Annotated in this window: 113 protein-coding genes, 1 tRNA gene, 2 pseudogenes and 1 riboswitch (2 of these 117 running past the window's edge); of the genes and pseudogenes, 79 read left to right on the top strand and 37 right to left on the bottom strand. The window is 72.4% G+C overall.

The window, feature by feature from the left end; all coding sequences use genetic code 11:
• Positions 1-658 carry the 5' portion of a class I SAM-dependent methyltransferase gene (locus tag FB454_RS11810; RefSeq protein ID WP_145822938.1) on the bottom strand. Its footprint begins 80 nt before the window's first position, so only the first 658 of its 738 coding nucleotides appear in the window; the start codon lies at positions 656-658; its stop codon lies beyond the left edge, outside the window.
• A 135-nt stretch (positions 659-793) separates the two neighbouring features.
• On the bottom strand, positions 794-1,297 hold the full coding sequence (locus FB454_RS11815; RefSeq protein ID WP_013473486.1) for a winged helix-turn-helix transcriptional regulator: 504 nt from the start codon (positions 1,295-1,297) through the stop codon (positions 794-796).
• 119 nt (positions 1,298-1,416) lie between these two features.
• Between FB454_RS11815 and FB454_RS11820 the strand changes: the two genes are divergently transcribed.
• The 3 genes and pseudogenes from FB454_RS11820 to FB454_RS11830 form a co-directional block, all read left to right on the top strand.
• Positions 1,417-2,085: a DUF899 domain-containing protein gene (locus FB454_RS11820; protein ID WP_145822939.1), complete on the top strand. Its 669-nt coding sequence runs from the start codon at positions 1,417-1,419 to the stop codon at positions 2,083-2,085.
• Positions 2,082-2,606 (top strand): pyridoxamine 5'-phosphate oxidase family protein, encoded by a 525-nt coding sequence (locus FB454_RS11825; RefSeq protein ID WP_145822940.1) that lies wholly within the window; start codon positions 2,082-2,084, stop codon positions 2,604-2,606. The genes FB454_RS11820 and FB454_RS11825 overlap by 4 nt, the downstream gene beginning before the upstream one ends.
• A 132-nt stretch (positions 2,607-2,738) precedes the next feature.
• Positions 2,739-3,104, top strand: a pseudogene (locus FB454_RS11830) (tyrosine-type recombinase/integrase); the annotation flags it as partial.
• Between the two features lie 15 nt (positions 3,105-3,119).
• Here FB454_RS11830 and FB454_RS11835 read toward each other — a convergent pair.
• Positions 3,120-3,491 carry a hypothetical protein gene (locus FB454_RS11835; protein WP_013473489.1) on the bottom strand — a complete coding sequence of 124 codons (372 nt, stop codon included), beginning with the start codon at positions 3,489-3,491 and terminating at the stop codon, positions 3,120-3,122.
• Positions 3,492-3,618: 127 nt separating this feature from the next.
• Positions 3,619-3,690, bottom strand: a tRNA-Lys gene (locus FB454_RS11840).
• Between the two features lie 132 nt (positions 3,691-3,822).
• Here FB454_RS11840 and FB454_RS11845 point away from each other — a divergent pair.
• Complete coding sequence (locus FB454_RS11845; protein ID WP_145822941.1) at positions 3,823-4,977, top strand: sensor histidine kinase; 1,155 nt, start codon at positions 3,823-3,825, stop codon at positions 4,975-4,977.
• A complete protein-coding gene (locus FB454_RS11850) occupies positions 4,974-5,636 on the top strand; it encodes a response regulator transcription factor (RefSeq protein ID WP_145822942.1) in 663 nt (220 codons plus the stop codon). Before FB454_RS11845 ends, FB454_RS11850 begins: the two co-directional genes overlap by 4 nt.
• A 67-nt stretch (positions 5,637-5,703) precedes the next feature.
• On the opposite strand, the gene FB454_RS11855 is transcribed toward FB454_RS11850, so the two are convergent.
• Positions 5,704-6,087, bottom strand: coding sequence for a DUF6223 family protein (locus FB454_RS11855; protein WP_145822943.1), 384 nt, complete (start codon positions 6,085-6,087; stop codon positions 5,704-5,706).
• 183 nt (positions 6,088-6,270) lie between these two features.
• On the opposite strand from FB454_RS11855, the gene FB454_RS11860 reads away from it, so the two are divergent.
• Positions 6,271-6,570 (top strand): hypothetical protein, encoded by a 300-nt coding sequence (locus FB454_RS11860; RefSeq protein WP_114921176.1) that lies wholly within the window; start codon positions 6,271-6,273, stop codon positions 6,568-6,570.
• 37 nt (positions 6,571-6,607) lie between these two features.
• Complete coding sequence (locus FB454_RS11865) at positions 6,608-7,690, top strand: NAD-dependent epimerase/dehydratase family protein (RefSeq protein ID WP_013473494.1); 1,083 nt, start codon at positions 6,608-6,610, stop codon at positions 7,688-7,690.
• Positions 7,691-8,155: 465 nt separating this feature from the next.
• Here FB454_RS11865 and FB454_RS11870 read toward each other — a convergent pair whose 3' ends face one another.
• From FB454_RS11870 to FB454_RS11895, 5 genes are all read right to left on the bottom strand, one after another.
• Complete coding sequence (locus tag FB454_RS11870; protein ID WP_145755643.1) at positions 8,156-9,304, bottom strand: hypothetical protein; 1,149 nt, start codon at positions 9,302-9,304, stop codon at positions 8,156-8,158.
• A gap of 229 nt (positions 9,305-9,533) precedes the next feature.
• On the bottom strand, positions 9,534-10,283 hold the full coding sequence (locus FB454_RS11880; protein ID WP_047893435.1) for a ZIP family metal transporter: 750 nt from the start codon (positions 10,281-10,283) through the stop codon (positions 9,534-9,536).
• 39 nt (positions 10,284-10,322) lie between these two features.
• Positions 10,323-11,522 (bottom strand): GNAT family N-acetyltransferase, encoded by a 1,200-nt coding sequence (locus FB454_RS11885; protein WP_145822944.1) that lies wholly within the window; start codon positions 11,520-11,522, stop codon positions 10,323-10,325.
• A gap of 52 nt (positions 11,523-11,574) precedes the next feature.
• The gene (locus FB454_RS11890; RefSeq protein WP_099162983.1) at positions 11,575-12,294 is read right to left on the bottom strand and encodes a PP2C family protein-serine/threonine phosphatase; all 720 of its coding nucleotides are present in this window, start codon (positions 12,292-12,294) and stop codon (positions 11,575-11,577) included.
• A gap of 93 nt (positions 12,295-12,387) precedes the next feature.
• Positions 12,388-12,951 (bottom strand): helix-turn-helix domain-containing protein, encoded by a 564-nt coding sequence (locus FB454_RS11895; protein WP_013283513.1) that lies wholly within the window; start codon positions 12,949-12,951, stop codon positions 12,388-12,390.
• A gap of 58 nt (positions 12,952-13,009) precedes the next feature.
• Here FB454_RS11895 and FB454_RS11900 point away from each other — a divergent pair, with 58 nt between their 5' ends.
• Positions 13,010-14,224 (top strand): benzoate/H(+) symporter BenE family transporter, encoded by a 1,215-nt coding sequence (locus FB454_RS11900; protein WP_114919272.1) that lies wholly within the window; start codon positions 13,010-13,012, stop codon positions 14,222-14,224.
• 53 nt (positions 14,225-14,277) lie between these two features.
• Here the strand turns inward: FB454_RS11900 and FB454_RS11905 are convergent, their stop codons facing one another.
• From FB454_RS11905 to FB454_RS11925, 5 genes are all read right to left on the bottom strand, one after another.
• Positions 14,278-15,015 carry a DUF3800 domain-containing protein gene (locus FB454_RS11905; RefSeq protein WP_186461584.1) on the bottom strand — a complete coding sequence of 246 codons (738 nt, stop codon included), beginning with the start codon at positions 15,013-15,015 and terminating at the stop codon, positions 14,278-14,280.
• 79 nt (positions 15,016-15,094) lie between these two features.
• On the bottom strand, positions 15,095-15,460 hold the full coding sequence (locus FB454_RS11910) for a hypothetical protein (RefSeq protein WP_013283516.1): 366 nt from the start codon (positions 15,458-15,460) through the stop codon (positions 15,095-15,097).
• 29 nt (positions 15,461-15,489) lie between these two features.
• Positions 15,490-15,738 carry a hypothetical protein gene (locus FB454_RS11915; RefSeq protein ID WP_121684401.1) on the bottom strand — a complete coding sequence of 83 codons (249 nt, stop codon included), beginning with the start codon at positions 15,736-15,738 and terminating at the stop codon, positions 15,490-15,492.
• Between the two features lie 78 nt (positions 15,739-15,816).
• Positions 15,817-16,287, bottom strand: coding sequence for a large conductance mechanosensitive channel protein MscL (mscL, locus tag FB454_RS11920; protein ID WP_120572143.1), 471 nt, complete (start codon positions 16,285-16,287; stop codon positions 15,817-15,819).
• A gap of 40 nt (positions 16,288-16,327) precedes the next feature.
• Entirely contained in the window at positions 16,328-17,011 is a 684-nt protein-coding gene (locus FB454_RS11925) for an FCD domain-containing protein (protein WP_145822946.1), read from the bottom strand.
• 49 nt (positions 17,012-17,060) lie between these two features.
• On the opposite strand from FB454_RS11925, the gene FB454_RS11930 reads away from it, so the two are divergent.
• On the top strand, positions 17,061-18,329 hold the full coding sequence (locus FB454_RS11930) for an MFS transporter (RefSeq protein ID WP_145822947.1): 1,269 nt from the start codon (positions 17,061-17,063) through the stop codon (positions 18,327-18,329).
• A gap of 10 nt (positions 18,330-18,339) precedes the next feature.
• Here the strand turns inward: FB454_RS11930 and FB454_RS11935 are convergent, their stop codons facing one another.
• Positions 18,340-18,696, bottom strand: coding sequence for an STAS domain-containing protein (locus FB454_RS11935; RefSeq protein WP_018789120.1), 357 nt, complete (start codon positions 18,694-18,696; stop codon positions 18,340-18,342).
• A 159-nt stretch (positions 18,697-18,855) separates the two neighbouring features.
• Here FB454_RS11935 and FB454_RS11940 point away from each other — a divergent pair, with 159 nt between their 5' ends.
• The 10 genes from FB454_RS11940 (at position 18,856) to FB454_RS11985 (ending at position 27,873) form a co-directional block, all read left to right on the top strand.
• Positions 18,856-19,716: an STAS domain-containing protein gene (locus FB454_RS11940; protein ID WP_145822948.1), complete on the top strand. Its 861-nt coding sequence runs from the start codon at positions 18,856-18,858 to the stop codon at positions 19,714-19,716.
• Positions 19,716-20,126 carry an STAS domain-containing protein gene (locus tag FB454_RS11945; protein ID WP_013283523.1) on the top strand — a complete coding sequence of 137 codons (411 nt, stop codon included), beginning with the start codon at positions 19,716-19,718 and terminating at the stop codon, positions 20,124-20,126. The genes FB454_RS11940 and FB454_RS11945 overlap by 1 nt, the downstream gene beginning before the upstream one ends.
• Positions 20,123-20,542: an ATP-binding protein gene (locus FB454_RS11950; protein WP_013283524.1), complete on the top strand. Its 420-nt coding sequence runs from the start codon at positions 20,123-20,125 to the stop codon at positions 20,540-20,542. Before FB454_RS11945 ends, FB454_RS11950 begins: the two co-directional genes overlap by 4 nt.
• Entirely contained in the window at positions 20,539-21,552 is a 1,014-nt protein-coding gene (locus FB454_RS11955) for a SpoIIE family protein phosphatase (RefSeq protein ID WP_013283525.1), read from the top strand. The genes FB454_RS11950 and FB454_RS11955 overlap by 4 nt, the downstream gene beginning before the upstream one ends.
• Positions 21,549-22,895 (top strand): sensor histidine kinase, encoded by a 1,347-nt coding sequence (locus FB454_RS11960; RefSeq protein ID WP_013283526.1) that lies wholly within the window; start codon positions 21,549-21,551, stop codon positions 22,893-22,895. The genes FB454_RS11955 and FB454_RS11960 overlap by 4 nt, the downstream gene beginning before the upstream one ends.
• 2 nt (positions 22,896-22,897) lie before the next feature.
• On the top strand, positions 22,898-24,436 hold the full coding sequence (locus FB454_RS11965; protein WP_013283527.1) for a SpoIIE family protein phosphatase: 1,539 nt from the start codon (positions 22,898-22,900) through the stop codon (positions 24,434-24,436).
• Between the two features lie 54 nt (positions 24,437-24,490).
• Positions 24,491-25,057 carry a TIGR03086 family metal-binding protein gene (locus FB454_RS11970; protein WP_013473507.1) on the top strand — a complete coding sequence of 189 codons (567 nt, stop codon included), beginning with the start codon at positions 24,491-24,493 and terminating at the stop codon, positions 25,055-25,057.
• 73 nt (positions 25,058-25,130) lie between these two features.
• A complete protein-coding gene (locus FB454_RS11975) occupies positions 25,131-25,667 on the top strand; it encodes a PadR family transcriptional regulator (protein ID WP_013283529.1) in 537 nt (178 codons plus the stop codon).
• Positions 25,664-26,365 (top strand): ABC transporter ATP-binding protein, encoded by a 702-nt coding sequence (locus tag FB454_RS11980; protein ID WP_013283530.1) that lies wholly within the window; start codon positions 25,664-25,666, stop codon positions 26,363-26,365. Before FB454_RS11975 ends, FB454_RS11980 begins: the two co-directional genes overlap by 4 nt.
• Entirely contained in the window at positions 26,362-27,873 is a 1,512-nt protein-coding gene (locus FB454_RS11985) for an FtsX-like permease family protein (RefSeq protein WP_013283531.1), read from the top strand. Before FB454_RS11980 ends, FB454_RS11985 begins: the two co-directional genes overlap by 4 nt.
• 84 nt (positions 27,874-27,957) lie before the next feature.
• Here FB454_RS11985 and FB454_RS11990 read toward each other — a convergent pair whose 3' ends face one another.
• Complete coding sequence (locus FB454_RS11990) at positions 27,958-30,051, bottom strand: S9 family peptidase (protein ID WP_013283532.1); 2,094 nt, start codon at positions 30,049-30,051, stop codon at positions 27,958-27,960.
• A gap of 100 nt (positions 30,052-30,151) precedes the next feature.
• On the opposite strand from FB454_RS11990, the gene FB454_RS11995 reads away from it, so the two are divergent.
• On the top strand, positions 30,152-31,627 hold the full coding sequence (locus tag FB454_RS11995) for an FAD-binding oxidoreductase (RefSeq protein WP_049794800.1): 1,476 nt from the start codon (positions 30,152-30,154) through the stop codon (positions 31,625-31,627).
• Between the two features lie 445 nt (positions 31,628-32,072).
• On the opposite strand, the gene FB454_RS12000 is transcribed toward FB454_RS11995, so the two are convergent.
• Positions 32,073-34,133, bottom strand: a complete 2,061-nt coding sequence (locus tag FB454_RS12000) for a SpoIIE family protein phosphatase (RefSeq protein WP_145822949.1) — start codon at positions 34,131-34,133, stop codon at positions 32,073-32,075.
• 170 nt (positions 34,134-34,303) lie between these two features.
• Here FB454_RS12000 and FB454_RS12005 point away from each other — a divergent pair, with 170 nt between their 5' ends.
• Together FB454_RS12005 and FB454_RS12010 are read left to right on the top strand one after the other, a co-directional pair.
• Positions 34,304-38,668: a HAMP domain-containing protein gene (locus FB454_RS12005; RefSeq protein ID WP_047891618.1), complete on the top strand. Its 4,365-nt coding sequence runs from the start codon at positions 34,304-34,306 to the stop codon at positions 38,666-38,668.
• A complete protein-coding gene (locus FB454_RS12010) occupies positions 38,665-39,222 on the top strand; it encodes a response regulator (protein ID WP_013283536.1) in 558 nt (185 codons plus the stop codon). The genes FB454_RS12005 and FB454_RS12010 overlap by 4 nt, the downstream gene beginning before the upstream one ends.
• Before the next feature lie 4 nt (positions 39,223-39,226).
• Here FB454_RS12010 and FB454_RS12015 read toward each other — a convergent pair whose 3' ends face one another.
• Positions 39,227-39,751, bottom strand: a complete 525-nt coding sequence (locus tag FB454_RS12015; RefSeq protein WP_225319687.1) for a GbsR/MarR family transcriptional regulator — start codon at positions 39,749-39,751, stop codon at positions 39,227-39,229.
• Between the two features lie 53 nt (positions 39,752-39,804).
• On the opposite strand from FB454_RS12015, the gene FB454_RS12020 reads away from it, so the two are divergent.
• Together FB454_RS12020 and FB454_RS12025 are read left to right on the top strand one after the other, a co-directional pair.
• Positions 39,805-40,764 carry an ABC transporter ATP-binding protein gene (locus tag FB454_RS12020; RefSeq protein ID WP_030273529.1) on the top strand — a complete coding sequence of 320 codons (960 nt, stop codon included), beginning with the start codon at positions 39,805-39,807 and terminating at the stop codon, positions 40,762-40,764.
• Positions 40,761-42,353: an ABC-2 transporter permease gene (locus FB454_RS12025; protein WP_145822950.1), complete on the top strand. Its 1,593-nt coding sequence runs from the start codon at positions 40,761-40,763 to the stop codon at positions 42,351-42,353. The genes FB454_RS12020 and FB454_RS12025 overlap by 4 nt, the downstream gene beginning before the upstream one ends.
• Before the next feature lie 98 nt (positions 42,354-42,451).
• On the opposite strand, the gene FB454_RS12030 is transcribed toward FB454_RS12025, so the two are convergent.
• Positions 42,452-42,784, bottom strand: a complete 333-nt coding sequence (locus FB454_RS12030) for an STAS domain-containing protein (RefSeq protein WP_013283540.1) — start codon at positions 42,782-42,784, stop codon at positions 42,452-42,454.
• A gap of 157 nt (positions 42,785-42,941) precedes the next feature.
• On the opposite strand from FB454_RS12030, the gene hemL reads away from it, so the two are divergent.
• Genes hemL through ccsB form a run of 6 tightly spaced genes read left to right on the top strand, consistent with a single transcriptional unit; the run spans position 42,942 to position 49,009 of the window.
• Positions 42,942-44,279 (top strand): glutamate-1-semialdehyde 2,1-aminomutase, encoded by a 1,338-nt coding sequence (gene hemL / locus FB454_RS12035; RefSeq protein WP_145822951.1) that lies wholly within the window; start codon positions 42,942-42,944, stop codon positions 44,277-44,279.
• Positions 44,280-44,282: 3 nt separating this feature from the next.
• Entirely contained in the window at positions 44,283-44,930 is a 648-nt protein-coding gene (locus tag FB454_RS12040; protein ID WP_013283542.1) for a histidine phosphatase family protein, read from the top strand.
• A complete protein-coding gene (locus tag FB454_RS12045; RefSeq protein WP_145822952.1) occupies positions 44,930-45,505 on the top strand; it encodes a TlpA family protein disulfide reductase in 576 nt (191 codons plus the stop codon). Before FB454_RS12040 ends, FB454_RS12045 begins: the two co-directional genes overlap by 1 nt.
• The gene (locus tag FB454_RS12050; protein WP_123111802.1) at positions 45,505-46,416 is read left to right on the top strand and encodes a cytochrome c biogenesis CcdA family protein; all 912 of its coding nucleotides are present in this window, start codon (positions 45,505-45,507) and stop codon (positions 46,414-46,416) included. Before FB454_RS12045 ends, FB454_RS12050 begins: the two co-directional genes overlap by 1 nt.
• Positions 46,416-48,035 (top strand): cytochrome c biogenesis protein ResB, encoded by a 1,620-nt coding sequence (gene resB, locus FB454_RS12055; protein WP_047891624.1) that lies wholly within the window; start codon positions 46,416-46,418, stop codon positions 48,033-48,035. Before FB454_RS12050 ends, resB begins: the two co-directional genes overlap by 1 nt.
• Positions 48,035-49,009 (top strand): c-type cytochrome biogenesis protein CcsB, encoded by a 975-nt coding sequence (gene ccsB / locus FB454_RS12060; RefSeq protein WP_145822953.1) that lies wholly within the window; start codon positions 48,035-48,037, stop codon positions 49,007-49,009. Before resB ends, ccsB begins: the two co-directional genes overlap by 1 nt.
• Here the strand turns inward: ccsB and FB454_RS12065 are convergent.
• Positions 48,978-49,202, bottom strand: a complete 225-nt coding sequence (locus tag FB454_RS12065; RefSeq protein WP_013283547.1) for a hypothetical protein — start codon at positions 49,200-49,202, stop codon at positions 48,978-48,980. The two genes, ccsB and FB454_RS12065, sit on opposite strands and share 32 nt — an antisense overlap.
• Before the next feature lie 35 nt (positions 49,203-49,237).
• On the opposite strand from FB454_RS12065, the gene FB454_RS12070 reads away from it, so the two are divergent.
• Positions 49,238-50,614: an ATP-binding protein gene (locus tag FB454_RS12070; protein WP_486485412.1), complete on the top strand. Its 1,377-nt coding sequence runs from the start codon at positions 49,238-49,240 to the stop codon at positions 50,612-50,614.
• 9 nt (positions 50,615-50,623) lie between these two features.
• Here the strand turns inward: FB454_RS12070 and FB454_RS12075 are convergent, their stop codons facing one another.
• Positions 50,624-51,094, bottom strand: coding sequence for a MarR family winged helix-turn-helix transcriptional regulator (locus FB454_RS12075; protein ID WP_013473525.1), 471 nt, complete (start codon positions 51,092-51,094; stop codon positions 50,624-50,626).
• A gap of 63 nt (positions 51,095-51,157) precedes the next feature.
• On the opposite strand from FB454_RS12075, the gene FB454_RS12080 reads away from it, so the two are divergent.
• The 3 genes from FB454_RS12080 (at position 51,158) to mqnP (ending at position 54,169) form a co-directional block, all read left to right on the top strand.
• Complete coding sequence (locus FB454_RS12080; RefSeq protein WP_145822954.1) at positions 51,158-51,712, top strand: carboxymuconolactone decarboxylase family protein; 555 nt, start codon at positions 51,158-51,160, stop codon at positions 51,710-51,712.
• A gap of 94 nt (positions 51,713-51,806) precedes the next feature.
• The gene (locus FB454_RS12085; RefSeq protein ID WP_030273542.1) at positions 51,807-53,264 is read left to right on the top strand and encodes a menaquinone biosynthesis decarboxylase; all 1,458 of its coding nucleotides are present in this window, start codon (positions 51,807-51,809) and stop codon (positions 53,262-53,264) included.
• Entirely contained in the window at positions 53,264-54,169 is a 906-nt protein-coding gene (gene mqnP / locus FB454_RS12090) for a menaquinone biosynthesis prenyltransferase MqnP (RefSeq protein WP_013283552.1), read from the top strand. The genes FB454_RS12085 and mqnP overlap by 1 nt, the downstream gene beginning before the upstream one ends.
• 21 nt (positions 54,170-54,190) lie before the next feature.
• On the opposite strand, the gene FB454_RS12095 is transcribed toward mqnP, so the two are convergent.
• The gene (locus tag FB454_RS12095; protein WP_013283553.1) at positions 54,191-55,156 is read right to left on the bottom strand and encodes a terpene synthase family protein; all 966 of its coding nucleotides are present in this window, start codon (positions 55,154-55,156) and stop codon (positions 54,191-54,193) included.
• A 143-nt stretch (positions 55,157-55,299) separates the two neighbouring features.
• Between FB454_RS12095 and FB454_RS12100 the strand changes: the two genes are divergently transcribed.
• Positions 55,300-55,944 carry a UbiX family flavin prenyltransferase gene (locus FB454_RS12100; protein WP_013283554.1) on the top strand — a complete coding sequence of 215 codons (645 nt, stop codon included), beginning with the start codon at positions 55,300-55,302 and terminating at the stop codon, positions 55,942-55,944.
• 57 nt (positions 55,945-56,001) lie between these two features.
• Here the strand turns inward: FB454_RS12100 and FB454_RS12105 are convergent, their stop codons facing one another.
• Entirely contained in the window at positions 56,002-56,268 is a 267-nt protein-coding gene (locus FB454_RS12105; RefSeq protein WP_013473529.1) for a BldC family transcriptional regulator, read from the bottom strand.
• Between the two features lie 257 nt (positions 56,269-56,525).
• Here FB454_RS12105 and FB454_RS12110 point away from each other — a divergent pair, with 257 nt between their 5' ends.
• Genes FB454_RS12110 through cds1 form a run of 3 tightly spaced genes read left to right on the top strand, consistent with a single transcriptional unit; the run spans position 56,526 to position 58,974 of the window.
• Positions 56,526-56,984, top strand: coding sequence for an Lrp/AsnC family transcriptional regulator (locus FB454_RS12110; protein ID WP_013283556.1), 459 nt, complete (start codon positions 56,526-56,528; stop codon positions 56,982-56,984).
• 42 nt (positions 56,985-57,026) lie between these two features.
• Entirely contained in the window at positions 57,027-57,869 is an 843-nt protein-coding gene (locus FB454_RS12115; protein WP_145822955.1) for an SDR family oxidoreductase, read from the top strand.
• Positions 57,870-57,879: 10 nt separating this feature from the next.
• Entirely contained in the window at positions 57,880-58,974 is a 1,095-nt protein-coding gene (cds1, locus tag FB454_RS12120; RefSeq protein WP_013283558.1) for an L-cysteine desulfhydrase Cds1, read from the top strand.
• 17 nt (positions 58,975-58,991) lie between these two features.
• On the opposite strand, the gene FB454_RS12125 is transcribed toward cds1, so the two are convergent.
• Together FB454_RS12125 and FB454_RS12135 are read right to left on the bottom strand one after the other, a co-directional pair.
• Positions 58,992-59,612: a putative glycolipid-binding domain-containing protein gene (locus FB454_RS12125; protein WP_013473532.1), complete on the bottom strand. Its 621-nt coding sequence runs from the start codon at positions 59,610-59,612 to the stop codon at positions 58,992-58,994.
• 200 nt (positions 59,613-59,812) lie between these two features.
• Positions 59,813-60,028, bottom strand: a complete 216-nt coding sequence (locus tag FB454_RS12135) for a helix-turn-helix transcriptional regulator (protein ID WP_036311366.1) — start codon at positions 60,026-60,028, stop codon at positions 59,813-59,815.
• Between the two features lie 186 nt (positions 60,029-60,214).
• On the opposite strand from FB454_RS12135, the gene FB454_RS12140 reads away from it, so the two are divergent.
• On the top strand, positions 60,215-60,466 hold the full coding sequence (locus FB454_RS12140; RefSeq protein ID WP_013283561.1) for a hypothetical protein: 252 nt from the start codon (positions 60,215-60,217) through the stop codon (positions 60,464-60,466).
• A 289-nt stretch (positions 60,467-60,755) separates the two neighbouring features.
• Here FB454_RS12140 and FB454_RS12145 read toward each other — a convergent pair whose 3' ends face one another.
• The 3 genes from FB454_RS12145 to FB454_RS12155 form a co-directional block, all read right to left on the bottom strand.
• Complete coding sequence (locus FB454_RS12145) at positions 60,756-62,663, bottom strand: DEAD/DEAH box helicase (protein WP_145822956.1); 1,908 nt, start codon at positions 62,661-62,663, stop codon at positions 60,756-60,758.
• Positions 62,664-62,852: 189 nt separating this feature from the next.
• Entirely contained in the window at positions 62,853-64,496 is a 1,644-nt protein-coding gene (locus FB454_RS12150) for a hypothetical protein (protein WP_145822957.1), read from the bottom strand.
• Positions 64,497-64,605: 109 nt separating this feature from the next.
• The gene (locus tag FB454_RS12155) at positions 64,606-66,246 is read right to left on the bottom strand and encodes a C40 family peptidase (protein WP_176739748.1); all 1,641 of its coding nucleotides are present in this window, start codon (positions 66,244-66,246) and stop codon (positions 64,606-64,608) included.
• Positions 66,247-66,468: 222 nt separating this feature from the next.
• Here FB454_RS12155 and mqnE point away from each other — a divergent pair, with 222 nt between their 5' ends.
• From mqnE to FB454_RS12170, 3 genes are read left to right on the top strand one after another with little or no spacing between them, the layout of a single operon-like run.
• Positions 66,469-67,638 (top strand): aminofutalosine synthase MqnE, encoded by a 1,170-nt coding sequence (mqnE, locus tag FB454_RS12160; RefSeq protein WP_013283566.1) that lies wholly within the window; start codon positions 66,469-66,471, stop codon positions 67,636-67,638.
• A 7-nt stretch (positions 67,639-67,645) separates the two neighbouring features.
• Positions 67,646-68,074: a hypothetical protein gene (locus FB454_RS12165; protein WP_013283567.1), complete on the top strand. Its 429-nt coding sequence runs from the start codon at positions 67,646-67,648 to the stop codon at positions 68,072-68,074.
• Between the two features lie 26 nt (positions 68,075-68,100).
• Complete coding sequence (locus tag FB454_RS12170; RefSeq protein ID WP_145822958.1) at positions 68,101-68,385, top strand: DUF4229 domain-containing protein; 285 nt, start codon at positions 68,101-68,103, stop codon at positions 68,383-68,385.
• A gap of 84 nt (positions 68,386-68,469) precedes the next feature.
• Here the strand turns inward: FB454_RS12170 and FB454_RS12175 are convergent, their stop codons facing one another.
• A complete protein-coding gene (locus tag FB454_RS12175; protein WP_145822959.1) occupies positions 68,470-69,810 on the bottom strand; it encodes a C39 family peptidase in 1,341 nt (446 codons plus the stop codon).
• 205 nt (positions 69,811-70,015) lie between these two features.
• Here FB454_RS12175 and FB454_RS12180 point away from each other — a divergent pair.
• From FB454_RS12180 to FB454_RS12195, 4 genes and pseudogenes are all read left to right on the top strand, one after another.
• Positions 70,016-71,335, top strand: a pseudogene (locus FB454_RS12180) (M14 family metallopeptidase); the annotation flags it as partial.
• A 120-nt stretch (positions 71,336-71,455) separates the two neighbouring features.
• Positions 71,456-71,549, top strand: a riboswitch (cobalamin riboswitch).
• 107 nt (positions 71,550-71,656) lie between these two features.
• Positions 71,657-72,589 carry an ABC transporter substrate-binding protein gene (locus tag FB454_RS12185; RefSeq protein ID WP_013473539.1) on the top strand — a complete coding sequence of 311 codons (933 nt, stop codon included), beginning with the start codon at positions 71,657-71,659 and terminating at the stop codon, positions 72,587-72,589.
• 77 nt (positions 72,590-72,666) lie between these two features.
• Positions 72,667-73,761, top strand: a complete 1,095-nt coding sequence (locus FB454_RS12190; RefSeq protein ID WP_369752213.1) for a FecCD family ABC transporter permease — start codon at positions 72,667-72,669, stop codon at positions 73,759-73,761.
• Complete coding sequence (locus FB454_RS12195; protein ID WP_013283573.1) at positions 73,758-74,537, top strand: ABC transporter ATP-binding protein; 780 nt, start codon at positions 73,758-73,760, stop codon at positions 74,535-74,537. The genes FB454_RS12190 and FB454_RS12195 overlap by 4 nt, the downstream gene beginning before the upstream one ends.
• 398 nt (positions 74,538-74,935) lie before the next feature.
• On the opposite strand, the gene FB454_RS12200 is transcribed toward FB454_RS12195, so the two are convergent.
• The 3 genes from FB454_RS12200 to FB454_RS12210 all read right to left on the bottom strand — a co-directional run bounded on the left by FB454_RS12200 (position 74,936) and on the right by FB454_RS12210 (position 77,422).
• Positions 74,936-75,694, bottom strand: coding sequence for a VOC family protein (locus FB454_RS12200; protein ID WP_013283574.1), 759 nt, complete (start codon positions 75,692-75,694; stop codon positions 74,936-74,938).
• 93 nt (positions 75,695-75,787) lie between these two features.
• Positions 75,788-76,525, bottom strand: coding sequence for an ABC transporter permease (locus FB454_RS12205; RefSeq protein WP_013283575.1), 738 nt, complete (start codon positions 76,523-76,525; stop codon positions 75,788-75,790).
• Positions 76,526-76,534: 9 nt separating this feature from the next.
• Complete coding sequence (locus tag FB454_RS12210; protein WP_013283576.1) at positions 76,535-77,422, bottom strand: ABC transporter ATP-binding protein; 888 nt, start codon at positions 77,420-77,422, stop codon at positions 76,535-76,537.
• 149 nt (positions 77,423-77,571) lie between these two features.
• On the opposite strand from FB454_RS12210, the gene FB454_RS12215 reads away from it, so the two are divergent.
• The 4 genes from FB454_RS12215 to FB454_RS12230 are packed head-to-tail and all read left to right on the top strand — an operon-like array spanning position 77,572 to position 79,795.
• On the top strand, positions 77,572-77,892 hold the full coding sequence (locus tag FB454_RS12215) for a type VII secretion target (protein ID WP_091330396.1): 321 nt from the start codon (positions 77,572-77,574) through the stop codon (positions 77,890-77,892).
• Positions 77,893-77,901: 9 nt separating this feature from the next.
• On the top strand, positions 77,902-78,828 hold the full coding sequence (locus FB454_RS12220) for a WXG100 family type VII secretion target (protein WP_145822960.1): 927 nt from the start codon (positions 77,902-77,904) through the stop codon (positions 78,826-78,828).
• 9 nt (positions 78,829-78,837) lie between these two features.
• Positions 78,838-79,191, top strand: coding sequence for a YbaB/EbfC family nucleoid-associated protein (locus tag FB454_RS12225; protein ID WP_013283579.1), 354 nt, complete (start codon positions 78,838-78,840; stop codon positions 79,189-79,191).
• 4 nt (positions 79,192-79,195) lie between these two features.
• Positions 79,196-79,795 carry a hypothetical protein gene (locus tag FB454_RS12230; RefSeq protein WP_013283580.1) on the top strand — a complete coding sequence of 200 codons (600 nt, stop codon included), beginning with the start codon at positions 79,196-79,198 and terminating at the stop codon, positions 79,793-79,795.
• A gap of 104 nt (positions 79,796-79,899) precedes the next feature.
• Here the strand turns inward: FB454_RS12230 and FB454_RS12235 are convergent, their stop codons facing one another.
• Positions 79,900-81,945: a HelD family protein gene (locus tag FB454_RS12235; protein ID WP_013283581.1), complete on the bottom strand. Its 2,046-nt coding sequence runs from the start codon at positions 81,943-81,945 to the stop codon at positions 79,900-79,902.
• Positions 81,946-82,167: 222 nt separating this feature from the next.
• Here FB454_RS12235 and FB454_RS12240 point away from each other — a divergent pair, with 222 nt between their 5' ends.
• The 5 genes from FB454_RS12240 to FB454_RS12260 all read left to right on the top strand — a co-directional run bounded on the left by FB454_RS12240 (position 82,168) and on the right by FB454_RS12260 (position 85,778).
• A complete protein-coding gene (locus FB454_RS12240; protein ID WP_013473543.1) occupies positions 82,168-82,539 on the top strand; it encodes a type II toxin-antitoxin system RelE/ParE family toxin in 372 nt (123 codons plus the stop codon).
• Positions 82,536-82,856 carry a helix-turn-helix domain-containing protein gene (locus tag FB454_RS12245; RefSeq protein WP_030273570.1) on the top strand — a complete coding sequence of 107 codons (321 nt, stop codon included), beginning with the start codon at positions 82,536-82,538 and terminating at the stop codon, positions 82,854-82,856. Before FB454_RS12240 ends, FB454_RS12245 begins: the two co-directional genes overlap by 4 nt.
• Before the next feature lie 55 nt (positions 82,857-82,911).
• A complete protein-coding gene (locus FB454_RS12250; protein WP_013283582.1) occupies positions 82,912-83,493 on the top strand; it encodes an ArsR/SmtB family transcription factor in 582 nt (193 codons plus the stop codon).
• A 40-nt stretch (positions 83,494-83,533) separates the two neighbouring features.
• Positions 83,534-84,790, top strand: coding sequence for an MFS transporter (locus tag FB454_RS12255; RefSeq protein WP_047892127.1), 1,257 nt, complete (start codon positions 83,534-83,536; stop codon positions 84,788-84,790).
• A 136-nt stretch (positions 84,791-84,926) separates the two neighbouring features.
• Positions 84,927-85,778, top strand: a complete 852-nt coding sequence (locus FB454_RS12260) for a menaquinone biosynthetic enzyme MqnA/MqnD family protein (RefSeq protein WP_013283584.1) — start codon at positions 84,927-84,929, stop codon at positions 85,776-85,778.
• Between the two features lie 67 nt (positions 85,779-85,845).
• Here FB454_RS12260 and FB454_RS12265 read toward each other — a convergent pair whose 3' ends face one another.
• Together FB454_RS12265 and FB454_RS12270 are read right to left on the bottom strand one after the other, a co-directional pair.
• A complete protein-coding gene (locus FB454_RS12265) occupies positions 85,846-86,781 on the bottom strand; it encodes a hypothetical protein (RefSeq protein WP_013283585.1) in 936 nt (311 codons plus the stop codon).
• The gene (locus FB454_RS12270; RefSeq protein WP_013473547.1) at positions 86,781-87,761 is read right to left on the bottom strand and encodes a serine hydrolase; all 981 of its coding nucleotides are present in this window, start codon (positions 87,759-87,761) and stop codon (positions 86,781-86,783) included. The genes FB454_RS12265 and FB454_RS12270 overlap by 1 nt, the downstream gene beginning before the upstream one ends.
• 359 nt (positions 87,762-88,120) lie before the next feature.
• Here FB454_RS12270 and paaA point away from each other — a divergent pair, with 359 nt between their 5' ends.
• Genes paaA through paaE form a run of 5 tightly spaced genes read left to right on the top strand, consistent with a single transcriptional unit; the run spans position 88,121 to position 91,889 of the window.
• Positions 88,121-89,188, top strand: a complete 1,068-nt coding sequence (gene paaA, locus FB454_RS12275; protein ID WP_145822961.1) for a 1,2-phenylacetyl-CoA epoxidase subunit PaaA — start codon at positions 88,121-88,123, stop codon at positions 89,186-89,188.
• Positions 89,185-89,529 carry a 1,2-phenylacetyl-CoA epoxidase subunit PaaB gene (paaB, locus tag FB454_RS12280; protein WP_047892131.1) on the top strand — a complete coding sequence of 115 codons (345 nt, stop codon included), beginning with the start codon at positions 89,185-89,187 and terminating at the stop codon, positions 89,527-89,529. The genes paaA and paaB overlap by 4 nt, the downstream gene beginning before the upstream one ends.
• On the top strand, positions 89,526-90,248 hold the full coding sequence (paaC, locus tag FB454_RS12285) for a 1,2-phenylacetyl-CoA epoxidase subunit PaaC (RefSeq protein WP_013283589.1): 723 nt from the start codon (positions 89,526-89,528) through the stop codon (positions 90,246-90,248). Before paaB ends, paaC begins: the two co-directional genes overlap by 4 nt.
• A gap of 55 nt (positions 90,249-90,303) precedes the next feature.
• A complete protein-coding gene (gene paaD / locus FB454_RS12290; RefSeq protein WP_013283590.1) occupies positions 90,304-90,780 on the top strand; it encodes a 1,2-phenylacetyl-CoA epoxidase subunit PaaD in 477 nt (158 codons plus the stop codon).
• On the top strand, positions 90,777-91,889 hold the full coding sequence (gene paaE, locus FB454_RS12295; protein WP_030273580.1) for a 1,2-phenylacetyl-CoA epoxidase subunit PaaE: 1,113 nt from the start codon (positions 90,777-90,779) through the stop codon (positions 91,887-91,889). The genes paaD and paaE overlap by 4 nt, the downstream gene beginning before the upstream one ends.
• A gap of 12 nt (positions 91,890-91,901) precedes the next feature.
• On the opposite strand, the gene FB454_RS12300 is transcribed toward paaE, so the two are convergent.
• Positions 91,902-92,552 (bottom strand): hypothetical protein, encoded by a 651-nt coding sequence (locus tag FB454_RS12300; protein WP_232236752.1) that lies wholly within the window; start codon positions 92,550-92,552, stop codon positions 91,902-91,904.
• Positions 92,553-92,656: 104 nt separating this feature from the next.
• Between FB454_RS12300 and FB454_RS12305 the strand changes: the two genes are divergently transcribed.
• The 19 genes from FB454_RS12305 to nuoL form a co-directional block, all read left to right on the top strand.
• The gene (locus tag FB454_RS12305) at positions 92,657-92,935 is read left to right on the top strand and encodes a type II toxin-antitoxin system Phd/YefM family antitoxin (protein ID WP_013283593.1); all 279 of its coding nucleotides are present in this window, start codon (positions 92,657-92,659) and stop codon (positions 92,933-92,935) included.
• Positions 92,932-93,342 (top strand): type II toxin-antitoxin system VapC family toxin, encoded by a 411-nt coding sequence (locus FB454_RS12310; RefSeq protein ID WP_030273584.1) that lies wholly within the window; start codon positions 92,932-92,934, stop codon positions 93,340-93,342. Before FB454_RS12305 ends, FB454_RS12310 begins: the two co-directional genes overlap by 4 nt.
• Before the next feature lie 73 nt (positions 93,343-93,415).
• Positions 93,416-94,606 carry a cyclic dehypoxanthinyl futalosine synthase gene (gene mqnC, locus FB454_RS12315; protein ID WP_013283595.1) on the top strand — a complete coding sequence of 397 codons (1,191 nt, stop codon included), beginning with the start codon at positions 93,416-93,418 and terminating at the stop codon, positions 94,604-94,606.
• A gap of 434 nt (positions 94,607-95,040) precedes the next feature.
• Positions 95,041-96,300, top strand: a complete 1,260-nt coding sequence (locus FB454_RS12320) for a COG1361 family protein (protein ID WP_013283597.1) — start codon at positions 95,041-95,043, stop codon at positions 96,298-96,300.
• A gap of 99 nt (positions 96,301-96,399) precedes the next feature.
• Positions 96,400-97,110 carry a demethylmenaquinone methyltransferase gene (locus FB454_RS12325; protein ID WP_013283598.1) on the top strand — a complete coding sequence of 237 codons (711 nt, stop codon included), beginning with the start codon at positions 96,400-96,402 and terminating at the stop codon, positions 97,108-97,110.
• 74 nt (positions 97,111-97,184) lie between these two features.
• Positions 97,185-97,403, top strand: coding sequence for a hypothetical protein (locus FB454_RS12330; protein ID WP_030273586.1), 219 nt, complete (start codon positions 97,185-97,187; stop codon positions 97,401-97,403).
• A 134-nt stretch (positions 97,404-97,537) separates the two neighbouring features.
• Positions 97,538-98,812, top strand: coding sequence for a geranylgeranyl reductase family protein (locus FB454_RS12335; RefSeq protein ID WP_013283600.1), 1,275 nt, complete (start codon positions 97,538-97,540; stop codon positions 98,810-98,812).
• Between the two features lie 134 nt (positions 98,813-98,946).
• On the top strand, positions 98,947-99,312 hold the full coding sequence (locus FB454_RS12340; RefSeq protein WP_013283601.1) for an NADH-quinone oxidoreductase subunit A: 366 nt from the start codon (positions 98,947-98,949) through the stop codon (positions 99,310-99,312).
• An 11-nt stretch (positions 99,313-99,323) separates the two neighbouring features.
• Complete coding sequence (locus FB454_RS12345; RefSeq protein WP_013283602.1) at positions 99,324-100,004, top strand: NuoB/complex I 20 kDa subunit family protein; 681 nt, start codon at positions 99,324-99,326, stop codon at positions 100,002-100,004.
• Entirely contained in the window at positions 100,001-100,732 is a 732-nt protein-coding gene (locus tag FB454_RS12350; protein WP_030273589.1) for an NADH-quinone oxidoreductase subunit C, read from the top strand. The genes FB454_RS12345 and FB454_RS12350 overlap by 4 nt, the downstream gene beginning before the upstream one ends.
• The gene (locus FB454_RS12355; RefSeq protein WP_030273591.1) at positions 100,729-102,054 is read left to right on the top strand and encodes an NADH-quinone oxidoreductase subunit D; all 1,326 of its coding nucleotides are present in this window, start codon (positions 100,729-100,731) and stop codon (positions 102,052-102,054) included. Before FB454_RS12350 ends, FB454_RS12355 begins: the two co-directional genes overlap by 4 nt.
• Positions 102,051-103,145: an NADH-quinone oxidoreductase subunit NuoE gene (gene nuoE / locus FB454_RS12360; protein WP_013283605.1), complete on the top strand. Its 1,095-nt coding sequence runs from the start codon at positions 102,051-102,053 to the stop codon at positions 103,143-103,145. Before FB454_RS12355 ends, nuoE begins: the two co-directional genes overlap by 4 nt.
• Complete coding sequence (nuoF, locus tag FB454_RS12365) at positions 103,142-104,458, top strand: NADH-quinone oxidoreductase subunit NuoF (protein WP_013473557.1); 1,317 nt, start codon at positions 103,142-103,144, stop codon at positions 104,456-104,458. The genes nuoE and nuoF overlap by 4 nt, the downstream gene beginning before the upstream one ends.
• Positions 104,458-106,899 (top strand): NADH-quinone oxidoreductase subunit G, encoded by a 2,442-nt coding sequence (locus tag FB454_RS12370; RefSeq protein WP_013283607.1) that lies wholly within the window; start codon positions 104,458-104,460, stop codon positions 106,897-106,899. The genes nuoF and FB454_RS12370 overlap by 1 nt, the downstream gene beginning before the upstream one ends.
• Entirely contained in the window at positions 106,896-108,251 is a 1,356-nt protein-coding gene (gene nuoH / locus FB454_RS12375) for an NADH-quinone oxidoreductase subunit NuoH (RefSeq protein ID WP_013283608.1), read from the top strand. The genes FB454_RS12370 and nuoH overlap by 4 nt, the downstream gene beginning before the upstream one ends.
• Before the next feature lies 1 nt (position 108,252).
• On the top strand, positions 108,253-108,900 hold the full coding sequence (gene nuoI / locus FB454_RS12380) for an NADH-quinone oxidoreductase subunit NuoI (protein WP_013283609.1): 648 nt from the start codon (positions 108,253-108,255) through the stop codon (positions 108,898-108,900).
• A complete protein-coding gene (locus FB454_RS12385) occupies positions 108,897-109,667 on the top strand; it encodes an NADH-quinone oxidoreductase subunit J (RefSeq protein WP_013283610.1) in 771 nt (256 codons plus the stop codon). Before nuoI ends, FB454_RS12385 begins: the two co-directional genes overlap by 4 nt.
• Before the next feature lie 55 nt (positions 109,668-109,722).
• On the top strand, positions 109,723-110,022 hold the full coding sequence (gene nuoK / locus FB454_RS12390; protein WP_013283611.1) for an NADH-quinone oxidoreductase subunit NuoK: 300 nt from the start codon (positions 109,723-109,725) through the stop codon (positions 110,020-110,022).
• A 7-nt stretch (positions 110,023-110,029) separates the two neighbouring features.
• On the top strand, positions 110,030-111,733 hold the 5' portion of the coding sequence (gene nuoL, locus FB454_RS12395) for an NADH-quinone oxidoreductase subunit L (RefSeq protein WP_013283612.1). It continues 258 nt past the right edge of the window; 1,704 of the gene's 1,962 nt are visible here — the first part of the coding sequence; the start codon lies at positions 110,030-110,032; the stop codon falls past the right edge of the window.

Consider the following 111,733-nt stretch of genomic DNA (forward strand, 5'->3'; position numbering starts at 1 on the left):
GCCGGATACGACGCCCGAAATGGGACCGGTCGAACGGCGGCATGATGTAGTCCACCGCTACCGGCTCCAGCCCGGCCCGCCGGAGCTGCGCGGACAAGCCACGGGCGGTGAAGCAACGGGCATCGGCCAGCCGCCGGTGCAGCGGCACGATCCACGGCAGGAACGGACCCCGCGCTGGCCGGTAACGCTTACCGCGGATCAGGAACCCGTGCGTCTCGAACGGAAACCACCGGTTGGGCGTCGTCAGCGCGAAGCAGCCGCCGGGCACGAGCACGCGACGGACCTGCCGCAGGGCGGCATCGAGGTCGTCGATGTGCTCCACCACCTCGATGGCGGTGACCAGGTCGAAGCTCTCGTCCGGGTAGTCCAGCTCGGTAGCCGACAACTCCCGCACGTTGATCTTCTGGGCCGCCGCCGGATCGCCGGCCAGCCGCTCCCGGAACAGCTCCAGCCGATCCTGCTGGATGTCCACGGCCTCGATCTGCTCGAACGCGCCGACCAGCCGCATCGTGTACGTGCCGTCCCCGCAGCCGATCTCCAGTAATCGCCGGCCGGTCAGCGATGTGTGCCGGCTCAATGTGCCCAGCCTCTTCGCCACCCCACGCTCGCCGAACGCGCTGCCGTGCCCCAGTCCCAGGTTGCGACTCGTATTCACCATAGCCGCTGACCTTAGGCCTAACGAGCGTTTATGTGGGGGCACCGTTTTCGATGCGACGACCGCTGAGGGCGGTCGATGGTCGACCGGGTGACGAAGCTCGGCCGGCTTCCGGCGTGGCCTCGCGGAGACAGGCGCTCATCCGGGCTGCCGGCGTTCGTCTCGGTCGGGTAGTCCATCTTCGTCGCGCGAGTCTGCGCCGGGGCCGGGTAGTAGGTCGATGTCCGTGGCGTGCATGGGTTGTCCGCACGCCGAGCACCGCAGTTCCACCTGGCTGGTCCGGCCGCAGGCGTGGTGGCGGTAGAGCACCGGCGGGCCGGCTTCGCCCGCCGTCCACCGGTCGCCCCACCGCACCATGACCAGGAGTAGATCGCACAGCTCCATGCCCTTGTCGGTGAGCAGGTATTCGTGGCGGACCGGCCGGGTGGAGTACTCACGCCGGGTCAGCACGCCCTGGGTGACCAGCCAGTTCAGGCGCTCGGCGAGCACCTTGCGGGACACGCCGAGGCCCCGCTGGAGTTGCTCGAAGCGGTGTGTGCCGGCGTAGACGTCGCGCAGGATCAGCGGCGACCACGGTTCACCGATGACGTCGAGGGTGCGGGCGATCGAGCACGCCATCGCGCCGAACTGCGTTCGCTGCATGGCCCCACGATACTCACGATGGTTCCTTCAGGGAACGGACTCTGTTAACGTCACATCGGCACCGTTCCTTAAGGGAACGGGCTGACCTGATGCCGCTGACGACACGGGGAAGAGGCCGCATGAACCATCCACCGATCGTGCCGACCGAGGACTGGCAGACCGCGCTGGACACCCTGCGCAGCCGCGAGAAGATGCTCACCCGCCAGCTCGACGCGCTTGCCGCGGCGCGTCGCCGGCTGCCGATGACGCTGGTCGAGCAGGAGTACGTGTTCGAGGGCCCGGACGGGCCGGTCGGTCTGGCCGACCTGTTCCAGGGCCGCCGCCAGCTCATCGTGTACACCTTCATGTGGCACGGGGCCGATGACATCTGCTCGGGCTGCTCGATGTTCACCGACAACGTCGGCCACCCGGCCCACCTCAACGCCCGCGACGTCACCCTCGCGCTGATCTCCGGTTGCCCACTTGCCGACCTCATGGCGCTACGGCACCGGATGGGCTGGACCCTGCCCTGGTACTCGTCGCTGCACAACAGCTTCAACGCCGACATGGGAGCCGGCGACGGGTTCGCGCTGAACGTCTTCCTCCGCGCCGACGACCGGATCTTTCGTACCTACTCCACCACCGCCCGCGGCGTGGAACGGCTCGGCAGCAACTGGACCTTCCTCGACCTGACGCCGTACGGCCGGCAGGAGACCTGGGAAGACTCACCCGAGGGCTGGCCGCAGACCCAGCCCTACCAGTGGTGGCGGCTGCACGACGAGTACGACGACTCCACGGATCCGTCATGACCGTCAGTACGCCGATCGCCGAGCTGCTCTTCCGGCCGAAGGACGCGACACCGTTCGACACCGACGTGGCAACCATCAAGCCCTGGAGCCAGGCGTTGTCATGCCTCCGATCGGCGCACCGGGGCTGGCTGTCGACGGTGCGGCCGGACGGTCGCCCGCATGCCGCCCCGGTGATGCTGGTACTGGTGGACGGCGCGCCGTGCGTCGCGAGCCGCCCGGCCTCCCGCAAGGGCCGGAACCTGGCCCGCAACCCGCACACCCTCCTCACCGTCGGCGGCGAAGACCTCGACCTGGTGGTGGAGGGCAAGGCCCACCAGGTCGCAGGCGATGCCGCGCTGCGCGGGGTGGCCGCCGCCTTCGCCACGAAGTACGGCTGGGCATTCGACATCCGCGACGGTCGAGCCCACGACGAGAGTCTGCCCGGATCACCCCGGTACGCCTTCTACGAGATCTCTCTGGTCCGGGCCTTCGGCTACGGCTCGGACGGACTGACCGCGACCCGCTGGCGGTTCCACCACTGACGGGCCAACCCGCGACGGTCACTTGGCGTTGACGCTCTCAAGCGGCTCGGCAACGCGCTCGACCGATGGCACCCCCTGTGTCAACCTCAGGCAGCGAGCAAATCGTTTTGTCCGGGTTGATTGAGACGTACCGACATCTGCACCGTGGCGCTCGACCGTCGGCGGGCCGCGCAGACCGCCGCCCGGGACACCGCGGGCCCGGCCTGGCAGCTCTCCGAGCTGATCTTCACCACGCGGTATGGCCGGCCGGTCGAGCCACGCAACTTCAACCGCTTCTGGGACCGACGTTGCGACGCGGCTGGGGTCCGGCGGATCACCGTCCGAGACGCCCGGCGGACCTGCGCCCCGCTCCTGGCCGACCTGGACGTGCACCCTCGGGTGGCTATGCAGATCCTCCGGCACGCGCAGTTCGCCATCACGATGGAGATCTACACGGTGGTGTCCTCGGCGGCCACCCTCGACGTGCTCAAGCGGCTCGGCCGCGCACTCGACCGATGAAAGACGGGCCGCCGATCATTCGGGCTGGCGTGACCAGGACAGGGGCCATGCCTCCAGGCGAAGGACGATCTGCTGGAGGCTTGCCTCAAAAGCCTCGTCGCCAAGACCGCGCTCTCGGCGACGGGACCACAGCTCGCTCAGATCGTCCTCGATGGCCCCTAGCTCCATGAGTCGATCGGCGGATGCAAGAGCGCTCTCAATCAGCTCGTCCCGGCTGCCGGACCTGATGGTCAGCTTGTCGGCGAGTACGGCGAGTGTGCAGCGCGCCTCGGCAGCGATGCCGCGCCCGGCGGCCTCAACGGCCCGCAGGGTTCCCTCCGGGCCTTGGACGATCTCGGTGAACAAGCCGAGTAGCCGTGAGTTGCGCACGAGCGACTCGTCAGCCATCGTCCGCCCCTTCGCTGTGTCGCTCACGCCGCTGCGACCCTGGCCGGTCTACCGCTGTACTTTGCTGCTGTACCGGCCTCGATCACGGCAGAAAACACCCCGGACGGGGCGTTGACCTGCGGGGGAGTGGGCCGCCAGGGACTCGAACCCTGAACCTATGGATTAAAAGTCCACAGCTCTGCCATTGAGCTAGCGGCCCGCACGGCACAGGTTACCCGAAGCCGATCAGCCCGGCGTGCGTCGCGCATCGACCCTCCCGACCACGCCACGACACCGCCACGGCGCCGCTTCGGGGCCCTCCGCTGCGTCCACGGACCGCTACGCTTCGGCAATGTCGAGCTGGCACTGGGCGCGGACCGCTCTCGTGCCTGCCGTCGCCCTGGTGGCCCTGCTCGGCCTGGTGGTGCAGTCGGAGGGCATCGACACCACCGCCGAACTCGTGGCGCTGCTCGTCGTCCTGGCCTCGTCCGCCGCGCTCTACCTGCGCCGGCGACACCCGGTGACGGTGGGGCTGGTGGCGCTCGCCGCTGTCGCCGCGTACGGGGCTCTGCTGCACCGGCCCGGGCCGATCATGCTGGTGTTCGTCGTGGCGCTTTACACGGTCGTCGACGAGGGGTACCTCGCTGTCGCGGTGGGGCTCGGCCTGGCCTCTGTCGTCTCGTTCGCCGTCGCCGACAGCTACACCCGGACCGGTGTCAGCGGGAACGGCGCGACGCTGCTGCACGCCGGGTGGCTCGTCGCGGTCATCGTCGGCGTCACCCGTAACCGGCGGGCCTATCTCGCCGAGGTGCAGGCCCGGGTGCTCGTCGCGGAGCAGCGCAAGGAGGAGGAGGCCCGCCACCGGGCCACCGAGGAGCGGCTACGGATCGCCCGCGAGCTGCACGACCTGCTCGGCCATCACCTGTCGCTGATCAGCGTGCAGGCGAGCGCGGCGTTGCACCGGCCCGATCCGGAGCGGTCGGCGGAGGCACTCACCGTGATCAAGCAGACGAGCCGGGAGACGCTGCGCGAGCTGCGGGCTGCGCTGGGCGTGCTCCGGCAGGAGGGTACGACGCCGAACCGGCCCGCGCCCGGTCTCGACCGCCTCGACGAGCTGGTCACGGCGGCCGGGCGGCGCGGGCTGACTGTGCGTACCGAGGTGACGGAGGCCGGGCCGCTCCCGCCGGAGGTGGATCTGTCCGCGTACCGGATCGTCCAGGAGGCGCTCACCAACGTGAGCCGTCACGCGGGCGCGACCACGGCGGTGGTCCGGGTCGTGCCGGACGGCGACGAGGTGCTGGTGGAGGTGGCGGACGACGGCGCCGGTCCCGCCGGCCCGCCCGGGAACGGGATCCTCGGCATGGGCGAGCGGGCCCGGGCGCTGGGCGGCTCGCTCACCACCGGGCCAGGCCCGGACGGCGGCTTCCTGGTGCGGGCCCGCCTACCGCTGCGGCCCGCCCCACTGCCGATCCCGGCGCCACGCACGGCACAGGGGGAGACGACATGATCCGGTTGCTGCTCGCCGACGACCAGACTTTGGTACGCGCGGGCTTCCGCTCCATCCTCGACGGCGAGGACGGCATCGAGGTGGTCGGCGAGGCCGCCGACGGCACCACTGCGGTACGGCTGACGCGGGAACGACGACCGGACGTCGTCCTCATGGACATCCGGATGCCGCTGCTGGACGGGCTCGCCGCCACCCGGGAGATCGTCACCGGCACCGACGCCCGCGTGATCATCCTGACCACCTTCGACCTGGACGACTACGTCTACGGCGCTTTGCGGGCCGGCGCGAGCGGTTTCCTGGTGAAGGACACCGAGCCGGCGGAGCTGATCCATGGCGTACGGGTGGTGGCGCGGGGCGACGCGTTGATCGCCCCGGCCGTCACGCGCCGGCTGATCGCCGAGTTCGCCGCCCGGACCCGGCATCCGGACCCGGGCCCCCGGCTGAACGCGCTCACCGAGCGGGAGCGGGAGGTGCTCGCCCTGGTCGCCGCCGGCCTGTCCAACGACGAGATCGCCGCCCGGCTGGTGCTGAGCCCGGCCACCGCGAAGACGCACGTCAGCCGGATCATGACCAAGACGCGGGTACGGGACCGGGCTCAGCTGGTGGTGCTCGCGTACGAGTCGGGGCTCACCGTCCCCGGATGGCTCACCGCCTCCTGAGCGAGCCGCCGGGCCGACGCGGGCAACCGGGCCGACGCGAGCCGCCGGGACGGAACGAGCGACCCGGTCAGGCGGTGCGACGGGAACGGGCCAGCGCCAGCCCGCCCAGCACCGCCCCGATCAGGCCCAACGCCACACCGGCGACCGCACCGGCACGCCCCTGACCGCTGCCGAGTCCTTCGGTGGTCAGCGCCAGATGCCACGCGCTGAGGACCAGGCTGACCAGTCCGGCCGCAGCAGCCACCAGGGCCTGGACCCGCCCCTCGCCCGGCCCCCGGCGAGAGCGGCTGAGTACCAGCCCGCCGACGACCACGCTGGCCAGGCCCACCAGGGCGATGACAGTGGCGCCGGCCCGCCCGGAGCCGCCGATGCCCCCGGCGGCGAGCGAGGTGTGCGCGGCCGGGGCGAACTCTCCGACGACAGTGGTGGCGAGCAGGTGACGGATCGACATTCTGGGACTCCCTCGGGTCGCGGCAAGTGGTGACGGCGGCAGCGTATGGACGGGCATCGCCGCCGGTCGTCGCCCCGGAGTCGTCGATCGGGCTACCACCACGGGAGTACGCGCTGCGCCCGCGTACCCCAGGGGTTGTCGCCGCCAGGCGTGAACGGCGGCGGCCGGGGAACCTGGGCGACCATGCGAGTCACGAGCACCGCCGCCGTGGCGGCGTCCCGCGAGGTGCCGGGCGACGACGGCGTACGCCGCCCCGGCGGTGAGGTGCACGCCTGGCTGCCGGGCCGGAACCAGACGCTCTGCGGGCTGCCGCTGAGCCGGACCCGGCTGCGCCGCTTCCCGCACGTGCCGTTCGACTACTCCGGCACCGACGTGCTCACCGAGACCGACCCGGAGGGATGGCTCTGCCCACGTTGCCTGGCCGCCACCGCGGGTCGCCGCGACCGCGAGAGGGGCTGGGTGCGGACGAACCCCCGTCCGTGAGCGGTTGCTGCCCGGTTCAGCGGGTACCGCACCCGTCATGCGCATCGTGATCGTGGGGGCGACCGGCAACGTGGGGACGGCAGTGCTGCGCCGGCTGCGGCGGGAGGCGGGCACCGAACTGGTCGGCGTGGCCCGCCGGTTGCCCGGACCGGACGCCGGTGAACCGTACGACGACGTGGAGTGGCACTCCTGCGACATCGGCGCACCCGGTGCCGCCGACCAACTCGTGCGGATCTTCGCCGGGGCGCGGGCGGTCGTGCACCTGGCCTGGCAGATCCAGCCCAGCCACGACCGCCGCACGCTCTACCGGACCAACGTCGGCGGCAGCCGCGCGGTGATCGAGGCCGCCGTCCGGGTCGGCGTTCCGGCCCTGGTGTACGCCTCATCTGTCGGCACCTACGCGCCCGGCCCGAAGAACCAGCCGGTCAGCGAGAACTGGCCGGCGACCGGTGTGGAGACGTCGTCGTACAGCCGGGACAAGGCGGAGGTCGAGGCACTACTCGACGGCGTACAGCGGGAGCACCCGAAGCTGCGCGTGGTACGGCTGCGGCCGGGACTGATCTTCCAGCGGGAGGCCGGTACGGAGATCAGCCGGTACTTCCTCGGCCCGCTGGTGCCGGTGCGCCTGCTGCGGTACGGCCGGATTCCGCTGGTGCCGTCGAACCGGCGACTCCGGATGCAGGCGGTGCACGCCGACGACGTCGCGGACGCGTACGCCCGGGCGGTCGTGGGTGATGCGAGCGGCGCCTTCAACGTGGCGGCCGACCCGGTGCTGACGCCGGAACTGGTGGCCCGGCACTTCCACGGCTGGACGTTGCCGGTGGCGACGCCGGTGCTGCGTGCCGCGGCGGCGCTGACCTGGCGGGCGCGGCTGCAACCCGTCGACACCGGGTGGGTCGACCTGGCGCTGAACGTGCCGCTGATGTCCAGCCACCGCGCCGAGACCGAACTCGGGTGGAGCCCGAGCATCGACACGGTGACCGCGCTGAAGGAGCTGTTCGCCGGCATGGCCACTCGTGCCGGGACCGGCTCCCCGCCGCTGTCCCCGGATCCGGCGCTTCCGGGGCGGCCCGCAGCCCTGACCAGAGGCCAACTCCCGGGCCACCCCAACCCCTACTGACCCCGCCCTTCGCCGCTGCCCCTGCCCGCCACCTGTCCAATCCGGCTCCAGCCCCGGCCCGGCCCTGGCGCGCCCGCGCCCGTCACCCCGCCCCGCCCTGCCTCGCCCTGTCGATCAAGGAGTTTGTGTCACGCGTAGAGATCAACTAGGACGCGAACTCCTTGATCACGAAGCTGAGAGGGTAGGCGCGAGGTGAGGCGGGCGGGGTGGGTGCCGTCGGGTCGGGAGTTGGCCGGTGATCATGAAGTTGGCGGGGCGACACGCCGACGACGGAACCGTCAACTTCATGATCGACGAGGCGGGGCGAGGGTGGCGTGCGCGAGCCGGTCGGTCAGGCGGCGATCATGAGGTTGACGGGGCGACACGCCGACAGGGAGGCCGTCAACTTCATGATCGGCGGGGCGGGGCGGGGCGGGGCGGGGCGGGACGGGGCGGGGCGGGGTCGGGCAGGAGCGGGCAGGACGGTCAGGAGATCTGGGCGCCCAGGAAGAAGATGCCGGGGTGGCCCTTCGTCTCGAAGCCTCGGCTGGGGTTGCGCCGCAGGGTGCTGCTGTCGATCTTCAGGGTGCCGGTGCGGTTGTTGCTGACGAAGAAGATCGCGCCGCCGCCCTCGTTCGCGCTGTTGTCCTCGATCACCGTGCCGGCGATCCGTACCGCGAATTCGTTGCCGTCGCAGTAGATCGCACCGCCGCTACCGCCACCGGGCGTGCCGCCCCGGGCCGGGTTCGCTCCCGTACCGACCGCACGGTTGTCCCGGAAGACGCTGTTCAGCACCGTCCAGGAGACGCCGATACTGCTCAGCGCCCCGCCGTTGGCGCACACCCCGCCGGTGAAGGTGCTGCTCACCACGTACACCGGTTTGTTTTCGAACTGGCTCAGCACCCGCAGCGCGGCGCCTCCGAGGTCCGGGCCGGTGCGGTCACAGCGGTTGCCGACGAACCGTGAGTTGATCACGGTGAACCGCCCGCCGCGCACGAAGATGGCGCCGCCCCCACCGCCCTCGGTCCGCTCGCCGGTGGCGTCCCCGTCGGCGAACGTCAGGTTCTGCACGGTGAGCCGCGGGTGGTCCTGGTTCTGGCAGTGCGAGGTGGTCCAGCCCTGCGCCTCGTCGCAGGTGTTCATGTAGAGGATCCGGCGCTTGCCGCCGCCGCTCAGCGTGACAGTGCCGCCGCCGTCCAGCACGACGCGCGGGCCGTGCGAGTTCACCACCTTGGCTGTGGCCTTCATGGTGATGGTCACCGGCGCGGGTCCGCAGTCGAACGTGATGACGCCACCGGCCGCGACGGCCTTCACCACCGCCTCCGAGGTGCAGCTCGCCGGGGTGCCGCTGCCGACGGTACGGGTCGGGCGCGAGGTGTCCACCGGACGCGCCTCGGCCGGTACGGCGGCCCGGCCGTTCGGGTTGCCGGCGCGGAACGTGACGGTGGCAGGGCTGGGGCTCGGCCGGGCGCTGCCGAGACCGGCCCGCCCACTCGGGGAGGCCGACGGGGCGGCTGCCGGACTGGCCGACGAGCCGGCGACGCCGGCGTCGGGCGCGGGGGCCGGATCGTCACCGCAGGCGGGCAGCGTTGCCGTCGTCAGGGCGAGGGCGAGCAGAGTGACAGCCGACTTCACGCGCACCGCCCGATGCTAGGAGGACCGGCCGCCCCGGCACGACTCCACAGCCGATCCTTAACCCGCCGCTAAGCCGCAGCCGCAGCCAGCGCCGGAGCCGCAGCCGGCACCGGAGCCGCAGCCAGCGCCGGGAGCCGCAGCCGGCGCCGGGAGCCGCAGCCCAAGCCGGAGCCGCAGCCGGCACCTGAGCCGGCGACCGCGCGGCAGCAGACAGCACCGAGCGGGACGGTCAGGCGTGCGAGAGCGCGAACGCGACAAGGAAACCGAGCACGGTGATCAGCCCGACCAGCAGGTGCGCGTCCGCGAACGCCTCCGGGACCATGGTGTCGGTGATCATCGCCAGGATCGCGCCCGCGGCGAGCGCGGTGATCGTCGCCAGCACCTCGGGTGGCGCGCCGCCGAGCAGCGTGTACCCGGCCAGCGCCGCCGCACCGGAGATCAACGCGATGGCCGTCCACAGCCCGAACACGTAACGCCGGGTGCGTCCGGCCTGCCGCATGCCCGCCGCGCTGGACAGACCTTCCGGCACGTTGCTGAGGAACACCGCGATGACGGTGACCAGGCTGACCGGGCCGCCGGCCAGCAGGCTCGCGCCGATCACCACCGATTCGGGTACGCCGTCGAGCAGCGCGCCGACCGCGATGGCCGTACCCGAGCCGGGCTGTTCCCGCTCGGAGGGCTGCTCGTCGCCGGAGCGCTTGCGGTGCCGCGCGCCGTGCCGGGCCAGCAGCACGTTCGCCGCGGTGTACAGCAGTGCACCGGCCGCGGCGCCGATCGCCACCGGCAGCAGCCCGCCTTGCTCGTGCGCCTCGTCGATCAACTCGAACGAGACGGCGGACAGCAGCACGCCCGCCCCGAACGCCATCACCGAGGCGGTCACCCGGCGCGGTACGCGCGCGAAGAACCCGACGGCCGCCCCGATCAGCAGGGCCGACCCGGCGAGCAGGCCCCAGAATCCCGCTTCCAGCCACTCCGGCACGCGCTGGACCCTACCCCGGGGCGTGCGCCGTCAACCGGGTCAGAAGTCGGCGAACAGGTGCGGCAGTTCCCGGGGGAAGAGGCGGCGCAGCTCACCGGCCGCGTCCACAGGCACCTCGCCCAGCCCGCGTACGACCACCTCGGCCGGGTCGAGCACCCCGTACGCCAGGGCGGACAGCCCGGCGGCGGTGAGCCGCGCGGCCGGCACGCTGCCCTCGGCGGCGGTCTGCGCGGGCAGCACCGCGAGCTTGCCCGTGGTGCCGTCGAGCAGGTGGCGACCGGCGAGCCAGCGGTCGCCGACTACCTCGATCAGTACCCGGCCGACCCCGACCGGCTGCTCGGCGAGCGCGTCCAGGCTGAGCAGGCGGGCCATCGGCGCGGTCGGGTCGGGCCGGGCGACCCGCGCCTCCACCTGCACGTCGAGGTCGGTGAGCCACAGCTCGGGCAGTTCGTCGGGGGTCACCTGGACGCTGATCCGGGCCACCTGGTCGACGTGCCGGGCGAAGAACTGGAGCACCGACGCGCGGGCGTACGCGTCGTCGACCAGCAGGTCGTCGGCCAACAGCGTGCCGGCGTGGTCGTCGATGCGGTAGGTGACAGCGCCGACCGTCTCGCCGCCGCGCACCACGCTGACCAGCCAGCGGTCGTCCCGGTCGCGCAGCCCGACCGCCCGGAAGTCCGGGAAGACGGCGAAGCCGTGGCGTTCGCGCAGGCACCGCTCGGTGTACGCGCGCCACCGCGCATACCCCGCGCCGATCCGCTCCCACACCAGCTCGTCCGGCAGGTCGGCGCGCAGCAGCGGCGCCAGGTCCGCCGGGTTGAAGATCGCGGTACGCCGCCGGGGCAGCCCGATGTAGCCGAAGCGCTCGTAGAACGAGGCGCGGAACGGGTGCAGCGCGGTGAGCTGGTGGCCCTCGTCGCGCACGCCGTCGAGGAGCTGCTGCATGAGCGTGCGGACGTGCCCGCGCCGGCGGGCCAGCGGATGGGTGGCCACGCCCGCGACACCGGCCATCGGCAGCACCGCGCCGCGCAGGTTCTGCCGCATCGGTATCGCCGACACGGCCGCCGCGGTGACCCCGTCCTCCTCGGCCACCAGCGTCGTGTTCCCCGCGTTGTACGGCAGGTACGCGCGGAACTGGTCGGTCCGGGAGGCGCCCATCGGCGAGGCCTCGAACGCGTACGCCTGGAGCGGGAAGCTGGTGGTCAGTCGTTCATCGGCGGCCAGCCGGCGGATGTGCATCCATTCATCCCAACCGCACCCGGCGCGGTCCGCAACCGGAAAGGGCGCCCGCTCACGCCTCGGTGACGTCCGAGATGACCACTGTCACGTTGTCCGGCGCGCCGGCCTGGTGGGCCAGCTTCACCAGTTGCTCGCCGCACTGCTGGCGGTCCCCGTAGGTGGCGAGCGCCGCGGCGATGGCGGCGTCCTCCACGTAGTCGGAGAGGCCGTCGCTGCACAGCAGCAGCCGGTCGCCGGCGAACACGGTGAGCGCGCCGACGGCGGGTGGCGCGTCGGAGCCCTGCACCGCGCGGGTGACGAGCGAGCGCTGCGGGTGGTGCCGGGCCTGGTCGCGGGAGAGCGCGCCCTGGTCGACCAGCGCCTGGACGAACGTGTCGTCGCGGGTGAGCTGGGTCAGCTCGTGGTCGCGCAGCAGGTAGCAGCGGGAGTCGCCGACCTGGGCCAGGACCAGGGTGTCGCCGGCGAGCAGGGCGGCGGTGAGCGTCGTACCCATGCCGTCGCGGGCCGGGTCCACCGTGATGGCCGCGCGGATGCGCTGGTTCGCGGTGCTCACGACGGCGCGCAGCGCGTCGGCCGCCTCGTCGGCGCCGGTGGGCGGCGTCAGCTCGTCCAGGATCCGGATGACGATCTCGCTGGCCACCTCGCCGGCGGGGAGCCCGCCCATGCCGTCGGCCACCGCCACGAGGCGGTCACCGGCGAGGGCGGAGTCCTCGTTGTTGGTCCGGACGAGGCCGACGTCGTTGAGGATGGCCGAGCGGAGGATGAGCGTCATGAGGACAAGCTTGCCAAGAAGAACGGGTCCGCGTCTGCACGCGCTGGCGGGTCTGCTGAAAGAAATGTCATCAGCTTGCATCCTGGGTATGCGTCAACTGTCCGGTGTGGACGGACGAGGATAGCGCAGCAGGAGGCTCGCATGAACCTCCTCCTCGCCCACCGCCGCGTAGGTGTGCGGCACGTCGGAGGTCCACCGCAGGTAGCCCCCGGGACCGGCGGTCAGCGGGGCGTCGGCCGGGCCGGCGCGGAGCACGCCGGAGAAGACCGTCACGTGTTCGGTCACGCCGCTGGAGTGGGCGGGGGAGAGCTGCGCCGGACCCGGGGTGACCCACATCCGGTACAGCTCGTAGGTCGCCTCCCGGTCGCTGAAGACCTCCAGCAGCGTGCCTCCCACCGCGGCCCCGCGCAGGGTCGGCGCCTGGTCGGGCGTGGCGAGCACGGCGGTCAGCGGTACGCCGAGCTGCGCGGTGATCGCGTACAGCGTCTCCAGCCGGGGGTTGCGCACGCCGTTCTCCAGGCCGGAGAGCGTGGCCTTGCCGACGCCCGCGAGGCGGGCCAGCTCGGACAGGGAGATGCCCCGCTCGGTGCGGAGCGAGCGGATGCGCCTGCCGACCTCCCGGGCGCCCCGGTCATCGGCTGGTGCGGCGGCTGTCATGGGGGCTATCGTGCTACACCGTGCCGTTCCGTAAACGGAACGGTCGGAGGAGGAGAGCATGGGCGGTCGGCTCCAGCCCGTCCTGGCCGGCGTGGTGACCGCTCTGGTCGGTTTCGCCAGCTCGTTCACAGTCGTCCTGGCCGGGCTGCGCGCGGTCGGCGCCGATCCGGACCAGGCCGCTTCCGGCCTGCTCGCGCTCTGCGTCGCCAGCGGCGCCTGCGCGGTCTGGCTCGGCCTGCGGCACCGGCTGCCGCTGTCGATCGCCTGGTCCACGCCGGGTGCGGCGCTGCTCGTGGCCACCGGACCGGTCGCCGGCGGCTGGCCCGCAGCGGTCGGCGCCTTCCTGCTCGCCGGGCTGCTGATCATCGCGGCCGGGCTGATCCCCGCGCTCGGCCGTGCGGTCGCCGCGATCCCCGCCCCGATCGCCTCCGCCATGCTCGCCGGGGTGCTGCTGCCGCTGTGTACGGCCCCGGTACGCGCCCTGGTCGAGGTGCCCCGGCTCGCCGGGCCGGTGGTGCTGGTCTGGCTGCTGCTGCACCGGTTCGCCCGCCGCTGGGCGGTACCGGGCGCGCTCGCCGTGGCGGTGGTCGCGATCGCCCTGACCACCTCCGGGCCGGCCCGGCTGGACGTCGCACCGGTCGTCGCGTTCACCGCGCCGTCCTGGACGCTGCCCGCAGTCGTCGGGCTCGCGCTGCCGCTGTTCCTGGTCACCATGGCCGCCCAGAACGTGCCCGGAACCGCGGTGCTCGCCGGGTACGGCTACCGGGCCCCGCTGGGCTCGGCGTTGCGGGTGACAGGCCTCGCCACCGCCCTCGGCGCCCCGGCGGGCGGCCACGCGGTGAACCTGGCGGCGATCACCGCGGCCCTGGCCGCCGGCCCGGACGCCCACCCGGACCCGGAGCGGCGCTGGATCGCCTCGGTCACCGCCGGGATCGGCCTGGCTCTGCTGGGCCTGGGCGCCGGCGTGGCCACTGCCCTGGTGCTGCTCTCCCCGCCGGTGCTGGTCGAGGCCGTCGCCGGGCTCGCCCTGCTCGGCGCGCTCGCCGGGGCCGTCACGGCGGCGGTCGCCCAGCCGGACGCGCGGGAGGCAGCAGTGGTGACGTTCGTGGTCACCGCCTCCGGGGTGAGCCTGCTCGGGGTGGGTGGCGCGTTCTGGGGACTGGTCGCGGGCTGGCTGATGCTGCTGCTGTTCCGCCGCCGGGCGGTCGCATCCCCGCCGGTCGAGCCGCCCCGGACCGAATCCGCCCCGACGCTTTCCGGCCGGACCGGGTGACGAACTGTTAACCTGGAGTGCGCAGGAGGCCCGTCAGGGTTCCCGCAACCGCCTTAGGGCCCGCTTTCAGGCGGGCCCTTCGTGCGTCGGCCGCCGGCCGGATGCCAGCACCACGAGTGGTACCGGCGCGGCTCGACCCAGGACCACAGCCGCGTGTTCGTCGTCGCCTCCCGAGGATCCGCGCCCGCCCCGCTCGCCATCCTGCGGAACAGGAAGGTGACCAGGTCGACGGCCTGCACCAGCCGGGAGGCGTGCGACGGGGCGAAGTGCAGGGTGTCCACGATCCGGCTGAGCCGCCGGGAACGGTAGCCCCCGGTTCCGTCGACCCGGTAACGGGTCAGGTCCGAGCGGTGCCTTGCGGGGTTGTCGACCTCGTCCGCGATCACCAGGGCCAGTTCGTCCCGCATCGCCGCGTATCCGTCCACCCGTTCCAAAAGGTGTGACAGCACCACCTCGTGAGCGGGGCGGGTGAGCCCGTAGCGCCGGGTGAGGCCGTGCCGGTCGACGCCGCGCAGGATGACTGTGACGTCGTACGTGCCGACCGCCTTGAGCGCCGCGTTGTAGACGGCGATCCGGGCGCGTGGCGGCACCCTCGCCCAGGCCGTCCGCCCCTGGAACAGGTCGTACCCGTGGAGTTCGGCGGCTCGGTCGATGCCGTACGCCTTGGCCGCGTCCGTCATCACCTCGTCGAGTGCGGTGCTGAGCGGGATGGCCACGGCCTCCGGGACCAGAAGTGCGCCGATCCAGTACCAGCGATCGGTGTACGACTCGTCCACATAGGTCAGGAGCACCCGACGAGCGTAGGCCGCTTTCCGGGCGTGGCCGCCTCGACGCGCAGGGCCGCCGAATCGGCGCATTCGACCCCGGGTGTCACTCCTCGGCGGGCAGCTCCGCGGCCGGGACGGTGAGGCGTACCGCGCCGTCGCCCACCGCGGCGATCCGGTCGGCCAGCACGTAGACCGCGCCGGTGCGGACCAGCTCGGTGGAGACCTTGAGGTAGCCGTCGCGCAGCAGCCGGGCGGCCAGGTCGGCCGGTACGTCCGGCTCCTCGGCCGCCGCCGACTCGATCAGCTCGTCCAGGCTGCTGCCCGGGTCGACCGGGGCGGGCGCCTGCACTGTCACCGCGGCCGGGTCGCCGCGCTGCACGAGATCGACTGTGCCCACCTCGACGCCTGCGGAGTCGACCACCCGCATGCCGGTGGTGACCCGGGAGACGGTGTCCTGCTGCTGGCTCATGCAGCAGCGGTTCCCGGGGCGCGCGGGCGCTAAACGGAGGGGGCCCAGCCGCCCGGCGGGCGGGGGGACAGCTCGCGCCAGGTGTCGGTGCCGTCCAGCAGCGCCCGGATCGTCTCCTCGGCCTCCTCGACGCTGGCGTGCTCGTAGAACCGGGAGACCCCCTCGGCGCCGCCGGCCCGCTGCTCCACGTGCCAGCGGTCGCCGTCCACCCGGAGGAAGACGTCACGCCGGGCGAGCCGTCCCCATTTCCCGTTCCACCAGTGCCTGCGCTGCTCCATGCCCGGACTCTATCGAACATGTGTTCGATACACGTCGGCCCCCGCGAGATCGTCGCGGGGGCCGATCGGCTATGGCGTTCAGCGCGGCGCGGGCGGCTCCTGCCGGCGGCCGAGCACGTCGTCCAGGGCGCTGCGCTGGCCGGGCGTGCCGTGGTTGCCGGCGAGCAACGCGTCGCGGATCTCGGTGAGCAGCTTGACCTCCTCGCTCGGGGCCGAGGGCGGCGGCTCCTCGCCGCGCTTGCGCCGCTCGGCGAGCTTGTTCATCGGGTAGACGACGAGGAAGTACAGCGCCGCCGCGGTGAGCAGGAACGTGATCGCCGCGTTGACGAAGGCCACCCAGTCGAACGGGATCTCACGGAACGTCGGCGTCGAGCCGGTGAGCCCGTTCTTGCTGCCCGTGATCAGCGCGATGAACACGCGTACCAGCGGTTCCAGGAACGACTTGGTGAGCTGGGTCACCACGCCGGTGAACGCGGCACCGATGACGACACCGACCGCCAGGTCGACGACGTTGCCGCGCATGATGAAGTCTTTGAAGCCCTTGAGCATCCGTACTCCCGTGCCCTGATGAGTCTGCGTCGGGGACAACCTATGCCCCGGCGGGCCCTTCGAGAAAAGCACCGGCCTCGATCGCCGCCCGCTGCGGGTCGCCGGCCCGGATCGCCTCGACCAGCCGACTGTGGTCCACGTACCGCTCGGAGGTCAGCGCCTCGCCCATCGCCTGGGCCACCGTGCTGCGCAGCGCCGCGCCGACCGAGGCGTACAGCTCGGCGAGCATGGCGTTGTGCGCGGCCGCCACCACGACCGTGTGCAGCGCGGCGTCCGACTCGACGAACTCGTCCACCCGGCCGCCGCGCCACGCGGCCTCGCGGGCCGCGAGCGCGCCGTCGAGCGCCGCCAGATCCCCGGGGGTACGCCTCAGCGCGGCGAGCCGGGCGGCCTCGACCTCGAACGCGCGCCGGACCTCGATCACCTCGGTCATCCGGTCGTCGGTGAGCCGGCGGGCCACCACCGGCGCCAGCTCGTCGGTCGACACCACGTAGGTGCCGGAGCCCTGCCGGCACTCCAGCACCCCGGCGTGCGCGAGCGCCCGGACCGCCTCGCGGACCGTGTTCCGCCCCACGCCGAGCGCGGCGACCAGTTGCGGTTCGGTGGGGATGCGCCCGCCCACCGGCCACTCGCCGCCGAGGATCCGTTCCCGGAGCTGCTCGATCGTCTGCCGGACCCGGTGACCGCGCGGAGGCGCGGCGACGGAATCCCGGGCGGGTGTCACCGGTTACACCTCGTGCCGAAATTCATCCCATGATTGTAGGTTCGAGGTCATGACTCCGCCACCTGCGCCCGCCGCGACAGTGCCCGCACCCGGCGTCACACCCGCGGCGGGCCCCGCCCCGGCGGCCGGCCCGGTCCGGGGCGGCCTGCTCGTCCTGGCCGGGATGCTGCTCGTCGCGCTGAACCTGCGGGCCGCGGTGACCAGCCTCGGCGCGCTGCTCGACGAGATCCGGGTCGGGCTGGGCCTCTCCGGCGCGATGGCCGGCCTGGTCACCACGCTGCCCACGATCGCGTTCGCCGGGCTGGGCGCGCTCACCCCGTGGCTGGTCCGCCGCTGGGCCGCGCCCCGGGTGCTGGTGGTGGCCATGGTGGCGCTCACCGTCGGGCAGGTGCTGCGCGCGGTCACCGGCTCGGCCGCGGTCTTCGTGCTCACCAGCGCGCTCGCGCTGGCCGGCATCGCGGTGGCGAACATCCTGCTGCCGATGCTCGTCAAGCAGCACTTCCCGCACCGCACCGGACTGGTCACCGGGGCGTACACGATGGCCCTGACGGTGGGCACGACGGTGGCCGCGGCGGCCGCCGTGCCGGTGGCGCACGCGTTCGGCTCCTGGCGGGCCGGACTCGGCATCTGGGCCGGGCTGGCCGCGCTGGCCGTACTCCCGTGGGTGCCGCTGGCGCTGCGCGCCCGCGCCGCGCGACGGGCCGCGCCCCCGGCGGTGGCGGTCGCCGCCCCGGCCCGCGTGCAGCCGGGGCGGACCCGGCTCGGCTGGGCCATGGCGGTCTACTTCGGGGCGCAGTCGCTCAGCGGGTACGCGATCATGGGCTGGCTGGCCCAGCTCTTCCGGGACGCCGGATACCGGCCGGAGACGGCCGGGCTGCTGCTCGCCGGGGTGACCGCGCTGGGCGTGCCGGTGGCGCTGATGATGCCGGCGCTCGCCGGACGGCTGGCCACGCTCCGCCCGCTGGTGCTGTCGCTGACCGTGTTCTCCGCCGCCGCGTACGCCGGTCTGGCGCTCGCCCCGCACGGCCTGGCGCCGCTGTGGGTGCTGCTGCTGGCGCTCGGCCAGGGCGCGTTCCCGCTCATCCTGACCACGATCGGGCTGCGTGCCCGGACCGCCGAGGGCACCGTGGCGCTGTCCGCGTTCGCGCAGAGCACCGGGTACGTGATCGCGGCTCTCGGGCCGCTGCTGGTGGGCATCCTCTACGAGGCGACAGGCGGCTGGACCGCCCCGATCGGCTTCCTGCTGGTGGCGCTGGCCGTGCAGACGGCGGCGGGCATGGTGATCGCCCGTCCCCGCTACATCGAGGACGAGCGCTGAGCGGGATCGGTCAGGAGGAGGCCGGGGTGGGATCGCCCGCGACGGCCTGCTCGACCGTCGGGTACGTGTGCAGCACCTCGACCAGGCCGCTGACCTCGAGGATGCGCAGCACGCCGCGCTGCGGGGCGGCCAGCCGGACCACGCCGCCCGCCTCGTCGCAGTTGTTCTTCGCCCGGACGAACACCGACAGGCCGGTGGAGTCGCAGAACGACACCTCGGCCAGGTCGAAGACGAGGCGACTGCGCCCCTTGTCCAGCAGATCCGTGATCTGGTCCTGGAGCTGCGGTGCCGTGGCCATGTCGAGCTCGCCCGCGACCGACACGACGACCACGTCGCCGCGCTGTTCCGTGTGCACCGTCAAGGACATTCGTCGACCTCCTGTGTTCGGGGGAAACGGTATCCCACGATGGGCGCGCCGCGCAGAACGGGAGCGGTCACGGGTGCGGTCGATCATTCTTTGCTCCGTGACAAGTAGCGCCCCGGCCTCCGGTGATAGAGTCCGCCCGTCCAAATCAGGGAGGTCACCATGGCGTTGAGCGCCGAACAGGGTGGTCGGCTCGCCCACCTGCTCAGTCAGCACGCGGACCGGTTGACCAACCGCTGGACGGAGATCGTCGGCAGTTCGCTGCGCGGCCGCCTGAGCCGGGCCGAGCTGGCTCGCCAGGTGCAGGAGTTGCACCGCGCGCTGGTCGACGCCGGCCGGCAGGGCGTCTCCGACCTGGCCGACGAGCACGGCGGTGAGCTGCGGGCGGTGCTGTCCGAGCTGTCCACCAACCGGGCCCGCCAGGGATTCTCCGCCACCGAGACCGCGATCAGCGTGTTCGCGTGCAAGGACGCCCTGCTGGAGCTGATGGAGGATGAGAAGGGCGACGAGACCCTGCGCGACTTCGTCGCCTTCTCCGCGCTCGTCGACCAGATGGGCCTGTTCACGTTCGAGACGTTCGTCCGGGCCCGCGAAAGCCTGATCGCCGACCAGGCGGAGCAGCTGCTGGAGCTGTCTACCCCGGTGGTGAAGCTCTGGGAGGGCGTGGTCGCCGTCCCGCTGGTCGGGACGCTGGACTCGGCCCGCGCCCAGGTGGTGATGGAGCGGCTGCTGCAGACGCTCGTCGACACCGGCTCGCCGTACGCGATCATCGACATCACCGGCGTACCGGCGGTGGACACGCAGGTCGCGCAGCACATCCTCAAGACCGTGGTGGCCGCCCGGCTGATGGGCGCCGACTGCATCATCTCCGGTATCCGCCCGCAGATCGCCCAGACGATCGTGGCCCTCGGCATCGAGTTCGGTGACATCGCCACCAAGGCGAGCCTCGCCGACGCGCTGCGCCACGTGCTGCGCCTGACCGGGGTCGAGACCACCGCTCGCCGCCCGCGCCGGGAGCCCTGATGGAACGGGTGCCGATCCTCAAGATCGGCGACATCCTGCTGGTTTCCATCCAGGTCGACATGTCCGACCAGACGGCGGTCCAGTTGCAGGAGGACCTGGCCGAGCGGATCGTCGCCACCGGCTGCCACGGCGTGATCATCGACATCACGGCACTGGACATCGTCGACTCCTTCGTCGGCCGGATGCTGTCCACCATCGCGTCCATCTCGAAAGTGCTGGACGCCGAGACGGTGGTGGTCGGCATGCGCCCGGCCGTCGCCATCACGCTCGTCGAACTGGGGCTGTCGCTCAACGGCATCCGTACCGCGCTGAACGTCGAGCGCGGCATGGAGCTGATCGCGGCCAGCCGCGCCGACGAGTGGGACGAGGCGGCCGACGACGAGGACACCGAGACGACGGCGACGGCATGACCACGGGCGTCGACCTGGGTGTGCCGGCGACCCAGGCGATCCGCAGCGACGAGGACGTGGTGCGGGTCCGGCAGTTGGCGCGTACCACAGCCGTCGCGGTCCGCCTCTCCCTGGTGGACCAGACGAAGCTCGTCACCGCCGCCAGCGAGCTGGCCCGCAACACGCTGATCTACGGTGGCGGGGGCAGCGCCGAGGTGAGCACCGTGTCCGACGGCCGCCGGCGCGGCGTGCGGATCGTCTTCGCCGACGAGGGCCCGGGCATCCCCGACCTCGACCTGGCGCTCACCGACGGCTACACCACCGGCGGCGGGCTGGGCCTGGGACTGAGCGGCGCCCGCCGGCTCGTCGACGACTTCGACATCCGGACGGCTGTCGGCGAGGGGACGCGGATCACCGTCACCAAGTGGTCGCGATGATCGCCGACGTGGTGCCCGACCACGGCATCTGGTTCCGGGTCGACACCGGCGCGACCGCCGGCAGCGTACGCCGGGCGGCCGAGCGTCTCGGCCGGCAGCTCGAACTGAGCGCGGCGCGCGTCGCGGACCTGGCCATCGTCACCGCCGAGATCACCAGCAACCTGGTCAAGCACGCCCGCGAGGGCACGCTCCTGATGCGTCCGGCACGCCGGGGCGGGCGGGCCGGCGTGGAGCTGGTCGCGATCGACTCCGGCCCCGGCATGGCCGACCTCACGCTCTCCTCCGCCGACGGCCACTCCACCGCCGGCACGCTCGGCATCGGGCTCGGCGCGATCACCCGGCAGTCGAGCCGGTTCGACGGCTACTCGTCGCCGGGGCGGGGCACGGTCCTGGTCGTCCAGGTCTGGGACGCCGCACCGCCGGAGCCGGACTGGGCGGGCGGGCTGGCCCGGCCGATCACCGGCGAGCAGACGAGCGGCGACGGGTACGCGGTCCGCCAGGTCGGTGGCCGGCGGCAGGTGCTGGTCTCCGACGGGCTGGGCCACGGGCCGCTCGCCGCCGCCGCCACAGGTGCCGCCGTGTCCGCGTTCCGTTCGGCGCCGGACGGGCCGCCGGACGTCGTGGTGCGGCACCTGCACGCCGCCATCTCGCACACCCGGGGCGCCGCGCTCGCGGTGGCCGAACCGGATCCGGCCGCCGGCGTGCTCCGCTACGCCGGGCTGGGCAACATCGCCGCGATGATCGTCGCGCCGGGCGAGCGGCGGCGCGGGCTGGTATCGCTGCCGGGCATCGCCGGGCACCAGCGTCCGGCGATCCGCGGGTACGACTACCCCTTCTCGCGCGACGCCACCCTGGTCATGCACAGTGACGGAGTGGTGGACCGCTGGGATCTGGACGACTATCCCGGGCTCGCCGGCCGCAACCCGCTGCTGGCCGCCGCGACCCTGCTGCGCGACGCCGGTGTCCGCCGTGACGACGCCTGCGTCCTGGTGGCCCGGGGGGCGGCATGACCGAGCCCCTCCTGCACCTCGCGCTCCGGGTGGAGCAGGACATCTTCCTGGTCCGGCAGCGTGGCCGGGAGGTGGCCGCGGCGGTCGGGCTGGAACATCAGGACCAGGTACGGATCGCCACCGCGCTCAGCGAGGTGGCCCGGGAACTGTTGCACGGGGCCGACGGCGCGGACGTGACGTTCGCCCTCGACCGGGACGCGGTCGGCCGCCGGGTCCTCCAGGTGGACCTGTCGCCGCTGCGTCCGCTCCCCGGTGGACGGTACGAGCCGCAGTCCGGCGCCGTCGCGCGTCTGGTGGACACGTTGCGGGTGGTGGCCGTCGAGGGCGATACCGTCGTGAGGATGTCCCGACGAGTGCCCGACCACGCCGAGGAGCTGACGGCCGAGCGCGCCGCCGAGCTCCGCGCCGAGCTGGCCGAGCGCGCGCCGGGTTCCGCGCTGGACGAGTTGGCCGCCCAGAACGCGCAGCTCATCGCCGCCCTCGACGAGGTACGCAGCCAGCGCGACGAGCTGGCGGTGCTGAACTCCGAACTCCAGGAGACCAACCACGGCGTGATGGCGCTCTACAACCAGCTCACCGAGGAGCTGGAGGAGACCAACCGCGGTGTGGTGGCGCTCTACGCCGAACTGGACGAGAAGTCCGCCCAGCTGCGGGCCGCGAGCGAGTCGAAGAGCCGGTTCCTGGCGAACGTCAGCCACGAGCTGCGCGCCCCGGTCACCGCGATCATCGGCCTGGCCCGGCTGCTCGCCGACTCCGCCTCCGACCCGCTCACCGGCGAGCAGGCCCGTCAGGTGGGGCTGATCCGCTCCTCGGCGGGCGACCTGCTGGGGCTGGTCAACGAGCTGCTCGACCTGGCCAAGGCGGAGTCGGGCCGGATCGAGCCGGACTGGTCCGACGTCGATCTGCGCGCCGTGTTCGGGCAGTTGCGCGGCACGCTGCGGGCGCTCGCCGCGCGCCCCGAGGTGGAGCTGGTGGTCGAGGAACCGCCGGCCCCGGCCACTGTGCGCTCGGACGAGGTGCTGCTCGCCCAGGTGCTGCGCAACCTGCTGCACAACGGACTGAAGTTCACCGAACGCGGCGAGGTACGCCTGCGCGCCGAGCGCCGCGGCGGCCAGTGGACGCTGTCGGTCACCGACACCGGCGTGGGCATCCCGCCGGAGCTGCACGAACGGGTCTTCGAGGAGTTCTACCAGGTGCCCGGCACGACCCGGGTCGGTGGCACCGGGCTCGGCCTGCCGTACGCGCGCCGGCTGATCACGCTGCTCGGCGGGACGCTGGAGCTGACCAGCGAACCCGGCCGGGGCAGCACGTTCACAGTGGTCCTCCCCGCGGGCGGAGCGTGACGGTGGACGGCGGGCCGGTGACCGTGCTTGTGGTCGACGACAGCGGCCCCAAGCGATACCTGCTGGTCAACTGGCTGACCCGGGCCGGCTTCGTCACCGTCGAGGCCGAGAACGGCACGGCGGCGCTGGAGCGGGTGGACCGGGAACACATCGACCTCGTGGTGCTCGACGTCCGTCTGCCGGACATGAGCGGCTTCGAGGTGTGCGAGCGGATCAAGGAGGCGCACCCGTCGATCCCGGTCATCCACGTCTCCGCGCACGCGGTCGACGTGGTCGACCGGGCGCAGGGTCTCACCCGGGGCGCGGACGCCTACCTGGCCGAGCCGATCGAGCCGGAGGAACTGGTCGCCACCGCCCACGCGGTGCTGCGCTACTACCAGGCCCGGCGGCGGGCCGAGCAGCTCGCCGAACGGCTCGCCGCGCTCGCCGACGCCACTGTGGAGATGCACGCGACGCCGAACTTCGTCCGGCTGCTGGAGGCCGCCGCGAGCGGCGCGGCGCGGATCTTCAATGCCCCGGCGGCGGTGGTCGCCGAGACGTTCGACGGGGACTGCCTGGCGGGCGTGGCGGCCGACCCGCACACACCGGCCACCATCGTGCCGTGGGTGGTGGACGACACCGGAGTGCCGATCGGCACCCGGGTACGCGTCGACGAGCCGGCCAACTGGGCGCCGGCCGGCTGGCCGGACGGCGACACCGTGACCGTCGCCGCCTCCCGGCTGCGCGAGGACCGGGCCCCGCTCTACGTGGTGGTGCCGACCGCCACCCAGACCGTACGCACGCCGGTGCTGGTGCAGCTCGCCCAGGCGGTCGCCTCGGCGGTCGAGGCGCAGCGGTCCTTCGACGAGGAGCACCGGATCGCTGTGACGTTGCAGCGCAGCCTGCTGCCGCAGCGGCTGCCCGACGTCGTCGGCCTGGACCTGGCCGTCCGGTACGAGCCGGCGAGCGCGCAGACCGAGGTGGGCGGCGACTTCTACGAGCTGGTGATGCTCGACGGCCACCTGCTGGTGGCGATCGGTGACGTGGCCGGGCACTCGCTGCACGCCGCCACGGTGATGGCCGAGCTGCGGCACGCGGTACGGGCGTACGCGGTCGAGGGGCACCAGCCGGGCGTGATCCTGGACCGGGTCAACGAGCTGATGCGCAACCTGCTGCCGACCGAGCTGGCCACCATCTGCGTGCTGCTGCTCCACCCGCCGACCGGGCTGGTCCGGCTGGCCAGCGCCGGGCACCTGCCGGCGTTGCTCAGCCGGGACGGGAGGGTCGAGTTCGTGACGCAGTCCGCGCCCCTGCTCGGCGTACGCGCGCCGCGCCCGCCGGACCTGGAGTTCGTGCTGCCCGCCGGGGCCACGCTCGTGCTCTACACCGACGGGCTGATCGAACGGCGGGACGCCACGATCGACGACGGCATGGCGGCGCTCGGCGTGGCCGCCACCCGGGTGGACGACGACCTGGACGATTTCTGCCGGCGGCTGCTCGTCGAGCTGGCGCCGCCGGAGATCCACGACGACGTCGCTGTGGTAGCGGTCCGTCGCCGCTGATCCCCTGGTCCTGAGAAGTGGGGCCGATCGACGCCGTCCTCATACGCTGGCCCGATGAATACCAAGACCAGTGAACTGCTCGCCGTCGCGGCGCCGCGTACGGCCGCTGTGGTGCGCGGCATCTCCGACGACCAGCTCGTCCTGCCCACCCCCTGCCCGGACTACACAGTGCGCGACCTGCTGGGCCACTTGTTCGACGTGGTGGTCAACTTCCAGGCGCTGGCCCGCCGGGAGGAGGTCGACTGGTCCGGCAAGACCGACCACCTGACCGACGGCTGGCGGGACCGGTTCGCGACCGAGGCGGCCCGCCTGACCGAGGCGTGGTCCGACCCGGCCACACAGGAGGGGGTCTCCCCCGGCATGGGACTGCCGCAGGAGACGGTCGGCATGATGGCCCTGATCGACCTCACCGTCCACGGATGGGACCTGGCGCGGGCCACCGGCCAGGAGCTGACCGTGGACCCGGCAGTGGTGGCCGCGGGGCACGAGTTCATGGACCGGATGGGCGACACGGGGCAGAAGATGGGCGCGTTCGGCCCGCCGGTGCCCACCGGCGCGGCACCGGACAGCATGGACGCGCTGCTCGGCCGGGCCGGGCGCGACCCGGCCTGGACCCGCTGAACTCCGACGGCCCGCGTGGTGCGCCGCGCGGGCCGTTCTTGACACCACTATTCGCTCAGTGAATAGTAGGGGCGTGTCCACGTCGCACGTCCTGCTCGGGCTGCTCGCCGCCGGCCCGCGCCACGGCTACGAGCTGAAGCGCGCGCACGACGAGCGGCTGCCCCGCGCCCGGCCGCTCGCCTTCGGGCAGGTCTACGCGACACTGGCCCGCCTGTGCCGCGACGGCCTCGTGGCCACGGCCGGGCAGACCCGCGAGGGCGGACCGGACCGCACCTCGTACGCGCTCACCGAGGACGGGCGGGCGGCGCTGGACCACTGGCTCGGCACCGTCGAGCCGCCGATGCCGTACGTGGCCAGCACGCTCTTCGCCAAGGTGGTGGTCGCGCTCCTGGTGGCCGACGTCGACCAGGCCCGCGTCTACCTGATCGCGCAGCGGCAGGCGCACACGCAACGCCTGCGCGAACTGACCGCGCTGAAGACGGCCCCCGGCGCCCGCCTCGACGAGGTGGTCGCCGCCGACTTCGCCATCGCCCACCTCGACGCCGATCTCCGGTGGCTGCACACCACCCTCGACCGGGTCGCCGACTGGCACCGGGAGGTGCGCACGTGACGTTCCTGCAAGCGCGCGGAGTGGTCCGCGCCTACGGTCACAACCCCGCGCTGCGCGGTGTGACGCTCGACGTGGCCGAAGGCGAGATCGTCGCGGTCACCGGCCCGAGCGGCTGCGGCAAGTCCACGCTGCTGCACTGTCTCGCCGGCATCCTGCGCCCCGACGCCGGTCAGGTCACCTGGCGCGGAGAACGGATCGACACGTGGTCGGAGGCGGCCCGCTCGCGGCTGCGCCGTACCGAATTCGGGGTGCTGTTCCAGTTCGGCCAGCTCGTCGCCGAGCTGACCGCCGCGGAGAACGTCGCGCTCCCGCTGTTGCTCGCCGGCACGGGGCGGCGAGCGGCGCGGACGGCGGCGCTCTCCTGGCTGGACCGGCTCGGCGTGGCCGACGTCGCCGACGCCCGGCCCGGTGAGATGTCCGGCGGGCAGCAGCAACGCTGCGCGCTGTCCCGGGCGCTCGTCACCGAACCACGGGTGATCTTCGCCGACGAGCCGACCGGCGCGCTCGACACGCTGGCCGGCGAGCAGGTGCTCACTCAACTGGTCCGGCTGGCCCGCGAGCAGCGCACCACAGTCGTGCTGGTGACGCACGAGCCGCGCATCGCCGCGTACGCGGACCGGGAGGTCAGCCTGCGCGACGGCATGGTCGACCACACCGGGCTCGGGCTCGACCCGGCGCTGCCGGGCGGGTCGCGGTGAGGCCGGGGACGCTGCTGCGTCTCGTGCTGGCGGGCACCCGTACCGACATCGCACGGGTGGTGCTCACGGCGGTGAGCGCCGCGCTCGCGACGCTGGCCGGGCTGGCCGCGCTGACCGTGCTGTCGGTGGTGAAGCCGTCCGGCGACGAAGGGCTCAACTCCGACCAGTACACCAACGCCCTGCTGCGGGAACCCGGTCTGCGCCCCGGCGTGGCGTTCGCGTTGCTGCTGCTCTGCGTACCGGTCCTGGGGCTGGCCGGGCAGTGCGCCCGCCTCGGCGCGCCGGGCCGGGACCGGCGGCTGGCCGCGTTCCGGCTGGCCGGTGCCACCCCCGGGCAGGTCACCCGGGTCGCGGTCGCCGAGACCGGCGTGGCGAGCCTGCTCGGCACCCTCGTCGGCCTGGCCGTCTTCCTGGCCGGGCGCCGGCTGCTGCACCGGCCCGACGCGGACGGGCGGCTGCCGCTGCCCACCGACGTGCACCCGGCCCCGGTGGCGGTGGCGGCCGTCGTGCTCGGCCTGCCGCTGGCCGCCGCGCTGGTGAGCGCGTTGCTGCTGCGGCGGGTCGCCACCACCCCGTTCGGCGTCGTGCGCAAGGTCCGCACCCGGGCGCCCTGGCCGTGGCCGGGCGTGCTCATCCTCGCCGCGCTGGCGATGTTCGCCGCGATCCGCCCGCTCCTGCTCTGGTACGAACGGCGTGGCGCCGTGGCCCCCGACTGGCCGGTGCCGACATTGCTCGTCGTCGGCGGGCTGACCGCGATGATCGGCGTGGTGTCGGGCACCGGCTGGATCTCGTACCGGACCGGCCGGCTGCTGCACCGGCACGGACGCGGCCCGGCCGCCCTGCTCGCCGCCCGCCGGCTGGCCGCCGACCCGTGGGCGGGCAGCCGCACCTTCGCCGCGTTGCTGGCCGCGCTGATCTTCGGCGCCGGTGCCGCAGGGCTGCGTGCCGACTTCCAGGCCGAGGCCGAGGTGACCCGCCGCACCGGCTCCGGATTGGCCGACCCGGGCTTCTACCTCGGCGCGATGGACCTGGTCGACCTCGCGGTCCTGGTGGCGATGGCGATCGCCGGCGGTGGGCTGCTCGTGGCGGTGGTCGAGGGGATCACCAGCCGGCGACGGGCGTACGCGGCGCAGGTGGCGACCGGCGTGCCACGGGCCACCATCGGCCGGTCGCTGCTCTGGGCCGCGCTCGCCCCCGCCGTACCCGCGATCGGGCTCGCGTTGACGGTCGGCTACCTGCTGGTCCGGGGCGTCATGCCGGCACCGAGCAACGGCGGCTTCACGCGGACGATCTGCGACGCCGGCTCGGAACTGTGCGGCGATCCGGCCACCGCGGCGCGGTACACCCGTACCGAATGGGTGCCGAAGACGACAGTTCCGCCGGACGTACCGTGGGATCAGCTGGCCTGGCTCGCGGCGGGTGGGCTGGCGGCGGTGCTGTGCACGGTCGTGGCCGGCCTGCTGTTCCTGCGCACCGCGACGTCGGTGGAGGAACTGCGCGCGGGCTGAGCGGTCAGCGGCCGAGCAGGCCCCCGTGTAAGGAAGGGCCCCTTATTAACAGACGTCTGTTAATAAGGGGCCCTTCCTTACACCTCAGGCGCGGCCGACGCGGTCGAGGATCCAGGCGTTGACGAACGCCTCCTCGCGCCAGGAGTCGTACCGGCCGCTCGGGCCGCCGTGGCCCGCGCCCATCTCGGTCTTGAGCAGGTAGTCGCCGGCCGGCGCGAGCGACCGCAGCCGGGCGATCCACTTGGCCGGCTCGTGATAGAGCACGCGCGTGTCGTTGAGGCTGGTCACCGCCAAGATCGCCGGGTATTCGACGGTGGCCACGTTCTCGTACGGCGTGTACGACTTCATGTACGCGTAGACCTCGGGGTCGTCGAGCGGGTTGCCCCACTCCTCCCACTCGGTGACAGTCAACGGCAGCGACGGGTCGAGGATCGAGGTGAGCGCGTCCACGAACGGCACCTGCGCGACGATGCCGGTGAACGCGTCCGGGGCGAGGTTCGCCACCGCGCCCATCAGCAGGCCGCCGGCCGAGGCGCCCCGGGCGACCAGCCGGTCGCTCGCCGTCCAGCCCGCCTTCACGAGGTGCCGGGCACAGGCCACGAAGTCGGTGAACGTGTTCTTCTTGGCCAGCAGCTTGCCCTCGTCGTACCAGCGCCGGCCCAGCTCACCGCCGCCCCGGATGTGCGCCACCGCGAAGATCACGCCGCGATCGAGCAGGCTCAGCCGGGCGATCGAGAACCACGGGTCCATGCTCGCCTCGTACGACCCGTAGCCGTAGATGACGGCGGGCGCCGAGCCGTCGCGCGGGGTGTCGCGGCGGCAGACGAGCGAGATCGGTACGCGGGTGCCGTCGTCAGCGAGCGCCCAGTCCCGGTGCTGCTCGTAGTCGGCCGGGTCGTACGCCCGCCCGTCCGGCCCGGGGCGGACCGGCTTCTGCCGGCGCAGCGTCAGCTCCCGGGTGACCAGGTCGTAGTCGTAGACCGAGTCGGGGGTGACGAGCGAGGTGTAGCGCAGCCGCACCTCGTTCGTGCGGTACTCGGGGCTGGCGTCCAGCCCGACGCTGTAGATCGGCTCGGGGAAGTCGATGTCCCAGCTGTCGTCGGTGCCCACCGGCAGCACCCGCAGGCCGGTCAGGCCGTTGGTGCGCAGCGACACCACGAGGTGGTTCTCGAACGCGTCGACCGCCTCCAGCCGGGTGCCAGGGGTGTGCGGGATCAGCGGCTCCCACTCGCCCGGCGAGTCCGCCGAGGTGTACGCCAGCGCGAAGTCCTCCGCGCCGTCGTTGTGCAGGATCAGGAAGCGGTGGCCGTGGTGCTCCACCGCGTACTCGATACCCTGACGCCGCGGGGCCACGACGGCGGGCTCGCCGGTCGGGTTGGACGCCGGGATCACCCACACCTCGCTGGTGATCTTGCTGTGGATGTCGATGACCACGAAACGCTCGGAGCGGGTCAGCTCGACGCCGACCCAGAACCGCTCGTCGTCCTCCTGGTAGACCACCACGTCCTCGGTGGACGCCGTGCCGACGGTGTGCCGCCAGACCCGGTTCGGCCGCCACGCCTCGTCCACAGTCACGTAGAACAGCGTGGACGCGTCGCTGGACCAGGCCGTGCCGTAGAACGTGTCCGGTACCTCGTCCGGCAGCGACTCGCCGGTGGTCAGATCCTTGATCCGCAGCGTGAAGCGCTCGTCGCCGGAGAAGTCGGTGGAGTAGGCCAGCCAGCGCCCGTCCGGGCTGACGTCGAACGCGCCGAGCGAGAAGAAGTCGTGCCCCTCGGCGAGCTGGTTGCCGTCGAGCAGCACCTCCTCGCCGTCGAGCGGGGCGCCGTCCGCGCTGACCGGGGGTGCCGTCTCGCCCGGCCGGACCGCGCGTCGGCAGTGCACACCGTACTGCTGGCCCTCCACCGTGCGGGTGTAGTACCAGTAGCCGTCCTTGCGGGTCGGCACCGACAGGTCGGTCTCCTGGGTGCGCCGGCGCGTCTCCTCGAACAGCTCCGCGCGCAGGCCGGCCAGGTGGGCGGTGCGCGCCTCGGTGTACGCGTTCTCGGCGTCCAGATACGCGATCGTGTCCGGGTCGTCCTTGGCGGCGAGCCAGGCGTACTCGTCGAGGACTGTGTCACCGTGATGAAGGCGCTCGGTCGGGACGCGCTTGGCGACGGGCGGTGGGGTTTCGGTCACGGCGCCACGTTACCGGTCGGCGGGCCGCCGCCGGGCTCGCCCGCCGACCGAATCCGGCGACTCGCCGCCAGGTCTTTCGAACATGTGTACGATAACCGCCATGGCGGATGCGGCACGTTCCACCGAACTCGAAGCCCTCGACATCACCCGGAAGCTGGCCGCGATCTGCGGCACCCCGTTCGCCCGCTTCGCCGGCCCGGCCGACGAGGTGGCCGGCCGTACCGCCCGATGGGTGGCCGTGCCGGGCGGCCCGCACGCCGCGGCGGAGGTGTTGCGGCTGGCCGCGGCGCACGACCTGACAGTGGTGCCGCGCGGCGCCGGCACGAAGATCGACTGGGGGGCCGCGCCGGCGCAGGTGGACATCATGCTCGACACCGGCCGCCTCGCCGGGGTCTGGCACGAGCCGCGCGACGCGGCGGTGGCCGAGATCGGCGCCGGTACGCCGCTGCGCGCCGTCCAGGCCACACTCGCGCGCACCAACCGGCGGCTGCCGGTCGACGCGCCCTCGCCGGGCGCGACGCTCGGCGGGGTGCTCGCCGCCGACGAGTCCGGTCCGCTGCGTCACCGGCACGGCAGCCCGTGCGCCCAGCTCGTCGGGGTGCGCTACCTCGACGCCGACGGCGAGTTGGTGAGCGTCGGCGAGTCCGGCACGGAGGCGCTCGGCCGGGCCACCCCTGGCAGCGGCGGTGGCCGGGCGAGTGGACGCGGTCCGGCGGGCGACGGTGGTGGCGGCGATCCGGGTCGCGGCGGCGGGGACGCGATACTCGGCCGGGGAGAGGTGCCCGGGCTGGACGTGGCCCGGCTGCTCTGCGGCTCGCAGGGCGGGCTCGGCGTGCTGGTCTCGGCCACCATGCGGGTGCACGCCGTGCCGGCCGGCCGGCTCTGGGTGTCCCGTCCGGTCTGGACACCGCTGGAGGTGCACGACCTGGTCCGTGCCGTACTGGCCGCGGGCGTCGATCCGGCCGCCGTCGAACTGGACCTGCCGGTGCCGGTGCCGCTGCCCCGGCGTCGCATTCCGCCGTCGCACCCGTCGGTGGTCAACCGCCCCGACCATCCCGCCGTGACCGGACGACCCGCGGCGGGCAGCCTCGTGGTGCTGCTGGAGGGCGGCCCGGCCGACGTGACCGAGCGGGCCGAGCGGCTCACCGCCGTCCTCGGCGCCGAGGCGATCGTCAGCCACCACGCACCGGAATGGTGGGGGCGTTACCCGTTCGCGCCCGGCGACACGGCGCTGCGCATCGAGGTGCCCATCAACGACCTGCACGCAGCCGTCTACGCGTTGCGCGACGCCACCGGCGGCCCGGTGCCGGTACGCGGCTCGGCCGGCTCGGGCACCGTCCACGCCGCCCTGTCCGGCGCGCTGCCGCCCGAGCGGGTCGCCTCGATCCTCACCGCGGTTCGCAGCGTGCTGATCGCCCGACGGGGTCGGTGCGTGGTGGTGGCCGCGCCCGCGGCGGTACGCCGTGCCGTGGACCTCTGGGGCGAGCTGCCCACGTTGCCGAGACTGCGCAGCGCCAAGGCCCACCTGGATCCGCACCACCGCCTGGCCCCCGGCCGCCTCCCCGGCGGCCTCTGACCCACCTGCCCCGCCTGGCCCGGCCCTGTCCCCGCCGGCCCTCGCCCGGCCCGCCCTCACTCGGTGATCAAGGAGTTTGTGTCAGATTTCGCGCCCTCCTGAGCCACAAACTCCTTGATCACCGCCGACGGGGCGGGCGGAAGCGCCACGAGGGGGAGTTGAGGGCGAGACGGGGAGGGCTGAAGGGCTGCGCCGGGGAGCGAGCGCCACGACGGGCGGGCTCAACAGCCGCGACGGGGCGGGCTCAACGGTCACGACGGCGAGCTGAGCGCCGCGAACGACGGCTGAGGCGTCCGCGTGGAGGAGGGAGCGCTCGTTGACCATGAAGTTGGCGGGGAGGAATCGGGCGAAATGAGCGGCTAAGTTCATGATCGTCGAGGCGGACGCCGACGCCGACGCCGACGCCGAACCCGGAGCGGACGCGGGGCGGGGCGGGGCGAGCGGGCTAGGGGGTGTCGTTCCGGAGGACCAGGATGGCTATGTCGTCGCGTGGGGGCTCCACCGAGAAGGCGATGGTGGCGGCGCGCAGCCGGGCGGCCACCACGTCGGCCGAGTACCCGGCCAGCGGCGCCGCCGACTCGCGCAGCCGGTCGGTGCCGAACAGCTCCCGTCCGCGCCGCCGCTCGGTGACCCCGTCGGTGTAGAAGATCAGCGCGTCGCCGGGCTTGAGTGTCAGCTCGGCGGTCGGCGTGGTGATCGTGTCGAGCAGGCCCAGCGCCGTACCGCCGGCGCCGACGAACGTCGCCCCTCCACCGCCGTGCAGCAGTACCGGGCGGTCGTGGCCGGCCAGGTGCAGCGAGACGTCGAGCTGGTCGCCGTCGCCGGGTGCGACAGCCGCCAGCGCCAGCGTGCAGTAACGCCCGCCGCCGCGCTCCACGAGCGTCTCGTTGAGCCGGCCGAGCACCTCGGGCAGCGGTTTGCCGTCGCCGACGAGCACCCGGATCACGTCCCGGACCAGGCCGGTCACGGCGGCGGCCTGCACGCCCTTGCCTGACACGTCGCCGACCACCACGAGCCAGCGGCCGTCCGGCAGCGGGAGCACGTCGTAGAAGTCGCCGCCGACCTCCGCGTCGTCGCCGGTCGGGACGTACTCGGCGGCGAAGCCGATGCCCTCGACCACCGGGAGCACCGGCGGCAGCAGCGACTGCTGGAGCGTCTGGGCGACCCGGCGGCGCTCGGCGTGGATGCGGGCGTTCTCGATGGCGAGGGCGGCGCGGCGGGCCACGTCCTCCAGCACCGAGACCTCGTCCGGGTCGTGCCGGTGCCGCTGGTGCCGGCCCACGGCGAGGGTGCCGAGCCGCTGGCCGCGGGCGATGAGCGGTACGGCGAAGCCCTCCATCGGCCCGCCGAGCGGCACCTGGGCGGCGTTGCGGGACGCCTCGCGCAGCCGGGACTGGATCGAGTCCTGGCCGGTCTCCTGGAGGATCCGGTGCAGCTGCGGCAGCATCGCCTCGTCGGCGTGGCTCGACGCGGCGAGCCGCAGGCGGCCCCACTCGTCGGTGGTGTGCACGGCGCACCACTGGCCGAGCCGGGGCACCACGAGCTGCGGGATGAGCGCCATGGTCAGCTCGACGTCGAGCGACTGGGCGAGCAGTTCACTGGCCTCGGCCAGGAACGTCAGCCAGGTGGAGCGGCGTACGTCGGCGCGGCGCAGCCGGTCGTTCTCCAGGTGCAGCGACAGCCGTTCGGCGGCCAGTACGGCGAGCGGCCGGGCGTACGCCGAGGGCGCCGCGTCCAGCTCCAGCTCACCGGAGTACGGCCGGTGCACGGCGAGCGGGACCCGCAGCAGCTCGTTGCCCTCGCGCGCCGGCCGGCCGTACCGGGCGAAGACCTGGGTGCCGAGTCCGTCGCCCCGGTCCAGCCGGACCGTGCCACCGGCGGCGCCCACCATCTCGGCGACCCGGGTCAGTAGTCCGGTGGCGAACTCGGGCAGCGGCTCGTCGGCGTACGCGTCAGGGGTGAGCTGCATCAACTCACTCATCGCCGCGGCGCTCGGCGTACCGTCGCCGTTTCCTTCCGGTTCGGCGACGCGCAGTGGGCTGGCCGACGGCCGGGCGGAACCGCCGGGGCCGGGCCGGTCCAGGCGGAACCAGACGCCCTTGCCGGTGGGCAGGTACGTGGTGCCCCACCGGCTGGAGAAGTGGTCGACGAGCAGCAGGCCGCGCCCTCGGGCGGCGACCTCGGTGATGTCGGACGTGGTGTTGCGCACGCCCACGATCAGCTCGTCGACCGGGCCGGAGGCGAAGTCGGTGACTGTCACGGTGAGGCCGTTGCGGTCGGTGTCGACCTCGATGTCCAGTTCGGTGCGCGCGTGTTCGACGGCGTTGGTGGTCAGCTCGGTGGTGAGCAGCAGCGCCTCGTTCAGCAGTTCGGGCAGCCGCGCTTCGAGCAGCATGGTGCGGACCAGCGCGCGGGCCGCCGCCGGGGTGCGGCGGTCGGCGGGGAGGCGGACCCGGCGGACGCGCTCGTCCGCGCCGCCGCTAGCAGGCCCTGCCTCCGCTGACACCTTCGTATCCTCCACCGCGCCCACCCCGGGTGCCAAGCATCAGGCCGAACCCGCCACCCGGGTCGATACCGCACGTGACGCGCGATCACACGCGGTGACCTCGACGGATCGCGCGGCACAATGATGGGATGGCCCGTGTGACGGCACGAGCCCGAGCGGAGCGAGGATCGATGGCCACGGTGAATCAGTCGGTGACCGCTGACCCGTCCGCGTCCGACCACGAGGTGCTCCTCGGCGAACTGGTCGAGGCGTTGCGCAGGGTGGGACGCGGCGATCTCCGGGTGCGCCTGCCCCGGCGGGCGGGGCTGCCCGGTGAGGTCGCCGACGCCTTCAACGACGTGGTGTCGTTGCAGGAGCGGCAGCATCTGGACCTGCGGCGGATCAGCCGGATCGTCGGCCGCGACGGCCGGCTGACCGAGCGCCTGGACGACGAGGGCCTGGACGGCTCCTGGGCGGAGGGGCAGCGCGCGGTCAACTCGCTCATCGACGACCTGGGCCGGCCGACCACCGAGATCGCCCGGGTCATCGTGGCGGTGGCCGACGGCGACCTGTCCCAGCACATGGCGCTGGAGATCGACGGTCGCCCGCTGCGCGGTGAGTACCTGCGCATCGGCCGGACCGTGAACACGATGGTGGACCAGCTCTCGTCGTTCGCCGACGAGGTGACGCGCGTGGCGCGTGAGGTGGGCACCGAGGGCAAGCTGGGCGGCCAGGCCGACGTGCGCGGGGTGGCGGGCACCTGGAAGGACCTCACCGACTCGGTGAACACCATGGCGTCGAACCTCACCGGGCAGGTGCGGTCGATCTCCCAGGTGGCGACGGCTGTCGCGAAGGGCGATCTGTCGCAGAAGATCACGGTCGGCGCGCGCGGCGAGGTGGCCGAGCTGGCCGACACCATGAACTCGCTCACCGACACGCTGCGGCTGTTCGCCGAGCAGGTGACCCGGGTGGCGCGCGAGGTGGGCACCGAGGGCAAGCTGGGCGGCCAGGCCGAGGTGCCGGGCGTGGCCGGCACATGGAAGGACCTGACCGACAACGTCAACTCGATGGCGTCGAACCTGACCGCGCAGGTGCGCAACATCGCCCAGGTGTCCACGGCGGTGGCGAAGGGCGACCTGTCGCAGAAGATCACGGTGGCCGCCCAGGGCGAGATCCTGGAGCTGAAGGACACCGTGAACACGATGGTGGACCAGCTCTCCTCGTTCGCCGACGAGGTGACGCGCGTGGCGCGTGAGGTGGGCATCGAGGGCAAGCTGGGCGGCCAGGCGCAGGTGCGCGGCGTCTCCGGCACGTGGCGCGACCTCACCGAGAACGTCAACCAGCTCGCCGGCAACCTGACCAGCCAGGTCCGCAACATCTCCCAGGTCTCCACCGCGGTGGCCAAGGGCGACCTGGGTCAGAAGATCACAGTGGACGCGCAGGGCGAGATCCTGGAGCTGAAGAACACCGTCAACACGATGGTGGACCAGCTCTCCTCGTTCGCCGACGAGGTGACCCGGGTGGCCCGTGAGGTGGGTACCGAGGGCAAGCTGGGTGGTCAGGCCCAGGTCAAGGGCGTCTCGGGTACGTGGCGCGATCTGACCGACAACGTGAACTCGATGGCGTCGAACCTGACCAGCCAGGTCCGGAACATCGCCTCGGTCACCACCGCCGTGGCGAAGGGTGACCTGTCGCAGAAGATCACTGTGGACGCCCGGGGCGAGATCCTGGAGCTGAAGTCGACTGTCAACACGATGGTGGATCAGCTCTCGTCGTTCGCCGACGAGGTCACGCGGGTGGCCCGTGAGGTGGGCACCGAGGGCAAGCTCGGCGGCCAGGCCCAGGTACGCGGCGTCGCCGGCACCTGGCGCGACCTGACCGACAACGTGAACTCGATGGCGTCGAACCTGACCGCGCAGGTGCGCAACATCGCCCAGGTGTCGACAGCCGTCGCCAAGGGTGACCTGTCGCAGAAGATCACAGTGGACGCGCAGGGCGAGATCCTGGAGCTGAAGTCCACTGTCAACACGATGGTGGACCAGCTCTCGTCGTTCGCCGACGAGGTCACGCGGGTGGCGCGCGAGGTGGGTACCGAGGGCAAGCTGGGTGGTCAGGCTCAGGTCAAGGGCGTCTCGGGTACGTGGCGGGACCTGACCGACAACGTGAACTCGATGGCGTCGAACCTGACCAGCCAGGTGCGGAACATCGCCTCGGTCACCACCGCCGTGGCGAACGGCGACCTGGGTCAGAAGATCACCGTCGACGCGCAGGGCGAGATCCTGGAGCTGAAGAACACCGTCAACACGATGGTCGACCAGCTCTCGTCGTTCGCCGACGAGGTCACGCGGGTGGCCCGTGAGGTGGGTACCGAGGGCAAGCTGGGTGGTCAGGCCCAGGTCAAGGGCGTCTCCGGTACGTGGCGCGACCTCACCGAGAACGTCAACCAGCTCGCCTCGACCCTGACCACGCAGTTGCGCGCGATCGCGCAGGTCTCCACGTCGGTGACCCGTGGTGACCTGACCCAGCGGATCAACGTGAAGGCGCAGGGCGAGGTCGCCGAGCTGAAGGACAACATCAACCAGATGATCGTCACCCTCCGGGAGACGACCAAGAAGAACGCCGAGCAGGGCTGGCTGGACTCGAACCTGGCCCGGATCGGTGGTCTGCTCCAGGGCCAGCGCGACCTGGGCGAGGTCTGCCGGATGATCATGCAGGAGGTGACCCCGCTGGTGGACGCGCAGCTCGGCGCGTTCTTCCTGGCGGACAGCTCCGAGGGCAGCATGCGGCTGCGGCTCACCGCCTCCTACGGGTACGTGGCACGCGGCCACGACGTCACGTTCGGCCCGGGTGAGGGGCTGGTCGGGCAGGCCGCCCTGTCGCGCCGGACGATCCGGGTCAAGGCGCAGCCGGACGGGCGCCTCGTCGTACGGTCCGGGCTGGCCGACACGCCCCCGGCCGACCTGGTGGTGCTGCCGGTCCAGTTCGAGGGCGAACTGCTCGGCGTGATCGAGTTCGCCGGTGTGGCCACGTTCTCCGAGCTGCACCTGGCGTTCCTGGAGCGGCTGGTGCTCACCATCGGCGTCGCTGTCAACACCATCCAGGCCAACCGGCGTACGGAGGAGCTGCTGGCGCAGTCGCAGCGGCTGGCGCACGAGATGCAGGACCAGTCGGCCGAGTTGCAGCGCACCAATGCCGAGCTGGAGGACAAGGCGAAGCTGCTGTCCGAGCAGAAGGCCAACATCGAGACGCAGAACCGGGAGATCGAGCTGGCCCGCCTCGGCCTGGAGGAGAAGGCACAGCAGCTCACCCGCGCGTCGGCGTACAAGTCGGAGTTCCTGGCCAACATGAGCCACGAGCTGCGTACGCCGCTGAACTCGCTGCTCCTGCTGGCCCGGCTGCTGGCCGAGAACCCGGAGCGCAACCTCAGCGCGAAGCAGATCGAGTTCGCCCGCACCATCCACGGCGCCGGGTCGGACCTGCTGTCGCTGATCGACGACATCCTCGACCTGTCCAAGATCGAGGCGGGCCGGATGGACGTGGAGCCCACCGAGATCCAGTTCGCCGAGATCCGCGGCTACGTCGAGCAGGCGTTCGCGCCGCAGGCCGAGGAGAAGGGCCTGGACTTCCAGGTACGGGTCAGCCGTGACCTGCCGCCCGCGCTGGTCACCGACGCCCAGCGGTTGCAGCAGATCCTGCGCAACCTGCTGTCGAACGCGGTGAAGTTCACCGACAACGGCGCGGTGACGCTGCGGATCGGCCCGGCGGCCGACAACGCCGTCTTCGACGTGCCCGCGCTGACGAACGCGCAGCGGGTGATCGCGTTCACCGTGATCGACACCGGCATCGGGATCTCCGACGACAAGCTGTCGCTGATCTTCGAGGCGTTCCAGCAGGCGGACGGCACCACCAGCCGCCGCTACGGCGGCACCGGGCTGGGCCTGTCCATCAGCCGTGACCTGGCCCGCCTGCTCGGCGGCACGATCACCGTCTCGTCCGCGCCCGGTCAGGGTTCGACGTTCACTCTCTTCGTACCCGATGTGCTGGCGCCGGACGCGGTGGTGGCGCCGGCGCCACCGTCGCCGAGTCGCGCGGGCCTGCCGTCGTCGCTGCTCATGCCCATGGAGCTGCCGCAGCCGCAGGAGACGCCCGCCACCCGGCGCCTGGACGGCGTGACCGTGCTGATCATCGACGACGACGTGCGGAACGTGTTCGCGCTGACGTCCGCGTTGGAACTGCACGGGATGACCGTGTTGTACTCGGACAACGGGGCGGACGGCGTCCGCCAGCTCGCCGAGCACCCGGAGGTGGACATCGTCCTGATGGACGCCATGATGCCGGACCAGGACGGGTACGAGACGACAGCGCAGATCCGCCGCAACCACCGGTTCGCGGACCTGCCGATCGTCTTCCTGACCGCGAAGGCGATGCCCGGCGACCGGGAGTCGGCGCTCGGCGCCGGCGGCAGCGACTACATCACCAAGCCGGTGGACCTGGACGAGCTGATCGAACTGATGGCGTCCTGGATCAGCCGGAGCCGAGGCGAGGAGAACGCGTGACGCAGACGGCCAAGGCCCTGCTGGTGGACGACCGGCGGGAGAACCTGATGGCGCTGGAGGCGATCCTCCAGGGTCTCCCGGTGCAGTCGGTCGCGGTGGAGAGCGGCGAGGCGGCGCTCAAGCAGCTTCTGGTGGACGACTTCGCGGTGATCCTGCTGGACGCCCAGATGCCGGACATGGACGGGTTCGAGACCGCCACCCACATCAAGCGGCGCGAGCGCACCCGGCACGTACCGATCATCTTCCTGACCGCCGCGGACAAGGACGCCCAGCTCGCGCTGCGCGGCTACGCGGCCGGCGCGGTCGACTACCTGACCAAGCCGTTCGACCCGTGGGTGCTGCGGGCCAAGGTGACGGTCTTCGTCGACCTGTGGGTGAAGACGCGGCAGCTCGCCGCCCAGTCGGATCTGGTGCGGGAACGGGATCTGCAGTGGCGGCACCTGACCGACGCGGTCGACGAGGCGACGGCGCTGCTGCGCGCCGACGACGACCCGTCCACCCGGGAACGCGCGGTGGAGCTGCTGGAGCAGGCGCGCTGGGGCAACACCCGCTGACGGTTCAGCCGCCGGCCGGGCCGCCGTGCCCGGTCGCGGCACGCCGGGCCCGCCAGCGGTCGCCGAGCGATTCCAGCTCCTCCTGTACGAAGAGGAAGAAGTCGCGCATCTCGGCGACCCGCTCACCGGCCGGTGTGCTGCGTCCGTGCAGTGCGTCGACTCCGCCGGCGGCGATGTCGATGAAGTTCTTGTAGAGCGTGGTCTTGGTGATGGTCGCCTCGTACCACGGGTTGTCGGGCATCCGGTAGCGGTCGCGCCGGGAGCCCTTGACCGGCTCGCGGACCAGCATGGCGAACTGGGTCAGGTAGCGCACCGCGCCGCTCACCGCCGCCGCGCTGACGCCGAGCCGCTCGGCGATCTCGCCCGCGGTGAGCGGGTCGTCGGCGCTCATCACTGTGAACAGGACCCGGGCGGCCATCCGGGGGAAGCCCACGTCGGCGAAGGCCATCGCCATCCGCTCGACGAAGAGGTGGACCTCTTCCTCGTCGTGCTGGGGCGGCACGTTCATGGTCGGCTCCTCGACACTCACCCCGTGACCCTACAGTCTTCACAACTTTGTGAAACGAGCGTAGCTTCTGAAGTATGGAAACGGCAATCGATGTGTCCGGCCTGGTGAAGACCTTCGGCCGCACCCGGGCCCTCGACGGGCTCGACCTGACCGTTCGCACCGGAGAGGTGCACGGCTTCCTGGGCCCGAACGGCTCCGGCAAGTCGACCACCATCCGGGTGCTGCTCGGCCTGCTGCGGGCGGACGCGGGGGCCGTCCGACTGCTGGGCGGCGACCCGTGGCGGGACGCGGTGGCGCTGCACCGGCGCCTCGCGTACGTACCCGGCGACGTCACGCTCTGGCCCGGCCTCAGCGGCGGCGAGGTGATCGACCTGCTCGGCCGGCTGCGCGGCGGGCTCGACCCGGAACGCCGCGCCGAGCTGCTGGAGTCGTTCGAGCTGGACCCGCGCAAGAAGGGCCGCACCTACTCCAAGGGCAACCGGCAGAAGGTCGGCCTGGTCGCCGCGCTCGCCTCCGACGTCGAACTGCTCATCCTCGACGAGCCGACCTCCGGGCTCGACCCGCTGATGGAGGAGGTCTTCCAGCACTGGGTCCGCCGCGCCCGGCAGGACGGGCGGACCGTGCTGCTGTCCAGCCACATCCTGGCCGAGGTGGAGGCGCTGTGCGACCGGGTGACGATCATCCGGGCCGGCCGGGCGGTGGAGTCAGGCACGCTCGGGGACCTGCGCCACCTGCACCGCACCGCGATCGACGCCGAGGTCACCGCGCCGCTGGACGGCCTGGCCGACCTGCCGGGCGTGCACGACCTGCGGGTGGACGGGCAGCGGGTCCGCTTCGACGTGGACACCGCGTCGCTCGACGCCGCGCTGCGCCGGCTCACCGAGCTGGGGGTACGCAGCCTGGTCAGCACGCCGCCCACGCTTGAGGAACTGTTCCTGCGGCACTACGAGACGACGCCGTCCGAGGCGGCGCCCGCCTCCGACGCGGCGCCCTCTTCCGACGCGGCGCCCTCCGAGACGGCGGACCGGTCATGAGCGCGCTCACCGGCACGCGTCACCTGGTCCGGCTGATCCTGCGCCGGGACCGCCTCCTGCTGCCGCTGTGGGTGCTCGTGCTCGCGGTGCTGCCGATCACGTACGCGGCCAGCTTCTTCGAGCTGTTCCCCACCGCCGCCGAGCGGGCCGCATACCTGGAGGGCACCGCCCGCAACCCGTCGATCGTCGCGCTGCTCGGCCCGGCGTACGGCGACAGCGTCGGCGCGCTCACCGCCCAGCGCAGCGGCTTCCTGCTGCTCATCGTCGCGCTGGCGAGCCTGCTCACCGTCATCCGGCACACCCGCACCGAGGAGGAAGCCGGTCGCCGGGAACTGCTCGGCGGCAGCGTGCTCGGGCGGCACGCCGGGCTGACCGCCGCGCTGCTCGCCACGTACGGCGCCGACCTGGTGCTCGGGCTGCTCACCGCCGCCGGGCTCGTCTCGACCGGGCTGCCGGTCGGCGGCTCGGTCGCATACGGACTGGTCACCGTGCTGACCGGCGCCGTCTTCGCCACGCTCGGCGGGCTGGCCGCCCAGCTCACCGAGACCGCGGGCGGGGCGCGGGGCATCGGCCTCGCCGGTCTCGGCGCCGCGTTCGGGCTGCGCCTGGCCGGGGACACCGCCGGCAACGACTGGCCGAGCTGGCTGTCCCCGCTGGGCTGGGCCGCCCGCGTCCGCCCGTACGAGGGGGAGCGGTGGTGGGTGCTGCTGCTGCCACTGGCCGCCACCGTGCTGCTCGCCGTGCTCGCGTACCCGATCTCGGTCCGCCGCGACCTGGGCGCGGGCGTGCTGCCGCCCCGGCTCGGCCCGGCCGGCGCGGGCGGCGCGTTGTCCGGTCCGTTCGGGCTGGCCTGGCGGCTGCACCGGGGGCAGATCCTCTGGTGGTCGGTCGGGTTCGGCCTGCTCGGGCTGATCCTCGGGGGCGCTGCCGAGGCGGCCGGCCGGTCGGTCGAGGGGAGTCCGCGGATGGAGGAGATCGTGGCCCGGCTCGGCGGCGCGTCCGGGATGGCCGACGCGTACCTGGGGGTCACGTTGAGCCTGGCCGGGCTCGCAGCAGCCGGGTACGGCATCCAGGCCGCGCTGCGGATGCGCGCCGAGGAGGCCGCCGGGCACGCCGAGCCGGTGCTCGCCACCGGGACGCGGCGCTCGACCTGGCTGCTCTCGCACGTGGCGTTCGCGCTGCTCGGCCCGGTCGTGGTGCTCGGAGTGACCGGGCTGGCCACCGGCCTGACGTACGGGCTGAGCACCGGTGACGTGCCCCGCCAGCTCGGCCGGATGCTCGCCGCGGGCCTGGCCCAGGTGCCCGCGGCGTGGGTGCTGGCCGGGCTCGCCGTGCTGCTCTACGGCCTGCTGCCCCGGCTCGCGTCCGCCGCGTGGGTGGTGCTGGCGGTCTGCGTGCTGCTCGGGCAGCTCGGCGCCGTGCTGGAGCTGGACCAGTGGCTGCTGGACGTGTCCCCGTTCACGCACACCCCGCAGGTGCTGCGCGACGCGTGGACCCCCACCCCGCTCTACGTGCTGACGGCCCTGGCGGTGACCCTGGCCACAGCAGGCCTGCTGATGTTCCGCCGCCGCGACCTCCCCGTCCTCTGACCCGCGTTGATCTTGCACTTGTGGCCCCGACAAAGCGGGCGAATCACCCGCACGGAGGGCCGCAAGTGCAAGATCGCGGGGGAGGGCGGAGGTGAGGGCTACGGGGTGGCTTCGTTGCGGATCATCAGGGCGCTGCGGAGGCCGGTGATGTCCAGGACGCGGATCAGGAAGTCGCCGACGTTGGTGAGCATCAGCAGGCACTGGGTGTGGCTGGCCTTGCGGCTGAGCACCACGAGCGTGCCGAGGCCCTGCGAGTCGCAGAACGTGACCCCGGCCAGGTCGAGCACGATGCGCGGGGGCGGATCCGCCAGCACCTCGTTCACCACTGTCGAGAGCTGGGCGGCCGTGAGCATGTCGATCTCACCGGCCAGGCGAAGCACGGCTTCGTCACCCGTCCGGTGTACGGTGATGGACAGTTCGGCACGATCCACCCGGTCAGCCTATCGCGATCTCGACCGACGGGCCTGTCGAGCGGATCGCCGTCGGTCCGCCGCGCCGCTCAGGCGGGTGAGCGGCGGGTGAGCCTGGTAACCCCCGTTGCGGGGTGCCTGCCAGGCAGCGCTCCGGCGCTGACACAATGGCCCCATCGTGACCGAGACCTTTTCCGCCGGATCCGGCCGTTACCCGGCCGACGCCCCGGCCTCCGAGGCCCTGTTCGACCGCGCCAAGGCCGTCGTGCCCGGCGGGGTCAACTCTCCCGTGCGCGCGTTCCGTGCCGTCGGCGGCACCCCGCGCTTCATGGTCCGGGGGGAGGGTCCGTGGCTCTTCGACGCCGACGGTCGGCGCTACGTCGACCTGGTCTGCTCCTGGGGTCCGCTGATCCTCGGTCACGCGCACCCGGCAGTGGTGGAGGCGCTGCGCGAGGCGGCGCCGCTCGGCACCAGCTTCGGCACGCCGACGCCGGGTGAGGTCGACCTGGCCGAGGAGATCATCGCGCGGACGCCGGTGGAGCAGGTGCGCCTGGTCAACTCCGGCACCGAGGCGACCATGTCGGCGATCCGGCTGGCCCGCGGCTTCACCGGCCGCGCCAAGATCATCAAGTTCTCCGGCTGCTACCACGGCCACTCCGACGCGCTGCTCGCCGCCGCCGGCTCCGGCGTGGCCACCTTCGGCCTGCCCGACTCGCCCGGCGTGACCGGCGCGGCGGCCGGCGACACCATCGTGCTGCCGTACAACGACCTGCGCGCGGTCGAGGAGGCGTTCGCCGCCGAGGGGCAGCACATCGCCGCGATCATCACCGAGGCCGCCGCCGGCAACATGGGCGTGATCGCGCCCCGCGACGGTTTCAACTCCGAGCTGGCCCGGATCGCCCACGCCAACGGCGCGCTGCTCATCGTCGACGAGGTGATGACCGGGTTCCGGGTGTCCCGCGCCGGATGGCACGGCCTCGACCCGTCGGACGCGGACCTGTGGACGTACGGGAAGGTCATGGGTGGCGGCCTGCCCGCCGCGGCGTTCGGCGGGCGCGCGGAGATCATGGCGAAGCTCGCCCCGGCCGGCCCGGTCTACCAGGCCGGCACGCTCTCCGGCAACCCGCTGGCCTGCGCGGCCGGTCTGGCCACGCTGCGGCTGGCCGACGACGCGCTCTACCGGCGGCTCGACGAGAACGCCGCCGCGCTGGGCAAGCTGACCACCGAGGCGCTGTCCGCGGCGGGCGTGCCGCACCGCCTCTCCACCGCGGGCAACATGTTCTCGGTCTTCTTCACCGACGCGGACGTGCACGACTACGACAGCGCCCGCACCCAGGTGGTGCCGGCGTTCAAGGCGTTCTTCCACGCGATGCTGGCCGGTGGCGTCTACCTGCCGCCGAGCGCGTTCGAGTCGTGGTTCGTCTCGACCGCGATCGACGACGCCGCGTGGGAGCAGATCGCCGCCGCCCTGCCGGTGGCGGCGCGGGCGGCGGCAGCGGCGGGACACGGGGGGTAACCAGTGGCGGAGACTGTGGTGCACGTGCTGCGGCACGGCGAGGTGCACAACCCGGACGGCATCCTCTACGGCCGCCTGCCCGGGTTCCGCCTCTCCGAGCTGGGCGTGCAGATGGCCAAGGCGGCGGCGCAGGCGCTCGCCGACCGGACCGTGGTGCACGTGGTGGCCAGCCCGCTGGAGCGCGCCCAGCAGACCGCCGAGCCGATCGCGGCACAGTTCGGTCTCTCCGTCGGCGTCGACGAGCGCCTGATCGAGAGCGCGAACTGGTTCGAGGGCAAGAAGGTCTCGCCCGGTGACGGCTCGTTCCGCGACCCGCGCAACTGGTGGGTGCTGCGCGACCCGGTGACCCCGTCCTGGGGCGAGGCGTACCGGGCCATCGCCGAGCGCATGTTCGCCGCGCTGCACGCCGCCCGGGTCGCCGCCGAGGGGCGGGAGGCGGTGCTCGTGTCGCACCAGCTCCCGATCTGGACGCTGCGCCGGCACGTCGAGCGCAAGCGCCTCTGGCACGACCCGCGCCGCCGCCAGTGCGGCCTGGCCAGCCTCACCTCGTTCCACTTCGACGGCGCCAAGATCGTCGGTATCGGGTACTCCGAGCCGGCGGCCCACCTCGTCTCGATCTCGCCGACCGCCCGGACGGCCAAGGGGGCCTGATGCTCACCCGGAGGCTCGCCGCCGCCCTGCTCGCCGCCGTGACCGCCGGTACGGCGCTGGTCGGCTGTTCCTCCGGCAGCCAGGAGAGCCGGTGCGCGGCCGACGGCTCGACTGTCACCTGCGCCCCGGACCAGCGCTCCAAGACGCCGAAGGTGAGCGGTGAACTGCTCACCGGCGGCAGCTATGACATCTCCCGCGACCGCGGGCAGGTCGTCGTGGTCAACTTCTGGGGCTCCTGGTGCGCTCCCTGCCGCGCCGAGGCGGACGACCTGGAGGCCACCTACCAGGCCACCAAGGACTCCGGCGTGACGTTCCTCGGCATCAACGTGCAGGACAGCAAGGACAAGGCGATCGCCTTCGAGGAGGGCCGGGTCACGTACCCGAGCATCTTCGACCCGGCCAGCCGCCAGGCGCTGAACTTCGACATCCCGCCGAACACCACCCCGGCCACGGTCGTGCTCGACCGCGAGGGCCGGATCGCCGTGGTGATCCGCCGGGCCGTCACCCGCGACGAACTGCGGCCGATCGTCGAGGACATCGCCGCCGAGGCGCCGCCGCCGAACGGTGCCCGCTGATGGGCGAGACGTTCCGCCAGCTCGCCGAGTCCGGCCCGCTGCTGCTCGCGGTCGGCGCGGCGGCGCTGGCCGGACTGGTCAGCTTCCTGTCCCCGTGCGTGCTCCCGCTCATGCCCGGCTACCTGTCGTACGTGACCGGCTTGGCCGGCTCCGACCTGGAGGGTGCAAGGAAGGGCCCCCTTTTAACGCCTCCGGTAGAGGAAGGGCCCCTTCTTAACACCGGCGCCGCCGCCGGCAGCAGCGCGGGCAGCGCGGGTGGCTCGGGTGGCTCGGGTGGCTCGGGTGGCGTGAGCGTCGCCGAGCGGGCGGCGCCGCAACGGACCACCGCCGCCGTCAAGGGCCGGGTGCTCGCCGGCACGCTGCTGTTCATCGCGGGCTTCACCGTCGTGTTCGTCGCCACCGCGATCCTCTTCTCCGGCGTCGGCAAGCTCTTCTTCCGGTACGAGCGCACGCTGGAGATCGTCATCGGCGCGCTCGTGGTGGTGCTCGGCCTCGGCTACCTCGGGGTGATCCCCGGCATGCAGCGGGAGTTCCGCATCCGCTGGCTGCCCTCCGCCGGGTTGCTCGGCGCGCCGGTGCTCGGCGCGGTCTTCGCGCTCAGCTGGCTGCCCTGCACCGGCCCGACGCTCGGCGCGGTGCTCGGCATGGCGGCCACCGAGGGCGGGACCGACCGGGCGGTGGTGCTCGCCGTGGCGTACTGCCTCGGGTTGGGGATACCGTTCGTCGTCTTCGGGCTGGGCTTCCAGCGCCTGCTCGGGGTGTTCCGCGCCGTCCGGCGCAACAGCCGGTGGGTCACCCGGATCGGCGGCGCGCTGCTGATCGCGATCGGCCTGGCGCTGATCACCGGCGGCTGGGTGAACGTGGTGATCTGGTTGCAGACGAACGTGGGCGTGGGCGAGGTGAGCATCTGATGACGACCGTTGACGACAGGCCGTCGACCCCACCCGCGCAGGCGCCCCGGCGGCGGGTCAACCCGGTGCTGGCCCTGCTGCGCAACTCGTGGCGGCAGCTCACCAGCATGCGTACGGCGCTGATCCTGCTGTTCCTGCTCGCCGTCGCGGCCATCCCCGGCTCGGTGCTGCCCCAGCGCGGCGTCAACCCGGAACGCGTCAACCAGTGGTTCGTCGATCACCCCGACCTCGCGCCCCGGCTGAACCAGATCGGCGCGTTCGAGGTCTTCGGCTCGGTCTGGTTCTCCGCGATCTACCTGCTGCTGTTCACCTCGCTGATCGGCTGCATCCTGCCCCGCGCCCGCGACCACGTCCGCGCGCTGCGGATGAAGCCGCCGGCCGCGCCGAAGCGGTTCGACCGGCTGCCCCAGCACGCGGTGCTGGAGGCCCCGGCCGCCGCCGACCCCGAGGCGATCGCGGCGGTGCTGCGCCGCCGCCGGTGGCGGGTCACCGTGCGCGGCGACGAGGTCTCCGCCGAGAAGGGCTACCTCAAGGAGACCGGCAACCTGCTCTTCCACGTGTCGCTGGTCGCCGTCCTGCTCGGGGTGGCGCTCGGTTCCTGGTACGGATGGCACGGCAACCGCATCCTGGTGGCGGGCGAGGACAACGCCTTCTGCAACACCCGCCAGCAGTACGCCGAGGCGTCGCTCGGCCCGCGCGTGGACAGCTCCGACCTGCCGCCGTTCTGCCTGACGCTGGAGAAGTTCGAGGCCGACTACCTGCCGTCCGGGCTGGCGTCCCGCTACTGGGCCACGGTGACCGTGGACGAGCCGGGCGGCACGGAACGGACCGCCGGGTTCTCGGTCAACTCGCCGCTGCGGCTCGGCTCGGCGAACGTCTACCTGCTCGGCAACGGCTACGCGCCGCTGCTGAAGTACACCGACAGGTACGGCCGCAGCCAGACCAGCGAGGCGCCGTTCCTGCGTACCGGTGACTCCAACGCGACCGAGGAGGGCGTGGCGATCTTCCCGGACGCCAACGTCGACCCGAAGACCGGCGCGCGTGCCCCGGACCAGCAGATCGCCTTCGACGGGCTCTACCTGCCGACCGCGCCGGAGAGCGCGCCGTACGTCTCGTCGCAGTACCCGGCCGAGCGGAACCCGGCGGTGAACCTGACCGCGTACCGGGGCAACCTCGGGCTGGACGCGGGCATCCCCGGCTCGGTCTACGCGCTGGACCGGCGGCAGATCGACGACGGCAAGCTCAAGGAGATCGGCACCAAGCTGCTGCGGCCGGGGGAGAAGTGGACCCTCGACGACGGCAGCACTCTGGAGTTCGTCGGCACCAAGCCGTACATCACGCTCGCGGTCCGGCACGCGCCCGGGCAGACGTTGCTGCTGGTGGCGAGCGGCACGCTGCTGCTGGGCCTGATGGGCTCGCTGTTCGCCCGGCGGCGCCGGGTCTGGTTCCGGGTTTCGCCCCCCGAGGGCGGATCTCCGACGAGCGGTAGTAGTTTGGTGGAGGCCGGTGGGCTGCCGCGCACCGAGCACCCTGGGTTCGCCGACGAGTTCGCGCAGCTCGTCGCCGCGGTGAGCGGTGACGCGCCGGACGCGCGGCGGGCGCGAGAAGGAGACGACTGATGTCCGCACTCTCCGACCAGCTGGTCGCGTTCGCGATCCTGGCGTACCTGATCGCGATGATCAGCCACGCCGTGGAGTTCGCGCTGGGCAACGCGCGGAAGGTGCCCGCGGCCGCGCCGGCGCGGGAGCTGGTCGGCGCGGGCGTCGGCGGAGCCGGCGGCACGATCGACGAGCCGGCCGTCGCGGCGACGCCGTCGCGCCCGGACCGCACCGGCGCGCGGGCCGTGCTGGCCGGCCGGATCGCCGCCTGGCTCACAGTGCTCGCCGCCGCCGTGCACCTGGGCGCCGTGGTCACCCGGGGCCTCGCCGCCGACCGGATGCCCTGGGGCAACATGTACGAGTTCGTGCTGACCGGCACCTGGATCGGTGTGGCGGCCTGGCTCGTGGTGCTCTGGAAGCAGCCGTGGCTGCGCCGGCTCGGGCTGTTCCTGACACTGGTCATGGTGCTGCTGCTGGCCTTCGCCGAGCTGAAGCTCTACGTGCCGATCGAGCCGCTGATGCCGGCGCTGCAGTCGTGGTGGTTCATCATCCACGTCTCGACGATCATCTTCGCCTCGGGCATCTTCCTGCTGGGCGTGGTGCCCGCCGCCGCGTACCTGATGCGGTCCGGCTGGGAGCAGGGGCGGCGCAGCTTCCCGTACACCCTGGCCCGCCGCCTCCCGGAGGCGGCCGGGCTGGAGCGGCTGACCTTCATGCTGCACGCCTTCTCGTTCCCGATCTTCACATTCGCGGTGATCGCGGGTGCGATCTGGGCCGAGGCGGCCTGGGGCCGCGCCTGGGGCTGGGATCCCAAGGAGACCTGGGCGTTCATCTCCTGGGTGGTGTACGCGGGCTACCTGCACGCACGGGCCACGCCGAGCGTGAAGCGCAACGTGGCCACCTGGATCTCCATCGTGGGCTTCCTGACCGTGATGATGAACCTGTTCGGCGTGAACTTCTTCTTCACCGGTCTGCACTCGTACGCCGGGGTGTAGTGACCGGGCGCGCGCTCAGCACCTCGTCCACCCGGCGCGTGACCTGGTAGGCCACCTCCGGCAGGTCGGCCAGTTCGAGGCGGTCCGCCCGCAGCGCGAACTGGGCGTGCAGCTCGCGGGCCACGGCGTCGCGGATCTCGGCCTGAAGCGGGCTGAGGCCGTCGGGGTCACCCACCACGTATGCGTCGTCCATCCGCCGATGATGAACCGCCGTCGGCGAAGCTGTCAGTGACGCAGAATGTAGGACTACACTTCTTAGAACTGTACCAACTGGCGCAGGCGAGCGAGGGCTTCTACTTCGGCGCGACCGAGGCGACGTCGACGGAATCGCTGCGCCGGTTGGGTGAGGCGCTGGGCGCGTACTCCGGATCACCCGGCCCCGTCCACCTGCCGGACTGGGGTGCTGCGGTCGACGCGCTGCTCGCGCTGGGACGGGAACGCCCCGTCACTGTCGTCCTCGACGAGTTCCCGTACCTGGTGCGTGCGGCCCGTGACCTGCCGTCGATCATCCAGCATGCGCTGACGCCCGGGCGTCCGGAGCGGACCGGGTCCCGGGCGCGGTTGTTGTTGTGCGGCTCGGCGCTGTCCTTCATGGGAGGACTGCTCGCCGGGTCGGCGCCGCTGCGCGGGCGGGCCGGCCTGGAGCTGCCGGTGCAGCCACTGGACTTCCGCGCCGCGGCGGCCTTCTGGCAGATCGACGACCCGCTGCTGGCGGTGCGCGTCTTCTCCGTCGTCGGCGGCACCCCCGCGTACCGCCGGGAGTACGTCCAGGACGACACCCCGGCCGGGTCGGACGACTTCGACGCGTGGATCGTGCGGACGGTCCTGAACCCGGCCCGGCCGCTGTTCCGTGAGGCCCGGTACCTGCTGGCCGAGGACCCGGACCTGCGGGACACGGCGCTGTACCACTCGGTTCTCGCCGCCGTCGCGGAGGGGAACGCCAGCCGGGGCGGCATCGCCGGCTACATCGGGCGGAAGGCCACCGACCTCCAGCACCCGCTGACCGTGCTGGAGGACGCCGGACTGCTGCTGCGCGAGCCCGACCCGCTGCGCAGCGGTCGCAGCAGCTACCGGATCACCGAGCCGTTGATCACCTTCTACCAGGCCGTGATGCGTCCGGCGTGGACGGCTCTGGAGCAGCGGCGCGGAGCCGACGTCTGGCGTCGCTCGCAGCGCCGCTACGCCAGCGCGGTGCTCGGACCCCGGTTCGAGGAGATCGTGCGGCAGTGGTCGCTCCGCTTCGCCGAACCCGAGCTTCTCGGCGGGCACGTCGCGGAGGTGAGCGCGGCGACGCTGACCGATCCGGACACCCGGACGCGTCACGAACTCGACCTGGTCGCGGTGGGCGAGCCGCCACCGGGCGACGGCCCTCGCCCGTTGTTGGCGATCGGTGAGGTCAAGTGGGGTCGCCGGCTGGGCCGGGCCGACCTCCAGCGGCTGGAACGGATCCGGGCCCTGTTGGTGCGACGACGACCCGGCTTCGACGCGGCCGGGGCACGGCTGCTGCTGGCGGGCGGCCACGGCTTCGAGGACGACCTCGTCGACGCCGCGGCCGGTCGGGCGGATGTGGTCCTGGTCGACCCGGCACTTCTCTACGGGCGCTGAGCCGGCGCCTCATCCGCCGAACCAGCCGGGGATGTCGAGGCGGAACACGTCGGCGGGGACCATCCGGCGCAGGTCGTCCTCGATGGCGGCGACCCGGTCGGCGCCGAGCGTGGCCGCCCAGCGGTCGCGTAACTCGTCGAAGACCACAGCCGAGCGGTGCAGGCCGTCGCGGCCCTTCGCTGTCATCCGGACCAGCTTGCGGCGGGCGTCGGCGGGGTCGTCCACGCGTTCCAGGTAGCCGAGCGCGACCAGCCGGTCCACCGTCTTGCCCGCTGCCTGCTTGGAGACGCCGAGGCGTTGACCGAGGTCGGAGGCGGTGGTGCCGGCCGGGCCGACGGCCTGGAGGACGAAGCCGTGTGCCGGGCGCAGCTCGGGGTGACCCTGGCGGGCCAGTTCGGCGTGCAGGTCGTCGACGAGCGTACGGAAACCGGCGAGCAGGAGCAGCGGCAGCGCGAAGCCGGGGCGGTCAGGCGTTGCCATGTTCGACAACCACGTTTACTATTCCGTCAACCACGTTGACCATCTTACGAGAGGGGCCCTGTCATGTCCCGCTTCACCGCGTACGAGCCGGACACCGCGCCCGCCGCCGCCCGCCCGGTCATAGCCGGAGTACGCCGCTCGCTGGGTCACCTGCCCGCCGCCGTGAGCCTGATGGCCGGCTCGCCCGAACTGCTCAAGGGCTTCCTCGCCGCCAACGCCGCGTTCGAGGCCACCGACCTGGACCCGGTCGCCCGGGAGGTGGTCGTGCTGACCGTCGCCACCCGCAACGGCTGCCACCTCTGCGTGGCCATGCACACCGCGACGCTGGTCCGGCACGGCGCCGCGCCCGAGCTGATCGAGGCGCTGCGGACCGGTACGACGCTGCCCGACCCCCGGCTGGAGGCGCTGCGCCGCTTCACAGTCGCCGTGCTCGACCACCGGGGCGCGGTCCCCGACGCCGACCTGGACGCGCTGCTCGCCGCCGGATGGCAGGCCCGGCACGCGCTGGACGTGGTGCTCGGCATCGGCACCTACACGATCTCCACGTTCGCCAACCGGCTCACCGAGGCGCCGCTCGACGAGCCGCTGGCCGCGTACGCCTGGCAGCCCGCCGCCTGAGCTGCGGGTGTTAAGAAGGGGCCCCTCCTCTACCGGAGGCGTTAAAAGGGGGCCCGTCCTTACCTCCGCAGGAGGGTACGGGAGGATGGGCGGTATGGCGGCTCGCTTCCCGTACACCGATCTGAAGGATTTCCTCGCGGCGCTGGAGCGTGCGGGCGAGCTGCGGCGGGTGAGCGCGCCGGTCGACCCCACGCTGGAGATCAGCGAGATCGTCACCCGCACCGTCCGGGCCGGCGGGCCCGCGCTGCTGTTCGAGCGCCCCACCCGGGGTGAGATGCCGGTGGCGATCAACCTGTTCGGCACCGAGAAGCGGATGGCGATGGCGCTCGGGGTGGAGCACCTCGACGAGATCGGCGAGCGCATCGGCGACATGCTCAAGCCGGAGCTGCCGCAGGGCTTCTCCGGGATGATGGGCGGCCTGGGCAAGGTCATGCAGCTCAAGTCGATGCCGCCGAAGAAGGTCAAGACCGCGCCCTGCCAGCAGGTGGTCTACCGCGGCGACGACGTCGACCTGAACCGGCTGCCCGGGTTGCAGGTGTGGCCCGGTGACGGCGGGATCTTCCACAACTTCGGGCTGACCCACACCAAGCACCCGGAGACCGGCAAGCGCAACCTCGGGCTCTACCGGCTCCAGCAGCACTCGCACAACACCATCGGCATGCACTGGCAGATCCACAAGAACTCCACCGCGCACCACGCGGTCGCCGAGCGGCTCGGCCAGCGGCTGCCGGTGGCGATCGCGATCGGCGCGGACCCGGTGGTGGCGTACTCGGCCAGCGCGCCGCTGCCGGCCGACATCGACGAGTACCTGTTCGCCGGGTTCCTCGCCGGTGAGCGGGTCGAGATGGTCGACTGCCTGACCGTCCCGTTGCAGGTGCCGGCGCACGCGCAGATCGTGCTGGAGGGCTACATCGAGCCGGGCGAGCGCCTGCCCGAGGGGCCGTTCGGCGACCACACCGGCTTCTACACGCCGGTCGAGCCGTTCCCGGTGATGCACATCGAGTGCATGACCATGCAGCGCGACCCGGTCTACCACTCGATCGTCACGTCCCAGCCGCCGCAGGAGGACCACGGCCTCGGCAAGGCCACCGAGCGGATCTTCGCGCCGCTGCTGCGCTTCCTGATCCCGGACATCGTCGACTACGACCTGCCCGCCGCCGGTGTCTTCCACAACTGCGCGATCGTGTCGATCCGCAAGCGCTACCCGAAGCACGCGCAGAAGGTCATGAACGCGATCTGGGGCGCGCACATGATGTCGCTGACCAAGCTGATCGTGATCGTCGACGAGGACTGCGACGTGCACGACTACAACGAGGTCGCGTTCCGTGCCTTCGGCAACGTCGACTACGCCCGCGACCTGATGGTCACCGAGGGACCGGTGGACCACCTGGACCACGCCTCGTACCAGCAGTTCTGGGGTGGCAAGGCGGGCATCGACGCGACCCGCAAGCTGCCCGAGGAGGGCTACAGCCGGGGCTGGCCGGAGGAGATGCGCATGTCGCCCGAGGTGGTCTCGCTCGTCGACAAGCGCTGGAAGGAATACGGGATCTGATGACGGCGGCAGTACAGGAACGACCCGGCCGGGTCTCGTCCTTCCTCAAGCTCGTCGCCATCGAGCACTCGGTCTTCGCGCTTCCGTTCGCGTACCTGTCGGCGCTGACCGCGATGCAGCTCAACGGCGGCCGGGTGCGCTGGGGAGACCTGCTGCTGATCACCGTGGCGATGGTCGGCGCGCGGACGTTCGCGATGGCCGCGAACCGGATCCTCGACCGGCGGATCGACGCGCGGAACCCGCGTACGGCGAACCGGGAACTGGTCACCGGCGCGGTGAGCGTGCGGACGGCCTGGACCGGCGCGGCCGTCGCGCTCGTGGTGTTCCTGGCCGCCGCCGCCCTGCTCAACCCGCTCTGCCTGGTGCTCGCGCCGCTCGCCGTGGTGCCGCTCGTGGTCTACCCGTACGCCAAGCGGTTCACGAACTGGCCGCACGCCATCCTCGGGGTGGCCCAGGCGGTCGGACCGGTCGGCGCCTGGCTGGCGGTCACCGGCACGCTCGACGGCTCCGGCCCGGCCTGGCTGCTCGGCGCCGCCGTCGGCCTGTGGATCGGCGGCTTCGACCTGATCTACGCCTGCCAGGACTCGGAGATCGACCGGGAGATCGGCGTGCACAGCGTCCCCGCCCGGTACGGCCGGCGCTTCGCGCTGCACGCCTCCACTGTCGCGCACGTGGTGACGTTCGCGCTGTTCATCTGGTTCGGCGCCTGGGTCGGCTTCGGCTGGCTGTGGTGGATCGGGCTGGCGCTCACCGCTGTCGCCTTCGCCTACCAGCACATGGTGGTCAGCCCCACCGATCTGAGCAAGGTCAACCGGGCGTTCTTCACCGCGAACGGCTTCGTCGGCATCGCGTTGTTCGTCCTCGCGCTGCTCGACCTGGTGATCCGGCTCGGCCTGCGGCCGTAGACGGCAACGCCGGGCACCCGGTCAGGACGCCGCGGCGACCGGGTAGCGGGCGCTCTCCAGCGTCCAGTCGACCGTGCCGCGCACGGCAGCGGCCAGCCCGTCGAGATGGCTGGCGACGGCGTCGTCGAGCGTCGGGCCGAACGACGGCGCCGCCGCCAGGAGCGCCGCGAACCGGTCCATCTCGGCCCGCCAGTGCCCCGCGACCAGGTCGACCGCCGCCGGCACCGGCACGCCCCGCTCGGCCGCCGTCGCCAGCACCAGGTTGTGCCCGCCGCCGGTGGCCCGGTCGCGCTCCAGCGAGGCGATGTCGTTGAACCAGGACAGCAGGTCGTTGGCGAGGCCGGCGAGCCGCCGTAGTGCCGGATGGTGGTAGACCGCGTCGGGCAGCGGACGCCCGGACGCGAACTCGATCAGCGGGTACGACACGTACGCCGCCGACGTGGCCCGGCGCAGCCGTACGTACTCGGCGACGCCCGGTGGGCGGCCGGACGTGGTGGCGGTGGCCTCCCGGTGGACCCCGTCGAGGTGGTCGGCGACCGCGTCGGCGAAGCGCAGCCGCCACCTGGCCGGCATCCGGCGGCGGGGCTCGCGCCACGCCTGCACCAGCAGCCGGCGCAGCGGGCCGGAGAAGCCCGGGTGGCGGGCACGCGGGCCCTCGCGCAGCAGGGCGAGCGCGCCGTCACGCAACGCGCGGATCTGCGCCGGGGTGAGGCCGTCCCGCCCGTCGCAGGCGTCGTCGACGAGGAAGAACCAGGTGAACAGTGTGGTCAGCACGCGCAGGTCGGGCTCGGTGGCGTCCGGATAGAGGCGCCCGGCGTACCGGGCGAAGCCGGCCCGCGCCAACCGTTGCCGGGTGGCCGGGTCAGCCGGCAGACCGAGCCGGTCGACCTGCGCCACCAGCCAGCCCTGCACGTCGTCGGCGTACGGGGAGAGGCGGGGCGGGATGGGGCAGTCGGAGCGGAGCGCCCGCAGCACCGCCGCCGTCATCACCGGCCCCTCCGTGGAAGTGGATCGCCGATCGAAGAATTTCATGCCGCGGGACGTTCCGTGAACCCTCTGGACATCCCGGGCGGGGCGACCGAAAGGGGGTCGCCGCCCGCCGTCCGCGGCGACCAGGCACGCTTGAGGGCATGCGCGAACCATGGGTGGTGGGTGTCTCCGGGGCGTCCGGGACGCCGTACGCGGCGGCTGTCGTCCGGGGCCTGCTCGACGCCGGCCAGGCGGTGGACCTGATCGTCTCCCGGGCGGCCCGGCTGACGGTGCTGGACGAGACCGGCCGGCCCTTCCGGGACGCGCACTGGACCGAGGACCTGGCCGCCTGGCTCGACCGCGACCTCACCGGCGCGGACCTGCGGCACTGGCCCGCCGGTGACCTGGCCGCCGGCCCGAGCAGCGGCTCCTACCCGGTACGCGGCATGGCGGTGGTGCCCGCCAGCACCGCCGCGTGCGCCGGCATCGCCATCGGGCTCTCCAAGGATCTGCTCCAGCGCGCCGCCGAGGTCAACCTCAAGGAGCGCCGCCCGGTGGTCGTGGTGCCCCGGGAGACGCCGGTGACCCGCAGTCACCTGGAACATCTCATCGCGCTGCACGACGCCGGCGCGGTGGTGCTGCCGGCCAGTCCGGGCTTCTACGGCGCCGGGGCGGCGGCGTCCGCCGGGCAGCTCGTGGACTTCGTGGCCGGGAAGGTGCTCGACGCGCTCGGTGTCGAGCACACGCTGTTCCGGCGGTGGTCCGGCGAACTGGCAGCCGGTCGCCGGGAGGCGGACCCGGACTGACGGTCCCGGTTGCCGACGTACGGGGCGCGGCCCTCGGCCGGACCGCGCCCCGTACGTTCAGTACATGCCGGCGTTCGCCGGTCCGGGGCCGGTGGAAGCGGTCGGGCCCATGTTGCGGGCCTTGCCCATGTCCTCCGCCTCGTCCAGCATGCCCTCCCCCTCGAGCAGGGCCCGCACCTCGGATTCCCGAAACCGGCGGTGCCCTCCTGGAGTCCGGATACTGCCGATCCGGCCGGCCGCTGCCCATCTGGTCACGGTCTTCGGGTCCACCCGAAACAGCGCAGCGACCTCACCCGGTGTCAGCAGGCGATCTCCAGTGTCCACAGCCCCCTCCTCGCGTCGACGAAGCCCCCGGCTGAACACACTGCCCCCGGCCGGTGCGAGCCCAGAGCCGTCATGAGGGACGTATGGCAATTACAGCACCGGCTACCGGACGTGTCCGCCAAACGCGAAAAACGCACACACTGGGAAGGTTAGGAAATGGTACAGGCGGAGAACCCCCGTGATCGTACGTTTGTGAAGGGTTGATCCACGGGTACCGACAGTGTTCCGTGGTCGCCAAACGGATAGGGTCACTCTCCGTGGACACGATCGACCTGAGCCTCGTGGAGTTGTTGCGAGGCAACGCCCGTCTGTCGTACGCCGAGCTGGCCCGTCAGGTCGGCCTCTCCGCCCCGGCCGTGCACGAGCGGGTCGGCAAGCTGGAGTCCAGCGGCGTGATCCGGGCGTACCGGGCCGAGGTCGAGCCGGAGTCGATCGGGCTCGGCGTCACCGCGCTCATCGGCATCATCGAGGACTCCGACGCGGACACCGACGAGGTGCTGGAGGCGTTCCGCCGCATCCCCGAGATCGAGTCCTGCTACTTCATGGCCGGCGTCGAGTCCTTCCTGCTCAAGGCGCGAGTCGGCACGATCGCCGAGCTGGAGCAGCTGATCGTCCGGCTGAACCGGACGGCGGGTGTGGCGTCCACCCGTACCAGCATCGCCCTGTCGACCAAGTGGGAGAACCGCCCGCAGCCGCTGGAACCGCCCACCGCCTGACGCCTCTGGCCCCGGGCCGGGGGTTGCGGTTACCGTGCGCCGATGACGAGCTCGGTGCGGGGTGCCGCCGTGGTCACAGGAGCGGCCGGCGGGCTGGGGCGGGCCATCGCCGCCGCGCTGCACGCCGATGGGTGGAACGTACTGCTCACCGACGTGGACGCCGGGGCCGTGGCGGCTGCCGCCGCGCCGCTGGGTGGCTGGTCGCGCGCCCTCGACGTACGCGACGAATCCGCCTGCGCGGACGTCGCCGCCGAGGCGGCTGCCGCGCCCGGCGGCCTCGGGCTCTGGGTGAACAACGCGGGCATCCTGGTCACCGGGCCGTCCTGGGCGCACGGCGCCCCGACCCGGCGCGCGGTGGTCGAGGTCAACGCGCTCGGCGCGATCAACGGCACGCTCGCCGCCGTCGCGGTGATGCGCGAACAGGGCCGCGGCCACGTGCTCAACGTCGTCTCGCTGGCCGGGCTGATCGCCGCGCCGGGCGAGACGGTGTACGCGGCCAGCAAGCACGCCCTGCTCGCGTTCAGCCTCGGCACTCTGAGCGACCTGCGGATGGCGGGCGTCCGGGGCGTACACGTGTCGTGCCTGTGCCCGGACGGGATCTGGACGCCGATGCTGCACGACAAGCTGGACGACCCGGGAGCGCTGGCGTCCTTCACCGGCTCGCTGCTCACGCCGGAGCGGGTGGCCGCGCGGGCCGTCCGGCTGGCCCGGCGGCCCCGGCCGGTGGTCAGCCTGCCGCGTTGGCGCGGTGCCCAGGTGCGACTCCTGGACGCCTTCCCCCGGCTCGCCCTGGCCCTCACGCCGGTGATCCGGGCCACCGGGCGGGCCGGTCAGCGGCGGCAGGCCCGCCGGGTCCGGGAGAACCCGAGCCCACCTCGCTTGTAACGTTGCCGACGTGACTCATCTCGACCGGTGCGACGAGGCCAGCCGGCGCTGGGTGACCGAGGCCATCGCCACTGTCGAGGCGGACGCCAACCGCTCCGCCGACACCCACCTGCTGCCCTTCCCGCTGCCCCGCGAGTGGGGGATCGACCTCTACCTCAAGGACGAGTCGGTGCACCCCACCGGCTCGCTGAAGCACCGGCTGGCCCGCTCGCTGTTCCTCTACGGGCTCTGCAACGGCTGGATCGGCCCGGACACCACGATCGTCGAGGCGTCATCGGGCTCGACGGCTGTCTCCGAGGCGTACTTCGCCCGGATGCTCGGGCTGCCGTTCATCGCTGTCATGCCCGCCTCCACGTCGCCGGAGAAGATCGCCCAGATCGAGTTCCAGGGCGGACGCTGCCACCTGGTGGACGACCCGTCCAAGGTCGTGGTGGAGGCGCGCTGGCTCGCCGAGGACAGCGGCGGCCGGTTCATGGACCAGTTCACGTACGCCGAGCGGGCCACCGACTGGCGGGGCAACAACAACATCGCCGAGTCGATCTACGCCCAGCTCGCGCTGGAACGGCACCCGGTGCCCGCCTGGATCGTGGTCGGCGCCGGCACCGGCGGCACCAGCGCCACCATCGGCCGCTACGCCCGGTATCGCCGGCTGCCCACCAAGCTCTGCGTGGTGGACCCGGAGAACTCCGCGTTCTACCCCGCCTGGCAGGCCGGTGACTGGTCGGTACGCACCGACCGCGGATCCCGGATCGAGGGCATCGGGCGGCCCACGGTCGAGGCGTCCTTCCTGCCCAGCGTGGTGGACCGGATGGTGCAGGTGCCGGACGCCGCGTCGCTCGCCGCGATGCGGGCCGGCTCGGCGGTGCTCGGCCGCCGCGTGGGCGGCTCCACCGGCACCAACCTGTGGGGCGCGTTCGGGCTGATCGCGCAGATGCGCGCGGCCGGACGTACCGGCTCGGTGGTCACGCTGATCTGCGATCCGGGCGACAGGTACGTCGACACCTACTACTCCGACGAGTGGGTGGTCGCCCAGGGCCTCGACCTCGCCCCGCACCTCGCCACCATCGACCGGTTCCTGACCGACGGCACCTGGCCGACCGCCTGAGCCGGGGCCCCGGCCGGTCAGCGCGGGTCGACCCGCTCGGCCAGCCCCGGGTAACGCACTACGAAGCCGTCCGGGTCGACCTCCAGGTCGGCGGTGAACGTGCCGCTCGCGTACCGGACCCGGCCCGGACCCAGCGAGGTGTAGACCTGCTCGGCGGGCACCACGGCCAGGCCGGGTAGCAGCACCCACGCCACATTCACGGCCGTGGCCAGGTCGGCGGGCAGCCGCCCCAGCCCGATCCGGCGGATCGGCAGCGTGTTCGTCAGCGGGGAACCGCCCAGATCCACGTCGAGCGCCTCGGCCAGCCGACCCGGGTCGTCGGTGCCGGGCAGGCCCGCCGGTGGGTGGCCCGCCGCGCTCAGCGCCGCGTCCAGGTCACCCTCCTCGCCGGTACGCACGCGCCACCCGTCCCGGCCCCGCTCCAGGCGTACGCTCCGCGACCAGCCGGCGCCCTCGGACTCGACCTCCAGCCGGTTCGTCGACCAGTCCGGGCCGACGGTCAGGCGGTACCGGCACGTGTACGGGATCGGATCCACGGCGAGCGCCACACCCTGCGCGGTCAGCCCCTGACCGTCGTCGAGCACGACGTGCTCGGAGCCGGCGGTGTCGGTCCGGGCCCAGAAGAGCGACTTCGGCATGGACCGGACGTTACGCGACCCGGCGGTCGGCGGCAGCGGATGCGCGAACGCCGCCGCCGAGCGGGATGTCCCGCTGTTCCCGGGCGTCAGGCCAGCGCTACTGATTACCCCTGCTCGTCGCCCTCTGTGGGGCGGGGCGGCCGGTTGTGGCGGGTCCATTCGTCCACCTCGTCCGCGTCCCAGACGTTCATGCCGTCGGGCTACTCGTCGTCGTCCGCCGGCCGGGGCGGCCGGTGTTCCCGGATGTACCGCTCGACGTCCCGCTTCAACCAGACCGCGCCGACCGACAGCTCTTGATACGGCGCGGGGAATGCGGGATGCCGCCGGATCTCGCGGAATCTCGATCTACCCACGCCGAGCATCTTCAAGATCTCACCGGCTGCGACGAGTTCGCCCGGTCCCGTCTCCTTGGTCACGACTTCGAAGGTAGGAGCGGGCTGACCCAACCATGGTGACGCGAACAAATAATCCCACCTATGTAGGCCCGTCAACATTGACAGGGGGGCAGGTGGGCGATCTGATGGATCAGGCCCCCCGCCCGGTGGCGAGTTCGCGGCGGACGGGGGTGCCACCTGGACGCCGACCATGCAGGAGGGCCCCGAGTGACCCAGCGCCACGCTCCGCTGAAACCCCTTTGGGTCTGTACGGCAGACCTGCTCAACTGGCCCTGCGAGAACGCCAAGGTCGAGTTGGTCGCTGACTACGAGCACGACCGACGCCACCTCGCCGTCGATCTGGCTGCCCTGATGCGGCAGGCAACCGATGACCTGACCAGGCTCTACTCTGAGCCGCCGGACCCCGCCGAGATGCACATCCGGTTCCTGGGCTGGCTGCGGTCGGTGCGCAATGTCTGACCCGATCGGCACCGGTCTGCTGCTGACCGCCGTCATCGCCCAGGCGTTCGGCTGTTGGGTCGCCTGGTCGTGGGGCCGGTCCGCTCGGCGCAGCCTCCGGCAGACCATCGACAAGACCATCCCCACGCCACCGCCCGGTTGGCGGCCTCGTCATCGCCTGTCGCTGTGGAATGAGCCGACCCGGCGGTATCCCGTCCTCACACCGCGCAGCTAGAACGGAGCCGACATCACCCCAGACGCACCGCCGCCGCCGAGCGGGTGCTCGGCGGCGGCGGTGGGTGCGCTCAGATCAGTGGGTACGTGCCGGCGGGCGCCCGCCGAAGCCGCGCCTGTCGTCCCGGCCCCGCCCCTCGGCCCGGAAACCGCCGGCCCGGCGCTCGGCCGGACGCGCGTCGCCCCGGTCACCGAAACGCCGCTCGGCGTGCGGGCGGTCGTCCTGGCGCCGGTCGCCGAAGCCGCGCGAGCCGCTCGGCCGGTCGTCGTACCGCCGCTCGTCGCGGTCGTACCCGCGTCCGGCCGCCGGCCGCTGCCGGTCCCCGTACGGCCGGTCGGCCCGCTCGCCGAAGCGCTCGCCGCGCTGGCCGCGGTCGTCGGACCGCTGCTCGCCGAAGCTCCGGCCGTCGGACCGCCGGTCGCCGAAGCTGCGCTCGCCCCGGTCGCCGAAGCTGCGGTCGTCGCGGCGCTCCGGCCGTCCGAAGCGGCGCTCGCCGCCGGATCGCTCGCCCGAGTAGCGCTCGCCCGCCGGCCGGTCGCCGAACCGGCGGTCACCACCGCGGTCCGCGAACCGGTCGCTCGACCGCTCGCCCGCGGGCCGGTCGCCGAAGCGGCGCTCGCCCCGGCCGTCGCGGTCGCCGAACCGGCGCTCGCCACGGTCGGAGAAGCCGCCCCGGCCGCCACGGTCGAAGCCCCGGCCGTCGCGGTCGCCGAAGCGGCGCGAGCCGCCGCCGCGTCGCGGCTCCGGCTCGTCCCGCACCGGTACGCCGCTGGGCTCGCGTGCGCCGGTCAGCTCGGCCAGCGCCTCGTCGCCCGCCCGGACCCGGGTCTCGGCCGGCTCGACGCCCGCCTTCTCCATCATGGCCAGGGTGGTGCGGCGCTGCTTGGGCAGCACCAGCGTCGCCACCGCGCCCGACTCGCCGGCCCGAGCCGTACGGCCGGCCCGGTGCAGGTAGTCCTTGGGGTCCTTCGGCGGGTCCACGTGCAGCACCAGCGAGACGCCGTCGACGTGGATGCCGCGGGCCGCCACGTCGGTCGCGACCAGCACGGGCGTGCGGCCCTCGCGGAACTCGGCGAGCGTCTTGGTACGCATGCGCTGCGTCTTGCCGCCGTGCAGCCCACCGGCCCGCACACCGACGGCCGCGAGCTGCTCGACCAGCCGGTCCACGCCGAGCTGCGTACGGGCGAACAGCATGGTGCGGCCCTCACGGGCGGCGATGGACGCGGCGACGGCGAACTTGTCGTGCGGCGGGATCAGCAGCAGGTGGTGATCCATGGTGGACACGGCGGCGGTGGCCGGCGCGGTCGAGTGGGTGACCGGGTCGGTCATGAACCGCTTGACGAGCGTGTCGACGTCGTTGTCCAGAGTGGCCGAGAACAGCAGCCGCTGCGCGTCCGCCGGAGTCTTCGCCAGCAGCTGGGTGACCTCAGGCAGGAAGCCCATGTCGGCCATCTGGTCGGCCTCGTCCAGCACGGTGATCTCGACGTCGTCGAGGCGGCACACGCCGCGCTCGATCAGGTCGCCGAGCCGTCCCGGGGTGGCCACGACGATCTCCACGCCGCGGCGCAGCGCGTCGATCTGCCGGTCGTACGGCACACCGCCGACGGCGGTCTTCAGGAACACGCCGACCGCCTTGCCGAGCGGCATGAGCGCGTCGTTGACCTGCATGGCCAGTTCACGGGTGGGGACCAGGACCAGGGCGCGCGGGTGCAGCGGCCGGGCCCGGTTGCGGTCGGCGAGCCGGGCGATCACCGGCAGGCCGAAGGCGAGCGTCTTGCCCGAGCCGGTCTGGCCCCGGCCGAGGACGTCGCGGCCCGCGAGCGAGTCGGGCAGCGTGGCCCGCTGGATCTCGAACGGGGTGGTGATGCCCTGCCGGGCGAGCACCTCGACGACCTGCCGGGGCAGGCCGAGCGAGGCGAAGTCGACGGTGTCGGGCGTCGGGTCGACGGACGGGGACGTGCTGGATTCAGCGAACGTGGTCAAGAAATACCTCTCGAGCGGGGCGCATCTTCGCGATGGCCCGCCGCGGCCTGTCACGCCGCCGAATCGCCCGCAAGATCGCCCATGGGCGCGCAGTCGGGGCGCGCCGGGTCAGTGATCGGAGACAAGTGTACGGCGCATCGCCGACTCCGCCACGGCAACGCGAAGCCGTAGTGGGCGGGCTCACCCCTGTCACTCGATGAGCATGGTCCCGGTCAGGCTGCTCAATGCGTCGTTGGCCAGGAAGACCACGAGCAGGCTGATCGCGATGAGCATGGTCAGCGCGACGGCCAGCACGATGATCACCTTGGTGTTGCCGCCCCGGGCCGCCGGGCTCTCCTCGGACCAGCCCTGGGCCAGGATGTGCCCGGTCAGCGATCCGGAGTTCTCCAGAGGGTTGCCCTGCGGGAACGACACGGTGGCGAACCCGGGCCCGTCGGTCCCGCCGTACGCGGTGCCGGCGAGATCCGGGCCGGCGGGCTGGGGGCGTACCGGACGGGTCGTGTCGGCGTCGCGGGCGGGCATGGCCGGCGGCGGCCAGGTCGGCAGCGCCGGGGCCGGCACCACTGGCGGCGGCGGTGCCGACACGGGTGCGGCGGCCCACGACGGCAGCGCACCGTCCGGCGTGCCGGGCGTGGCCGGCGGGCCCGGCACGGCGGCCCGCGCGGGCGGGAACGACGGGCCGGGCGCCGGGGCGGGGAACAGCGGCGCGGGCAGTGGGCCCGGCCCGCCGGTCATCGCCGGTGGCGGCGGGAACGGCGGCGCGGGCATCGGACCCGGCGGGGGCGGGGGCGGGGGCACGGGCGGACCCGGCGGCGGTACCGGCGGCCCGGGGATCGGTGGCACCGGTCCGGGCGTCGGCGTCGGCGGGGCGGGTGCGGGCGGCGTGGGCAGGGGTGGCGTGGGCCGGAGCGGTGGTTCCGGCTCGGGTACCGGCGGCGCGGGCGACGGTGGCGTCGGACCGGGCACCGGGGTCGGCGCCGGCTCGGGCTCGGGGCCGTTCGGCGCCGGGGGCTGCGCGGGCTCCGGCGGCTGGACCGGCTCCGGCGGTTCCGGGTTCACCGGACCGGCCCGGTAGACGGTGGCGGCGGCGGGCGGCGCGGCCACCACGGAGGCGGCGACCTCCTCGGCGGAGACACGGCTCAGGCCGGGTACCGATGCGCTGGCCCGCGCGGGTGCGGATCCGGCCTGCTCAGCGGGTGTGGAAGAGCCGGTGAGCGGGGCCGGGCGGCCGGCTGCGGAGGCCGGCGCCGCGTTCGGCGGAGACTCGGCCGAACCGGCTGCCGAGGACTGGGAGTCGTCCTGCGGCCCGACGGCGGTCCCGTCCGCCTGCTCGGCCGGTGCGGTGTCGCGGTCCGGTGCGGCGTCGGCCGGTGCTGCCGCGTCCGCGGTTGCGACGGGCGGCGTGGGCACGCGTGCGGAACCGGAGACGCGGGGTGCCGGGATGGCGGCCGGAGCACTGCCGGGCGTACCCGGGGAGGCGTCGCCGTCGGCCTCCGCGGCGGCGGGCTGGGACGTCGCCTGGCGTTCGCCCACGGCGAAGGCGGACCAGCTGGACGGCGGCACGGTGGCACCGGGGAGGCGCCGGTCCAGCGGCGGTGGGGTGTCCGCCGGGGTGGCCGCCCGGTACGTCGTGGGACCGGCCTGCGGCAGCGGCTGCTCGTCACCGGCGGGCGGCGGCACGGCCGAGCCCGCGACCGACACCCGCGCCCGCGCCCGCGCGACGGCTATCGGCCCGGGTGGGGCCGAACCGTGGTCGTCGTCGCCGGCCGGGTCGGCGGGGTCGGGCGTCGGTCCCGGGTGGACCTTCTCCGCCGGAACGTCCTGCTCGCCCATCTCGCCCCTCCGCACCCACGCTCGCCTCCGGCCGTGGCGCCGACCGGAAGTGCCTGGATCTCACCGTGCCACATTCCGGCCCGGGAGCACAGCCGGAGCGGCGGTTGGGTCAGTCGGTGCTGCTGCTCGGGCTGGCGGAGCCGCTGCCGGACGTGCTGCTCGACGGCGCGGCGCTGCTGCTGCTCGGCGCGGCGCTGCTGGTCTCCGGCTCGGCGCTCGCGCTCTGGCTCGGCGTCGGGTCGGGCGAGTCGGTCGGGCTCGGCGGCGGCGTACTCGGCGCCGGGCTGGACGTCGTCGGCTTCGGCGTCGGCGTGGTGGGCTTCGGCGTGGTCGGCGTCGGCTTGGGCGTGGTCGACGGCTTGGGCGTGGTGGGCGTCGGCTTGGGCGTGGTCGACGGCTTCGGCGTGGCCGGCACGGTCGGCGGCGGGACCGGGGTGGCCGGGGCGGGTACGGCGCCGATCACCCGGGTCGCGGCGTAGAGCCGGGACCAGCGGACCACCGAGATCTTGACGACGTCCCCGGTCCGCGGCGCCTCCACCATCTTGCCGTTGCCGATGTACATGGCGACGTGGTGGACGCTGGTCCAGCTGCTGCTGGAGGCGAAGAACAGCAGGTCGCCGGGGAGCAGGGCGTTCGGCGAGACGGTGCGGGAACGGGTCGCGAAGTACTGGTCCTTGGCGACGCGGGGCAGGCCCCGGTAGCCGGCCGCCTGGTAGGAGGCGAGCATCAGGCCGGAGCAGTCGAACCGGTCCGGGCCCTCGGCGGCCCACAGGTAGGGGTCACCGAGCTGGGCGAGGGCGTAGCGCACGGCGGCGAGCGCCCGCGGGTCCGCCACCAGGCCGTCGATGCTCTGATCGACCACGTACGAGGTGCCGAGCCGCTGCTCGGCGGCGTCCGCCAGGCGCTCGATCTCCAGGAGCTTGGCCGCGTTCTCCTTGCGCAGCGCGACGAGCGCGGTTTCCTGCTTGCGCAGGTCGGCCTCGGCGCGGGTGAACGCGGTGGTCTGCTCGGTGGCCCGGCGCTGGGCCGACTCGTGTGCCTTCCGGGCGGCCTCCTCGGCGCTGGTGGCCCGGAGGAGTTCGCCGGTCACCGACGTGGTGGCGCCCTCGGCCTTGTCGCCGCGGGTGATGCGCTGGAGGTTGGCGAAGTCGCGCAGGCTGGCGCCGAACTCACCGGGCGGCAGCGCCGCGTCGGCCTTCACGGCGTCGGCGGCGGCGCTCTTGGCGTTGTCCTGGGCGCGGGTGAGCGCGTCCTGGGCCTCCTTGAGCCGGGCGGCGGACTGGGTCAGCTCGGTCTGTGCGGCGTCCCGCTCGGTCTTGATCCGGAGCAGTTCCTCGCCGAGGAGGGTGACCCGGGCGTCGAGCTGGTTGATCTGGGCGATCAGCGGGCCGTCGGCCGGGTTGGTCACGCCGGTGGTGCCCGGCAGGCCCGCAGTGCCGCCCGGGGTGGTGACGCCGGGCAGGCCCGGGACGGTGCCGGGGAGGCCGGGAACGGCACCCGGTACGCCGGGGACGGTGCCGGGTACGCCGCGGACGGCGCCGGACGAGCCGGGCAGTTGCAGGGGGCCGGTGACCTGGGGCCGGGAGCCGGTGTCGGGTACGACGTCGGGCAGCGGGTCGGCCCAGGCGGGTGTGGCGAGCGCCGCGGCCGCGACCGCCCCCAGAAGGGCGGACCAGAGCGCCGGGCGCAGGATCGGTGAGATCACCGGCTGCCGTCCTCGTCGCCGTCGGGCCTTGGTGCTGTGAGCCATACCGCTCCCCGTCCGGTCTGGGGTCCGTCACGCGTGATTGGGGCGTGTCGGGACAGGACGGCCCTGGTGTGTGTTCCGCCCCACCCTGTCTTACCTCACGGTTGCGACGATGTCGATGTGCGGAGCGTGACGGCCGGTGAACCGGCGCGACCACGTCGGCGGCCGGTCGGACCCGCGACGTACGCTCGATCGGGAACCCAGGTGGAAGGACGTGGCTTTCGGATGGACGCCGGACTCAAGCGCGAACTCGAGGCGAAGGTGTACGCGGGGGAGCGGCTGACCCGCGAGGACGGCATCGCCCTCTACGCCAGCGACGACCTGACCTGGCTGGGCCGGCTGGCCCACCACAGGCGTACCGAGCTCAACGGCGACCGGGTGATGTTCAACGTCAACCGGCACCTGAACCTGACGAACGTCTGCTCCGCGTCGTGCGCGTACTGCTCGTTCCAGCGCAAGCCGGGCGAGAAGGACGCCTACACGATGCGCATCGACGAGGCCGTCCGCAAGGCCAAGGAGATGGAGGACGAGCAGCTCACCGAGCTGCACATCGTCAACGGCCTGCACCCGACGCTGCCCTGGCGCTACTACCCGAAGGTGCTGCGCGAGCTGAAGGCCGCGCTGCCGAAGGTCAACCTCAAGGCGTTCACCGCCACCGAGGTGCAGTGGTTCGAGAAGATCAGCGGGCTCACCGCCGACGCGATCCTCGACGAGCTGATGGACGCCGGCCTGGAGTCGCTCACCGGCGGTGGCGCGGAGATCTTCGACTGGGAGGTCCGGCAGCACATCGTCGACCACAACTGCCACTGGGAGGACTGGTCGCGCATCCACCGGCTGGCCCACTCGAAGGGCATGAAGACGCCGTCGACCATGCTCTACGGCCACATCGAGGAGCCCCGGCACCGGGTCGACCACGTGCTGCGGCTGCGTGAGCTGCAGGACGAGACCGGCGGTTTCCAGGTCTTCATCCCGCTGCGCTACCAGCACGACTTCGTCGACTCGGCGGACGGCAAGATCCGCAACCGGATCCAGGCCCGGACCACGATGGCCTCGCCGGCCGAGTCGCTCAAGACGTTCGCGGTCTCCCGGCTGCTGTTCGACAACGTGCCGCACGTCAAGTGCTTCTGGGTCATGCACGGGCTGTCGGTCGCGCAGCTCTCGCTGAACTTCGGCGTCGACGACCTGGACGGCTCGGTGGTCGAATACAAGATCACCCACGACGCCGACTCGTACGGCACGCCGAACACCATGCACCGCGACGACCTGCTGCACATGATCTGGGACGCCGGCTTCCGTCCGGTCGAGCGGAACACCCGCTACGAGATCGTCCGCGAGTACGACGGGCCGCCGTCGCTGGCGGAGCGCCGGTCCGAGCCGCAGCAGGTCTGGGCCTGACCTGGCGATGAGCGACGAGGAACAGCAGCGCGGCTTCCCCCGGCGCGACGCCGAAGGCCGCATCCTCACCCTCGGTGACCTGCTCGGGGTGAGCCTGGCCGGCCTGGTCATCGGGGTGCTGGCGCTGCTGGTCTTCGAGTTCGCGTTCGCCACGGTCGGCGACAGCGGCTTCGGGGGTACGAACGGCTGGCTCGCGGTGATCCTGCCGCTCTGGTTGTTCTGGGACGAGTTCCGGGCCTGGGAGTTCGGCGCCGCCCGGGTGGTGGCCGCGCTGGCCGGTCTCGGGCTCGGCGTCCTCGCCGGTCTGCTGGCCGCGGGCCTGGCCTCCGGGCTGCCCGCGCTGTTCACCGGCGCGTTGGCTGCGGCGGTGTTCACCGTGGTCTACGCCGTCATCTGGTTTCATGGCGTGCACTGGCTGGCCCGGCGTACGGGCTGAGGCACGGAGAGAGTGGGAATGCGGGAATGAGCGCGGCGGTCAAGTACACGCTGGGCCGGGTCGGGCTGTTCGTCGCCGTGCTGGCAGCCCTCTGGTTCGTCGAGATGAACATGTTCCTGCGGCTGATGGTGGCGCTGATCTCCTCCGCCGCGCTGTCGTTCTTCCTGCTGCGCAACTGGCGGGACGAGATGGCCGGCGAGATGGCGGAGGCGTCGGAGCGGCGGCGCGCGGAGAAGGACCGGCTGCGCACCGCGCTCGCCGGTGAGGACGAGCCGGGCGCCGAGCCGGACGCCGAACGCCGCGACGGCTGAGCGGACGAACGAGGGGCCCGGCGCCGGACACGACACCGGGCCCTTCACCGGTCAGCCGAACCGTTCACCGGCCGGCCGGGCCGTTCACCAGTTGGTCGAGCCCGGGACGACCGGCCACGGCCGGTTGGCCGGCTTGATCAGGTACGCGATGCCGCCGGAGCCGGAGGCCACCGTGCCGTTGGCCCGGTAGCGCTTGGTACGCAGCCAGATCTGCTCGAACTGCTCCCGCTTGTAGACGTTGCGGACCGCGTCGTTCGACGAGGACGCCGGGTCGTTGACGATCACGTCGCCGTCGGCGGTGAAGCCGACGATCACGAACAGGTGCCCGGAGGTGCCGTAGTTGGCGCCGTCCAGCTCGCTGGCGAGGAACGACTGCGAGGTCACCACCGGGATGCCCGCCTTGATGAACCGTTCCGCCTCGTCCAGCGAGTGCAGCCGGGTGACCCGCGCCTCCAGGCCGGGGAAGCTCGACGCGTACGCGGTGTTGAACGGCCAGTTGCCGGCGCCCTCGTACTCGTAGTCGTAGGTCATCCGGGCGGCGTGGTCGACAGTCGGGTCGGGGTAGGAGGGGTCGACCCACGAGGTGTCCTCGGCCGAGGGCTTGCGGCCCCAGTACTCGACCACCATCTCCGTCGAGGTGGGCGAGCACCACGCCTCGCCGCCGCCGTCGTACTCGGGGTACTCGCCGATGTGGATGTTCTGCGAGTAGCGCGGCACGGCCAGCTCGGTGCCCCAGGCGATGCCGCCCCGGCTCGGGGTGACGGTGAACCGGTCCGGGACGTTCGACGCCATCGCGCCGACCATCCGGACCTGCGGCGCGGCGGCCTGGCCGGGCGCGCGGTAGAGCGTCAGCCGCAACTGGTACGAGCGCAGCAGCACCCCCGCGTCGGCGTCGTCGACCGAGAACGTGTCGGTCCAGATGCTCGACCACGGGTCGCCCTGGCCGTCCAGGGTGGAGCGCTTGATGTCCTGGTCGCCGGAGGCCCAGCGGCCCATGACGTACCACGGGGTCTGTGCCCCGGTGTTGTACGTGCCGTGCAGCTCGACCTGGATCCAGGTGCCGGCCGGGGTGGCGGCGTTCCACGACGCGACCATCTCGGTGGCGTCGAAGCCGATCCGCCGCTCGGGCGAGGTCCAGGTGGCGTACTCCCAGGTGCGGGTCGTGCCGGTGTGCTCGTCGGTGAACTCGGTGGTGCCCGCCGGGCGGCCGATGGTCAGCGCCGGGTGGCGGCCCGGTACGGCGCGGGTGCCCTGGTGGGAGCCGCTACGCCAGTCGGGGAAGCGGGAGAACTCCTGAAAGGTGATCTGTTCGTCGTGCGTGACGCCCGGTCGCGGGGCTTGTGCCTGGACCGGTGCGCTGGTGGCGAGGAGGGTGAGCGCGGTGAGGCCGGCGAGGGCGGCCGCGCGCATGGGTCGTCCGAACATGGCAGCTCCACAGGGAGACGGCATCGTTGCCGTTCACTGTCGCGCTTGGCGGGAAGTTTCGCCAGATGTTCAGGCGTAGAAAATCATTGCCGAAGTGACGATCAGGTCGGGATGACCCAAGGCAAAGACAGATATTGATATGACCATGTGTCTCCTGGTGGAGTGTGCGGACAACGGGATCTCCCGTACCCCCAGGAGGTTGTCCATGGCCTTCCGCTCCTCTCCGCTCCGCCGCCGGCTGGCGCTCGCCGCCGTCATCGGCCTGACCATCGTCACCGCGGCCGCCGCGCCCGCCGTCGCCCGGCCCGCACCGGAAGGCTCCGGTGAGCCGGCCACCGTCGCCTACCGGGTGCTCGGCCCGCGTACGGCGGCCGACCGCACCGCGGTCGCCTCCACCGGCGCCGCGATCGACTACTCCGAGCACGGCGTGCTGCACGTCACGGCGACCAAGGCCGAGGCCAACGCGATCACCCGGCTCGGATTCCGGCTCGAGAAGGACGTCGTGCCGGAGCACAACCACGCCGACGGGGGCATGACCGCCAACGCGTTCCCGCCCGCCGACTCGAACTACCACGACTACGCCGAGCTGACCGCCGTGGTGAACAAGGTGGTCGCCGACCACCCGACCATCGCCCGCAAGCTGAGCATCGGCACGTCGTACCAGGGCCGGGACCTGATGGCGGTGAAGATCTCCGACAACGTCGCCACCGACGAGGCCGAGCCGGAGATCCTGTTCAACGCCCAGCAGCACGCCCGTGAGCACCTGACCGTCGAGATGGCGATCTACCTGCTCAACCTCTTCACCGACAACTACGGCAGCGACTCCCGGATCAGCAGCATCGTCAACTCCCGGGAGATCTGGATCGTCCCCACAGTCAACCCGGACGGCAGCGAGTACGACATCGCCACCGGCTCCTACCGCTCCTGGCGCAAGAACCGGCAGCCCAACAGCGGTTCGACAGCCATCGGCACCGACCTGAACCGCAACTGGGCCTACCAGTGGGGCTGCTGCGGCGGCTCGTCCGGCACGAAGTCGTCGGACACCTACCGGGGCCCGTCCGCCTTCTCCGCCCCGGAGACCGCGGCGCTGCGCAACTTCGTCAACAGCCGGGTCGTCGGCGGGGTGCAGCAGATCAAGGCGAACATCGACTTCCACACCTACTCGCAGCTGGTGCTCTGGCCGTACGGATACACGTACAGCAACACCGCCACCGGGATGAACACCGACCAGTACAACACCTTTGCCACCATCGGGCGGCAGATGGCGGCGACGAACAACTACACCCCGGAACAGTCGAGCGACCTCTACATCGCCGACGGCACCAGCATCGACTGGATGTGGGGCGCCCACAAGATCTGGGCGTACACCTTCGAGATGTACCCCGGCTCGGCCTCCGGCGGCGGCTTCTACCCGCCGGACGAGGTGATCCCGGCGCAGACCTCACGCAACCGGGAGGCCGTGCTGATCCTGTCCGAGTACGCCGACTGCCCCTACCGGGCGATCGGCAAGCAGAGCCAGTACTGCTGACCTCACCACCGGGCGGGAACCCCGGTTCCACCCCCGCCGGGGTTCCCGCCCACCCCGCCCGTCCGGACGATCTCCGCTGGTCGTGCGCTACCGTGGCACCGACCGTGCCACAGCGAAGCCGGTGTGAAACCGGCGCTGTCCCGCAACTGTGATGCCCCGTACGCGCGGCGCTGGCCTTCCGCCGGCGCCGACGGACGTGGGACGAGCCAGGTCGCCTGAGGCCCGGTCGCGACACGCGCTCTCGAGGAAGGGCGCCTCGCGGACGGGCCTTTCCCCCTGTCGGCGAAGCACCACACTCCTCGACCGACAGGAGGCCCCATGTCCCGACGTACCCCCCGGCTCTTCGCCACCGCGCTCGCGGCCGGCGTGCTGCTCCTCGGCGGCTGCGCCGAGAAGACCTCGACCGACACCCCCGCCGCCGGCGGCTCCGGCGGCGCGTTCCCGGCCACAGTCGGCAAGCTGACGCTGGAGAAGCGGCCCGAGAAGATCGTCTCGCTCTCGCCGACCTCCACCGAGATGCTGTTCGCCATCGGCGCCGGCAAGCAGGTCACCGCCGTCGACGACCAGTCGAACTACCCGGCCGAGGCGCCCCGCACCGACCTGTCCGGCTACCAGCCGAACGCCGAGGCCGTCGCCTCCCGCAACCCCGACCTGGTGGTGATCTCCGACAACCTCAACAAGATCGCCGACCAGCTCGTCGCGCTGAAGATCCCGGTCCTGCAGATCCCCGCCGCGGCCACGCTCGACGACACGTACCGGCAGCTCACCGACCTGGGTACGCTCACCGGCCACCGGTCCGAGGCGGACGCCGTGGTGCAGAAGATGAAGGACGACATCACCGCGCTGACCAAGGACCTGCCGAAGCGTACGGAGAAGCCGACCTACTACCACGAGCTGGGCCCGGAGCTGTACAGCGCGACCAGCAAGACCTTCATCGGCACCATCTACGCGCTCGCCGGCCTGGAGAACATCGCCGACGCGTCCGACGCCGACGGGAAGAACGGCGGCTACCCGCAGCTCTCCCAGGAGGTCATCGTCAAGGCGAACCCCGACTTCGTCTTCCTCTCCGACACCAAGTGCTGCAAGCAGAGCGCCGACACGGTGAAGGCGCGCAGCGGTTGGTCCGGCATCACCGCCGTGAAGAACAACCAGATCGTGGAGCTGGACGACGACATCGCCTCGCGCTGGGGCCCGCGCGTGGTCGAACTGCTCAAGGTGATCGTCGATGCCACCGCCAAGGTCCCGGCCTGACCGTGGCCCTACGACAGGCGGAATCCGCCCCGAACCCGGCCGGGACGCCCGACGCGCCCCGGCCGGGTGCCCGGCTGCTGTCCCGCCCGGGGCGGCGTGGGGCGCGCGGCGCGGCCGGTGCCCCGATCCGGCCCGCCGGGCTGCGCAAGCGCTGGCTGTTCGCCGGTGTCGTGGCGGTGCTCGTCGCGCTGGTCGCGGGCGTCTCGCTCGGCCCGGTCAGCCTGCCGCCCGGCAGCGTCGCGGCCGAACTGCTCAACCTGCTGCCCGGGGTGCACCTGGACAGCGGGCTCACCGAGCGGGAAGTCGCGATCATCACCGAGCTGCGGCTGCCCCGGGTCGTGCTCGGCCTGCTCGTCGGCGCGCTCCTCGCCCTGGCCGGCGGCTGCTACCAGGGCGTCTTCCGCAACCCGCTGGCCGACCCGTACCTGCTCGGCGTGGCGGCCGGAGCCGGATTCGCGGTCACCGCGGCGATCGTGCTCGGCGCCGGTGCGGGCGGGGCGCTGACCGGGCTGCCGATCACCATTCCGCTGGCTGCGTTCGTCGGGTCGCTCGGCGCGGTCGTGCTGACGTACCTGCTCGGCGCCGCCGGTGGCCGGGACCGGTCCCCGGCCACGCTGATCCTCGCCGGGGTGGCGGTGTCGGCGTTCTTCGCCGCCGGGCAGACGTACCTGCTGCAACAGCACTCCGACAACATCCAGCAGGTCTACTCCTGGCTGCTCGGGCGGCTGGCAACCGCCGGCTGGCACGACGTGTGGCTGGTCCTGCCGTACTTCGTGCTCACCTCCGTGGTGGTGCTGCTGCACCGGCGTGAGCTGGACGTGCTCTCCGTCGGCGACGACGAGGCCGCCGGTCTCGGCCTGCACCCGCAGCGCTCCCGCTACCTGCTGATCGCCGCCGCGTCGCTCGGCACCGCCGCCGCCGTCTCGGCGTCCGGGCTGATCGGCTTCGTCGGCATCATCGTGCCGCACACCATGCGGCTGCTCGCCGGTTCCAGCCACCGGGTGATCCTGCCGCTGTCGATGCTGTTCGGCGGCGCGTTCCTCGCCCTGACCGACGTGGTCGCCCGGACCGCCGCCGCACCCGCCGAGATCCCGATCGGCGTGGTCACCGCGCTGCTCGGCGGCCCGTTCTTCGTGCTGGTCCTGCGTACCGCCCGCCGGGTGGCGATGTGAACGCCCCCGCGGTGCGCGTCCACGACCTGCGCGTCGCCCTCGGCGGCACGCCGGTCCTGGCCGGCGTCGACCTCACAGTCACGGCGGGCGAGTGGGTCACAGTGATCGGACCCAACGGCGCCGGCAAGTCGACGCTGTTGCGCGCCGTCGGCGGCCTGCTCACCGGCCCGGGCGAGGTGGCCCTCTTCGGTACGCCGATCGGCGCGCTGCGTCGCCGCGACCGCGCCCGGATCGTGGCCACGGTGGCGCAGTCCCCTGTCGTACCGATCGGCATGTCGGTGTTCGACTACGCGCTGCTCGGGCGCACCCCGTACATCCCGCCGCTGGGCCGCGAGTCCGCCGCCGACCTGGCCGCCGTGCACGAGGTGCTGGACCGGCTCGACCTGGGTCCGTTCGCCCACCGCGAGCTGGCCACCCTCTCCGGCGGCGAGCGGCAGCGCGTCTTCCTGGCCCGGGCGCTGGCCCAGGGCGCCACCCTGCTGCTGCTCGACGAGCCGACGAGCGCGCTGGACATCGGGCACCAGCAGGAGGTGCTGGAACTGGTCGACCAGCTCCGCCGCGCACACGGGCTCACAGTGCTCGCCACCATGCACGACCTCTCCATCGCCGGCGAGTACGCGGACCGCCTGGTGCTGCTCGCCGACGGCCGGGTGGCCGCCGCCGGGCCGCCCGAGGAGGTGCTCACCGAGGAGTTGCTGGCCCGCCACTACCGCGCCCACATCCGCGTCATCCCCGGCGACCACGGCCCCTTGGTGGTCCCCGTCCGCCCCACCTGACCCCCACCCCACCTCCCGCGCCGTTGATCTTGCACTTCAGGCCCCGGCAAAAGGTGCATATATCGCATCGGGAGGACCGCAACTGCAAGATCGACGGAGGGGTCGGCGACGGCCCTGCTGCTGAACTGTCCACGCCCAGTGTTCGCCGTCTCGAATCCCGGATCAGCGTCCCGGCTGCCGGGATGACGGATTGAATCTTGGTACGAACGGGCCCTTCTGAGGGCCGTTCCGTACCAAGATCTCGGCCGTCCCCGCCTCTCCCCGGCGATCTTGCAGTTCAGGCCCCGGCAAAAGGTGTGTATGCCGCATCGCGAGGGCCGTAACTGCAAGATCGACAGCGGTGCCGGGAGGGGCGGAGGCTCGGGCGGGACGGAGGGCGACGCCGGCGCGGGGGTGGGTCAGCGCAGGGTGGAGACGGAGAAGAGGGCGCCGTCGGGGTCGCGCAGGGCGGCGCTGCGTCCGGCCGGGTTGTCGCGCGGCGGGACGAGGATGGTGCCGCCCAGCTCGGCGGCCCGGGCGGCGGTCGCGTCGGCGTCCTCCACCGCGAAGTACACCGCCCAGTACGCGGGCAGGTCCGTCGGCATCGGCTCGGCCCGGGGCAGCATCCCGGCGACGATCCGGGCGCCGCAGCGCCACCCGGTGTACGCGACCGGTCCAGCCGGGCGCTCCTCCGGATGCCAGCCGAAGACCAGCGCGTAGAACTCCTTCGCACCCTCCGGGTCGGGCGTGACCAGCTCGTTCCAGCACATCGCGCCCGGCGCGTTGTACAGCTCGGCCCCGCGCATCGCCATCGGCTGCCACACGCTGAACACCGCGCCGGCCGGGTCGGCGAGCACCGCCATCCGGCCCTGCTGGGCGACGTCGAACGGGGATACGACCACCTGCCCGCCGGCCGCCTCCACCCGGGTCGCGACCAGGTCGGCGTCGTCGGTCGCCACGTACGTGGACCAGACCGGCACCTGGTCCGGCGTACCGGGTGGCCCGGCCCCGGCGACCGCCTTGCCGTCCTTGCGGAAGACGGTGTAGCCGCCGGCCTCCGGTTCGGGGGAGATCTCTCCGGTCCAGCCGAACAGCTCGGGGTAGAACCGTCGGGCGTCGTCCAGACCGGGCGTGGCCAGGTCCGTCCAGCAGGGCGTGCCGGGCTCGACGCCGTTCACGGTGACCCCTCTCGCCGGGGGCGGCCCGCTCGCCCGCCCTGTCGGCATCGTGGCACCGCCGGGTCGGCCACCGGGCCGGAACCGGACAAAAGGTCAGCTGAAGCGGCGTCCCTCGTCCCGCCGGTACGCCCACCCGGCGAGCGCGGCGAGCACCAGCACCCAGACCACGAGCATCACCAGCGCCCGGGTGTCCGGCCGGAAGTCGGTGACCGCCGCCCAGATCAGTTCCACGGCGCCCCGGGTCGGCAGGTAGGGCGCGATCGCCTTGATGAAGCCGGGCGCGTCGTCCGGCCCGGAGAGCAGGCCACCGCCGAACGCGAGCGGGAAGAAGATCACCTGCGCCACCACGATCGCGGCCTTGCTCGGCAGCGAGTAGCCGATCGCCAGGCCGAGCAGCGTGAACGGCACCGAGACCACGGCGACCGCGCCCAGGCCGAGCAGGAACTGCACCGCGCTGACCCGGGCGTCGGTGGCGACCGCCGCGATCACCACCACCGGGATCATCGAGACGTAGGTCAGGACCACCCCGGCCAGGATCCGCCCGGCCAGCCGCGGCGCCGGTCCGGTCGGCAGGGTCCGGGTGTACGGGTTCCAGGGCTGGTCGCGGTCCTCGGAGACGCCTACGCCGTACTGGAAGATGTTGGCGGTCATCACCGCGAAGGTCACCATGGCGGCGGTGGCGTAGGTGGCGCCGACCGGGTCGTCGCCGGCGAACGGCACCACGAAGAAGAGCATCGAGGCGGCGGGGAAGAACGCGCTGCCCACCACCGCCACCGGCACCCGGATGATCTCCAACAGGTGGTAGCGGGCGTGGATCAGGGCGAGCGGCACGGCGGTCTCCTAGGCAGGGGTGGGCGCGGGCCGGTCGTCGGCCGTGATGGCGAGGAACGCCTCCTCCAGCGAGGTGGGCCGGACCTCCAGATCGTGGAACGGCACCCCGGAGGTGACCAGGTCGCGGACGAGCTGGTCGGCGTCGGTGGTGAGCAGGTGCACCCGCCCGTCGGCGCGTTCGGTGGTGACCACGCCCGGCAGCGCCGGCAGGTCGTCGGCGACCAGGCTGACCCGGCGTACGCCGACGATCCCGCGGATCGCCGCCACCGAGTCGTCGGCGAGCACCCGCCCGTGGCCGATCACCACCACCCGCTGCGCGAGCGCCTCCACCTCCTCCAGGTAGTGGCTGCTCAGCAGCACGGTGCCACCGTCGGCGTGGAAGCCGCGAATCGCGTCCCAGAGCGCGTGCCGCGCCTCCACGTCGAGGCCGGTGGTCGGCTCGTCGAGCACCACCAGCCGGGGACGGCCGACGAACGCCAGCGCCACGGCGAGCCGGCGACGCTGCCCGCCGGAGAGGCCGCCGGTCTGCCGGCGGACCTGGTCGGCGAGGCCGAACCGGTCGAGCAGCTCGCCTCGCGGCACCGGGTCGGGGAAGTGCGCGGAGACGAAGTCGACCACCTCGCCGACCCGCAGCGTGCCGGGCAGGCCGGTCTCCTGCGGGGTGACCCCGAGCTGCCGCCGGCTCGCCGGGTCGCGCGGGTCGCCGCCGCACAGCTCGACCCGGCCGGCGGTGGGGCGGCGCAGCCCGACCAGCAGGTTGATCAGCGTGCTCTTGCCGGCGCCGTTCGGCCCGAGCAGGCCGACCAGCTCGCCGGCCCGGACGGTCAGGTCGACCCGGTCCAGCGCCAGCACGTCGCCGTAGCGGCGGCTGACCTGTTCGGCCTGGGCCAGGATCATCGGCGATCTCCTCGGGCGGAAGGGCTGTGCCTCCCCTGTCTACCGTGCGTGCGCCAGCCGCGCTGTCCCCTGACCGGGTGCTCGCATCCCCTAGTCTGGTGGCGCCGTCGACGACGGTGGAAGTTCCGACCGGACACTGGGGAGGGTCCGTGACCAGTCCGAGCAGGAATCTCGACGTCCAGCCGGAGGCGCTGAGGGCGTTCGCCGCCGCCTCCCGGGACCGGGCCGGCCGGTTCCGCGAGCTGGAGCGGGCGTTCCGCGACGGCCACGTGGCCCGGCACTCCTTCGGCGTCATGCCCGCGTCGTTCAGCCTCGCCGCCGCGTACGAGCAGCAGTTCGAGGCGTGCCTGGAAGGGCTGGCGGACGGCGCCGAGGTGATGGCCGACATCGCCGAAGGGCTCGACGACACCGCAGAGGCCTACACCGGCACGGACGTGGCGAACACCGACATGTTCAAGCCGGGCGTCTGAGGGGGCGGGATGAGCACCGAGGCGCTGCAGCGCAACAAGACCTACTTCGAGCAGATCGTGTCGGGCACGCCCGACCCGTTCAAGCCGCTGTCGAACGCGGTGCTGTGGCCGTTCGAGCAGCTCCTGGAACTGGTCGCCGGTGAGCCGGACGACCTGATGCGGGCGGCCCAGCTCGCGCTGACCACCGGGGAGGCGGTCCGGCGGATCGCCGGGGACCAGGTCGCCGACCGGGCCCGGCTGCGCGGCGCCTGGGACGGCGACGCGGCGGACAAGTTCCACGCCTCGATGGAGTCGGTCGAGGAGGCGATCGAGGAGCTGGCGAAAGGGCTGGACGGCACCAAGGAGGTGCTGGTCGACGCGGCGAACGCCGCTGTGGACGCCTTCAACCTGCTGGTCGAGCTGATTCTGGAGTTCCTGCTCTGGTTCCTGACCGAGGTCATCATCGCCGCCGTGGCGGCCGTGCTGAGCGCCGGTGTGACACTGGCGGCCACTGTGGTGCGCGTGCTGGCCCGGCTAGCCACCACCGTCGGCCGCATGGTCAAGATCGTAGCCCGGTTCGCGGAGATCCTCACCAAGCTGGTCACCAAGCTGGAGAAGGTCGCCGAGCTTCTCATGCGCTACCGCCGGATGGTGCTGGAGCTGCGGCAGGCCAAGAAGGCGTACCGGGCGTGGAACAAGTCCGGCTACACCAGGGAGGCGTTCGCGTTCAAGATCAAACGCGCTGCGATCCTCTTCCCCGGCAAGTTCGCCATCAACCAGGCGTCCCCGGTGAACATCCCGGGCATCGGCGGCGCCCTGCTCGACACCGGGATGGGCCTGCACGACGTCTCCGACGGGCGCAAGGACCGCAACTACCTGGTGGACGGCACGTACCGCGAGGATCTCGGCCCGTACACCAACGGCGTGCAGAACGTGTTCGACTCGATCGTGAACTGAGAGGCAGCAATGACGTTCCCGGCCCTGGACCGGATCGAGGCGCTGGCCCGCAACCTGGACGGGTGGCAGCGCGAACTCGGCGCGCGGATGGCCGAGCTGGAGCAGAGCAGCGCCGAGGGGGTGAGCGACTCCGGCCTGGTCACTGTCGTGGCCGCGGCCGACGGCAAGATCCTCTCCACCGACATCAACGCACGGGCCATGCGTTTCGACTCGTACACGCTCGCCGAGGAGATCACCTCGGCGGCGAACCGGGCGCAGGAGGCCGCCGCCGCCCGCGTACGCGAGATCGTCGGCGAGGTGATGGGCAACGCGCCGGGTGCGGAGCGCCCCGCCGACGACGGCTACGGCCACGACCGATACTGAGCCGATGGACGAGACCAGATACCGCGACCGGATCGGCCTGCTCGTCGAGCCGGGCGAGCGTGTCCTGGCCCACGCCAAGGCCGACGTCGGCCAGGGGCTCGCTCCGGCGCCGCCGCCCGAGCCGGAGTCCACTGCCGAGCCGAGCCGGCGGACGATCGGCTCGGTGCTGCTCAACGTGCTGCTGCCACTGGCCACCTGGGACCGCGGCGACCGCCTGGTCGACGCGATCGGCTGGGGGATCGCCGGACGCGGCGCCCCCGGCACCGCCGCCTCCCGCCTACATCGCGCGCTCCGCCCGCCCCGGCCCGACCTCCAGGTCCGGGAGACGCTGCTCGCGGTCACCGAGCGGCGGTTGCTGGTCTGCCGCACCGGCGGGGTCAAACTGCTCGCCGGGCGCGAGGCCGAGGAACGCGCGCTGGCCGAGACCGCCGTGGCGTGGTCGGCCGCGCGCGGCGAGATCGCCTCCGCGCGGGTGGGCTGGCACCGGCTCAACCCAAAGCGGCTGCGGATCGACTTCACCGACGGCTCCTGGTTGTCGTTCACCGTGCCGATCGCCGAGTCCGGCCGTCCGCTGCGCGAGGTCGCCGCCGCGCTGTCCGCCTGACCGGACCCGCCCCGCCGGGCCCGCGGCGGGCCGTCGAGGACCGCGGTCGGCCAGCCACGTCAGGGCGGCCGGTCCGCCCACGTCCGCGCGGCCGGGCCTCCTCGTCAGGCGGTCAGCGGCGCGGGCAGCGGCTCGCGGTGCAGCACGGCCAGGCGGGAGACCGCCCGGGTCAGCACCACGTAGAGGCGGTGCAGCCCACGCGGCTCGGCGGCCACGATCGCGGCCGGCTCGACGACCACCACGTGGTCGTACTCCAGGCCCTTCACCAGCGTCGCCGGGACCACAGTGACGCGCGCCGCGGCCTCGACGTCGTCGGCCGTGGCGGTCTCGACGCCCGCGTCGGCGAGCGCCGCGCGGAGCCGGTCGACCGCGTCGTCCGCCGCGATCACACCGACCGAGCCGTCGTGCGCGAGCGCCGCCCGCACCTCGGCCACCGTCGCGGCCGTCAGGTCCTCGGCGGTACGCACATCGAGCGCGCCGTCGTTGCGCAGCGACCGGGCCGGGGGTACGTCGACGGCGAGCGCCGGCAGCAGCCGGTTCGCGAACGCCACCACGGCGGCGGGCACCCGGAAGCCCACGCTCAGCGGCACCACTGCCGCGTCCGGCTTGCCCAGGTGGGCCAGGGAGTCCCGCCAGTCGGTGGCCGCCCACGGCGCGGTGCCCTGGGCCAGGTCGCCGAGCAGCGTGATCGAGCCGTGCTCGCTGCGCCGGGCGATGGCCCGGCACTGCATCGGGGAGAGGTCCTGCGCCTCGTCGACCACCACGTGCCCGAAGCCGGCGGGCCGTTCCAGCAGCCCGGCCACCTCGTCGATGAGCACCGCGTCGGCGGCGGTCCACCGGGTCGCCTTCGCGGTGCGGCTGATCTTGCCGGAGCGGAACAGCTCCTGCTCCTCGGGCGTGAGCAGGCCGTCCGCGGCGGCGGCGAGCGCGTCGGCGTCGGTACGCAGCCGGTGCACCAGCCCGTCCGGGGTGAGCGCCGGCCAGACCGCGTCGAGCAGGTCGGTGACCGGCTTGATCCGGCTCATCCGGCGCAGCCAGGCGTCGCTCGGTGACTCCGCCCGGCGCGCCTCCGCCTGGCGTTGCAGCAGCCCCACCACCCGCGCCCGGACCCGCTCCCGGCCGGTGGCGTAGGGCAGCCCTTCCCCGCGGGTCTCGGTGACCAGCCGGTGCAGCGGGTCCAGCCCGATCCGCCACCGGTACGAGCCGTCCGACACCATGATCGGCTCGGTCGGCGTACCGATGTGGGCCTCGACGGCCCGGCGCAGCACCTCGGCCATCCGGACGTCGTGCTTGAGCGCGGCGGCGGCCGGGTCGTCGACCGCGCGGACCGGCACCCGCGCGACCAGGTCCTCCACTGTGGCCTGCTCGACCTCGACCTCACCGAGCGCGGGCAGCACCGCCGCGATGTACGACAGGAACGCCCGGTTCGGCCCGACGATCAGCACACCCGAGCGGCGCAGCCGTTCCCGGTGCAGATAGAGCAGGTACGCGGCGCGGTGCAGCCCGACCGCCGTCTTCCCGGTGCCCGGTGCGCCCTGCACGCAGATCGAGTCGGTCAGATCGGCCCGGACCAGCTCGTCCTGCTCCGGCTGGATGGTGGCGACGATGTCGCGCATCGGGCCGACGCGGGGACGCTCGATCTCGGCGGTGAGGATGCGGCTGGCGGTGCCGAGTTCCTCGCCCCGGTCCAGGTGCTCGTCCTCGAAGCTGGTCAGCGTCCCGGCGCTGAACCCGAACCGGCGGCGTACGGCGACACCCTGCGGGTCGCGCGCGCTCGCCCGGTAGAAGGACCGGGAGACCGGGGCCCGCCAGTCCAGCACCAGCGGTTCGCCCAGCTCGTCGGTGACGTGCCGCCGCCCGACGTGGTACTCCCGCCCGGCGTGGTCCGGGTCGTCGCCGCCGAAGTCCAGGCGGCCGAAGAACAGCGGGGTGGTCGGGTCGTCGGCCAGTTCCTTGACCCGCCGGGCCATGTGCCGGCCGAGCTGCTCGGCGGTGTACGAGTCTCCGGCCACCTTGTCGCCGGTGGAGAAGAGCGCCTCGGCGCGTTCCCGCATCCGGGTCAGCGCGGCGCGGGAGGCGTCGAGGTGGGCACGCTCGGCGGCCAGTTCGGCGTCGAGGCTCGGTGTGGCGTCAAGGTCGGTTGCGGGCACGGTGAACTCCGATGGCTCAACTGAGGCTCGCTCGCGTGTCCGGGGCGGTTGGCCTGCTCCCGGCGCGGGGACGTCCGCTGCGGTGCATGCTCACCGCGGCCGTCGGGCGGTCCTCCACGCTACGGGAGCACCGGCAGGTCGCGCCAACGATTTTCGGGATGGCTGGCGTTTCGCTCGACCCGGCCTCCACCTTAATAATATTATTAAGTCCGGAGGTGGGGGATGGAGTGGGAGATCCTGATGACAGGGCAGGTGGAGGAGTTCCTCGATCAGCTCTACGTCCTCGACCGCGACTCCCATCGCCTCGTCAACCAGGCCATCCTGGTGCTGGAACGCAACGGGCCCGCCGAGGGGCGACCTCTCGTCGACAGCATCACCGCCTCGCGTCTGAGCAACCTCAAGGAGCTGCGACCGCCGTCGGCGGGGCGCACCGAGATCAGGATCCTGTTCGTCTTCGATCCATGGCGCTCAGCGGTGCTGCTGGTCGCCGGCGACAAGTCCGGGCAGTGGACACGGTGGTACCGCGAAGCCATACCGGAGGCGGAGCAGCTGTACGACACGTACCTGAAGGAACGGCAGGAGGAGAACCGATGAGCGGCGTCAAGCGCTGGCGTGACACCACCCACCTGGACCGGGCGATCGACACTGCCGGCGGCCCGCGCGCGTTCGAGGCCGAGGTCGGGGAGATGCTCGATCAGGCGCGTGGGTGGCGGCTCGCCGAGCTGCGCAAGCGGCGGGAGATGACGCAGGAGCAGGTGGCGTCGAGGATGGGTGTCTCGGTCGCCCGGGTCTCGCAGATCGAGGCGGGCAACGTCGCGACCCAGGAGGTGCTCGCGCGCTACATCGGTGCGCTCGGCGGCACCCTCAAGTTGATCGCCGACTTCGGCGACGAGCAGCTCAAGGTCGCCTGAATCCGATGGTTCCACCGCTGGATCCCGGCGTCCGCCGACGCGGGATCATTGAGGCATGACCGAGGCGCTTCCCGGCCGGAGCCGGGTGACGATCAGTGATCCGCAGGTGATGCGGGCACTCGCTCACCCGGCCCGCATGGCGATCATGGAACATCTCGGCACGCTGGAGGGCGGTGCGACGGCCACCGAGTGCGCCGAGATCGCCGGCCTCTCGCCGAGCGCCACCAGCTATCACCTGCGCGAGCTGGCGAAGTTCGGGCTGGTCCAGCAGGCACCCGGGCGGGGTGACGCCCGGGAGCGGCTCTGGCAGGCGGTGAATCCGTCGTACCACGTCGAGGTGGGGCCGGACGCCGACCCGGAGGCGCGTGCCGCCGAGGCGGCCCTGGTCGAGGCGCACATGGTCCGCGACGCCCAGCGGGTCCGGGACTGGTTGCGCCGCGCGCCGGACGAGTCGCCGGAGTGGTACGCGGCGACCTGGTTCAGCGACAGCATGCTGCTCATGACCGCCGAGGAGCTGACCGAGCTGAACCAGGCGATCCAGGCGCTGATGGAGCCGTACCGGCGGCGGACGCGGACCGATCCGCCGGCCGGGGCCCGGCCGGTGGCGACGCAGTACCGGGCGATGCCCGTCGACTGAGGGGTTGCGCGCGTCAGTTGTGAAGGATTACTTTCGAAGTATGTCCTTCACAACTGACGAGTCGCGCTGGCCGGACGTCTGGCTCGCGGCCACCGCGCGCGGCATCTCCAGTTGCGGGGACTTCCTCGCCGCCGCCACGCTCACGCTCGCCCTCCAGTCCGCCGGCGCCGGCGGACTCGCCGTCTCCGGGCTGCTGCTCGCCGCGACGCTGCCGCTCGTGGTGCTCGCGCCGCTGACCGGCCGGCTCGCCGACCGGGTGGACAGCCGGCTGCTGCTCGTCGCCGCCGGTCTCGCGCAGGCCGCGGTCTGCCTGGCCCTCGCGTACGCGCGGGATCCGGTGCTGGTGATCGCACTCGTGGCGCTGCTCGCGACCGGGCTCGCGGTCACCCAGCCGGCGATCGCCGCGCTGGTGCCGGTGATGGTCCGGCCCGAGGACCTGCCCCGGGCGGGCGCGCTCAACCAGACCGCCGGGACGCTCGGCGCGCTCGCCGGTCCGGCGCTGGCCGGGCTGCTCGTCGGGCAGTTCGGCACCCGGGTGCCGCTGCTCGTCGACGCGTTCAGCTACCTCGCGCTGGTGGCGGCCGGGCTGCTCATCCGTACCCGCAGGGGAGGGCGCCGGACGCCGGCCGCGGTCGCCGCGGCGGTCGCGCCCGCGTGGCGGCTGCGCCGCGACCCGCTGCTGACGGTGATGGTCGGCAGCGTGGCCGCGGTGATCGGCGCGGTCGGCGCGGTGAACGTGATCGAGGTCTTCTTCATCCGGGAGACGCTCGGCAGCAGCACCACCGTGTACGGCCTGGTCACCGGCTCCTGGACGCTCGGCATCGTGCTCGGCGCGTGGCTGTTCGCCCGGGTCGCCCGCCGGCTCGCCGACGACGGCGCGCTGCTCGGGGCCGGGCTGGTGCTGCTCGGCGGCTGCTGTCTGGCGGTGCTCGTCTCGGCCGCGGTGCCCTCGGCCTGGCTGCTCGTGCCCATCTGGCTGGCGGGCGGCGTGGCGAACGGCGGCAACAACGTCTTCGACCAGTTGCTGCTGGCCCGGAGGGTGCCCGAGGCGTCCCGGGGCCGGGCGTTCGCGGTCTTCGGAGCGGCGGCGCAGGGCGCGGCGATGGGCGGCTACCTGGTCGGGGGCCTGCTGCTGGAGGTGGCCGGCCCGCGTGTCCTGATCGCCGGCTGCGGCGTGGCCGGCCTGCTGGTCGTGGTGGCGCTGCTCGGGCCGGTTCGCCGCGCGGTACGCGCCGAGCGCGCCGCCGCCCGTACGGCCACGCCTGCCGCCGTCTCCGTGGCGGCGAAGTCCGTCTGACCGCTGGCGTTAAGAAGGGGCCCTTCCTCTACCGGAGGCGTTAACAAGGGGCCCTTCCTTCCCGCCGGGTGCGGAGTTCACCACTCGATCGGATCCCCCGGCGGCGCGGCGGAAGCCACGGCGATACGGTCGGGTCATGGCCGACCGCATCGCCCGCCCCCGGGTGGGGCACATCCAGTTCCTCAACTGCCTGCCCATCTACTGGGGGCTGATGCGGTCCGGCGCGCTGATCGACGTCGACCTGCACAAGGACTCGCCGGACCGGCTGAGCGCCGACCTGGTCGCCGGTGACCTGGACATCGGCCCGATCACGCTGGTGGAGTTCCTCAAGCACGCCGACGACCTGCTGCTCCTGCCCGACCTGGCGGTCGGCAGCGACGGGCCGGTGCTCTCGGTGAACGTGGTGTCCACCCGCCCGCTGGGCGAGCTGGACGGCGCCCGGGTGGCGCTCGGCTCCACCTCGCGTACCGGGGTGCTGCTGGCCCAGCTGCTGCTCGCCGAGCGGCACGGCGTGCGCCCGGAGTACTTCCGCTGTCCGCCGGACCTGACCCAGATGCTGCTGGAGGCCGACGCCGGAGTGCTCATCGGCGACGTGGCGCTGCGCGCGCTCTACGAGGCGCCGGCCAAGGGTCTCGAGGTGACCGACCTGGGGCAGGCGTGGCACGACTGGACCGGCCTGCCGATGGTGTTCGCCGTCTGGGCGGTACGCCGCGAGTTCGCCGCCGCCCACCCGGGCCTGGTCAAGGAGGTGCACGAGGCGTTCCTGCGCTCGCGCGACCTGTGCCTGGCCGAGCTGGACCAGGTGGCGGAGGCGGCGGCCCGCTGGGAGACGTTCGACGCGGCCACGCTCGCCACGTACTTCCGGGCGCTCGACTTCTCGCTGGGCGAGCGGCAGGTGGCCGGGCTGCGCGAGTTCGCCCGCCGGGCGGCCGCGCACGGGGAGGTGCCGGCGCTGCCGGCCGGCGGCCCGGAGTTCTTCCAGGGCTGACCGCGAGGGCTGGCCGCGCGGGCCGCGCGAGGGCTGGCCGCGCGGAGTCAGGCCGGGCGTGCCTGGGTCAGGTCGCGGGGCGCAGCAGCGCCTTGGTGATCCGTTCGCAGGCGTCCATGCCGTACTCCCAGCCGCCTTCGACGCCGAACGGGGTGCGCAGCATCACGCCCATCGTCCAGGTGTCGCCGATGGCCAGGCAGTTGACGTGGTACTCCTCTTCCTTGTCCCGGTCGATCCACCCGTTCTTGATGGCGATCTTCTTCTGCTGGGCCGCCGGGAACGCCTTGCGGATGCCGAAGTCGCCGGGAGCGCGTACCTGGCGCATCTCGTTGAGCAGCCACTTGGTCCACTTCGGCCCGGCCGCCCGGCCGTCGTCGATGCAGAGACCGAGGCGCGCGGTGTCCCGAGGGGACAGCTCGGTGCGGCTCCAGCCGCCGTCGGAGGCGACCTCGCTGTCGGTCAGCCTGCAGATCGAGATCAGCCGCTCGATCGAGTCCGAGCCGCCGACGTTCTCGTAGAACTCCTGCGCCCGGGTGTTGTCGCTGTCCCGGATGATCTTCGTGGCGTCGGCCAGCTTCGCGTCGCTCGGCGTCCGGCCCTCCGCGGCGCTCAGGCGCAGGTAGTCGGCCACCACCCAGGACTTGATCAGGGACGCGGTGGTGCTCGTCTCGCCCATGTTCGCCGAGCCGATGATCTTCCCGGTGCGCTTGTCCAGCACGGACCAGGCGTACCAGCCCTTGATCTTGAGGCTGTCCAGGTTCTTTGCCTGGAACGGCAGCGGGGCGATCGACGGTGAGGGGGCGACACGCGGCGCGTTGCGGTCGACGGACTGCTGCGTGGACCGTTCGCTCGTCGGCTCGGGATGCGAGTTCGCGGTGGCCTCCAGCGGGGAGCCGGGGATCACACGCAGGGAGAGGCCGAGCAGGCCGACGAGGGCCGCAGCCAGGGCGCTGAACGCGAGCGGGCGCCGGTAGCTGCCGGGCCGACGCCGGGCACCGGCCATCAGAGCTTCCCGACCGGCTGTTGCGGCACCTTGAGCGCGGCGCCGGGCTGCGGCGCCACGAGCTGGGTGGCGACGGCGGCGCACATCTTCGCACCGTACGGCAGACCGGAGCTGCCCGGGTACCGCATCATCACGGAGAGACTCCACTTGTCGGTGAACGCCAGGCAGCTGACGTGCCAGTTGCCGTCGTAGGCGAGCTGCGTCCAGCCGTTCTTCATGTGCACCGGGCCCTGCGACTTGATCGTCGCCGGCAGGCCGTCGATGATGCCCCACCGGCCGCCGCCGGACCGCGCGCCCTGCTTGCTGACGCTGCCGGCCACCTTGGTCATCTCGCTGAGCAGCCACTTGGTCCACTTGGGGCCGGCGGCGCGGCCGTCGGCGATGCAGTCGCCGAGGCGGGCCGCGTCCCGGGGGGACATCTCGGTGAAGCTCCACCAGCCCTTGTAGTCGGGCACGCTACCGGGCCTGGTGTCGGTCAGGCCGCAGATCTGGATCGCCCGCGCGATGACCGGGTCGGGCCGGCCGCCCGGCTGGGGCTTGTAGGAACCGCCCGCCGCCCGGTACACCGCGTTCGCGCCGTCGTCGTCGCTGTCCCGGATCGCCAGGATCGCCGCCTTCTTGAGCCCGGCGCTCGGCTGCTTGTCGCCGAGCTGGCGAAGGTAGTCCGCGATGATCCAGGCCTTGAGCATCGACTCGGTGGAGCTGGTCTGGTTCATGTTCTTCGCGCCGGTGACAGTGCCGGTCTCGCGGTCCATCAGGGCCCAGGAGAAGAACTCACCCTTGAAGTTCACCGACACCGGGGCGTCGGCGAGCGTCGGGGGCGCCGGCGCGGTCGGTGCCGGCGCCGGGACCTGCTCGCCGCCGCCGAGGCCGCCCGCGCCGTCTCCGCCGGAGAGCTTCGCGTACGCGGCCGGCACCAGCATGACGCCGCCGATGAGGACCGCCACGATGGCGAGCACCAAGGTCACGCGAGGTCGCATGAGTGGTGAGCTCCAGATGTCTGGCCGGGGGGACCGGCGCTTCCGCATGGGTTCGGCCCGGTCGCCACTAGGCCGGGGGACGGTGGCCTGAACGGTGACGATCATGAAGCCGAACGGTTTGCCGGTCGGAAGTCTACTTCCGGACAGCGCGGATGCCAGGTCTCGACACCCGTGACTTTGCCGGGTGGGCGGGATATTGAGCTGCTTTGCCGCTCTTGGGGGATTTCTGCGATCAGCGGTGATCGACATCACAGCTACCAGGGCCGATGGCGGCGTGCGCACGTCCGGTGACGCGAGGTGGCCCTCGAAACCTGTTACACCCTCTGGTGTCATTCGTGGCGAGCTGTAACACTGGCTGCATGTATGGCAACGACTTCGCCCCGCCGGAGGACGCTCCGGGCGGCGGCCTGCTCGGCGAGGTGGAGGCGGCGGAGGCGGCGCTGCGCGAGGCGGCGGCGCGCGCCCGGCGCGGTGGTCCGGCCCCGGACGAGGACGTCGAGGCGTACTTCGCCGACGTCATCAACGCGGACCAGAAGATCGAACCCCGCGACTGGATGCCCGAGGCGTACCGCAGGACGCTGATCCGGCAGATCGCCCAGCACGCCCACTCCGAGATCATCGGTATGCAGCCGGAGGGCAACTGGATCAGCCGGGCGCCCTCGCTCAAGCGCAAGGCGATCCTGCTGGCCAAGGTGCAGGACGAGGCCGGTCACGGCCTCTACCTCTACGCGGCCGCCGAGACGCTCGGGATCAGCCGCGACGAGCTGGTGGATCTGCTGCTCGACGGCCGGCAGAAGTACAGCTCGATCTTCAACTACCCGACCCTGACCTGGGCCGACGTGGGTGCGATCGGCTGGCTCGTGGACGGCGCGGCGATCGTCAACCAGGTGCCGCTGTGCCGCTGCTCCTACGGCCCGTACGCCCGGGCGATGATCCGGGTCTGCAAGGAGGAGTCGTTCCACCAGCGGCAGGGCTACGAGATCCTGCACACGCTGGCGCACGGCACCCCGGCGCAGAAGGCGATGGCCCAGGACGCGGTGGACCGCTGGTGGTACCCGTCACTTGCGATGTTCGGCCCGCCGGACGGCGACTCGACGCACAGCGCCCAGTCCATGGCCTGGAAGATCAAGCGTTTCTCCAACGACGAGCTGCGCCAGCGCTTCGTCGACATGTGCGTCGGCCAGGCGGAGGTGCTCGGCCTCACCCTCCCCGACCCGGACCTGCGCTGGAACGACGAGCGGCAGGCGTACGACTACACCCAGCCCGACTACGACGAGCTGATGCGGGTGATCAAGGGCAACGGGCCGTGCAACCGGGAGCGCATGGCGCACCGGCGCAAGGCGCACGCCGACGGCGCGTGGGTACGGGAGGCCGCCGCGGCGTACGCCGCGAAGCGGGCGGAACGAAAGGAACCGGTGGCGGCATGAGCGAACGCACCGAGCGAAGCGAGGGCCGTGAGGGCATGCCCAGCCAGCACGGCATGAACAGCGCGTCCTCTCCCCTGTGGGAGGTCTTCGTGCGGGCCCGCCGTGGCCTGTCGCACACCCACGTCGGCAGCCTGCACGCCCCCGACGCTGAGCTGGCCCTGCGCAACGCCCGGGATCTCTACACCCGCCGCCAGGAGGGCGTCTCCATCTGGGTGGTGCCGGCGAGCGCGATCACCGCGTCCAGCCCGGACGAGAAGGACGCGTTCTTCGACCCGGCCGCCGACAAGGTCTACCGCCACCCGACGTTCTACGAGGTCCCCGAAGGGGCTGCGCACCTATGAGCCTGTTCGACTTCACGCTGGCCGTCGGCGACGACGCGCTCATCGCCGCGCAGCGCCTCGGTGAGTGGACCTCCCGCGCGCCCGAGATGGAGGAGGACATCGCCCTCGCCAACATCGCCCTCGACCAGCTCGGCGCGGCGCGGCTGCTGCTCACGTACGCGGGCGAGCTGGAGGGCGCGGGCCGCGACGAGGACGACCTGGCCTACCTGCGCGACGACCGCGAGTTCCGCAACTGCCTGCTGGTCGAGCTGCCGAACGGCGACTTCGGTGTGACCATGGCGAAGCTGTTCTTCCTGGCCGCGTACCAGTCGCCGCTCTACACGGCGCTGGCCGGCTGCGCTGACGAGCGGCTGGCCGCGGTCGGGGCGAAGGCGCGCAAGGAGTCGGCGTACCACCTGGACCACGCCTCGCTGTGGGTGAAGCGGCTCGGCGACGGCACCGAGGAGTCGCACCGGCGCATGCAGGACGCGGTCGACCAGGTGTGGCCGTACGTCCACGAGCTGTTCGCCCCGGACCCGGCGGCGCCGGTCGACCCGTCCACCCTTCGGGCCGACTTCGACGCCACCGTGTCCGCCGTGCTGGACGAGGCCACGCTGATCCGGCCGGAGACGGGCTGGGCGCCCGGTGGCGGCCGGGACGGCCTGCACACCGAGCACCTCTCCTACCTGCTCGCCGAGATGCAGGTGCTGCACCGCGCCCACCCCGGAGCGAGCTGGTGAGCGCGAGGAGTGCAGCGGAGCGGAGCCCCGCAGTCGCGAACGGAGGGTGGCGCTGGTGACCGACGCCAGGGCGGCCGCGGCGGCGGTGGTGGACCCGGAGATCCGCGTCATCACCATCGACGAGCTGGGCATCCTGCGCGCGGTCGACGAGGAACCGGACACCGGCCGGGTCGTCGTCACCATCACCCCCACCTACACCGGCTGCCCGGCCATGGACGTGATCCGGGAGGACATCCGCCGGGCGCTGGCCGCCGCCGGGCATCCGGACGCCGAGGTCCGCACCGTCTACCACCCGGCGTGGAGCACCGACTGGATCTCCGAGGCCGGCCGGGCCAAGCTCGCCGCCGCCGGCATCGCCCCGCCCGCGCCGCGCGGCGACGACACGGTGGTGCCGCTGACCCTCGCCGTACGCTGTCCGCGCTGCGGGTCGCCGGAGACCACCCAGATCAGCCGCTTCGGCTCCACCGCGTGCAAGGCGCTGTGGCGCTGCCGCTCCTGTTCCGAACCCTTCGACCACCTGAAGGCGCTGTGACTGTCACCATCACCCGGCCGGTGCGCCGCCGGCCGGTCTTCCATCCGCTGCCCGTCGCCGCCGTGGACCGGCTCACCGACGACTCGGTGTCGATCACGTTCGCGGTACCGGAGGAGCTGCGCGAGACCTTCGCGTTCTCCGCCGGGCAGCACCTCACCGTCCGCCGCCCGGCCGACGGCGACGGCGAGGAGGTGCGGCGGTCGTACTCGATCTGCTCCACCCCCGACGAGCTGGCTCGGCACGGCCGGTTGCGGGTCGGGGTGCGTGAGGTTCCGGGTGGGGCGTTCTCCGCGTACGCCTGCGGCGCGCTGCGCGGCGGCGACACCGTCGAGGTGCTGCCGCCGCTGGGCCACTTCACCTCCGCGTTCACCCCGGACCGGGCCCGCCGGTACGGCGCGGTGGTCGCCGGTTCCGGCATCACCCCGGTCCTCGGGCTGGCCGCGACCGCGCTGGCGACCGAGCCGCGCAGCACGTTCACGCTCGTGTACGGCAACCGCACGGCGAACTCGGTGATGTTCGCCGAGGAACTGGCCGACCTGAAGGACCGCTACCCGACCCGGCTGCACCTGGTGCACGTGCTGTCCCGGGAGATGGGCGAGTCGGCGCTGCTGTCCGGGCGGATCGACGCCGACCGGCTGACCCGGCTGCTCGACACCGTCGTACCCGGTGACGAGATCGAGGAGTGGTTCCTCTGCGGCCCGTACGGCATGGTGGTGGACGCCAAGGCGGTGCTCGCGGGTCGCGGCGTGCCGGACGCGGCGGTGCACACCGAGCTGTTCCACGTCGACGCCCCGCCCGAGCCGGTGCGGCGCGAGACCGACCGGCCCGGGGCCGGCACCGAGGTGACGATCCTGCTGGACGGGCGCTCGTCCAGTTTCACTATGGGCCGGGACGAGCGGGTGCTCGACGCGGCCCTGCGGGTGCGCGGCGAGTTGCCGTACGCCTGCAAGGGCGGGGTGTGCTCGACCTGCCGGGCCAAGGTGACGTCCGGTGAGGTGACGATGGCGCGCAACTACGCGCTGGAGCCCGACGAGGTGGCAGCCGGTTACGTGCTGACCTGCCAGTCCAGCCCGGTCACCGACGAACTCACTGTCGACTACGACGCCTAGCGGCGCCGCCGGTCAGAACACCACGGGCGGTGCCGTGGCGGCGCGGCCACGGGCCCGGCTGACGTGCCCGCGCCACCCGCCGACCAGCGCGAGCAGGGTCCATCCCGCCGCGCCGAGCACGAGCATGCCCCGCTTACCGGCCGGGTCCACGTCCTGCGCGTCGGCCAGTTCCACCTCGCCCCGCGGGTCGACGAGCACTGTCAGTCGCTGGCCGACCCGGTAGCCGGGGGAACTGCCCCGGTAGACCAGCGGCTCGTCGAGCCGGCCGGTGTCGCCCTGGAGGACGAACTCGTGCCGCTTGCCGACGGTCTGCACGTCGGTGATGGTCACCTGCTGGGCGACGCCACGCTCCCGAAGCACCGACTCCGGGGCGAGCTGCACGGTGCCCACCAGCACGAACAGCGCAGGCAGCACCGACAGCAGGGTCAGCCACCAGCCCCGGTGCAGCAGGCGCAGGCCGACCGCGAAGGCGAGGCACCCGACCAGGGCGACGGAGATCGGCACCGCGATCGGCAGTCCCACGGTGAGGTGGGCGACCACCGCGCTGACCGCGATCACGGCGAGGCCGAAGCCGACGAGCACGGCGGTCATGGTGAGGGACCAGAGGGCGGAGCGGGCGCCGGCCACGCGTACGGGGGCGGGCGGCGGCGATACGACTGACACGCCGAGAGCGTAGGCGGGCGGCGCCAGCGCTCCGCCTCCCGCAGTGGCGTTTCGAGTCGACCGCCGTCCGTGACGTGTAGAACGTTACGTCCTACACTTGCCTCATGGAGCAGATCGCCGTCCGGGAGCTGAATCAGCACACCAGCCGGGTGCTGGCGCGGGTGCGCGCCGGTGAGACGGTCGAGGTGACCGATCGGGGTGAGCCGATCGCCCGCCTCGTCCCGGTGCTGGCCGGTGACGCGCTTCTCGGCCGGTTGGTGGCCGAGGGCCGGGCCACGGCCCCGACCACGACCGGCCCGGTCCCGATGCCGCCGGTGCTCGGGGATCCCACGGTGGACGCGGCGGCCGCGCTGGTCGAGGCGCGCGACGAGGAGCGCTGGTGATCTACCTCGACTCGGCGGCGGTCATCAAGATGCTGCGGCGGGAGGCGGAGACGGCGGATCTGCTCGGCTGGCTGAACGAGCGCGCCGGCACCGCCTTGGTGTCGTCGGCCCTGGTCGAGGTGGAGGTGCCACGGGCGTTGCGTCGCGCCGCTCCACAGGCGCTGGTGGGTGTGCCCTCGGTGCTGGGACGTCTCTACCGGGTCGAGATCGACGCCACGGTCCGGGCGACAGCGGGCGCGTATCCGGAGCCGATGCTGCGCAGCCTGGACGCCGTTCACCTCGCCACCGCCGAGATCCTGGCCCGGCAGGCGGCGGCCGAGTTCGTCGCGTTCGTCACGTACGACAAGCGGCTGCTGGAGGCGGCCAAGGCGATCGGGCTGCCAGTGGCCAGTCCGGGCATGCCCTGACCGGGTGGGTCTCTCGTCACCGGGTGAGGAGTGGCGTTTCCCGCCGTCGGGCCCGCGACGTACGCTCGGGGATGTGACGGCGAACCGGGAGATCGACGACATCCTGCAACGCGGCGCGGACGGCGGGCGGATCACGCCCGAGGAGGCGCTGCTGCTCTACACCGACGCGCCCTTCCACGCGCTGGGCGAGGCGGCCGACGCGGTACGGCGGCGCCGCTACCCGGACAACATCGTCACGTACCTGATCGACCGCAACATCAACTACACGAACGTCTGCGTGACGGCGTGCAAGTTCTGCGCGTTCTACCGGGCCCCCAAGCACAAGGAGGGGTGGACCCACCCGACCGAGGAGATCCTGCGCCGTTGCGGCGAGGCGGTCGAGCTGGGCGCCACCCAGGTCATGCTCCAGGGCGGGCACCACCCGGACTACGGCGTCGAGTACTACGAGGAGCTGTTCTCCTCCGTCAAGAAGGCGTACCCGCAGCTCGCCATCCACTCGATCGGCCCGAGCGAGATCCTGCACATGGCGAAGGTCTCCGGCGTGAGCCTGGACGAGGCCATCGCCCGGATCAAGACCGCCGGCCTGGACTCGATCGCCGGCGCCGGCGCCGAGATGCTGCCGGACCGGCCGCGTAAGGCGATCGCGCCGCTGAAGGAGTCCGGCGCGCGCTGGCTGGAGGTCATGGAGCTGGCGCACCGGCAGGGCCTGGAGTCGACGGCCACCATGATGATGGGCACCGGCGAGACGAACGCCGAGCGCATCGAGCACCTGCGGATGATCCGCGACGTGCAGGACCGTACCGGTGGTTTCCGGGCCTTCATCCCGTGGACGTACCAGCCGGAGAACAACCACCTGAAGGGCCGCACCCAGGCGACCACGCTGGAATATCTGCGCCTGGTCGCGGTGGCCCGCCTGTTCTTCGAGACGGTGCCGCACCTCCAGGCGTCCTGGCTGACCACCGGCAAGGACGTCGGGCAGCTCGCGTTGCACATGGGCGTGGACGACCTCGGCTCGATCATGCTGGAGGAGAACGTCATCTCCTCGGCCGGCGCCCGGCACCGGTCCAACCTGCACGAGCTGATCGGCATGATCCGGTCGGCCGACCGGATCCCGGCCCAGCGGGACACGCTCTACAACCGGCTCGCGGTGCACCACACGCCCGCCGACGACCCGAGCGACGACCGCGTCGTCTCGCACTTCTCGTCGATCGCCCTGCCCGGCGGCGGTGCCGGGAAGTCGCTGCCGCTGGTCGAGGTCAACTGACCCGGTTCCGCCGTTCCGCCGTTCGGCCGGTCGGTGTCCGTCGTGCGGCCGGAGCTCCGCCCGTTTCCGGTGAAGCTTCGGCCAGGGGTCTTCACCTGCGTGATCACCGGCGGCTAGCCTGCCCGCGCGACACCACCGATCCGGGCCGCGAGCAGGCAGGTAACAGGTCGGCGGCGACCCGGGTGAGCACGGCCCGGTGAGCCGACGACGCCATTACGCTGGCGGCGTCCGTCGGGCCGTCGTCCTCCATCGGCCCATGAGGGCCGTTCACATAACGCACCGCGGCAGGGGGCGGGATGGGTGACCATCCCGCCCCTGCTGTCTGCCGGGATCGATGGGAATTCCCGCCGCCGCGCGGTGGCGTGACGAGGCGTCGCTCCGGTACCGTCCGTTCGTTCGGTACGTGATCACGTGTCCCTACCCCCGGGGGAACAATGACCTTCCGCTACCGGTCCACGCTGGCCCGCGCCGGCGTCGTGGCCCTGCTCTCCACCGCCGGTCTCGGCGCCGCCGCCGGCCCGGCACAGGCCGCCGACAAGGCCGACCTCCAGCTCATCCCGCTCAGCTACCAGCTCGCCAAGGGCGTCAGCGAGGCGAAGGCCAAGCCGTTCAAGTTCCAGGTGAACAACACCCTGGGGACCGTCGACGCGAAGGACGTCCGGGTCACCGTCGAGACGAAGGGCCTCAAGACCGCCAAGGTCGGCGTGCTGGTCCCGGCCGGCTGCGACATCCGTGGCACCACCTTCTCCTGCCTGCTCGGTGACCTGCCCGCCGGCACCACTGAGGACTTCGGTCTCCCGCTGTTCTCCACCGGCGGCAAGGGCGCGGCCGGCACGCTCACGGTCTCGATCAGCGCGGCGAACGGCGCCGGAGTGCTGGACACCATCGACCACGACATCACCGTCACCGAGCCGGGCTACGACCTCACGACCTGGGTGCAGGACGTGTACGCCGACGTGCGCGTGGACGGCGACGACGCCGACGAGTCCGGCCTGCGCCCGGTCCGGCCGGGCGGGACCGCGCCGCTGGACTGGGCCGTGTTCAACGACGGCAGCAAGCGCGCCACCGGCATCAAGTACGGGATCGCGCTGCCGGCCGGTGTCACTTTCGCGAAGCTGCCCGACGGCTGCGTCGAGCAGAACCTGGGTGGTTTCCTCAACGCGTACTGCGAGGACCTGGGCGCGGTGCTCAAGCCCGGCCAGTACTACACCGCCGACGTCCGGGTGACTGTCGGCGCGGACGTGACCGAGAAGCTGCTCCGGCCCGGCATCCTCTGGGCCGAGGGCCTGGACGCCGCCTCCGGTGCGCCCGAGGAGGAGCCGCGGGTCGCCAGCTCGGCGCAGCGGCGCGCGTTCGCCGAGACCGACGACGGTGACAACAGCGCGGTGTTCGACGTCTTCGTCGACCAGAGCCCGCAGTCGACCCCGAGCCCGACGCCGACCACCCAGCCGACCTCGACGCCGACCGCCCAGCCGACGCCGACCGGCGACGCGACGGCGGTGCCGACCCCGACCGCCGGTGGTGGCGCGGGTGGCGGTAGCGGCGACGGTGGCCTGCCGGTGACCGGTATGCAGGTCGGCCTGATCGGCGGCGTCGGCGCGGCCGTGCTCGCGGCCGGCGCGGCGCTGATGATGCTGTCCCGCCGCCGCAAGGTGGTCCTTGTCGCTCCGGGCGAGGAGCGCACCGGCGACTGACCGGGGAACCGATACGCGACCAGGGCGGGGTGGGTGACCACCCCGCCCTGTCGCGTACCCGGAGGGAGGCGGGGGCGACGCGGCTGGCAGAGTGGAGGGGTGAGCCGTACCCCGCAGGGCCAGCGCGCCAGCCTGGACAAGCAGCCGCACGAGGTCGCCGCGATGTTCGACGGTGTCGCGGCCCGCTACGACCTGACGAACACCGTCCTGTCGTTCGGCCAGGACCGGTCGTGGCGGCGGGCCACCCGGGCGGCGCTCGGGCTGCGGCCGGGCGAGCGGGTGCTGGACGTGGGCGCCGGCACCGGCGTGTCGACCGAGGAACTGGCCCACTCCGGGGCGTACGCGGTGGGTGCGGACCTGTCGCTGGGCATGCTGCACGCCGGCAAGCGCACCCGTCCGTCGGTGCCGCTGCTGGCCGGGGATGCGCTTCGGCTGCCGTTCGCCGACGCCAGCTTCGACGCGGTGACCATCTCCTTCGCGCTGCGCAACGTCAACGACACCGACGCGGCGCTGGCCGAGCTGGCCCGGGTGACCCGGCCGGGCGGGCGGCTCGTGGTCTGCGAGTTCAGCACTCCGGTGAACCCGGCGTTCCGCACCGTCTATCTGTCGTACCTGATGCGTTCGTTGCCGGCGGTGGCCCGCGCGGTGTCGAGCAACCCGGACGCCTACGTCTACCTGGCGGAGTCGATCCGGGCCTGGCCGGACCAGGCGGCGCTGGCCGCGCGGATCGGCGCGGCCGGCTGGGGCCGGGTGGCGTGGCGCAACCTGACCGGCGGCGTCGTGGCGCTGCACCGGGCAGTCCGAAACTGACCGCCCGGCCAGCGAACGCTGGTCATTTCGTGAATATCCGATTTTGGTCTACTTTGTCCCGTAGGCTCGCCCCCATGACGGGACCAGACCAGGCCGCCACCGACGACGACGCCGCCGAGCTGATCGCGCAGCTCCGCGAGCTGGCCGGCGCGGATCCCGCCGATGTCCGGCAGGTCGTCGCCGAGGTGCTGGCCGCGCTGGACCGGGCCGCCGGTGGCGCGTTGCGCGACCACCTGCCCGAGGCCATCCGCCTCGACGCCGGGCTCGGACCGGCCGCGCAGGCGCGCCCCTGACCGGTCTCGACGCTCTTACCGGCGCGTTTCCGCGAAGTTAGGCCCCCCTCAGCGCGTACTGGTGTAACGCCGGTCATAGACTCCAACCGGATCGGCTTGTGAAGCATTTCACGAGCATGCGGGAGGAGGCGCGGATGACCGCGGTGGAGAACGACGCCGACGTCATCGTCGTGGGCGCCGGTCCCGGAGGATCGGCCACGGCGTACCACCTGGCGCGGCACGGCGTACGCGTGCTGCTGCTGGAGAAGACGGAGTTTCCCCGGGAGAAGGTCTGCGGTGACGGGCTCACGCCCCGCGCCGTACGGCAGCTGATCCGGATGGGCGTTGACACCTCGCCCGAGGCGGGCTGGCTGCACAACAAGGGCCTGCGGGTGATCGGCGGCGGCATACGCCTGGAACTGGACTGGCCCGACCTGGCCAGCTTCCCCAACTACGGCCTGGTGCGCACCCGGCTCGACTTCGACGACCTGCTCGCCCAGCGTGCGGTCGCCGCCGGGGCGAAGCTCCAGACCAGCGTCAACGTCCTCGGGCCGGTGCTCGGCGCCGACGACCGGGTGATCGGCGTGCAGGCCGAGGTCGGCCCGGACAAGGAACCCGCCACGTTCCACGCGCCGCTCGTGGTCGCCGCCGACGGCGTCTCCGGCCGCTTCCCGCTCGCCCTCGGGCTCGCCAAGCGGGAGGACCGCCCGATCGGCGTGGCCGTCCGCCGCTACTACCGCTCGCCCGCCAAGCACGACGACGACTACCTGGAGTCCTGGCTGGAGCTGCGGGCCAAGGGCAGCGACGCGCTGCTGCCCGGCTACGGCTGGATCTTCGGCCTCGGCGACGGCCGGGTGAACGTCGGCCTGGGCGTGCTGAACTCCTCCTCGGCGTTCGGCAAGACGAACTACCGCAAGCTGCTCACCGACTGGCTCGCGAACACCCCCGAGGACTGGGGGATGACCGACGAGTCCAACGCGGAGGGTCCGATCCTCGGCGCCGCGCTGCCGATGGGCTTCAACCGCGTGCCGCACTACACCCGCGGCGTGCTGCTCGTCGGTGACTCCGGCGGCATGGTCAACCCGTTCAACGGCGAGGGCATCGCGTACGCGATGGAGTCGGGCGAGATGGCCGCGGAGGTCGTGGTGCAGGCGCTCGCCCGCCCGACCGGCGCGGAACGGGAGCGGGCGCTGATGGCGTACCCGCAGGAGCTGAAGGCCCGCTTCGGCGGCTACTACCGGCTCGGCGGCGTCTTCGTGAAGCTCATCGGCCGCCCCGAGATCATGCGGATGGCGACCAAGCACGGCATGCCGCACCCGATGCTCATGCGCTTCGTGCTCAAGCTGCTGGCCAACCTGACCGACCCGCGCGGCGGGGACGCGATGGACCGGGTCATCAACGCGATGACGAAGGTGGCTCCGGCCGTGTAGAAGACGACCGGCCCGAGGCGGAACGTCCACGGGCCGGACAGAGATCGACCCCCGCCGACCGAGGTCGTGAGGGACGTGAATAGTGTGATTTTGGCCAACCACCGAGGTCAGGGAAGGACGAGCAGGGGACAACGATGACGCTCTCTCCTTACGCACCCATCATCGGGCTGTTCGCCCTCGCTGCGGCGTTCGCGCTGTTCTCCGTGGCCGCTGCCCGACTCGCCGGCCCGCGGCGTCTGAACAAGGCCAAGCTCGAGGCGTACGAGTGTGGCATCGAGCCGAGCCCGCAGCCGGTCGGCGGCGGCCGGTTCCCGATCAAGTTCTACCTGACGGCGATGCTCTTCATCGTCTTCGACATCGAGATCATCTTCCTCTACCCCTGGGCGGTCTCCTTCGACGCCCTGCCGATCTTCGGCTTCGTGGAGATGGTCCTGTTCATCGTCGCGGTCTTCGTCGCGTACGCCTATGTCTGGCGTCGCGGCGGCCTGGACTGGGACTGAGGAGGTAGCAGATGGGCATCGAGGAGAAGCTCCCCTCCGGCGTCCTGCTCACCAGCGTCGAGAAGCTGGTCAACTGGACGCGGAAGACCTCGGTCTGGGGCGCCACGTTCGGTCTGGCCTGCTGCGCCATCGAGATGATGGCGGCAGGCGGTCCGCACTACGACATGGGCCGCTGGGGCATGGAGGTCTTCCGCGCCTCGCCCCGCCAGGCGGACCTGATGATCGTGGCCGGCCGGGTGAGCCAGAAGATGGCCCCGGTCCTGCGCCAGATCTACGACCAGATGGCCGAGCCCCGCTGGGTCATCTCGATGGGTGTCTGCGCCAGCAGCGGCGGCATGTTCAACAACTACGCCATCGTGCAGGGCGTCGACCACGTCGTACCGGTCGACATGTACCTCCCCGGCTGCCCGCCCCGGCCGGAGATGCTCATCGACGCGGTGCTCAAGCTGCGCGAGAAGATCATGCACGAGCCGCTGGGCCCGAACGGCCGCAAGATGCTGGAGGCCCGCCAGGCGCGCGGCGACGTGCCGGTGGTGCCGTACGGCTCGATGCCCTCGTCGTACCGCAGCGACAAGGCCCGGCGTGCCGAGTGGACGAAGGCGGTCCGCGAGGGGCGTGAGGAGCAGCTGCGGATCGAGAACTGGATGAAGGCGCAGAACCACCTTCAGGCGTCGCATAGGGGCCCGAAATGAGCAACGACAAGAACAACGACGGCGGGGTGCCGGTACCCACCACCCCGGTCGGTGCCAGCTCCACCGCCCCGGCGGAGTACCCGCCGGCCAGCCCGGCCGGCCGGGGCATGTTCGGCAACCAGGGCACCGGCGACGTCTCCGGCTACGGCGGCCTGGTCCGCCCGCGCAAGCCCATCGAGGAGGCGGCCCGGCCGTACGGGAGCTACTTCGACGAGGTGCGGGACGCGCTGGAGGAGGCGTACCCGGACTTCGGCGACGCGATCGAGAAGGTCGTGGTCGACCGGGGCGAGCTGACCCTGCACGTCCGCCCGGAGCGGATCGCCGAGGTCTGCCAGGTGATGCGCGACGACCTTGCGCTGCGCTTCGAGCTGCTCTCGTCGGTGTCCGGTGTGGACTACCTGGGCGCGCAGGAGCGCCGTCTGCACGTGGTCTACCACCTGACCTCGATGACCTACCGCCGCAGCGTCCGGCTGGAGGTGGCGGTCTCCGTCGAGGAGCCGCACGTCCCGAGCGTCACGGCCATCTACCCGACCGCCGACTGGCAGGAACGGGAGACGTACGACATGTTCGGTGTCGTCTTCGACGGCCACCCCGCCCTGACCCGGATCCTCATGCCGGACGACTGGGAGGGGCACCCGCAGCGCAAGGACTACCCGCTGGGCGGCGTCCCCGTCGAGTACAAGGGTGCGGAGATCCCCCCGCCGGACCGTAGGAGGTCGTACCAATGACCACGTCGAACTACGCGACCGAGCGCGAGACGACCGAGGGCAAGGTCTTCACCGTCACCGGCGGGGACTGGGACGAGGTCGTCTCCGGCACGGACCCGATCAACGACGAGCGGATCGTCGTCAACATGGGTCCGCAGCACCCGTCCACCCACGGCGTGCTCCGGCTGGTCCTGGAGCTGGAGGGCGAGACGGTCCGCGAGGCCCGCTCGGTCATCGGCTACCTGCACACCGGCATCGAGAAGAACCTGGAGTACCGCAACTGGGTCCAGGGTTCGACGTTCGTGACCCGGATGGACTACCTCTCGCCGCTGTTCAACGAGACGGCGTACGCGCTCGCGGTGGAGAAGCTGCTCGGCGTCACCGACGACATCACCGAGCGGGCCACCACCATCCGAGTGCTGATGATGGAGCTCAACCGCGTCTCGTCGCACCTGGTCTGGCTGGCGACCACCGCCATGGAGCTGGGCGCGATCAACATGATGCTGTACGGCTTCCGCGAGCGGGAGTACGTCCTCGACATCTTCGAGACCATCACCGGCCTGCGGATGAACCACGCGTACGTGCGGCCGGGCGGTGTGGCGCAGGACGTGCCGGACGACGCGATCCGCAAGATCCGCGACTTCCTCCAGCTGATGCCGAAGCGGCTCAAGGAGTACGAGAACCTGCTGTCCGGCCAGCCGATCTGGCTGGAGCGTACGCAGCACGTCGCGGTGCTCGACGTGACCGCCTGCATGGCGCTCGGCGTCACCGGCCCGGTGTTGCGGTCCGCGGGCCTCGCCTGGGACCTGCGCAAGACCATGCCGTACTGCGGTTACGAGACGTACGAGTTCGACGTGCCGACCCACACCGACGGTGACGTGTGGGGCCGCTACCTGGTCCGGGTGGCGGAGATCCGCGAGTCGCTGAAGCTGATCGAGCAGGCGCTGGACCGTCTGAAGCCCGGCCCGGTGATGGTGTCCGACAAGAAGATCGCCTGGCCGGCGCAGCTCGCCATCGGCGTGGACGGCATGGGCAACTCGCTGGAGCACGTCGCCAAGATCATGGGTCAGTCGATGGAGTCGCTGATCCACCACTTCAAGCTCGTCACCGAGGGCTTCCGGGTTCCGCCGGGCCAGGTGTACGTCGGCATCGAGTCGCCCCGCGGCGAGCTGGGCGTGCACGCGGTGTCCGACGGCGGCACCCGGCCCTACCGGGTGCACTACCGGGAGCCGAGCTTCGTCAACCTCCAGGCCCTCCCGGCGATGGCCGAGGGTGGCCTGATCGCCGACGTGATCGCCGGCGGCGCCTCGCTGGACCCCGTGATGGGTGGTTGTGACCGATGAGCTTTTCCGAAACGACTCGCACCCGGGCGCGGGAGATCATCGCCCGGTACCCGGCGGACCGGTCCCGCTCGGCGCTGCTGCCGCTGCTGCACCTGGTCCAGTCCGAGGAGGGCTACGTCTCCCCGGCCGGTGTCGAGTTCTGCGCCGAGGTGCTCGGGCTCAACAAGGCCCAGGTCGGCGCCGTCGCCACCTTCTACACCATGTACAAGCGCAAGCCCACCGGTGACTACCTGGTGAGCGTCTGCACCAACACCATGTGCGACGTGCTCGGCGGGCAGAAGGTCTACGACACCCTGGCCGAGCACCTCGGCGTCGGGCACGAGGAGACCACCGCCGACGGGAAGATCACCCTGGAGCACGCCGAGTGTCTGGCGGCGTGCGACTACGGCCCGGTGATGACAGTCAACTACGACTTCTTCGACAACGTGGAGCCGCAGGCCGCGCTCGACGTGGTCGAGGAGCTGCGCGCCGGCGGCCGGCCGATGCCGACCCGTGGGGCGCGGCTCTGCACGCTCAAGGAGATGGCGGTCCAGCTCGCCGGTTTCGCCGACGAGCGCGACGGCGCGGTGGCCGACGGCGGGCCGGGCGAGCCGAGCCTGCGCGGCCTGCGCCTGGCCGAGCAGCACGGCGTCTCGGTACCGGGCTTCGACCCGAAGACCCCGATCCGCAGCAAGGCCGAGGCCGACCGGGCCGCCGCCGAGGCGAAGGCGAAGGCCGAGGCCGCCAAGCCGGCCCCCGCGCCCGAGCCGGCCGAGCCGGAGGCGGCCACCGGCAGCACCGCGCCGGACGTGAAGGCGCCGGACGACAAGTCGCCGCAGGTGCGTACCGCCGAGACCCGGCAGCCGGACGCGAGCACCCCGGTGCCGGACGCGCCCGGCACCAAGGTCCCGGTGGACGGCCCGGCCCCGGCACCGCGCGACGCGCGGGCGGCGGAGGCGGCCGGCGTGGCGGCGAACCCGCCGGCCGGCGACGGCAAGCCCGCCGGCGACGCGGCCGGCGCGCAGGAGCGCAACCTCAAGGAAGCGGAGTCCGGTACGGGCGCGGACGGCGCCGACCCGGCGGACGCGAGCGGAACGGGGGTCCGGAAGTGACCACTCCTCGGCCGGAGACGCTGGCCAAGCTCACGCCGGTGCTCACCAAGCGCTGGCTCTCGCCGGACGCCTGGCGGCTCGGCACCTACGAGAAGCTGGACGGCTACGCCGCCCTGCGCAAGGCGCTCAAGGCGCACCCGGACGACCTGATCCAGCTGATCAAGGACTCCGGACTGCGCGGGCGAGGCGGCGCGGGCTTCCCGACCGGTCTCAAGTGGGGCTTCATCCCGCAGGGCGACGGCAAGCCGCACTACCTGGTGGTGAACGCCGACGAGGGCGAGCCGGGCACCTGCAAGGACCTGCCGCTGATGACCCACGACCCGCACTCGCTCGTCGAGGGCGTCATCATCGCCTCGTACGCGATCCGGGCCAACCGGGCGTACATCTACATCCGCGGTGAGGCGGTGCACGCCGCCCGGCGGCTGCGCAGCGCCGTCGACGAGGCGTACGCCAAGGGTTATCTCGGCCGGAACGTCCTCGGCTCGGGCTTCGACCTGGACCTGGTGGTGCACTCCGGCGCCGGGGCGTACATCTGCGGTGAGGAGACCGCGCTGCTGGACTCGCTGGAGGGCTTCCGCGGCCAGCCCCGGCTGCGCCCGCCGTTCCCGGCGACCCACGGCCTGTACGCCAGCCCGACCGTGGTCAACAACGTCGGCACCATCGCCAGCGTGCCGTACATCGTGCTCGGTGGCGCGGACTGGTGGAAGACGATGGGCACGGAGAAGTCGTCCGGTCCGATGATCTACTCGCTGTCCGGCCGGATCGCCGACCCCGGCCAGTACGAGTGCTCGATGGGCATCACGCTGCGCGAGCTGATCGAGCTGGCCGGCGGCATGAAGCCCGGGCACAACCTGAAGTTCTGGACCCCGGGCGGCTCGTCGACGCCGCTGCTGACCGCCGAGCACCTGGACGTGCCGCTGGACTTCGAGGGGGTGGCGGCGGCCGGCTCGATCCTGGGCACCACTGCTACGCAGATCTTCTCCGACCAGGACTGCCCGGTGTACGCGACCTACCGGTGGCTGGAGTTCTACCACCACGAGTCGTGCGGCAAGTGCACCCCGTGCCGGGAGGGCAACTACTGGATGGTCCGGGTCTACCGGCGCATCCTGGCCGGCCAGGGCACCCACGAGGACCTGGACACCCTGCTCGACACCTGCGACAACATCCTCGGCCGCTCGTTCTGCGGTCTCGGTGACGGCGCGACCAGCTCGGTGACCTCGTCACTGAAGTACTTCAAGCAGGACTACCTCGACTACATCGAGGGACGTACCGCTCCGAAGCTGTCGGAGAAGACCCTGGTAGGGGCGCACTGATGACCGACGTAGCCAAGCAGACCGAGACCGTCACGCTGACCATCGACGGCGTCGAGGTCACCGCGCCCAAGGGCGCGCTGCTGATCCGCGTCGCCGAGCAGCTCGGCACCGAGATCCCGCGCTTCTGCGACCACCCGCTGCTGGCCCCGGCCGGCGCCTGCCGGCAGTGCCTGGTGGAGGTGGAGGGCCAGCGCAAGCCGGTCGCCTCCTGCACCCAGACCGTCGCCGACGGCATGGTGGTGCGGACGCAGCTCACCTCCCCGGTCGCCAAGAAGGCCCAGGAGGGTGTGATGGAGCTGCTGCTCCTCAACCACCCCCTGGACTGCCCGATGTGCGACAAGGGCGGCGAGTGCCCGCTGCAGAACCAGGCGATGTCCACCGGCCGGACGGACTCGCGGTTCCACGAGCACAAGCGGGAGTACCCGAAGCCGCTGCCGATCAGCACCCAGGTGCTGCTCGACCGCGAGCGCTGCGTGCTCTGCCAGCGGTGCACCCGGTTCTCCGAGGAGATCGCCGGCGACAAGTTCATCGACCTGATGGGACGCTCCTCGCACGAGGAGATCAACATCTACCGGGACGACGCGTACGGCGAGGAGGGTGACGAGGGGGACGTCCCGTTCAACTCGTACTTCTCCGGCAACACCGTGCAGATCTGCCCGGTGGGCGCGCTGACCGGCACCCAGTACCGGTTCCGGGCCCGCCCGTTCGACCTGGTCTCCACGCCCAGCGTCTGCGAGCACTGCTCGGCCGGCTGCGCGCAGCGCACCGACTGGCGGCGCGGCAAGGTGCTGCGCCGGCTGGCCGGCGACGACCCGGCGGTGAACGAGGAGTGGAACTGCGACAAGGGCCGCTGGGGCTTCCAGTACACCCGCGCGTTCGACCGGATCAGCACGCCGATGGTGCGCGACGAGAAGACCGGTGAGCTGCGCGAGGCGTCCTGGAGCGAGGCGCTGACCCGGGCCGCCGAGGGGCTGCGCGCGGCCCGCGACGGCGCGACCGGCACGGCGGTGCTGACCGGCGGCCGGCTGACAGTCGAGGACGCCTACGCGTACGCGAAGTTCGCCCGCATCGCGCTGCACACGAACGACATCGACTTCCGGGCCCGCCCGGTCTCCCGCGAGGAGGCCGACTTCCTGGCCAGCAGCGTCGCCGGGGTCACCGACGTGACCTACACGGACGTGGAGAACGCGCCCGCTGTGGTGCTCGTCGGCCTGGAGCCGGAGGAGGAGTGCCCGATCCTCTTCCTGCGGCTGCGCAAGGCGTACCTGAAGAAGAAGCTCACCGTGTACGCGCTCGCGCCGTTCGCCACGCGCGGCCTGGAGAAGCTCGGGGCCAAGCTGGCCCGGGTGGTGCCCGGCGAGGAGGCCGGCGTGCTGGCCGAGCACGCCACGGTGGCCGAGGCGCTGGGTCAGCCCGGCGCGATCCTGATCGTCGGCGAGCGCCTGGCCGAGGTGCCGGGCGGCCTGTCGGCGGCGGCGGACGTCGCCCGGCGTACCGGTGCCCGGCTGGTCTGGGTGCCGCGGCGCGCGGGTGACCGCGGTGCTGTCGACGCGGGCTGCCTGCCCAACCTGCTCCCCGGCGGCCGGGTCGTCACCGAGCCGGCCGCGCGCGCGGAGCTGGGCGAGGCGTGGGACATCCCGGCCGGGGTGATCCCCAGCCAGGCCGGCCGCGACACCGACGGCATCCTCACCGCCGCCGCGAACGGACAGATCGGCGCCCTGGTGGTGGCCGGCGTCGACCCGGCCGACCTGGCCGACCCGCGCCTGGCCGAGTCCGCACTGGACGCGGTGCCGTTCCTGGTCAGCCTGGAACTGCGGATGAGCGCGGTGTCCCGCCGCGCCGACGTGGTCCTGCCGGTCGCGCCGGTGGTCGAGAAGGCCGGCAGCTTCCTGGACTGGGAGGGCCGGCTGCGCACGTTCGAGAAGGTGCTGGACACCGGCGCGATGACCGACGCCCGCATCCTCGACGCGCTCGCCGCGCAGCTCGACGTGCGGCTGGGCACCGGTGACGTGCCGAGCATCCGGCGCGAGCTGGGCGCGCTGCCGCGCACCCGGGTCGAGCGGCCGTCGGCGCCCTCGGTCGAGCCGGCCGCGGTGCGGCAGCCCGGACCGGGCGAGGCGGTGCTCGCCACCTGGCACCAGCTGATCGACCTGGGCAGCCTCACCGACGGCGACGAGCACCTCGCCGGCACCGCCCGCCCGCCGGTGGTCCGGCTCGGCAAGGGCACCGCCGAGGCGCTGGGTGTGGCCGACGGCGACCCGGTCACGGTGGGCACCGACCGCGGCGCGATCACGCTGCCGGCGGCGATCACCGAGATGCCCGACGGCGTCGTCTGGCTGCCGACCAACTCACCCGGCTCCACCGTGCGGCGCGGCCTCGGCGCGACGTCCGGCGACGTGGTGAGCGTCTCCGCAGTCGGGAACGAAAGGTGGGTGCAGTGAACCCCGTCATCCTCGCGGCGCAGGACCCGACGCTTGCCGACTTCGGCAAGGACCCGTGGTGGCTGGTCCTCGGCAAGATCCTGTTCGCGTTCGTCGTCGCCGTGGCGGCCACGCTGCTCGGCGTCTGGTTCGAGCGCCGGGTCGTCGGCCGCATGGCGGTGCGGCCCGGCCCCAACCAGGCCGGTCCGTTCGGTCTGCTCCAGACGCTCGCCGACGGCGTGAAGCTGGCCTTCAAGGAGGACATCCTCCCGCGCAAGGCCGACAAGGTCGTCTACTTCTTCGCCCCGGTGATCTCGGTGGTCTGCGCGGTCACCGCGCTGTCGGTGATCCCGTTCGGGCCGATGGTGAGCATCTTCGGGCACCGGACGCCGCTCCAGGTCACCGACGTGTCGGTGGCGGTGCTGGTGGTGCTGGCCTTCTCCTCGCTCGCCGTGTACGGCATCGTGCTCGGCGGCTGGGCCAGCGGCTCCACCTACCCGCTGCTCGGCGGCCTCCGCTCGGCGGCCCAGCTGGTCTCGTACGAGGTCACCATGGGCCTGAGCGTGGTCGCGGTGTTCATGACCGCGGGCACCATGTCGACGAGCGGGATCGTCGCCGCGCAGGGTGACGGCACCCGGCTGAGCATCGGCGGCTTCGACCTCGCCGCGCCCGGCTGGTACGCCATCCTGCTGCTGCCCAGCTTCATCATGTTCTTCATCGCCATCGTCGGTGAGACGAACCGGGCGCCGTTCGACCTGCCCGAGGCGGAGTCGGAGCTGGTGGCCGGTTTCCAGACCGAGTACAGCTCGCTGAAGTTCGCGCTGTTCATGCTCAGCGAGTACGTCGCGATGGTGACCATGTCGGCGTTCACCGTGACGCTGTTCCTCGGCGGCTGGCACGCCCCGTGGCCGATCACGATCTGGTCGGGCGCCAACGAGGGCTGGTGGCCGATGCTGTGGTTCTTCGGCAAGGTCATCATGCTGGTGTTCGTCTTCGTCTGGCTGCGCGGCACGCTGCCCCGGCTCCGGTACGACCAGTTCATGCGGTTTGGCTGGAAGGTGCTGCTGCCGCTGAACCTGGTCTGGATCATGGTGCTCGCCGGGCTGCGCTCGATCGAGGACTGGCAGACCCGGGACCGGCTGCTCGTCACCGCCGTCGGCGCGGGCGTGCTGCTGCTGGCCACGCTCTTCTGGCCGTCGCGGAAGAAGGAGCCGAAGCCGTCGCTCCAGGAGCAGGCGGACACCCGGCCGTACGGCAGCTTCCCGCTGCCGCCGATGGATCTTCAGGTTCCGCCGAGCCCGCGTACGAAGCGCGTGCTCGCCGAGCGGGAGCCGGCCAACGTGGTCGCCGGCCCGGACTCCAGGGAGGTGTGACGTGGGCGCGATCACCGGAACGTTCAAGGGCTTCGGTGTCACCTTCTCGCACATGTTCAAGAAGGTCGTCACCACCGACTACCCGTTCAAGCCGCCGGTCTCGGCGCCGCGCTACCACGGGCGGCACATCCTCAACCGGCACCCGGACGGGCTGGAGAAGTGCATCGGCTGCGAGCTGTGCGCCTGGGCCTGCCCGGCCGACGCGATCTACGTGGAGGGTGGCGACAACACCGAGGAGCAGCGCTTCTCTCCTGGTGAGCGGTACGCCAGCACCTACCAGATCAACTACGCCCGGTGCATCTTCTGCGGGCTCTGCATTGAGGCCTGCCCGACCCGTTCGCTCACCATGAGCAACGAGTACGAGCTGGCCCGGGACAACCGGCAGGACCTCATCTTCACCAAGGAGCAGCTGCTCGCGCCGCTGCTCGAAGGCATGGAGCAGCCGCCGCACCCGATGCGGCTGGGCGACAGCGAGAAGGACTACTACGTCGGCGCGCTCACCAACCCGGGCACCTCGGCCGGCGCCGAGCGCTCGCCGATGGGCCCCGGCCGGTACCAGGTGGAGGAGCACCCCGGCGTGACCTTCCCCGGCGCCGAGCAGGCCGAGCAGCGGTCCGCCGCCGCAGCGGGCAAGGGAGGCAAGGCATGACCTCGGCTACGGTGCTCGCCGCCGCCGGCCAGGTGTCCGGGGGTGAGGAGGTCACCTTCTGGATCCTCGCGCCGCTGGCCCTGCTCGGGGCGATCGGCATGGTGTGGGCCCGCAACGCGGTCCACTCCGCGCTCTGGCTGGTGCTGACCATGCTCTGCCTGGGCGTGTTCTACGTGCTCCAGGCCGGGCCGTTCATCGGCATGGTGCAGATCATCGTCTACACCGGCGCGATCATGATGCTGTTCCTGTTCGTGCTGATGCTCGTCGGCCGGGACGCGTCCGACTCGCTCATCGAGACGCTGCGCGGCCAGCGGGTCGCCGCAGTGGTCCTCGGGCTCGGCTTCGCCGGCCTGGTGGGCACCGGCCTCTACCGCGCGCTCGACGGCGTCCAGCCGGTCGGGCTCGACGAGGCGAACGGCGAGGGCAACGTCCAGGGCATCGCCCGGCTGCTGTTCACCAAGTACGTCTTCGCCTTCGAGCTGACCTCGGCGCTGCTGATCACCGCCGCCGTCGGCGCGATGGTGCTGGCGCACGTGGAGCGGCGCAAGGCGGACCGGATGGACCAGATCGCCACCATGAAGGCGCGGTTCCGCCCCGGCAACTACCCCGGACCGAAGCCCGGCCCGGGCGTCTACGCCACGTCCTCCTCGGTGGCCACCCCGGCCCGTCTGCCCGACGGCCGGCTGACCGACCGCAGCATCCCGGAGATCATGCCGGTGCGCGAGTTGACGGCCGAGGAGACCGCACCGAAGGGGACTGATCGGTGAGCGCGAGGAGTGCAGCGAAGCGGAGCCCCGCAGTCGCGAACGAAAGGCTGGCACGGTGACCCCGGACTACTACCTCATCCTCGCGGCGGTGCTGTTCACCATCGGCGCCGTGGGCGTGCTGGTCCGGCGCAACGCGATCGTGCTGTTCATGTGCATCGAGCTGATGCTCAACGCGGCCAACCTGACCCTGGTCACGTTCAGCCGGATCAACGGCGACCTGAACGGCCAGATCATGGCGTTCTTCGTGATGGTGGTGGCGGCGGCCGAGGTCGTGGTCGGGCTCGCGATCATCATGGCGATCTTCCGGACCCGGCGCTCGGCCAGCGTCGACGACGCCAACCTGCTGAAGTACTGAGGGGCTCGTGGTGGAACAGATTCTGACGATCGCCCAGTCTGAGCCAGCCGAAGCCGTCACCTTCGCCACGGCGGACGGGATGCTGGGCAGTGTCTGGCTGCTGGTGGCGATCCCGCTGGTCAGCGCGGCGATCCTGCTGCTGCTCGGCAAGCGGGCCGACCGCTGGGGCCACTGGCTGGGAGTGGGCGCCATCGGCGCCGCCTTCGTGCTCGGGCTCACCTACTTCTTCCAGTTGCGCGGGCTGGAGAACAAGCAGGTCGAGCTGAGCCTCTGGGACTTCATGGCGGTCGGCAACCTGAAGGTGGACTTCGGTCTGCTCTTCGACCCGCTGGCCGCGGTCTTCGTCCTGCTGATCACCGGGGTGGGCTTCCTGATCCACCTCTACGCCGTGGAGTACATGGCGCACGACGCGGGCCGGCGGCTGTTCTTCGCGTACTTCAACCTGTTCGTCGCCGCCATGCTCCTGCTGGTGCTCGGCAACAACTACGTGATGCTCTACTTCGGCTGGGAGGGCGTCGGCCTGGCGTCGTACCTGCTGATCTCCTTCTGGTACGGCCGGCCCAGCGCGGCCACCGCCGGCAAGAAGGCGTTCCTGATGAACCGGGTCGGCGACGCCGGCCTGGCCATCGGCATCTTCATCATGTTCGCCGTGCTCGGCACCACCCAGTACGACGAGGTGTTCAACGGGGTCGGCTCGATGACCTCGACCACCGTGCTGGTGCTCGGCCTGCTGCTGCTGCTCGGCGCGGCCGGCAAGTCCGGTCAGTTCCCGCTCCAGGCGTGGTTGCCGGACGCGATGGAGGGCCCGACCCCGGTGTCCGCGCTCATCCACGCGGCCACCATGGTCACCGCGGGCGTCTACCTGATCGCCCGCTCCAACGCGATCTTCTCGGCCAACGAGACGCTCCAGCTCGTGGTGGTCAGCGTCGGCGCGCTCACGCTGCTGATGGGCTGCATCATCGGCGCGGCCAAGGACGACATCAAGCGCGTGCTGGCCTGGTCCACGGTGAGCCAGATCGGCTACATGTTCCTCGGCGTCGGTCTCGGCGGCGGCGCGTACGCGCTCGCCATTGTGCACCTGCTGGCGCACGGCTTCTTCAAGGCCAACATGTTCCTCGGCGCCGGCTCGGTCATGCACGGCATGAACGACCAGGTGGACATCCGCCGCTTCGGCGGGCTGTCCAAGTACATGAAGGTCACCTGGCTGACGTTCATGATGGGCTGGCTCGCCATCATCGGCATGTTCCCGTTCTCCGGCTACTTCTCCAAGGAGCCGATCATCGTGGCCGCGTTCGAGCGGGAGGGCTGGACGGCCTGGCTGTTCGGCATGGCCGCGCTGCTCGGCGCCGGGCTCACCGCGTTCTACATGACGCGGCTGTTCGTGCTCACGTTCCACGGCCCGAAGCGCTGGACCGAGGACATCGAGCACCCGCACGAGTCGCCGAAGCTGATGACCGTCCCGCTGATCCTGCTGGCGGTCGGCTCGGTCGGCGCGGGCTTCCTGCTCGCCACCTCCGTGCCGGACTGGCTCACCGCCACCAACGGGCTCGCCGCCGAGAGCGGGGAGCACGCACCCGTGCTGGCGCACTGGCTGCTCACCGCGCTGTCGCTGCTGCTCACCGTGCTGGGCGCCGGGCTGGCCTGGTTCCTGTTCCGCTCCGGCACGGCCACCGAGCCGCAGCCGGCCGGCGTGGTGGTCACCGCCGCCCGC

The organism is Micromonospora sp. CNZ297, assembly GCF_007827625.1.

Bases quoted from the DNA above. Each gene is read 5' to 3' on its own strand.
- FB454_RS11850 (WP_145822942.1), top strand. From the start codon at position 4,974: ATGATCCGGTTGCTGCTCGCCGACGACCAGACTTTGGTACGCGCGGGC.
- FB454_RS12065 (WP_013283547.1), bottom strand. From the start codon at position 49,202: ATGGACGACGCATACGTGGTGGGTGACCCCGACGGCCTCAGCCCGCTT.
- FB454_RS12150 (WP_145822957.1), bottom strand. From the start codon at position 64,496: ATGGGCGAGCAGGACGTTCCGGCGGAGAAGGTCCACCCGGGACCGACG.
- FB454_RS12225 (WP_013283579.1), top strand. From the start codon at position 78,838: ATGACGTTCCCGGCCCTGGACCGGATCGAGGCGCTGGCCCGCAACCTG.
- FB454_RS12020 (WP_030273529.1), top strand. From the start codon at position 39,805: ATGGAAACGGCAATCGATGTGTCCGGCCTGGTGAAGACCTTCGGCCGC.
- FB454_RS11915 (WP_121684401.1), bottom strand. From the start codon at position 15,738: ATGGAGCAGCGCAGGCACTGGTGGAACGGGAAATGGGGACGGCTCGCC.
- ccsB (WP_145822953.1), top strand. From the start codon at position 48,035: ATGTCCGCACTCTCCGACCAGCTGGTCGCGTTCGCGATCCTGGCGTAC.
- FB454_RS12350 (WP_030273589.1), top strand. From the start codon at position 100,001: ATGAGCAACGACAAGAACAACGACGGCGGGGTGCCGGTACCCACCACC.
- FB454_RS12255 (WP_047892127.1), top strand. From the start codon at position 83,534: ATGTCCTTCACAACTGACGAGTCGCGCTGGCCGGACGTCTGGCTCGCG.
- FB454_RS12155 (WP_176739748.1), bottom strand. From the start codon at position 66,246: ATGGCTCACAGCACCAAGGCCCGACGGCGACGAGGACGGCAGCCGGTG.
- FB454_RS12335 (WP_013283600.1), top strand. From the start codon at position 97,538: ATGACCGCGGTGGAGAACGACGCCGACGTCATCGTCGTGGGCGCCGGT.
- mqnE (WP_013283566.1), top strand. From the start codon at position 66,469: ATGGACGCCGGACTCAAGCGCGAACTCGAGGCGAAGGTGTACGCGGGG.
- FB454_RS12240 (WP_013473543.1), top strand. From the start codon at position 82,168: ATGGAGTGGGAGATCCTGATGACAGGGCAGGTGGAGGAGTTCCTCGAT.
- FB454_RS12270 (WP_013473547.1), bottom strand. From the start codon at position 87,761: ATGCGACCTCGCGTGACCTTGGTGCTCGCCATCGTGGCGGTCCTCATC.
- FB454_RS12005 (WP_047891618.1), top strand. From the start codon at position 34,304: ATGGCCACGGTGAATCAGTCGGTGACCGCTGACCCGTCCGCGTCCGAC.
- FB454_RS12050 (WP_123111802.1), top strand. From the start codon at position 45,505: ATGGGCGAGACGTTCCGCCAGCTCGCCGAGTCCGGCCCGCTGCTGCTC.
- FB454_RS11825 (WP_145822940.1), top strand. From the start codon at position 2,082: ATGACCGTCAGTACGCCGATCGCCGAGCTGCTCTTCCGGCCGAAGGAC.
- FB454_RS11815 (WP_013473486.1), bottom strand. From the start codon at position 1,297: ATGCAGCGAACGCAGTTCGGCGCGATGGCGTGCTCGATCGCCCGCACC.
- FB454_RS12085 (WP_030273542.1), top strand. From the start codon at position 51,807: ATGGCGGCTCGCTTCCCGTACACCGATCTGAAGGATTTCCTCGCGGCG.
- FB454_RS11865 (WP_013473494.1), top strand. From the start codon at position 6,608: ATGCGCATCGTGATCGTGGGGGCGACCGGCAACGTGGGGACGGCAGTG.
- FB454_RS11940 (WP_145822948.1), top strand. From the start codon at position 18,856: ATGGCGTTGAGCGCCGAACAGGGTGGTCGGCTCGCCCACCTGCTCAGT.
- FB454_RS12045 (WP_145822952.1), top strand. From the start codon at position 44,930: ATGCTCACCCGGAGGCTCGCCGCCGCCCTGCTCGCCGCCGTGACCGCC.
- paaA (WP_145822961.1), top strand. From the start codon at position 88,121: ATGTATGGCAACGACTTCGCCCCGCCGGAGGACGCTCCGGGCGGCGGC.
- FB454_RS12355 (WP_030273591.1), top strand. From the start codon at position 100,729: ATGACCACGTCGAACTACGCGACCGAGCGCGAGACGACCGAGGGCAAG.
- FB454_RS12170 (WP_145822958.1), top strand. From the start codon at position 68,101: ATGAGCGCGGCGGTCAAGTACACGCTGGGCCGGGTCGGGCTGTTCGTC.
- FB454_RS12025 (WP_145822950.1), top strand. From the start codon at position 40,761: ATGAGCGCGCTCACCGGCACGCGTCACCTGGTCCGGCTGATCCTGCGC.
- FB454_RS12220 (WP_145822960.1), top strand. From the start codon at position 77,902: ATGAGCACCGAGGCGCTGCAGCGCAACAAGACCTACTTCGAGCAGATC.
- FB454_RS11955 (WP_013283525.1), top strand. From the start codon at position 20,539: ATGATCGCCGACGTGGTGCCCGACCACGGCATCTGGTTCCGGGTCGAC.
- FB454_RS12175 (WP_145822959.1), bottom strand. From the start codon at position 69,810: ATGTTCGGACGACCCATGCGCGCGGCCGCCCTCGCCGGCCTCACCGCG.
- FB454_RS12210 (WP_013283576.1), bottom strand. From the start codon at position 77,422: ATGATCCTGGCCCAGGCCGAACAGGTCAGCCGCCGCTACGGCGACGTG.
- FB454_RS11835 (WP_013473489.1), bottom strand. From the start codon at position 3,491: ATGGCTGACGAGTCGCTCGTGCGCAACTCACGGCTACTCGGCTTGTTC.
- FB454_RS12250 (WP_013283582.1), top strand. From the start codon at position 82,912: ATGACCGAGGCGCTTCCCGGCCGGAGCCGGGTGACGATCAGTGATCCG.
- FB454_RS12245 (WP_030273570.1), top strand. From the start codon at position 82,536: ATGAGCGGCGTCAAGCGCTGGCGTGACACCACCCACCTGGACCGGGCG.
- FB454_RS12260 (WP_013283584.1), top strand. From the start codon at position 84,927: ATGGCCGACCGCATCGCCCGCCCCCGGGTGGGGCACATCCAGTTCCTC.
- FB454_RS11935 (WP_018789120.1), bottom strand. From the start codon at position 18,696: ATGTCCTTGACGGTGCACACGGAACAGCGCGGCGACGTGGTCGTCGTG.
- FB454_RS11895 (WP_013283513.1), bottom strand. From the start codon at position 12,951: ATGACAGCCGCCGCACCAGCCGATGACCGGGGCGCCCGGGAGGTCGGC.
- FB454_RS11900 (WP_114919272.1), top strand. From the start codon at position 13,010: ATGGGCGGTCGGCTCCAGCCCGTCCTGGCCGGCGTGGTGACCGCTCTG.
- FB454_RS11970 (WP_013473507.1), top strand. From the start codon at position 24,491: ATGAATACCAAGACCAGTGAACTGCTCGCCGTCGCGGCGCCGCGTACG.
- FB454_RS12230 (WP_013283580.1), top strand. From the start codon at position 79,196: ATGGACGAGACCAGATACCGCGACCGGATCGGCCTGCTCGTCGAGCCG.
- FB454_RS11885 (WP_145822944.1), bottom strand. From the start codon at position 11,522: ATGCACATCCGCCGGCTGGCCGCCGATGAACGACTGACCACCAGCTTC.
- FB454_RS11890 (WP_099162983.1), bottom strand. From the start codon at position 12,294: ATGACGCTCATCCTCCGCTCGGCCATCCTCAACGACGTCGGCCTCGTC.
- FB454_RS12185 (WP_013473539.1), top strand. From the start codon at position 71,657: ATGTCCCGACGTACCCCCCGGCTCTTCGCCACCGCGCTCGCGGCCGGC.
- FB454_RS12330 (WP_030273586.1), top strand. From the start codon at position 97,185: ATGACGGGACCAGACCAGGCCGCCACCGACGACGACGCCGCCGAGCTG.
- FB454_RS11945 (WP_013283523.1), top strand. From the start codon at position 19,716: ATGGAACGGGTGCCGATCCTCAAGATCGGCGACATCCTGCTGGTTTCC.
- FB454_RS11860 (WP_114921176.1), top strand. From the start codon at position 6,271: ATGCGAGTCACGAGCACCGCCGCCGTGGCGGCGTCCCGCGAGGTGCCG.
- FB454_RS12165 (WP_013283567.1), top strand. From the start codon at position 67,646: ATGAGCGACGAGGAACAGCAGCGCGGCTTCCCCCGGCGCGACGCCGAA.
- paaB (WP_047892131.1), top strand. From the start codon at position 89,185: ATGAGCGAACGCACCGAGCGAAGCGAGGGCCGTGAGGGCATGCCCAGC.
- FB454_RS11910 (WP_013283516.1), bottom strand. From the start codon at position 15,460: ATGAGCCAGCAGCAGGACACCGTCTCCCGGGTCACCACCGGCATGCGG.
- FB454_RS12080 (WP_145822954.1), top strand. From the start codon at position 51,158: ATGTCCCGCTTCACCGCGTACGAGCCGGACACCGCGCCCGCCGCCGCC.
- FB454_RS12115 (WP_145822955.1), top strand. From the start codon at position 57,027: ATGACGAGCTCGGTGCGGGGTGCCGCCGTGGTCACAGGAGCGGCCGGC.
- FB454_RS12265 (WP_013283585.1), bottom strand. From the start codon at position 86,781: ATGGCCGGTGCCCGGCGTCGGCCCGGCAGCTACCGGCGCCCGCTCGCG.
- paaC (WP_013283589.1), top strand. From the start codon at position 89,526: ATGAGCCTGTTCGACTTCACGCTGGCCGTCGGCGACGACGCGCTCATC.
- FB454_RS12385 (WP_013283610.1), top strand. From the start codon at position 108,897: ATGACCTCGGCTACGGTGCTCGCCGCCGCCGGCCAGGTGTCCGGGGGT.
- FB454_RS11855 (WP_145822943.1), bottom strand. From the start codon at position 6,087: ATGTCGATCCGTCACCTGCTCGCCACCACTGTCGTCGGAGAGTTCGCC.
- FB454_RS11995 (WP_049794800.1), top strand. From the start codon at position 30,152: ATGGCGGATGCGGCACGTTCCACCGAACTCGAAGCCCTCGACATCACC.
- FB454_RS11950 (WP_013283524.1), top strand. From the start codon at position 20,123: ATGACCACGGGCGTCGACCTGGGTGTGCCGGCGACCCAGGCGATCCGC.
- FB454_RS12345 (WP_013283602.1), top strand. From the start codon at position 99,324: ATGGGCATCGAGGAGAAGCTCCCCTCCGGCGTCCTGCTCACCAGCGTC.
- FB454_RS11960 (WP_013283526.1), top strand. From the start codon at position 21,549: ATGACCGAGCCCCTCCTGCACCTCGCGCTCCGGGTGGAGCAGGACATC.
- nuoE (WP_013283605.1), top strand. From the start codon at position 102,051: ATGAGCTTTTCCGAAACGACTCGCACCCGGGCGCGGGAGATCATCGCC.
- FB454_RS11930 (WP_145822947.1), top strand. From the start codon at position 17,061: ATGACTCCGCCACCTGCGCCCGCCGCGACAGTGCCCGCACCCGGCGTC.
- resB (WP_047891624.1), top strand. From the start codon at position 46,416: ATGACGACCGTTGACGACAGGCCGTCGACCCCACCCGCGCAGGCGCCC.
- FB454_RS12305 (WP_013283593.1), top strand. From the start codon at position 92,657: ATGGAGCAGATCGCCGTCCGGGAGCTGAATCAGCACACCAGCCGGGTG.
- mqnP (WP_013283552.1), top strand. From the start codon at position 53,264: ATGACGGCGGCAGTACAGGAACGACCCGGCCGGGTCTCGTCCTTCCTC.
- FB454_RS12075 (WP_013473525.1), bottom strand. From the start codon at position 51,094: ATGGCAACGCCTGACCGCCCCGGCTTCGCGCTGCCGCTGCTCCTGCTC.
- FB454_RS12370 (WP_013283607.1), top strand. From the start codon at position 104,458: ATGACCGACGTAGCCAAGCAGACCGAGACCGTCACGCTGACCATCGAC.
- FB454_RS12340 (WP_013283601.1), top strand. From the start codon at position 98,947: ATGACGCTCTCTCCTTACGCACCCATCATCGGGCTGTTCGCCCTCGCT.
- FB454_RS12095 (WP_013283553.1), bottom strand. From the start codon at position 55,156: ATGACGGCGGCGGTGCTGCGGGCGCTCCGCTCCGACTGCCCCATCCCG.
- FB454_RS12125 (WP_013473532.1), bottom strand. From the start codon at position 59,612: ATGCCGAAGTCGCTCTTCTGGGCCCGGACCGACACCGCCGGCTCCGAG.
- FB454_RS11820 (WP_145822939.1), top strand. From the start codon at position 1,417: ATGAACCATCCACCGATCGTGCCGACCGAGGACTGGCAGACCGCGCTG.
- FB454_RS12320 (WP_013283597.1), top strand. From the start codon at position 95,041: ATGACCTTCCGCTACCGGTCCACGCTGGCCCGCGCCGGCGTCGTGGCC.
- FB454_RS11845 (WP_145822941.1), top strand. From the start codon at position 3,823: ATGTCGAGCTGGCACTGGGCGCGGACCGCTCTCGTGCCTGCCGTCGCC.
- mscL (WP_120572143.1), bottom strand. From the start codon at position 16,287: ATGCTCAAGGGCTTCAAAGACTTCATCATGCGCGGCAACGTCGTCGAC.
- FB454_RS12100 (WP_013283554.1), top strand. From the start codon at position 55,300: ATGCGCGAACCATGGGTGGTGGGTGTCTCCGGGGCGTCCGGGACGCCG.